This window comes from Sulfuricaulis sp. (genome assembly GCF_024653915.1).
GTDB lineage: Bacteria > Pseudomonadota > Gammaproteobacteria > Acidiferrobacterales > Sulfurifustaceae > Sulfuricaulis.
In genome coordinates, this window is sequence record NZ_JANLGY010000009.1 from 57,672 (window position 1) to 139,622 (window position 81,951).

The following is an 81,951-nucleotide window of genomic DNA, read 5'->3' on the forward strand; positions in this document are numbered from 1 at the left end:
GACAGAAGGCATGAAACGTAGTTGTGCGTAGGACGTGTATCGCGCCCAGATGTTTTTCATAAAGCCCGCGCGCGATGTTGCGGCTTGTCTGATCGGTTCTGGCGCCGATTTCGGTGAGCTGTTTGACGAGCGTTCCCTCGTCGCTCGCGGCAAGGGCGAACAGACGTTCGGTGACGCGTTCATGTATTTCGCCGGCGGCCTTGCGCGTAAAGGTGATGGCCAGGATGGCGCCGGGCTCGCTGCCTTCGAGCAGCAGGCGAATGATGCGGCTGGTCAGCAGCCAGGTCTTGCCGGTGCCGGCGGCGGCATGGACCACGACGTTGTTTTCCGGGGCGGTGGCGAGTGCAGCATCAATCATGGTTGCGGACCCGGATGGGCGGTCGATAACCGGCGTATAACTTCATGTATTTCCATGGAAATATAAAGGTTTGCCGAAGGTCCGATTGGCTTGCAACTTGGGCTCCCCGGCCTATATTTATAAGAGGAAGGGAAGCCAAATAGGGACATATCGTAGCTGACGACATCGGAAGTAAGCAGGGAAGTCTCAAGGGATGCAAGGATGCATTCTGGAAGCAAGTGATCAGTAGAAATACCGGAGGCGGCCATGAACGGCCGCCTCTTTTTTTATCTCGATCACTTACGATGCGGATGATTCTGGTTCGGCCCACATTTCGCGGCGACACAGCCCCTCCATTTCACAAATCCGGCAAGTTTCCATGTCACCCCACGCGGGCAATGGTGTTTCAGCATCAAGGCGGCGTTTGAGCAGCATCAATCGTTCACGCACTGCCGCGCGCAACAGGGCCAGTGACTGGCCATCGAGAGTTGCCTTTTCATTTACGTTCTCGCCGTCCAGCGCAAGAAATGTCGCCTGTGTAACATTTTCCTTTTCCAGCAACAGGGCATAGAACGGAAGCTGGATATTTTCACCTCGGAGCACCTCATCACGTGAGGGCACGGAACCGGTTTTGTAATCGATGATGCCATACCCGTCCTTGCCATGGTCGAGGCGATCAATGCGCCCGGTAAGGGTGATTTGTGTTTCACCTTCGAGAAACTTTTGTTCTCTCTTGATTTCCGATGCCTCAGCCTGCCACTGCGCTGCACGTTTCATTTCCCATTCCACATAGGCCGGAATGCATTTCTCCCAGCGGTAGAGCCAGCCTCGTGCCAAGAAGCGCCGGCGCAGATCCTTGGCGAATACCTGTTGCGAAATCTGGTGCAGCAGGGCCTCCGCGTCGGGTCGGGTGGCGTCATCGAGCTTGGCTCGCCACGGACCGGCAAGACCGGGCATGCCGGTATGGAAGGCTTGCAAGATGCGATGCACATGGATCCCGTAATCCACTTTTTCGATTTCCTCGCGCACTTCGTCTTCCGGCGCCAGACCCAGACCGCGGGCCGCAAAGAACTGGTAGGGGCAATTGACCAAACGCTGGTAGTCCGTGGCAGTAAATGCCGCTGGCAACATGGATGGCGGCAGGCGCGCGGCCGGTGGTGCCACGGGCGTCGGCAGCGGCGCATCGCGCACGACAATGATGGTATCGGGTTGTAGCACGAGCCATTCCAGTTCGGGATCGCGCAGTGAAGTGTTGTAGGATATTTCGTGAAAGGCGCGCAGGCGTTCCACCCAGGGGCTCGGGACCAGGCGTTCGCCTTCGTGTTCACGGCGCAGGCTAACTACTACGCGCGGCGCGGCTTCGAGCAGACGGCGGAAATCCTGAAGCAGCGCGGCGTAGCGCCGTGCCAGCGACGGCAAGCCCAGTTCGGTGCGCGCGCTGTCATTAAAATACGGGGGCGCGCCGATTTGCCCTGGCAGGTGTTCGCGCACCGCCCCGGCGACAATGAGCGCATCGAAGCGGTAGAGCCGCGATTCCGCGAAGCTCATCAGTTCCACGCCGCGCCCTTGCATCGGCGGATGAAAACGGCGCTGTTCCATGCCGCGCCGCAGCCACTGGTGAAAATCGGCCCACGACAGGCGCAGGCTGCTGTGCCGGGCGGCTGAGCGCATTTCATCGAGCACGTTCAACAGTTCACGGCCGGCGTCGTCTTTTTCAAACCCCGCCGACAAACCCAGGTTTTCAAGGCTTTTGAGCAGTGCATCCAGGAATTCCAGCAAGGCTCGCGGCCGTGCCGTTGTCAGGGGAATCAGGGGAGACGCTGCGTCTTCCAGCCGGTCCATCAACTGTGTCAGCGCTGTGCCAGCCGCGGCGTGTTCTTCGCGCCAATCAGTCTTGGCGCGTTCAAGGCCGTGACGGTAATGCTCGACCCCGGAAGTGATGTTGTATGAGCGAATGACGGTTTGCTCGAACAGGGAGACGAGGCGGTCAAATTCCGGTTGCCTGACGCCAAGTTGCAGAAAGGGCGATTTCAGCAAATCAAGCAGAGGGGCGTGGGAGAAATTCTGCTCCATGCATTCGAGCCAGCGCGCCAACGCGGTCGCGGCGCTGGTGGTCGAGAGTGTCCAGCCACCGGCATCTACCAGCCCGATGTGGGCACGTTCCAGTAGCGCGCGCACACGGCGCGCCAACTTGCGGTCGTTGGTGACGATGCCGATATCACGCAGACCCTGTGTGAGCCAGCGTCGTACCTGAAGATCGATGGCGCGTGCCTCGGATTCGGCGTCCGCCGCCTCATGCAGAATCAGACGTGCTTGCGCGGGACTGGTCGGCGAAGCCGCCGCCTGCTGCTGGGCGCGCTGCCGCAAGTTGCCATCCTCTGAGGCAAAAACACGATCGAGAAAATCTGCATACGCGTCGCGTGCGGGGATGGCCTGTAATTTTTCCTGCAATGCGCTCAGAAGATACGTCGTCGGATTTTCCGGATCCTTGTTGCCGGGACCATGAATCAACAATGTCAGGCTCTGACGGGCAAGCAGTGTTTTGATCCAGTTTATTTCCGCGCGCGAGAAATCCACGAAACCGGCCAGATAGACCCGGGTATCACCCGTTAGTTGACCGGCGCTTCGTTCCAGACCGTCCGTGAATTGCAGCGTTTGGTCCTGAAGATCATTTCTCTTGAGACGCTCGCGCCATGCGCCCCACAACACGTGCACCAGCTGTGCCTCGTCGCTGAACGGTGAAACATCGCCCGTCCCGGCATTGTGGCCCGGTGCAATTTGCCGAATCAGATCGGCGGGGTTTTCTGGCAGTTGGCATTCCTGAAGCGCCAGATCGTCGAATAATGCCAACAGGCTGTCAGCCAGCGGCCAGTCGCCGTAGGCCCGGCGCCAATGGGGATAATCGTGCAGCACATCGAGCAGCAGGATTTCACGCGCCGTTGTGCTCAGCCGACGCATGTTGCTGTCGGCAAAGCGTGTTGCCCAGGATGCCAGCGTGCCGGTGAAGGGCGGGAGCAGGGCGGTGAAATTTTTCAGCGCCGCCTGTTCCCGGAGTATCCGGCGAAAACGCGGCACGGCGCTGCTATGGGGGAGCAATACAGCTTGTTGGCTTAAGTCCGGAAGACGGTCTTTATGCCGTTCCAGCAACAGCATGGCGAGATGACATAGCGGATCGTCTCCGTAGGGGACCAGTATGACCGGTGCGTCAGCGCTCAAGGTACTTGAGTTTGTTGGGCTTATCTTCCCACTCGGCCGCGTCCGGCGGTCCGGGTTTTTTCTCGGTCAACACTGGCCATTTTTTAGTCAGTTCGGCGTTGATGGCAGTGAATTGCTTCTGGTCTTCCGGCAAGTCATCTTCCGCAAAAATGGCGTTTACCGGGCATTCGGGTACACACAGGGTGCAATCGATGCATTCTTCGGGGTCAATGACCAGGAAGTTAGGGCCTTCATGGAAACAATCCACGGGGCAGACTTCCACGCAATCCGTGTATTTACAGCGGATGCAGCTTTCCGTGACCACGTACGTCATTGATGCTCTCCAGAAATTTTAAAGCGGGCCGAATAATACACGCGTGCGCCAATGCGTGGAATAACTGAAGACCCTGTTTATATTCGCTATAAATCGGCGATAAACATGGGATTTTTCCATTATGCAGCAAGATGTCCCGGCACTACACGCACGGCATGTGCTATATAATCACTTGATAGTATTCGGAAATACTTTGAGACCACAGACAGGAAGTCACGGTGACCGGACTGGCTCTCACATTACCTACTAAGCGTGTCTCGGCCTGGATGGCGGAGACCGATCCCAAGTACGCGCAAGCGTGGATCGCTTCCTTGCCGCTCGCCGACAGCGCGGAGACAGCACGGGAAGTTTACCAGGCGCTTTATACCCTCAATCGTCAGGATCTGGACGCCGCGCGTCGCTTCGAGCTGATGGAGCTTTACAACGCTCCCGTAGCCACTGTCACCTCCACATTGGAGTCGTATTTTACCCGTGCCGCACTGCCGCTGACGCCGAAGAAACGCCAGCTGGCGGAGTTTATCCGCCAGTTGCACATGGAAATGGCCTACGGCTACAAGGGCTGCCTTCAGGATCTGGAAAAGCAGCGGTTGCGCTGGGGCAAGAAATCCTTGCGTGCGCAGGCGCTGGTGCGCTCCCTGCATTACCTCGGCGAGATGTTGCTGCATTCCTATCAGGTGTACATGCCGTATCCGCCGGAGGTGTGGCGCGAGATACATGCCATCTATCAGTATGCCGCCGAACACGATTTGACGCAGGAGGTGCTCGACTCGCCCGCGCCCACGACTGCCAAGACCACGATCAGCCACGAATACATTCACATCCTGCTCCTGGGTTTGAGCAATCCTTATCAGTTGCCGCAGGGTGAATGCCGGCAGGTGCAACGTTTCCTGCATCAGTGGAGCGCCAAGGCGGAGCTGAGAGACGCTCTCAAGTCCGCACCATCGGCTGGATATTTCCTCATCGATCCCGCGACCGATTCACCGCCGGTACCGTTTCCTCAAGGCGAGGCATTCCAGCCGGGTCAGGGGGTGCGACTGCTGGATGCCGTGGAACTGCTGCGCTCCATTCAGTTTTTCATCCAGCGCCTGCAACAGGGCGACAGCGCCCGCGCGCTGTCGCTGGGTATTGATTGCCTGGATTCCGTCTGCCTCGACATGTTGCAACGCATGATGCGCTCTTGGGGCCAGTTGCCCAAGCGGCAGTTCTCGCGTATTCAGCGCAGTGGCCCGGCCTTCGTGTGTGCCGGTATCCAGGCGCTGCATTTTTTTGCCAGCGGCCAAAAACCATTCGCTCCACCGGTAAGTGTTGCCAAACACGAAGCCACTGACGACCGCGTGATTCTCCCGTCGCATATCGAGGAAGACATCACACGCGAGGTGCGCGCGGACGAGGAGGATTTCATCGCGCTCGACGAACCGGTGGCGGTGGGGCCGATGCCGCAGACGGAACCGCGCGAGAGCACCGTTTCTTCCGGCGAAGGATTTCGTGTCGATCGCTGGCAGATCAAGGATGCCGCGCCCAAGGGGCTGCAATTGGTGCGCTTTGGCAGTTCACACACCTATGTACGTGTCGGCGATGCCGTGGGTATCCAGCAGATGGACGAGATCGGCCGTTGGAGCGCCGGCGTGGTGCGCTGGATGAAAAGCCCCGAGGCCGGCAGCTTGGAAATGGGCATTGAATTGCTGGCCTCCGGCGTCAAGCCGGTGGCGGTCGCCCTGGTGCGCGGCACTGGCACAGGCGATTATCAGCCCGCGCTGCTTCTGCCAGCCATCGAAGCCCTGCGCCGCCCGGCCACGCTGCTGTTGCCGCGCGGTGTTTACGCTCCCGGCAGCAATCTTTTGCTGGCGGAAGAAACGGAAGCAATCCGCACCGTGCGCCTGTTGCAGCGGCTTGAGTATACGAACGTCTTCGAGCTGCTGGTGTTTGCCGACGTTGTCCCCGATCAACGGGGATGAAGCCGCCAAAGCTTGCAGGGTTTGTCGGTTTGGTTATTGACCCATGTAATGATGAAATGTGACCTAAGTAACTGTTGAAAAACCATTTATGACTGACCGGACCGCCAGGTTAGACGTCACGGGGCCAGGTTATACGTCAGAATGTGACGTCTAAATTACGTTAGAACTACTCGCAACATAGGGCTGCGATATGTCAGCAGAAATACAGTTTCACATAGGCGTTGGCATCAAGGCGCCGATCTCCGAGGGGTCGTATGAAGTCGGCCACGCCAGAATCGATGTGCATTACCCGAAGGTGATAAATCTGGGCCTTGGGTCAATGCCGCTACCTCATGGGCTAAGCACCGTCTTTGTTGTTACTTGGTCTGACGCCCATGGCGACGATTCAAAATACTTAAAAGCAAAAACACATCACCGCCATCTCGTCATTCATAAAGCCCTGGACTCCATAAATGAGTTGCTGCAAGCATATAAACTTGTGCGCATGGGGCACATCGATGGCTGCGGCGTAAGAACAATTGGAAAATATGACACATTGTTTTACTTTTCCACAATAGATGGGCAGTCCAGCGGCGACTTGAATGTGGGTTGGAAAGCTGGTCTTGGCAATATCTCACCAGAGTCACCTCACGATCCGTTCGGAACCACGGGCCTGGCGAAGCCCCACATAGGTACATCCACACTTCCAGTGGCTAGGCGTTTTTTACGATGCTATGAGCTTTTAGAGCACGGCTTCTACTCGGAAGCTTTCATCATCGCCTTTTCCGCCATGGATGACTTGATTCAGGAAATGCTACATCAACAATTAGCCTTGCGGGGAATGAGCAAGAAATCAGAGCGAGACTCCTTGCTAAGAGGCATTAAAGAAAGCAGGCTAAAGCTATATCTTGGGCCGGTTCTGAAAATTGCATGCGGCAACTCAATTAAAGAGCTTTGGGAAAGCTCAGAAAAAGCACTTCAGTGGATAAATGGTATTAGAAATGAGATCGCTCATGGAGGGCTCAAAGCCAACCATGATACGGCTGCAGTCGGCATTTATGCCTGCATAAAGATTCTTCAAACCCTGCACGAAGCGAAGTTGATCAACGTTGAATTTCCGGTGGAGTTTTTTAGGCATGCAAAAATCACGGCAAGTTGGACGAGCGACCCGCCAAACTGGGTTCCTCAGGGAGCCGTTGCCGAGAGCATGGACTATGCTCCATAAGTCCCACAGTTCTAACTGGCGGTTCAACGCGGACTGAACCTACCCCGAAAAAATAGACACCTCCCTTAAGGCAGTTACCCGGAGGTGTTGAATGAGAAGGAAAGAGAAGCACACGTTCTACAATTACCAGTTCAAGCACACGGCGGTGAAGATCACCGACCACCCCCATATCCAGTCGATCGATGTCGCCGAGGCGTTGGGGATCCACCCCATCATGCTGTATCGCTGGAGACAGGAGATGCGCGAAGGCAAGATCAAGGATAACGAACAAGAGGCCCGCTCCCGGTCGGAACTGCTGGACGCCAAGGCCAGAATCCGGACGTTAGAGCGTCAGCTCAAGGCGCTTCGCGAGGAGAACGTTATATTGAAGCAAGCCGAGAGGTTCTTTCCCGAAAAAAAGTCTCGGCGTTCCGGTTCATCGCCGAACACGAAGGGCGGTGCCCGGTAGCGGCCCTGTGCCGGAAGCTCGGCGTGTCGCGCAGCGGCTACTACGCCTGGCGGGACCGGGAAGCGAGCCGGCGCCAACTCGATGATCAAAGGCTCCTGCCGGTGATGCAAGCCATCCTCAAGGCGAGCCGCGAGACCTACGGCTATCCCCGTGTGCACGCGGCCTTGAAGGCCCGGAACATCGTCTGCGGGAGAAACCGGGTGGCCCGGCTCATGCGGGAAAATGGCCTGAAAGCGCGGATGGCCCGGCGCTTCAAGTACCACCGCCATCGCGACTGGCTGTTCGCGAAAACCCCGAACCTCCTGCTGGATCGGCCCCACGCCACCGCGCCGAACCAAGTCTGGGTCGGGGATGTGAGCTACATCCGGGTACGTAAGAAATGGTCGTATATCGCGATCGTCATGGATCACTACACCCGCAAAATCCTGGGCTGGAGCTTCTCGCAGAGCCACGATGCCGCGCTGACCCGCGAGGCCTTGCTCATGGCGGCCCAGACGAGCCCGCCCCACCAACACACCATCTTCCACTCGGACCAGGGCTCGGAGTATGCCAGCAAGGAGTACCGCGCCGTCCTGGAATCGACCGGGTTGCGCATCAGCATGAGCCGTAAGGGCCACTGCTGGGACAACGCCCACATGGAATCCTTCTTCGGGACCCTCAAGACCGAGATGGTGTACTTCCAGAAATTCCAGCAGCTGGAGGAAGCCGTGGCCTACATCGCCGAGTACATCCGCTTCTACAATTGCGAACGGCTGCATTCCAGTTTAGGGTATTGCACGCCCAACCAGTGCGAGGCTAATGCAGCATGACGGGTGTCTACGGAATCGGGGTAAGGTCAGACATCAAAAGCTCCGCTTTTGACGCCGGTTAACCTATACGTTAGGGGTTTCACATGAAAGGTTATGCCGCATTATTGAACCCAGAGTCACACCCAGCCATTCTCGAATTGATAGCTGATTATATTCATCATCGCGGTTCTCTTTCTTTTGTTTTTTGCGATTCAGTTGAGCATGTGGGGCCTTATGTTGAACTCGCGCTAGTTCGGAAAGATCACGGGCCGTGGAAAGTTTTGATTCCTTTTTCATCTGTCCTCGCTATCTGTGACGCATCCGAAACACAAGACGGGCTTGGTTTCTTGCGTAATGAAGCATGTTAATAAAAACCACTAACCCGGCGCTCAAGGCGACTCGCCGCTGCGCGGCTCGCGCCTTAGCTCGGCGTTGGGCATCTCATATGAACAGGAACCCACAAATGCATATCAAAATCCTACATATTCTCGTGCCTGCACTTGCTCTGTTGTTTGCTGCCGTGCCTGCCTTCGCACAGCAGTCACTTCAAAACCGCCTGTTTCAACGTGCGATTGAGGCAACAAAGTGTGAAGAAATTCCCAACAATGGGCGCTACTGCACATACAAATTTGGGAAGGTGCTTCAAGTAGGCATTAAGGATGTCGGCGGCTCAGATACGGTAGTCGGCTTTCACAACTCCAATATCAATAACGAGTTGTACGCTGTGCTGTACTTTGGCTGCGTATCTATTGTTCCCGGTCACGCTCACCCAAAAAACTACGACCGAGATTACGGAGTGTTTATTTCCCCTAAAACTGGGACTATTTACCGTACATCTTCTGAGTGCCAGGCTTCGTTGAAGTGATGCCCAACCCATCCATCAACACGGACTGGCTTACAGCGGGCTTCGCCCGCCTCCAGCCAGCCGGTTATGTCACACGTTGGGCTACTTGAGAGAATCACAATGAATCGACTGCGAAGTATCGTAAAATCAGTATTGAAATCAGTCTTGCCTCTTCGAATCCACCGGTTACTGCGCGCCAGGCACCGTGATTTCGTTTTCTGGCGGGCCATGAAGCGTTTCCTGAAACATCCCGAAGCTTGCATACATCCAGGTGGTTCCGTAATCAATGATTTGATATACGGTTGGGGAAACGAGGATTGGAGTGCTCGAGATGAATATCTCGTATGTTGTTTGGAACATGCACTGACTGTAAATGCCCCAATACTGGAATGTGGCTCTGGGTTGTCTACGATCCTGGTTGGGGCTGTCGCGAAAAGGCGTGGCTATAGCCATTGGGCTTTTGAGCACACACCGGAGTGGGCCCACAAGGTGCAACGATGCCTCAATAAATACAAGATCGATTCCGTCGTCCTCCATGCAAAGCCGCTTAAGGATTTTGGTAGTTTTTTCTGGTACGACCCGCCTTTGAAATCGATGCCCGATAGTTTTGCCTTGGTCATTTGCGATGGTCCTCCCGGCAGCACTAAAGGAGGAAGATATGGTCTTGTACCCATCATGAAGGAAAGACTAAAGCAGGGTTGCGTCATTTTGCTCGACGATGCTGGTCGCAAAGAAGAGCAGGAAATCGCAAGGCGTTGGGAGACTGAGCTTGGCAGCCCCTTTGAAGTTCTTGGTCGCGTCAAGCCCTACATCAAAATGACGATGGTTGGTAAGTGATACTAAAACCCAACCTAACTTGGCGCTGCACTGGACAGGGATTCCACTAGCACTCCATCCACGTTTCTAACGCCGCAGCTCTTCCGTTAGATGCGGCTGTATAAGGCGCAGCATTTCAGCGTGGATTTTCGGGTTACCCGCGAGGATGTTGCCGCTTTCCAGATAACCCTGATTACCGGCAAGATCGGTGACCAGTCCGCCAGCTTCCAGAACAATTAAGGCACCGGCGGCCATGTCCCAGGAATTCAGACCAATCTCCCAGAAACCTTCGTAGCGCCCGCAGGCGACATAGGCCAGATCGAGTGCGGCCGAGCCGGGGCGGCGGATGCCGCTGGTGCTCAGCATGAATTCCTTCAGTGTCCCTACCCACGCATCCATATGTTGATGTGAGCGAAAAGGAAAGCCTGCACCTAGCAGGGCGTATTCAAGTTCAGTGACGCGGCTCACGCGTATACGACGGTCGTTCAGTTGGGCACCGTTGCCACGTGAGGCGGTAAAGAGTTCATTGCGCGAGGGATCGAACACTACTGCCTGGTCCAGCCGATCTTTATGTTTGAGCGCGATCGAAACAGCGAAGTGGGGCAGGCCGTGCAGAAAGTTGGTGGTGCCATCGAGCGGATCGATGATCCATACAAAATCATCGCCAGACTGAGCGCCGGTCTCTTCACCGAGAAAACCGTGGTGCGGATAGGCGGCGCGCAGGACCCGGATTATTTCATTTTCCGCCATCCGGTCTACTTCGCTGACGTAATCCTTGAGCCCCTTGGTCTCGACTGTCAGGCGTTCCAGCCGGTCGGCATGGCGCATGATGATATTGCCGGCGTTACGCGCGGCCTTGACCGCCATGTTCAGCATGGGATGCATAAGAATTACCGGATAATGTAAGAGAACGAAGATGCGCTGATGTGGGGCGGCATTGTAATCGGCTAGGCAGGGCGTTGAAAGCAGAAACGCAGCGCCCAAGCCTGTAGAATGCTCGCCGGTCATCCTCACAGGCCGGTTCATGGTCCCAGCGAACATCCGTATCGTGCTCGTGCGCCCCACCCACCCGGGCAATGTGGGCGCGACGGCGCGCGCCATGAAGAACATGGCGTTGCGCAGTTTGTACCTGATTGAGCCTGAAAAATTTCCCAGCCCCGAGGCCACGGATCGCGCCGCTGGCGCCGATGACGTGCTGCAGGGCGCGGTGATCTGCGCCTCGCTCGATGAGGCGCTCAAGGATTGCCACCTCGTTATCGGCACCAGCGCGCGCTCACGTCGTATCGAATGGCCCACTCTTGACCCGGCGGCTGGCGCCAGACGTCTGGTGGAGGGTGCACGGAACGGACCGGTGGCGCTGTTGTTTGGTCAGGAGCGCACCGGCTTGCTTAATTCTGAACTGGACCGGTGCCATTTCGTAGTAACCATCCCCGCCGATGAGGCGTATTCGTCCCTGAATTTGGCCAGCGCGGTGCAGATTCTGGCCTACGAGATATATCGGGAGGCTCTGGCCGGTGCCGCCGTCAGCCCGACTGAGGTGCGCGAGGGCAGGTTGGCGAGCAGTGATGACATGCAGCGCTTTTATCAGCACCTGGAAGAGGTGCTGCAGGAGATTGAATTCCTCAATCCGGATAAACCGCGGTACCTGATGCGCCGCTTGATGCGACTGTTTAACCGCGCCAGTCTGGACGATAACGAGATGAACATATTGCGTGGCATACTTAACGCCATTCAGCAGGGACGCCATAAAAATTGATTAAAATACTCAGGAATACTTATAATATTTAAATCAGGATATTAACTGCCATGTTTAAAAATCTGCGTGAATACCGGAACAGTATTTTCCAGCGTGATCCAGCGGCGCGATCCACGCTGGAAGTGTTGACGGCCTACCCGGGTGTGCATGCCCTCGCGTTCCACCGCATGTCGCATCGACTATGGATCTGGCGTTTGCGCTGGCTGGCACGAATGCTTTCCCAGCTGGGACGCTGGCTGACCGGCATTGAAATCCATCCGGGGGCCAAAATCGGCAAGCGCTTTTTCATCGATCACGGCATGGGCGTGGTCATCGGCGAGACTGCCGAGATTGGCGATGACGTTACCCTGTACCACGGCGTAACCTTGGGCGGGACCACCTGGCGCAAGGAAAAACGCCATCCCACTTTGGGGAATAATGTCGTGGTGGGGGCGGGTGCCAAGATTCTCGGCCCGATTATCGTGGGCGATAACGCCCGTGTGGGGTCCAATTCCGTGGTGGTTAAGGATGTCCCGGCCGGGGCCACCGTCGTGGGCATTCCGGGGCGAGTCATGAGCCCGAGGAAAGACGACTCTAAATCTCAGCTACGGGAAGCGATGGCAAAGAAAATCGGCTTCGATGCCTACGGCCAGAGCCCGGACATGCCGGATCCGGTGGCGCATGCGATCGATCTTATCCTGGATCACATGCATCTCATTGATGGTAAAATGAAAGTTATTTCCAGCGCGCTGGAAAAGTCGGGATTTAAAGTAAATCTCGACATGCCCGAAATTGATGTCAGCAACCTCGAAGATCCACCATCCGCCATATATCCGCAAAGAGATAAGCCCAAAGAGAATAGTTGACTAAATCCATCAAGTAAGTAGAATTACAAGGGTACATAAACCGTGTGGGAATATATCCTATGAAACTGACAACTAAAGGTCGTTATGCCGTGACTGCCATGCTGGATCTGGCGCTGCGTTATGACAAGGGCGCGGTCACTTTGGCAGACATCGCCAAGCGCCAAGGCATCTCGCTGTCATATCTTGAACAGTTGTTTGCCAAACTGCGACGCAGTGGTCTGGTGGATAGCGTCCGTGGCCCGGGTGGAGGTTACAACCTGGCCATGGAACCGAACAAGATCTCGGTGGCCAAGATCATTGTGGCGATCAACGAGAATATTGACGCGACGCGTTGCGGTGGTGAGAGAAATTGCCATGGTGACGAAACCTGTCTGACGCACCAGCTGTGGGAAGACCTGAGCACCCGTATTCATGATTTCTTGAACGGAATCACCTTGGGCGATCTGGTTAACAAGCCGCATGTGCAGGAAGTGGCCTCGCGTCAGGAAGGAAGAATGCAGGCAGCAGCGCATTCCTGATCGTTGCGTAGTTTGATCATGCCGGTTTTTCTGAATGCGGTGAGCGTGATTCACGCACGTCGGCACGACGACGTTGCGGAAGATTTTGATTCGGCCTTACTGTTCTCCGTTCCAAGGCATGAATTGGAGATGATGCAAAGATTATGAAAAAGCCTATTTATCTGGATTACTCCGCGACCACGCCGGTGGACCCGCGCGTGGCGGACAAGATGTGCAAATATCTGACACCGGACGGTGAATTTGGCAACCCGGCCTCGCGTTCGCATCCCTTTGGTTGGCATGCCGAGGAAGCGGTCGAAGAGTCGCGCGCGCATATCGCTGCGCTGATTGGTGCCGATCCCAAGGAGATTGTCTGGACCTCGGGCGCGACTGAATCCGACAACCTCGCTATCAAGGGCGTGGCTAGCTTCTATGGCAAGAAGGGCAAGCATATCGTCACCTGCAAGACCGAGCACAAGGCGGTTCTCGACACCTGTCGCCAGCTCGAGCGCAGTGGCTTCGAGGTCACCTATCTCGATCCAGAACCGAATGGACTGCTTGATCTGGACAAGCTCAAGGCCGCCATGCGCCCGGATACCATCCTGGTTTCAGTCATGCACGTGAACAACGAGATTGGCGTCATTCAGGATCTTGCCGCCATTGGGAAAATCACACGTGAGCGTGGCGTGCTGTTTCACTCGGACGCGGCGCAAAGCACGGGCAAGGTGCCCATTGATGTGAACGCCATGAACATTGATTTATTGTCGATGTCGGCGCACAAGACCTACGGGCCGAAAGGTGTGGGGGCGCTGTATGTCCGGCGCAAACCGCGCGTCCGGCTGGAAGCCCAGATGCATGGCGGTGGACATGAGCGCGGCATGCGTTCTGGAACACTGGCCACGCACCAGTGCGTCGGCATGGGTGAGGCCTACCGTCTCGCGAAACAGGAAATGGCGACGGAGAACGAGCGCATTCGCGGTCTGCGCAACCGGTTGCTTAGCTCACTCAAGGGCATGCCCGAGGTCTATGTCAACGGTGACCTGGAACATCGTGTGGCGCACAATCTCAACATGAGTTTTAATTTTGTCGAAGGCGAATCGCTGATCATGGCGCTCAAGGACATTGCGGTGTCTTCGGGCTCGGCCTGCACCTCGGCGAGTCTGGAACCTTCCTATGTGTTGCGGGCGCTGGGTCGCAATGACGAACTCGCGCACAGTTCGATCCGCTTTACCATTGGGCGTTTCACCACGCAGGAAGAAATCGACTATGCGGCCGGGCTGGTGAAGGAAAAAGTTGCAAAACTGCGCGAGCTGTCACCGTTGTGGGAGATGCACCAGGAAGGCATCGACCTCAGCAAGGTGCAGTGGGCGGCACATTGAGTAGCGAATGATTTTGGCGATATTCAGGAGACACGACCATGGCATACAGTGAAAAGGTGTTGGACCATTATGAAAATCCACGTAACGTCGGGGTGCTGGACAAAGGCGACCCGAAAGTGGGCACCGGCATGGTCGGCGCGCCGGCTTGCGGTGACGTCATGAAATTGCAAATCAAGGTGAACGCACAGGGCATCATCGAGGACGCCAAGTTCAAGACCTACGGTTGCGGCAGCGCCATCGCATCGAGTTCGCTTCTGACCGAGTGGGTCAAGGGCAAGTCGATTGAAGAAGCAGGCAAGATCAAGAATACACAGATTGCCGAAGAACTTGCCTTGCCGCCGGTGAAGATCCACTGTTCGGTGCTGGCAGAAGACGCCATCAAGGCGGCGATTGCGGATTATCAGACGAAATCCGCGACCAGAGATCCGAAGGCCGACGCTGCCTGAGCAAGACCGGACCTGTAAAGGAGTAATGTTGATATGGCAATTACCATGACCCAGGCCGCCGCGGACCGCGTGCGGAATTTTATCGAGAAGCGTGGCAAGGGCGAAGGACTGCGCCTGGGTGTGCGGACGTCCGGTTGTTCGGGGAAGGCCTATGTCGTTGAGTACGCCGACAAGATCGAGCCTGATGACCATGTTTACGAGAGTCACGGCGCGAAGGTAATCGTGGACGCCAAGAGCCTTCTCTTTCTCGATGGCACGGAGCTCGATTACACCCGCGAAGGTTTGAGCGAAGGTTTCAAGTTTAATAACCCCAACGTCAAGGATGCCTGCGGCTGCGGGGAAAGCTTTAATACCTGAGACGGCGAGCGTCACCGGCATGTGCGCCGCACCGGGCAAAAATCACTTCGAACTTTTCGGTCTAGCGGCGGCATTTGATGTCGATGCCGACGACTTGGCGTCGCGCTACCGCGAACTTCAGCGACGTGTTCACCCCGACAAGTTTGCCAACGCATCCGATCAGGAGCGTCGGCTGTCCCTGCAAATGACGGCACTCGTCAACGAGGCTTTCATGACGCTCAAGGATCCTGTGCAACGTGGACGTTATCTCCTGAGCCTGCGTGGCGTTGATGTCGGTGAAGAAACCGACACGGCGATGGAGCCGGCGTTTCTCATGGAGCAGATGGAATGGCGCGAGAATCTTGAGGAAATCCGCCAGGCTGACAATCCGCACAAGCAATTGGCTGAATTGGCAAACCGGATCGAGCAGCGCATGCAGGATAAGATCGGAAACTTCAGAAGCTCTCTTGATAAGGACTCTCCCGAGGAGATCAGGAAAGCACGCAACATCGTGCGCGAGATGCAGTTTCTGGAAAAAATGCAGCAGGAAATTGATAATCTTGAGGAAGAATTGAGCTGACGTCAGGTTTTGTTGTAATCGCCGCGCGTCACCTCAGCTATTAACGATCATGGCACTGTTTCAAATCAGCGAACCGGGACAAGCACCAGCGCCACACGAGAGCCGTCTCGCCGTGGGTATCGACCTCGGCACCACCAATTCGCTGGTCGCCTGTGTACGCAGCGGCGTGGCGGACACATTGCCGGACGAACAGGGCCGCCATTTGTTGCCCTCTGTGGTGCGTTATCTAACGCAGGGCGAGCCGGTCGTGGGCCACGATGCCATGGCCGTGGCGCACGAGGACCCGCTGAACACCATCGCCTCGGTGAAGCGTCTCATGGGGCGCGGTATCGAGGATGTGCGCAAACTCGGCAAATCGTTGCCCTATGAATTTTCTCATGGCGAATCGGCAATGCCGCGCCTGCACACCATTGCCGGTGAGCGCAGCCCGGTGGAAATCTCCGCCGAAATCCTGAAAAAGCTTAAAAAACGTGCCACGGAAACATTGGGCGTGGATATCGCTGACGCGGTCATCACGGTGCCGGCGTATTTTGACGATGCCCAGCGCCAAGCGACCAAAGACGCCGCCCGCTTGGCCGGGCTGAACGTTTTGCGGTTGCTGAATGAACCCACGGCGGCAGCCATCGCCTATGGTCTCGACAGGAATCCGCAGGGTATTTACGCGGTCTACGATCTGGGCGGCGGCACGTTTGATATTTCATTGCTGCGGCTGAATCGTGGGATATTTGAGGTGATGGCGACAGCGGGAGACTCCGCGCTCGGAGGCGATGACATGGATCACGCCATTGCCGAATGGATCATGCGCGAGGCCGGGATTCGGGATGATGCCGATCAGCGGCAGATGCGCCGCCTGTTGCGCGATGCGCGCGTTGCAAAGGAGGCATTAACTCAAGCAGAACGGGTGCCTCTACACATTGATCTTGGCGATGGAAAAAGCTGGCGTGGCGAACTGGGGCGCGATCAACTTAATACTCTGATTGATTCCTTGATTGACCGCACTATTTCCCCCTGCAAACGCGTGTTACGCGATGCCGGAGTTCGTGCCAATGAAGTCGATGGCGTCGTGCTGGTGGGAGGGGCGACGCGCATCCCGCGCGTACGCGAGAAGGTGTCGCAGTTTTTCGGTCGCGAACCGCTCGCGGATATCGACCCGGACAGGGTGGTAGCCCTCGGTGCTGCCTTGCAGGCCGACGTGCTGATCGGTAACAAACGCGATGAAGAGATGCTGTTGCTGGATGTCATCCCCCTGTCGCTGGGGCTGGAGATCATGGGCGGTATGGTGGAAAAGGTTATTCCGCGCAACACCACGATCCCGGTCGCGAAGTCGCAAGACTTCACTACTTACAAGGACGGCCAGACCGCCTTGCTGATTCACGTCTTGCAGGGCGAGCGCGAGCTGGTTTCCGACTGCCGTTCGCTGTCTCGTTTTGAACTGCGTGGTATTCCACCGATGACGGCAGGTGCGGCGCGCATCCGCGTTACATTTCAGATTGACGCTGATGGATTGCTGAGCGTGTCGGCCAGAGAGCAGACGACGGGCGCTGAAAGTAGCGTGGTGGTCAAACCATCTTATGGTTTGACAGATAATGAAATCGAAAGAATGTTGCGTGAGTCTATTACATATGCGCATGAGGATGATGCAGCACGCAAACTCCGTGAACAACAGGTCAATGCCAGCCGCTTGCTGGACACGGTGCGCAGCGCGCTGGACGTAGATGGCGCACTATTGAGCGCGAGTCAACGCAGCGAAATTGAGAACGCCCTGGCGGATCTGCAAGCTGTGCGCGACGGGAATGATTTTGCACACATCAGGCGCACCATCAAGAAGCTTGACACAGCAACCCAGACGTTTGCCCAACTTCGCATGGATGAGAATATTCGCAAGGCTTTGGCGGGACACAGGATTGATGAGTTTGATATGTCTCGGGACAAATCAGCGTCATGACGCGACTGACTTTTCTGCCGCACCCGCAAATCTGTCCGGAAGGCAAAACCATCGATGCCGAACCGGGTATCAGCATCTGTGATGCGGCATTGAATGCCGGCATTTCCATTGAGCATGCCTGCGAAAAGGCGTGTGCCTGCACTACCTGTCACGTGGTGGTGCGTGAGGGTTTCAACAGTCTGGGCACCGCTGAGGAAAAAGAAGAAGATTTGCTCGATAAGGCTTGGGGTCTTGAGCCCGAGTCGCGGCTTAGTTGCCAGGCCAAGGTCGGCAGCCGGGATTTGGTGGTGGAGATCCCCAAATACACGATCAATCTTGTTTCCGAGCAACATTAGAAGGAGCCGACCATGGGGCTGAAATGGACCGATAGTCGCGAGATTGCCATTGAGTTGAGTGAGAAACACCCGGATGTGGACCCGATGTCCGTGCGTTTCACGGACCTTCACAAGTGGGTGATGGGGTTGGAGGATTTTGACGACGCGCCTGAACACTCCGGCGAAAAAATTCTCGAAGCCATTCAGATGGCCTGGATGGATGAACACGGCGCCTAGCCGCCGGATCCCGTGACGCAGCTTTTACGAAGACGGCGGCTGGCTGCGCCCATTGCCGAATGAGCGCTCGTCTCGGTCACTGGGCGCCAGTTTCGACCGGGGGTTTTACCGCCAAAATAGCCTGTATTCGTTGTCTGCCCCGTCATCTGACGCTACACTATATGCTCGGGATGGACGTAAAAATCCCTTTTATTCCAGAACTTGCGATGTAATTTTTGTGAAGCACCGGAGATGTCATGGCTGGGGAGTCCCCCCCGCTGGCATGACCAGACGCCGGTGCGAGTATCCGTTGAGGATCTGCTTTGTCAGCTGCTGAAAAAACCAATTTGTTAAATCTGGATCGCCTGGCGATGCAGGAGTTTTTCGTTGGCGTCGGCGAGAAACCGTTTCGCGCCACCCAGGTCATCCAGTGGATTCACCAGTATGGCGTGGATGATTTTGATGCCATGACCAACCTGGGCAAGGACCTGCGCGCACGCTTGCGGGACATGGCAGAAATTCAAGCGCCGGAAATCATTCAGGACCAGACAGCCGCGGATGGGACACGTAAGTGGTTACTGCGACTCAATGGTGGCAATGCCATCGAGACGGTATTTATCCCTGAAGAGGACCGTGGCACGCTGTGTGTGTCCTCGCAGGTCGGGTGCACGCTCAACTGCTCCTTCTGTTCCACGGGCCAGCAGGGCTTCAACCGCAGTCTGACCGTGGCCGAAATCATTTCCCAGCTGCTGGTCGCCAATCGCGCCCTGGGGCGCGACCCCAAGGGCGATCGCATTATTACCAATGTTGTGCTCATGGGCATGGGCGAGCCGCTGCTTAATTTTGACAATGTCCTGCCCGCCATGCGCCTGATGCTGGACGATTATGCCTATGGCCTTTCGCGCCGTCGCGTGACCTTGTCCACGGCGGGCGTTGTGCCGATGTTGGAACGTCTGCGCGAGGAATGCCCGGTGAGTCTGGCGGTGTCGTTGCATGCGCCAAACGATGCGCTGCGTGATCAGCTGGTTCCGTTGAACAAGAAGTATGCTATTCAAGAGTTGTTGGAAGCTTGCCGACGTTACTGCGCCGATTCGCCACGCAGCCGCGTGACGTTCGAATACGTGATGCTTGACGGCGTTAACGACAGTGTCGAGCACGCGCATGAATTGGTTGATCTGTTGCAGACCGTCCCCTCCAAGGTCAATCTGATTCCTTTCAATACCTTTCCGCAGACGCAATATCGGTGCTCTTCAAAGGCGATTATTGACCGGTTTCGCGAGGTTCTAATCGCGGCAGGACTTACGACTATCACGCGCAAAACCCGTGGCGATGACATTGACGCGGCCTGTGGCCAGCTTGCCGGCCGCGTGCAGGATCGCACACGCCGGCGCGAACGCCTGGTAATCAAGGCAAGTCAGGCATGAACGCACGTATCGTCTTCTCAGCGGCTGTTCTGCTGCTTGCAGGATGCGCCTCTTCCGCGGATCGCGAAGCAGATCAGGACAAGCTGAACAAGCTGGCAGATACTCATGTTCAACTAGGCTCCAGCTATTTTCAGCGGGGTCAGCTTGATGTGGCCAAGCAAGAGCTGGACAAGGCGCTTAAGCTCATGCCGGATCACTCGCAGGCCAACAACATCATGGCGGTGCTGCATTGGCGCTTCAAGGAGCATGACAAAGCGGAACAGCTTTTTCGCAAGGCGCTGGCCAGTGATGAAAAAAATGCTTCAGCGCAGCACAATTATGGCGCCTTCCTCTGCGATCGTGGAAAGATAACTGAAGGCGTGCGGCACTTCGATTCAGCCGCGGCCAACCCACTGTACCCTTACACGGGTGAAGTGAATCTGAATGCCGGCATTTGCTTGATGAAAAAACCGGCGCCGGCGGCGGCCGAGAAATATTTCCGCGAAGCCTTGCTCGTCAACCCAAAATTGCCCGGAGCGCTCTACCAGATGGCTAAAATAAGTCTGGATTCGGGACAGGCCTTGCCGGCACGTGGTTTTATTGAGCGTTATTTCCAGTCCGTAGAGGATACGCCCGAGAGCTTGCTGCTGGCGGTCAAAATCGAGCGCATTCTTCAGAACAAAAACGCCGAAGCCAGTTACGCACTGCGGTTGCGCGGAAAGTTCCCCACGTCGCCTGAGGTCGCGCAATTGCGCGTCCTGCCAGCTCCCCGAAAGAAGTAAGTCATGGATAACACGAAACCGGAATCTGCAGACGTTGTCGCGCCGCGGTCCGGGCCGGGCCGACTGTTGCGTCAGGCGCGGCTGGATCTGCGCCTTGCACCGGAAGACGTGGCGCAGATTCTGCACCTGTCGTCGAAACACATCATCGCCCTGGAAATGGATGATTATCTTTCCCTTCCGGGACCCACCTACGTGCGCGGTTATTTGCGCAGTTATGCGCAGTTGCTGGGGCTGTCGCCGGAAAAGGTGGTTGAGGCCTACAACAACCTCACGATTCCTTCCAAGCCGATATTGCCGCCGCAATCGGCACCGCCTCCACAGATCACCAGCAGTGATCATATGGTCAAAGCCGCCAGCATAGGAGTGGCTGTCGTTGTGTTGGGATTGGTTTTCCTGTGGTGGCAGAGCAACGATCAACTTTTCGAGCAGGCCAGCCAACCGTCCACTGAGACGGGGCAGGCGTCCATGAATGTTGCGCAAACTCAAGAAACATCGAGCGACACATTGCCCTCAGCAGCACCCGCTAACTTGCTGCCCACAAACGGCGGTGAGGCCGTGTTGCCAGGCGCCAATGTAACAACCGCGCAGAGCACGCCCGGATCGACAACGTCACCCAGCGGCCAACTGACGGTATCCGGCATGACGCTCAATGTAGCGCCGGTTGAAACTCCCAAACCGGCAGCGGCGGCTGCGAAGTCTGACGAGCGTGTCTCGCTACGCACACGGAAGGCGGTGGCAATTCCGCCAGGCGTGCCGCGGTCTCGTATAGTGCTGCACGCTCTCCAGGAGTCCTGGGCGGATGTCCGGGATGCGCAGGACAACAGGCTGTTATACGAAAATGTCCCGGCAGGACGACGCATCAGCATCGAGGGGGCGGCGCCGTTCAGCGTCTTCCTCGGCAACGCCGACGGGGTGCGGGTAGAGTTTAACGGGAAGAATTATGATGTCAGCCGGCACAAGCGCGGACAGGTCGCGCGCTTCACGCTCGGCGATGAAGCGGCGGTGAACAACTGATGTTTTGCGAAAATCCGATCAAGCGGCGTCGCAGTCTGCGTATCATGGTTGGTCATGTTGCCGTCGGCGGCGACGCGCCGGTCAGCGTGCAGAGCATGACCAATACCGAGACCACAGACGTCGCCGCGACGGTGGCTCAGATCCAGGCGCTGGAAAATGCCGGCGCCGATATCGTGCGTGTCTCGATCCCGACCCTGGATGCCGCCGAGGCCTTCGGCAAGATCAAACAGCAGGTGTCCGTCCCGCTGGTGACGGACATCCACTTCGACTACAAGATTGCGCTGCGCGTGGCCGAGTTGGGCGCCGATTGCCTGCGCATCAATCCCGGGAACATCGGGCGCGAGGACCGCGTGCGTGCTGTCGTGCAAGCGGCACGCGACTGCGGCATCCCGATCCGCATCGGCGTGAACGCCGGGTCGCTGGAAAAGGATTTGCAAAAAAAATATAGCGAACCCACGCCGGAGGCGCTGGTGGAATCCGCGCTACGCCATATCGACATGTTGAACAAGCTCGACTTTCAGCAATTCAAGGTGAGCGTCAAGGCGTCGGATGTATTCATGGCCGTGTCGGCCTACCGGCAACTGGCCACGCAGATCGAACAACCGCTGCATCTTGGCATCACGGAGGCGGGGGGTTTCCGCTCCGGCGCCGTCAAATCTGCCATCGGCCTTGGCATGTTGCTGGCAGAAGGTATCGGCGACACCATCCGCGTATCGCTCGCGGCCGATCCGGTGGAAGAGGTGCGCGTAGGCTTCGACATCCTGAAGGCTCTGCACATACGCAGCAAGGGCATTAACCTCATTGCCTGCCCCTCCTGCTCGCGCCAGGAATTTGACGTCATTGCCACCGTGAATGCGCTGGAACAGCGGATTGAGGACATTAAGGAACCGCTCGACGTCGCCGTAATCGGTTGTTGCGTGAACGGTCCGGGTGAGGCCAAGGCCGCACACATCGGTCTGGCCGGAGGTAATCCGAATTTGCTCTATATCAATGGTAAACCTGATCACAAGCTCGGCAATGAACAATTGGTTGACGAGATTGAGCGCGTGATTCGCGAGGAGCTGCAACGACGTCGCGAACGGGGCGTGTCAACGCCGGAAAAGAAAGTTTTCCCCATCAAGCAGACTGGTTGAGGGCACTCCATTGAGCAAGGCCATACAGGCCGTACGGGGCATGAATGACCTGCTGCCGGAAGCGGTGGAACGCTGGCAACGGGTCGAAGCCAGCGCGCGTGACGTTATGTGCGCCTATGGTTACCGTGAAATCCGTCTGCCGTTACTGGAAAAATCCGAGCTCTTCGCGTGCTCCATCGGCACTCAAACCGATATTGTCGAGAAGGAGATGTACAGCTTCGAGGATCGCAGCGGTGAAAATCTCACCTTGCGGCCGGAGGGCACGGCTGGCTGTGTCCGCGCTGGCATCGAGAATGGATTTCTGCATAACCAGATCCAGCGTTTGTGGTATGCCGGTCCGATGTTCCGTCACGAACGCCCGCAAAAAGGCCGTTATCGCCAGTTCCACCAGATTGGCGTGGAGGCGTTCGGCATCGAGAGTCCGGATATCGATGCTGAGCTCATATTAATGTGCGCGCGCCTGTGGCAGACGTTGGGGCTGGATGGCCTGTCTCTGGAGCTCAACTCGCTGGGCACTCCGGAATCCCGGACGGCGTACCGGACCGAGCTGATGCGATACCTGTCAGCGCGACGCGACCAGTTGGACGAGGACAGCCTGCGCCGGCTCGAAAAAAACCCGATGCGTATACTCGACAGCAAGAATCCCGCGATGCGCGAAGTTATTGCTGGTGCGCCAAACCTGCACGATCATCTGGATGAAGGTTCGCGCGGCCATTTTGAACGTCTTGGCGAATACCTCCGTGAATCAGGCGTGGTCTTCGCTATCAATCCACGTCTGGTGCGCGGACTCGACTACTACACCCGCACTGTGTTCGAATGGACCACCGACCGGCTTGGCGCGCAGTCGGCTGTCTGCGCCGGTGGTCGCTATGACGGGCTGGTGGAGCATCTGGGCGGAAAGCCGACCCCGGCGGCCGGTTTTGCCATTGGCATGGAGCGGCTGGTTGAACTGTTGGCACTACAGAGCGATTCGCATCCAGCCGTTCGACCGCATGGTTATTTAATCCTGCTGGGTGATGAAGCTGAGAAGCGGGGCCTGAAGCTTGCCGAAAGCCTGCGTAGTGCGGGATTTCGTATCGAACACAACTGTGGCGGTGGCGGACTCAAGGTGCAGTTCAAGCGTGCGGACCGTAGCGGTGCACGCCTGGCGCTGTTGATCGGAGAAGATGAAGTCCGAAACGCTTCGATCACGATAAAAAATTTGCGTGACGGCGCACAACGCTCGGTTGCACAAAGCGAGCTAATCGATTTACTGCTTAAAGACACTCCACGAGGAACAGCACCTTGACTGCTTACGAAGAACAGGAAGATCTGGACAGACTCAAAACCTGGTGGAAGACCTACGGCAATTCAGTGATCTTCGGCATCCTGTTGGGCGTGGCCATTCTTGTCGGCTTCCGTTACTGGACTCAGAACAAGGAACTGAAGTTACATACCGCTGCTGGTCTTTATGAGCGCATGTTTCAGGATGTTTACGCTAAAAAATCCGGTGATGCCCTTAAATCGGGCGAATTACTGATCAACGAATATTCTTCTACGCCTTACGCCGGCATGGCCGGTCTGATGCTGGCGCGCATGGATTTCGAGGCCGGTGATGCAGCCAAGGCGCGGGAACGTTTGCAGTGGGTGATGGAGCACGCCGACGATGCTGCGGTCAAGCATGCCGCGCGCATGCGCTTGGCGCGTATTCATCTGGGCAATGGAGACAAGGAGGCGGCGCTTGTCCTTCTCAATGTCAAGGACCGCGCAGGTTTTGAGACTGAATACGAAGAACTGAAAGGGGATATTCTTGTGGCACAAGGCCAGCGCGATGGCGCTCGCACGGCCTACCGCGAGGCGCTTAAGCACTTGCCCACCAGCTCACCCTACGCGCCGATTCTTAATATGAAGCTCGATGATCTGGGACCGGAGAAGACGCCATGAATAAAACCGCAGTGGCCTTGTGTCTTCTGTTGCTCATGCCAGGCTGTGGCGGCGGTAAAACAGTGCGCGAGGAACCGGCGAAACTTCAGGAATTCACCGCTGAAAAACGCATAGTGGAAATCTGGACAGCAGATAGTGGCGCGAGCGCGGTCAAGAAAGCCGTGGTCTTGTCACCTGCGCTGGATGGCGACGTGATCTTCACTTCTGACCCCAAGGGGCGAGTGCGTGCGTTCGCCGCTGATAGCGGCCGTGAACGGTGGGAGACACGTGTAAGTCAGCTGGTGACGGGAGCGACGGCCGCTGGTGACGGGTTGGTGGTGGTTGCCACGAAGAAAGGTGAAGTAATCGCGCTTAATCGTGTGGATGGCCGACGTCTCTGGACCAGCAACCTGTCGAGCCTGGCGCTGGCGCCAGCGGCAATCAGCGCCGGTGTCGTCGTGGTGCAATCGGTGGATGGCAAGCTCACGGGGCTGTCGGCGGCGGACGGCAAGCGTTTGTGGCGACACGAACGTACTGAGCCGCCACTCAGTCTGTATGGCACTGCCAGGCCCGTGATTGTCGACGATGCAGTATTGACCGGCTTTGCCAGCGGCAAGGTGGTTGCGCTTCAGATCCGCAGCGGCAAACTCCTGTGGGAACTGCCGGTGACTCAACCGCAGGGACGCAACGAAGTGGAGCGTCTGGTGGACGTTGACGTCTCACCGGTGGTGGTGCGCAACGTGCTGTATGCCGCCAACTATCAGGGCAAGATCATAGCTCTGGACGCGCAAACCGGCCGCATCCTGTGGTCGCGCGATGCGTCTACGTTCTCCGGCATGGATTCGGACGCGAACAATATTTATCTTACCGACGATCGCGGCAACGTGCTGGCCTTCGATCAGCGCACGGGAGCCAGCGTCTGGAAGCAGGAACAGTTGCGCGCACGCCAGTTGAATGCCCCGCGTTATGTAGATGGTCTGGTAGTCGTAGGAGACTTTGAAGGCTATGTTCACTGGTTGTCGAGTGACGACGGCCACGTTGTCGCACGTCATCGGATCGGCAGTAGCGCGGTCCGGGCCCAGGTACTGGTGAGTGATGGCAAGCTTTACGTAAGCAATCAATCAGGCAATATTGCCGCGCTGCGCCTTGAAAAGAATTAGCAAAAATATAAACCGCCAAGGCGCCAAGGCGCCAAGAAGTGGAAGTTGCAATATCTAAATTTTGGCGTTCTTGGCGTCTTGGCGGTTAAATCTTTTATATGAAACCCGTTATCGTTCTTATCGGCCGGCCTAACGTCGGCAAGTCCACGCTTTTTAACCGTTTGACGCGCAGTCGCACGGCGTTGGTAGCCGATGCTCCGGGACTGACGCGCGATCGCCAGTATGGCGATGGTCGGGTCGGCGATCGTCCGTATTTTGTCGTTGATACCGGCGGCGTGGTTTCCAGTCTTGTCGCTGCAAAAGATCACGGTGATGTGAAATCCGGTGTTACCGCCCAGGTGCGTACCGCGCTGACAGAAGCCGATGCCATCATTCTTATCATGGATGCGCGCGAAGGCATTCATCCAGCCGATCGAGAACTGGTGGCGGACCTGCGGCGCCAGGGGAAGCCGGTGTGGATCGCGGTGAACAAGGCGGAAGGACGTGACCCCGCCACGGCAGTCGCGGAATTTTATGCCTTGGGGTTTGGGGAGCCGACGGCCATTTCCGCCGCGCACGGGGAGGGCGTGGAAGATTTGATCCAGCGAGTGCTGGAAGAGCTTCCGGTGGCAGATGAAATCGAGCAGGATGAAAATGTTCCGCGCATCGCCGTCATTGGTAAGCCCAATGTCGGCAAATCCACGCTGGTGAACGCGATGTTGGGTGAGCAGCGTGTGGTGGTGTGCGATGAGCCTGGCACCACGCGCGACAGCATCCGAGTGCCACTCGAACGCGATGGACGACGCTATGCACTTATTGATACTGCCGGAGTGCGCCGACGTGCGCGCATCGATGACCCGCTGGAAAAATTCTCGGTGCTCAAGACGCTCCAGGCCATTGACGAAGCGAATGTGGCCATACTGGTGATCGACGCGCATGCCGGTGTGGCCGATCAGGACGCCTCGTTGGCCGGTTATGCGCTGGAGGCCGGGCGCGCACTGGTGGTTGCTGTGAACAAATGGGACATCGTGACGGAGTCCGAGCGGACTTGGGCCAAGCGCGAAATAGAACGCAAGCTGTCGTTTCTCGATTTTGCCCGCGTACATTTCATTTCGGCGCACACCGGGGTGGGTGTGGGCGGCCTGTTTCGCTCGGCGGACGAGGCTTATGCCTCGGCCCACCGGATCATGACCACCCCGAAACTGAACCGTATCTTGCAGGCGGCGGTGACCGCTACACCGCCGCCCCTGGTCCATGGCCGACGCGCCCGCCCTAAATATGCTCACCAAGGTGGCAAGAACCCGCCCCGCGTGGTGATTCATGGCAATCAGGTGGCCTCGCTGTCCAAATCCTACCTCCGCTATCTCGCCAATACCTTTCGCAAGGCATTCCACCTGATTGGTACGCCGGTGCTGATCGAATGCCGCCAGGAAGAGAACCCGTATCAGGGCAAAAAAACCGGTATTAGCAGGGACGGACGCCGGAAAAAGCGCCGCCGCTCGTGAAATTCACGTGATCTATACTGAAAAAGCAGTTTGGAACATATAAACAAAACCTTTTTATGTCATCGCAAAAAATGGGATTTCCGGATCAGGGGCTTAACGGGGCATGACGTGAGTGCATTTCATAAGAGCGCCCTCCAGTCAGGCTACCGGCTGGCGGAATACACAATTGAATCGGTTCTGGGCCATGGTGGTTTCGGAATCACTTACCTTGCACACGATACGGCGCTGGGTGCGCAGGTGGCCATCAAGGAATATCTACCGCACGAGATCGCCAATCGGGAAGACAAGACTCAGGTGCTCCCGAATCCCGAGCGCGATGCCGTACGCGATTTCCAGATCGGTCTGAAGAATTTCGTGAAGGAAGCGCGGGCGCTGGCGCGATTCAAGCACCCCAATATTGTCCGCGTATTGCGTTATCTCGAGGCCAATGGCACGGCTTACATGGTCATGGAGTACGAGGAAGGGCAGAGCCTGGCGGATTACCTCCGGCGCAACGGCCCACGCCTGGATGAGCAGACGCTTCTTCGTGTTTTCATCCCGATCCTTAATGGCCTGACAGCGGTGCACGAGGCTGAAATGTTGCATCTCGACATCAAGCCGGAGAATATTTACCTGCGCAAGGACGGCAGCCCGACATTAATTGACTTCGGATCGGCGCGTCAGGGTTCTGCCCATATACACAAAGTGGCGCTGACTCATGGTTATGCCCCGATGGAACAATATCCGGACAAGGGCACGCCGGATCCGTCGACCGACGTCTATGCGATCGGGGCTTCCATGTACCGTTGTGTCACCGGAAAAAAGCCCGACGATTCGCTGGAGCGCTATGAAGCCGTTTTGAAATATCAGGTGGATCCACTGACCCCGGCAGTGAAGGCCGGCGGAAATTCCTATCAACGCAACATTCTGGAATGTATCGACTGGGCCATACAGGTCTATGCCCGTGATCGGCCGCGATCGGCGCGTGAATTCCAGGATGCCCTCATGGGGAAAGGCAGTCGCGCACGTTCAGGCAACATCAGTCAGCCTGCGACTTTCAAGCCTCGGGCATCGGCGTCTGTTTACCGCCGTCCGCCACCTGCCACGCACAGTACCCGAAACGGTTCCAGTTCAGCCGCGGTGGGTTGGATGGCGGCGGGTCTGATGGTGGCCAGTTTGACTGTGGCAGGATTTTTATACTGGTCTGATATCAAGACGCATCTGAACCTTTTTGAAAGTGAACCAACCAGTCAACCGGCACCCGTTGCCGTGTCTGATAATAAGACCGCTGTTGCATCGGCTGAACCGTTTGTGACAGCACGTCAGGCGGTTTCCCCTGTGGCAACGCCACCCGAGACAGCCGTGACATACGCGGCGACCTTTCCGTCTGTGCTGGCGAAAACAATCACCGACCACCAGGACTGGGTGCAATCCGTGGCTTTTTCTCCAGACGGAAAGTGGTTCGCCTCGGCCGGTCTCGACAAGACTATCCGGCTTTGGGTTGCCGCCTCAGGCACAGCGCTCGGCACCTTGCGCCAGAGTTATGCCGTGAATGCGGTTGCCATTTCTTCCGGCGGGAAATGGCTGGCTTCCGCTGGGGACGATGGCACCGTGAGGTTGTGGGAGGCCAAATCAGGAACACTGCGCGGCGCCTTGAGTGGCCCGGGTTACGCGGTTTATGCCGTGGTGTTTTCTCCAGACGGGAAACTCGTTGCCGCCGCAGGCAAAGACCGTTTGGTGTTTGTGTGGGAGGTGAATGACGCTCGGCGCATGTATGCGCTGGAAGGGCACACGGGAGACATATATTCGCTTGCCTTCTCGCCGGATGGAAAATTCCTGGCCTCCGGCGGCGCAGATAAGACAATACTTGTCTGGAATTTAACCCACGGCCTCGAAGCGATCAGAATGGCCGGCCACAAAGACAAGATATTGTCGTTGGCATGGGCTCCGAATAAAAAGTGGCTGGCCTCTGGCGATTCGGGGCAGACGGTTCGCGTTTGGGACGCGAGCAATGGCACATATATTCGGACGTTGACGTACAATCAGGCTGTCCTGTCGCTGGCTTATTCCCCGGACAGCCGCTGGTTGGCCTCCGGCCTGGCTGACAAGGCGATTCATATGTTCGATGCCAGTGATGGAGCGCTGATGAAGACTCTGGCTGGCCACCAGGATCACGTTCAGTCCTTGGTATTTTCACCCGATGGATCGCAGCTGGTATCGGGCAGTCGCGACAAAACGGTCCGGCTTTGGAAGACCAAAAACCCCTGAAAAAATAATTCACAGGATTAACAGGATTTTTCAAGATTTACAGGATTAAGTTTTTGGAATTTTGAAATCCTGTTAATTCTTGTTGTCCATAGCGTCTTGCGGCAGGAACAGCGCTGGATCGACCCGGCTGTTATTGAGGCTGACAGTCCAGTGCAGATGCGGACCGGTAACCCGTCCGGTCATGCCGATCTCACCAATTTTCTCGCCAGTATTCACATGCGCCCCGCGCCTGACCAGGATGCGGCTCAGGTGGTTGAGCATGCTGATGAGCCCTTGGCCGTGATCGATAAAAACAGTTTTGCCATTAAAATAATATTCACCGGTCTCCACTATGGTGCCCGCCAAGGGCGCTGCCACGGGTGTACCCGTCGGTCCGGCAATATCAATACCGCTGTGCGGCTGACGCGGTTCGTCATTGAAGAACCGTCGCAGGCCGAAGATGCTGCTGATACGACCGCGCGCTGGTTGGGAGAACTGCAGGGAATTCAGTGGGCGGTCTGTCCAGGTGGTAAACAACTGCCGGATGATTTCCTGCTCACGTGTAATGCGCGCCAGGTCCTCTGCTGAAGGCTCAACCATGCGTTTATCCTTGATGGTTAGACGTTGCTCGGCATAGTTTTTTGGCTGCACGGTAAATGAAAATTCATGTTGTTGGCCCTCGCGATCGCTGACCTGAATGGCCTGTAGACCGGGGGCGAGGGACAAGGGCAGGCCGACTACCGCTTGCCACTTGCCGGCGTGTGAAACAACCAGGACCCGTTGGTTGTCGTATTGCACCACGGGTGCTGGCTCGGTATCTGAACCCAGCGGGATAATCACGATACCGCCCGGTACCGGATTTTCGCGCGGCAAGGGCTGCGCCTCAACCGAGGTGCCAAGCAACAGGACCAGCAGAGGCCAGGCCCTAATCCTCATGGGTTTTTTCCACCAGACAATCCAGCTGGCCATGCGCCAGTCGCGCCTGTACGCGATCTCCCGATTTGATTTTGCGGGCATCTGTCACAATGGCATTGTTGTTTGGCCGTTGCACAATGGCGTAGCCACGTTCCAGCGTGGCCAGTGGGCTCAGGGTATGCAGACTTTGCATGAGTTGACGCATCCGCGAATCGGCCAATTCCAAACAACGTTTCATGCCGGTGGTGAGCCGGGCATATAAATGACGATGGTTCAGCGTCAGCGCCTGTAATCGTGGTTGCGGCGATTGATGATGTAAGCGCGCGATAATGGTCTGCATCTCCGACCGTGCCTGACGCAGGATAGTTTTTTCTGCCAGATAAAGCCGCTGGACAAGGGTCTTGAGGTTTTGCTGCAAGAGCGCGATGTAGTTACGCGGGTGTACCAGGCGCGCGCCGAGCCAGTCGAGATGTTGCTGATGGCTTCGCAGCTGTCCTTGTACTCCGGTGAACAGACGCGCTTCGAAGCGCGCAAATTGCGCCAGCCACACCTGCTGGTCCGGGCTCAGCATTTCCGCGGCGGCCGTGGGCGTCGGCGCACGCGCATCGGCCACCATGTCGGCGATGGTGAAATCGGTTTCATGTCCGACACCGCAGACGATTGGAATCGGACAGGCGTAAATGGCTCGTGCCACGATTTCTTCGTTGAAGGCCTGCAGGTCTTCAAGCGAGCCGCCACCGCGCGCCAGAATCAGCGCATCGCAATCTTCGCGCTTGCCCGCGATCCGGATCGCGTCGGCGATTTTTTCTGCCGCGTTCTCGCCTTGCACCGCTACCGGATAAAGCAGCACGGCAATTCCGGGAAAGCGACGACGCAATGTCGTGAGAATATCGTGCAACACCGCGCCCGAAGGCGAGGTGATAATGCCGAGGCGGCGTGGAAGCCCGGGCAAGGGTTTCTTATGCGCGACATCGAACAGACCTTCTTGCAGCAAACGCTGCTTGAGTGCATCGAAGGCGCGCCGCAATGCGCCTTCACCAGCATCTTCCATGTATTCGATGATGATCTGATAATCACCACGTCCCTCGTACAGGCTGACACGGGCACGCGCCAGTATGCGCAGACCATCCTTGAGTATGATACCGAGCAGGCGCTGATGCTGACGGAAGAAGGCGCACCGGACCTGTGCCTGTGCATCCTTGAGCGTGAAGTAGACGTGGCCTGAGGCGGGGCGGGAAAGATTGGAAATCTCGCCTTCAATCCAGATGGGCGGAAAGCTTCCTTCCAGCAGCACCTTGGCTTCGCGGTTCAGGCGCGAGACTGTGTATACGTCGCGTGATGGCGTTGTGGCGGGAGAAATGGGTTCCATTCCTTGAAACATAACTCATTTCATGAAATAAAAAAGCCGGGCAGCGCCCGGCTTTTTGTATCAAGATTCCTGCTGCGTTTACTGGATCTTGGTATTGGGATTAGCGTTGTCCTTTGCCTGCTGTTGCGCCAATTTAGCCTCTGTTAGCGCTTTCTTCGCCAGTTTCATGGCCTTATTGTACTCGCTCTCGCGCGTGACGCTGTCACTGGCCGCGGTGGCGGCATCCATGGCTTCCTTGGATTCCTTCAGGAACTTTTCAGTATTGCTCCACAAGAAGCCGGTCTTGTTGGCCAGCTTGATTTCGTTTTCCGCCTGGGCGGCGAGCTGGTTATATTCCTCTGTGTTGATGGTGCTGGCGCAGCCGACGAATGCCAGGCTTATTGCGCACAAAATAAGCGTATGTTTCATCCTTATTCCTCCTGTGTCTGACCGTGTCCAGTACTGACGTCACCAAGGTAAAATACATTCCCGACAAGGTCAACAAGAACTCTGCCATTATCGTAAGGGCTTTGTGATCTTCGGGAATAGGCGTGCGGCGCCTGCCGTCGCGCCTGTTTACGGGCACGGGGTCGATCATTATAATGCGCCATGCGAATTGTCCAGGAAGCCCTCACATTTGACGATGTCCTGCTGATTCCTGCCCATTCCAGCGTCCTGCCCAGGGACGTGGACCTGAAAACCTCCCTGACGCGTACGATCAGCCTCAATATCCCGCTGATATCCGCGGCCATGGACACCGTAACCGAGGCACGCGCCGCAATCTGCCTGGCTCAGGAAGGGGGGCTTGGCATCATCCACAAGAACCTCACGCCGGCGCGGCAGGCCGAAGAGGTGCGCCGCGTCAAGAAGTTCGAGGCCGGCATTATCAGCAATCCGATCACGGTCACGCCCGACACCACTATCCGCGATGTCCTGGAACTGACGCGCGCGCAGCATATCTCCGGTGTACCGGTGACCCAGGGCAACAAGCTGGTCGGCATCGTGACCAGCCGTGACCTGCGCTTTGAGACGCGCTACGACGAGCCGGTATCGCGCATCATGACACCGCAGGAAAAGCTCGTGACGGTCAAGGAAGGCGCGGGACGCGACGAAATCCTGAAGCTGCTGCACCAGCACCGCATTGAAAAAATCCTCGTGGTGGATAATAAATTCGGTTTGAAAGGCCTCATCACGGTCAAGGACATCCAGAAATCCACCGAATATCCGCGTTCAGCCAAGGACCCCAAGGGCCGCTTGCTTGCCGGCGCCGCCGTCGGCGTCGGTGCCGGCACCGAGGAGCGCATTGAAATGCTGGTGGACGCTGAAGTAGATGTGATCGTGGTGGATACGGCCCACGGTCATTCGCAGGGCGTGCTCGACCGCGTGCGCTGGATCAAGAAAAAATTCCCGGACATGCAGGTGATCGGTGGCAATATCGCCACGGCCGAGGCGGCCAAATCGCTGCGTGAGGCCGGCGTGGACGGTGTCAAGGTCGGCATCGGCCCGGGCTCGATCTGCACCACGCGCATGGTGGCCGGTGTCGGCGTGCCACAATTGACGGCGATCGCCAATGTCGTGGAGGCGCTGAAAGGTACCCAGATCCCGGTGATCGCCGATGGCGGCATCCGCTATTCCGGCGATATCGCCAAGGCGCTGGCGGCTGGTGCGCACACGATCATGGTCGGCAGCTTGCTGGCCGGCACCGATGAATCGCCCGGCCAGGTAGAGATCTATCAGGGACGCTCGTATAAATCCTATCGTGGCATGGGTTCGCTCGGCGCCATGGGCGAGGGTTCGAGTGACCGCTATTTCCAGGAAGGCGCCAAGGGCGACAAGCTGGTGCCGGAAGGCGTCGAGGGTCGCGTGCCCTACAAGGGGCCGATGATCAACATCATTCACCAGCTCATGGGCGGTCTGCGTTCCAGCATGGGCTATACCGGCAGCGTCAACATCGAAGCGATGCGCACCAAGACCCAGTTCGTGCGCATCACCAATGCCGGCATTCGCGAGTCGCACGTGCACGACGTGACGGTGACCAAGGAAGCGCCAAACTACCAGCGTGAATAAGAAAGAGGAACCACGGGGAACACGGGGGAAAGAAGAACGAGAAATTAACACGATGGCGCTCCATTCCTTTCCCCTCTTCCCCGTGGTTTAGCTCCTATGACCGATCCGCATTCGCAAAGAATCCTCATCCTAGATTTCGGCGCGCAATACACCCAGCTGATTGCGCGGCGCGTGCGCGAGGCCGGCGTGTATTGCGAGTTGTTTTCTTATGACGCCCCCGTCGAGGAGATACGCAAATTCGCTCCACGCGGGATCATCCTTTCCGGGGGCCCAGAATCCGTGACGCTCACGGATACCCCGCGCGCCCCCAAAGAAATATTTGATATGAAAATCCCCATTCTCGGGATTTGCTACGGCCAGCAGACCATGGCGGCGCAGCTCGGGGGCAAGGTTGAGCCCGGCGACAAGCGCGAATTCGGTTACGCGCGGGTACGCATGCACGGGCATTCGAAACTTTTCCGTGACCTGCGCGACGAGAAGGAAACATCCGGTGCGGAGTGGTTGCACGTGTGGATGAGCCACGGAGACCGCGTTACCCGGCTGCCCCCGGGTTTCAAGGTCATCGCGGAAACACCCGCCGCGCCATTCGCCGGCATTGCCGACGAGGCGCGCGGGTTCTACGGCATCCAGTTCCATCCCGAGGTGACGCACACCACGCAGGGACGTTCCATACTGCAACGTTTTGTGCACGACATCTGCGGCTGTGGTTCGCTGTGGACGCCGGGCAACATCATCGAGAGCATGGCGCAGTCAGTGCGCGCGCAGGTTGGCAAGGATGAAGTGATACTCGGCCTGTCGGGTGGTGTCGATTCCTCCGTGGTCGCGGCGCTGTTGCACCGTGCCATCGGCAAACAGCTGACCTGCATTTTTGTGGACAACGGCCTGCTGCGCCTGAACGAGGGCGATCAGGTGATGGAAACCTTTGCGCGTCACATGGGCGTAAAGGTACTTCGGATAGACGCGGAAGACCGGTTTCTTTCGGCGCTCAAGGGCGTGGCCGATCCGGAAAAGAAGCGCAAAATCATCGGCGGCGTCTTTATCGGTGTTTTCGAGGAAGAGGCGGCCAAGATCAAGAACGCACACTGGCTGGCGCAGGGAACGATTTACCCGGACGTGATCGAATCGGCAGCGGCCAAGACCCGGAAGGCGCATGTCATCAAGTCGCATCACAACGTCGGTGGACTACCGGAGAAAATGAACATCAAACTGCTCGAGCCGTTGCGCGAGCTGTTCAAGGACGAGGTGCGCCGTATTGGCGAGGAGTTGGGGCTGCCGCACCAGATGGTCTACCGCCATCCTTTCCCCGGGCCGGGCTTGGGCGTGCGTATCCTCGGCGAGGTGAAGAAGGAGTATGCCGAATTGCTGCGCAAGGCGGATGCGATTTACCTGGAAGAACTGTACCGCCATGACCTCTACGACAAGATCAGTCAGGCCTTTGCGGTGTTTCTGCCGGTCAAATCCGTGGCAGTGCTCGGCGACGCGCGCGCCTACGATTACGTTATCGCATTGCGCGCAGTGGAGACGGTGGATTTCATGACGGCCAACTGGGCACCTATCCCCTACGAAATCCTCGGGACTATTTCCAATCGCATCATTAATGAAGTTCGTGGTATCTCGCGCGTGGTCTACGACATCTCCGGCAAGCCGCCGGCCACCATTGAGTGGGAGTGAGAAAAAGTATAACTAACTGTTTAAAAGAAAAAATACACTCTTATCGCTAATACAATAGGAAATTTGCCGGCGACCGTCGTGTAGCAAGCGGCGCGCGGCGAAGAGTCACCACCGCTGCCTGCGGTACCGCACAGACAAGACCGGCGCCCAGCCTCAATCTGCCAGTCAACAGTCCATTCCATTCTGAGGAGTTCCCTATGCCCGTCACTGCGACTGATGCGTTCAAGGTTCTTTTTGCCATCCTCCTGCCGCCGCTCGGCGTATTCCTGGAGGTCGGCTTTAAAGGCCATTTCTGGCTCAACATCCTGTTGACCCTGCTGGGCTTCTTTCCCGGGATCATTCATGCCCTGTACGTCATTATCAAGCACTAGCGCGATTGGCGCGGTCGTCAGGGAAAATCAGGATAGGCTCTGAGCTGCTCGAGCACGAACTCGCCGAGAAGTTCATGCTCACTGGCGGGCCGGGGGGCAGCATGTCAACTGTACAGCCAGCGGCGTGCAACTGCGCTTCATTGTGACTGGGAACACCCTATAAGTGCTTCAGCGCTGTTTGTCCTCCGGCGCGTCTATTGCTGGGGGATTTGAAGGTGAATCGCGAAAATAAAAAGGCAATATCGTTGCCTGTCGATTTGCAGGAGCGACAAGACGGATGTTTAACCATCAGCTCGAGGGAAGGGGGCAGTCGCGTCGGTGCGTTCCGCACTGAGCGCTAAAGCGGAGCTGGACGACTGAGGCAGATCCTGCGCGGGGCGTGCGTTCGTTTCCGCACAGACAACTCTCGCCTAGAGACATGAAAATTGCAAAAGCCGGCGGTTCGAGCGGCATATCGATTGTCCACATTTCCCCTTCTTTGGAGAAAAATAATGGCCACCAACAAAAAATCAACTCGGTCGTCGCGAGCGAAAAGCAAAGGCAAGAAGTCCGCCACGGCAGCGCAGGCCCGGGACGGCGTGCTCAGAACTAACGACGTCGTCGCGGAGCAAGCCAACGCAAGCGACCACTTTGTCGCCGCGATGCCCTATAACCGCAGTAAAGAACTCGAGTACGGTCACGACAACGCCGTGGCGCCAGCGCCCGGAGTGACTGTAGAGCCGGGCGCCAGTACGTTGACCGCGAGCACGACGACTGAGGAAACCGAGACTGCGAAAACCGGCGGCGCCGCGCCGCTCGGAACGAACCCGACCGTCGCTTCGCTCGACCGGGTCAGAGTCGATGCAAGCGATCGACCGTTGACGACCAATCAAGGTGTTCACATTAGCGACAACCAGAACACGTTGAAAGCCGGATTGCGTGGGCCATCGTTACTCGAAGATTTCATTCTGCGGGAAAAAATCACGCATTTCGATCACGAACGCATCCCGGAGCGAATCGTCCATGCACGCGGGTCAGGCGCGCATGGATACTTCGAAGCCTATGATGCGCTCACCAAGTACACTCGCGCGGCGCCGTTCGCCAAGAAAGGCAAAATCACGCCCGTGTTCGTACGCTTTTCCACCGTGGCCGGCGAACGCGGTTCGAAAGACACCGCGCGCGACGCGCGTGGCTTCGCGGTGAAGTTCTATACCGACGAAGGCAACTGGGACCTGGTCGGGAACAACATACCGGTATTCTTCATTCAGGATGCGATGAAGTTTCCCGATCTGGTCCACGCCGTCAAGCCGGAGCCGCATCACGGTATGCCGCAAGCGGCGTCGGCGCATGATACGTTCTGGGATTTCGTCTCCCTGATGCCGGAGTCCACTCATATGCTGATGTGGCTGATGTCGGATCGCGCGATACCGCGCAGTTTTCGGATGATGCAAGGATTTGGCGTACATACGTTTCGCCTGATCAACGCGCAGGGTGAATCGGTATTCTGCAAGTTCCACTGGAAGCCGCTCCAGGGAACACATTCACTCGTCTGGGACGAAGCTGTGAAAATATCGGGCGCGGACCCCGATTTTCATCGGCGTGATTTGTGGGAAGCCATCGAGTCGGGCGAATTCCCGGAATGGGAGCTGGGGCTGCAGATATTCAGTGAGGAACAAGCCGAAGGCTTCAGCTTCGATGTGCTCGACTCGACCAAGCTGGTGCCGGAGGAACTCGTGCCGCTTCTGCCCGTCGGACGCATGGTTCTCAACCGCAACCCTGACAACTTCTTCGCGGAAACCGAGCAGGTCGCGTTCTGCGCGGCGCACATCGTACCGGGCATCGACTTCTCCAATGATCCGTTGCTTGCCGGTCGAATCCATTCCTATGCGGATACGCAGATCACGCGACTCGGCGGCCCTAATTTTCACGAGATCCCGATCAATTCGCCGCTTGCGCCGGTACAGAACAACCAACGCGATGGCATGCACCGTCAGGCGCTGCATCGCGGGCGCGTTGCCTACGAGCCGAATTCATTGGCTGGTGGCTGCCCCTTTCAAGCCGGAACAGCAGGATTCGTGTCCTTTCCCGAGGCCATTGCCGATGACAAAGTCCGCGGAAAACCGGAAAAGTTCGCCGAGCACTATGCGCAGGCCACGTTGTTCTTCGACAGCCAGACAGCTGTCGAGAAAGCTCATATTGCAGCCGCATTCCGCTTCGAGCTGAGCAAGGTTGGAGTTCCCGCCATACGTGAGCGGATGTTGTCCTCGCTGGCGAACGTTTCTCGGGAACTGGCCGCAGAGGTCGCGGCCGGTTTGGGCATGGAGGTGCCCAAAGCAATGCCGAAGGCTATCGCCGATCCGGAGCCGCCGGAGGTGACCGTTTCTCCGGCGTTGTCGCTGACGGCGCTGCCGGGCGAACGCGGTATCCGCACACGTCAGATTGCTGTGTTGGTCGAGGATGGCGTCCACCATGCCTCGCTCGTCAGCCTTTATAGTGCGCTGGCCGACGCGGGTGCAGTTGTTCATTTCGTGGGGCCACGGGTGGGCATGTTCGTCGACGACTCCGGCGAGAAAATAGAAGCAGACAAGTCGATGGAGAATTCTCCGGCAGTCCTGTTCGATGCGCTGGTGGTGCCCGATGGAAGCGGGGCGGTGCAGGCGCTCGCGGGGAACGGACATACGATGGAGTTCGTCAAAGATCAGTTCAGGCACTGCAAATCGATTCTGGCATTGGGCGCCGGACGGGAGCTGCTGGAAATGACAGGCATCGGATCAGCCATGGACGAAGACCCGGGTATCCTGCTGGCGGAGGGCGCCGACGCGTCCAAGATCGCATCGGCATTCATCGATAGTATCGCCGCCCATCGCCATCCATCCCGCGACAGAGACCCACCCTTTATCTGAGATCAAGAGGCGGTCAGTCCCCTGGTCTCCGTTGGCGGGACATTGCCGGTCCAAAGGCCTGATGCAGTGCAAAAGTTGTGCTATCCGCTCGAGAAGCCCCGCCAAAGCGACGGCGCTGAGCGGCTATGTGGAGTATTGCACCGACCCGCAGCGCTTCGCTGCCTACCATTCGAAATCAACGGCCGAGGCTTTCGCCCCTGCCGTCTTCATCCATCGCCAGGAGCAAAGCCATTGGACTTGTTACGCATCATCATCGCGATTCTTCTGCCGCCGCTCGGCGTCTTCCTGCAGGAAGGCTCTCGGCAAGCATTTCTGGATCAACATTCTGCTCACGCTGCTCGGCTACATTCCCGGCATCGTTCACGCCGTGTGGATCATCGTCAAGCGATGAACATGGCGCTGGCGCCAGCGCGCGGCGATGCCGCCGGCTGACGCGCCGCCGCGCCGGCCTGCCGACGTGCGCATGCGCGTGCACCGGCTCGCGCGTCTGATGGACAGTTCGATCCGTCTGCCCGGCGGTTTCCGCATCGGGGTCGACGGGCTCATCGGGCTGGTCCCGGTGGTCGGCGATCTCGCGACGGCCGGGGCGTCGTTCTACATCGTCGCGCAGGCGGCGCGCGCGGGTGTGCCCGCCAGCGCGCTCGCGCGCATGGTGCTGAACGTCGCGCTGGATGCCGTGGCCGGCGCGATCCCGGTGCTCGGGGACGTGTTCGATGTCGCGTTCAAGGCTAATCTGCGCAACGCCAGGCTAATGGATGCGTATCTGGATCGAAGCGCACCGCGCTGATCGCGATCGCCGTCCCGCGCTGCATCTAGCGTCAGAAGTTCACTTCCAACGTGCGCTTTGATTGCGGTGGTGGATCGATGTGTGGATCCTGGACGTGGTTGCGCTTCAGGTTTCTCGCAAACATGCTGCGACTAACCGGTGGAAGCTCGTATCGTCGTCAAATGTTCAGCTGGCATGCCGGAGAAAACACACAACTGCAGTGCTGCAGTCATGTGTTTTCGGATGGACTTGCGCCTACAATCTTTGGCTTATACGGTCTGATTTGTCCGATTTACTGACACCCGTTTCGCCTGTGATTGAAACATCCTCAGCTTCTGCATCTTCCATGATGTCTTTGATGCGCTGGGCCTCATCACTATCGTTTGAATGGGCAGAAATTAGAATATTCCCATTCTTCACTTTGTCTTCATACTGTTTGGCTTCGTACTCAGGCATACCCATGCCCACCAAGGCGCCAGCAACGCCGCCAATTGCTGCACCAACGGCGGCGCCACTCAAGGCCGCCATGATTGGGCCGGCCGCGATAAATGGACCAACGCCTGGAATTGCCAATGCGCCAATTCCCGCGAGTAGACCCAACACGCCGCCAGCTACGCCGCCGGCACTGACACCAATCGTGGTTCCTTCAGGTGCTTTGGTATTGTGCTCATGGGAAAAATCGCGATTTCCGCTAAGGTCGGGTAGCAGGACCGAAATATTGGTGGTCAATATGCCCGAATCTTTCAGGTTAGTGACAATTGTTTCTGCCTGGTCTCTGGTGTTGGCAAGACATATAACGGCTTTTGACATGATGGTCTCCTAAGTAATGTGTGAAATATTCATTTAACTTCAAGTTGGTTGTTCAGAGTTTTAAGTCCCGGTACTGCTTTCGCCAATTCGGCGATCCTCACACTTTCTGCGCTGCTGTCGACTGGCCCTCTTAACGTAACGTCACCGTTCTGAGTGATTATCTTGATATTCTTCGCGTCCCTTGAGAAGTTTTCTCTCATAATGGACTTGCGAATTGACTGGGTAATGTTTATGTCCGCCTCTGAGTTGGATTGGTCAAGAGGCGTTAGTGTCTGCCCATTAACATCACGTTTATTGATGTTAGTGTTATCCGGGGCAGACCGTTCCCTTGCTGTGGATATGTCAGTCGCTGATTGGTCTTCCGCCTGTGCGATGAAGGTGGCAAACATTAAACATACAGCGGCTAAAACAGGTTTATTCATGATGATCCCTCAATGATGGTTATCAAGACAGATTATTAACGTGTCGTGAGAATACCGAAGTAGCAGAGAGGCACACTAATGCTTTACATATCTCTTGTCCGTACGTTACCCAACACAAGAAGTGATTTCAGAAATCCGAATAGGCATCGAGGAAAACAAGAGAGACAAAGAAGAATGGTGCTTGATTTGAATCTGGTCGAATAGCTGGATAACGTCTCGCAAGCCTGCAAAGTGATGGGGCTGTCTCGTCACACGTTTTATCGGTCTAAAACGGCGTTGAAGACGGTGGCGTTGAAGCCCTGTTCGAGAAGATCCGTCGCAAGCCCAATCCAAAAAACCGCTTTGACGAAGTGACGGAAGACGCCGTGCTTCGGCACGCCATTGATTTTCCGGCGCACGGCCAAGTCAGAGCGAGCAATGAGTTGCGCAAGCTCGGTGTGTTTGTCTCCGCGAGCGGTGTGCGCAGTATCTGGCTACGCCATGGTGATGTCGGTACCTGAAAGGCATCGGCCGCGTCTATCAACAGACATTTGTCGATACCTACTCCAAGGTCGCCTTCGCCAAGCTAGATACGACCAAGTCGCCGCAGACATGCTCGACGATCGCGTCCGCAGACCACCCTCAAACTGAAGGTCGAGATCAATACGCGTGAGCATGAAAGCCGGTATGGCACCAAACAATATCCGTTCGAAGTTGACAGCAGTTGGTATCAGGCGAAAACCGATATCTTGTCTTTCGAGCCCGAGGAATTGTTCGGGACCAAGCTGCACGCCTTGATTCAGCGACGCAAGAACCGTAACCTGTTTGACTTACATGGAGGACTCAGGCAACTCTCGTTGGACCCCGGCAAACTCATTGCTTCTTCGAGCATTACCTGGCGCTGGATGGATGACATCGCGCTGCTGTTACCTGGCCGACATCCGGTTCGATGATGACGCCGCCATGGTTGCATTCACTCACGTTTGGCGAGAATTGATTGTGTGGATAAAAGGTGCTCCGTGGAAGCTGTCCGACAGGTGATCAATGAATTGCGCAAGGGCAAGATGCCGAACTTGCTGAGATAGACGGAAGTTTTGCTGCAGAATCACATGTTGGTGCAGGGCGACCCTCTCTTTGAACCTGAGACCTGAAACTTGAAACCTGAAACTCACGACGAAGTGTTCATGGGCCGTGCGCTCGATCTGGCCCGCCATGCCGAACAAGCCGGTGAAGTCCCGGTTGGCGCGCTGGTGGTGTTGAACGATGAAGTGATTGGCGAGGGCTGGAACCAGCCGATTGTTTCGCACGATCCAACCGCACATGCCGAGATCGTGGCCTTGCGTGCTGCCGCGGCTCATATCAAGAATTACCGGCTGGCGGATACCATTCTTTATGTGACCCTCGAGCCCTGCGCCATGTGTGCCGGGGCGATCGTGCAGGCGCGCGTAGCGCGCGTGGTGTACGGTGCGGCGGACCCCAAAGCCGGCGCCGCCGGCAGCGTATTCAATCTGCTGGAGTCAGCCTCACTGAATCATCGCGCACAGGTCACGGGCGGTGTGCTGGCCGAGGATTGCAGACAGGGCCTCAAGGCGTTTTTTCAGGCGCGGCGGTAGGTTCAGATAGCAGGCGCCTTCAGGTCGAAGGCCTTCGGTTTTTTCTTTACTTTTTCTTCCTCATCTATTTTTACCAGGACATCATAATATGTCCGCACACGGTTGACGAAGAGCACGGGCTCCATCCCGCGGGCATAGCCGAATTTAGTCTTGATGTGCCAAGCCTCGTCGGCGAGCCAGGGGAGATAATTCTTCACATCGTTCCACTTGTTCGGGTCCCGCCCCTGTTTTTGCGTGAGAATGCGCGCGTCTTCCAGATGGTTAATGCCGATGTTGTAGGACGCGAGCGCCATCCACAACCGGTCCGGTTCAGTGACCCCGGGCGGCATGCGTTCAATCAGGTTCTTGATATAACGCGCCCCCCCGCCGATGCTCTCGGCGGCGTCCAGACGGTCCTTGATACCCAGATGACTGGCGGTTTCTTCCGTCAGCATCATTATTCCGCGCACACCGGTCGGTGAAGTGGCCTCGGGATCCCAGAAGGATTCCTGATAACCGATGGCGGCGAGCAGACGCCAGTCCAGGCCGTATTGTTTGCCGGCCTTTTCGAAAAAAAGCTGATACCGCGGCAGGATACTGCGTAACCGCACCTTGTAGACGCTGAGGTTGATGAAATTCGATCGGCTGGCCGGGCCGTAATAGCGATCGACCAGTTGCGCCAGCTCGCCCGAAGCACGGCTTTTCGCCAGAAATTTCATGGCCGCGTCATGCAGGCTCTGGTCCGGGCCTTGGGGAAAGGCCCAAGCCAGCGATTCCGGGTTCGAGAAACTGAAGGCTATCTGAAGATCGGGAAAGTACTGTCGGTTGACCGCTACGATGTTCGAGTCCGCGATGGTGATTTCCAGCAATCCTTGCCACACGGTTAGCAGTAACTCCTCGGTTTCCTTGTCTACTTCGGCCCACTTCAACTCCGGGTATTCCTGTTGGAGATGAGTCAGGCGCTCGGCGTAGCTCGTTCCGGATTGCACTTCGATCTGACGCCCGATCAGTTCCTGGACATTAGTGGGGCGCGTGGTCCCCAGCCGGTAGATCACCTGCTGCCGGATTTCCTGGTAGAGCGGACCGAATTGCACCAGCTTGGCGCGCGATTCGGTTACCGTGATGCCGGCGGCCGCCATGTTGGCCTCGCCATTGATAAAGCGGGGAATGATGTCGCTGAATTTCTCGGCCACGATGAAGCGGGGATTCACGCCCAGAGACTCGGCGAAACTCTTCACCAGATCATGCTCGAACCCGGCCGGTCCTTCCGGCGTTTCGAAATAGGTGGTCGGGCTCGCGCGCGTCAGCACCACCAGTTCGCCGGCGGCGATGATCGATTGCAGCTTGTTTTTCTCAAACAGCGAGCAGGACAGAAAACAGGGAATGAGCAAGGCAATCAGCAGGGCAGAGCGGAAGTGATGGGAATTGGTATGCAGCGTTCCGATCCATCGCTCAAGCAGGTTACGATTCATAGGCATAAGCTAGTGCAGCAGGAAGAACTTGTCACGCATGTGTTGGTGTGGCTGAAAAGATGCTTGCTGCTATAATCTGGCCCCTCCGGAGAGATACCGAAGCGGTCACAACGGCGCTGACTCGAAATCAGGTGTGCAAAACGCCAGAGGGTTCGACAAGATCGCTGGGGTGAGGCGCAACGTTTGCGATTCATTGAATCGCGTTTCGCCGAACGGGCTTGCCATGGATGGCAAGCCCTGGAGTTCTTAGCGAGGCAGGGAAAACCGAGCTTAGAACTGCCCCGAACGCCGCGCCAGCGGCGGCCCCGAAGGGGCGAGGCGCAGGGACGCGCCGAGTAATCCCTCCCGCTATTAAATTAAGCTCAAGACACGATTGTTGATATAATTTCTTTTCCCGGAGAGGTACCGAAGCGGTCACAACGGCGCTGACTCGAAATCAGATGGGCGGAAACGCCACGGGGGTTCGAATCCCTCCCTCTCCGCCAATTTAAAACAATAAGGGGGCACATACGTGCCCCCTTATTGTTTTAAAGTTGGCCGATGGAATGGCATTCGAACCCTTTAGGGTTCGGAATCCTGACGTGCATGGATGCACTAATGTCGCGAGAGCACAGGGATGTGCGGAGCGACCTCCCTCTCCGCCAGTCAAACAAAAAGGGGCCTTCTTATGGCCCCTTTTTTATTGACCTGTAAAACATGGATTCGAGCACAAAGAGCGACTTATCGGGGATGTTCTACTATATGGAATGTCCCTTACAAATTTATGGTTGTCGCATGGATAAGAACACCCTCAAAACCCTGATCCCCATCAATTCGCTGACACCTGAAAATTTCAGGGAGCTGGCGGCCGAGGCTGTCATCGAGAATGTGACTGCCGGGAGTCAACTGTTCAAGCAAGGTGACCGCGACAATCAATCTATATTCCTGTTGTCGGGAGAAGTAGCACTTTCTACAACCGATACCACTGACAGCCGTAATGTCGTTGCCGGTACCGACGAGGCGCGTTACGCGCTCGCTCAGCTCAAGCCGCGCCAATACACCGGGACTGCCAAGACCCCCGTTACCGTCGCCTGGGTGGACAGTGCCACGCTGGACCGCTTGCTCACCTGGGATCAGACCACCGGTTATGAAGTTACTGAATTCGATGGCAGCCAGGACCCGGAATGGATGATACGCATGTTGCGCAGCGAAACATTCCAGAAACTGCCGCCTTCCAATATCAACGCCCTGTTTGCCCGCTTTGAGCCAGTCGAGGTCAAGGCCAATCAGGTCATCATCCGGCAGGGCGATGCGGGCGACTTCTACTACATCATTAAAACCGGCAAAGCCAACGTGTCACGCAAGGCAGAGAAAGATGGCAAGGTTTCTGTGGTCGGACAATTGAGCGAAGGTGATGGATTTGGCGAGGAAGCGTTATTGTCGGGTGCGCCGCGCAATGCCACGGTGGTGATGGCCGCGGAGGGTATTCTCATGCGTCTGGCCCGGAAAGATTTCGATGGGCTGATGCGCGAACCGCTGGTGAAATGGGTGACGCTGGATCAGGCCAAGACCTTGGCGCAGCAGGGAGCCGGGCTGCTCGACGTGCGTACCGAAGATGAATTTCGCAACGGCACCGTCAAGGGCAGCATAAATCTGCCACTGACTATGTTGCGGCGCAAGGCAGCGGAGCTTGATTCAAGGCGCCACTATGTCGTCCTTTGTCAGACTGGCAGTCGCAGTTGTGCGGCGGCGTTCCTGCTGAGCCAGCGTGGTTTTGAAGTGTCCGTGTTGCGCGGCGGCCTGAATGGATTGACGCGCAACGTCTGATTTTCATCATAGAGTTAATTCAACAGCATAAATCCTCGGCATTCTTTCCTGCGCCGTGTCAGATCGGGATTGCGGAGAAGTGATGGGTGGTTTACCCTTGCCGTCCCGTTTTGGCACGTGGTGTCAATGATTATCCCGGAGAGGTGTCCGAGCGGTTTAAGGAGCACGCTTGGAAAGTGTGTGTACGCCAAAAACGTACCGAGGGTTCGACGAGGATTGCCGGGAGCAATGCCGAACGCCGCGTCAGCGGCGGCCCCGCAGGGGCGAGGCACAGGGATGTGCCGAGTAATCCCTCCCTCGTGTGTTAGGTTAGGCGGGATTCGATTTTTACAGTTACGGAGAGGTGTCCGAGCGGTTTAAGGAGCACGCCTGGAAAGTGTGTGTACGCCAAAAGCGTACCGAGGGTTCGAATCCCTCCCTCTCCGCCAGTCAAATACAAATGGGGCCTTTGGCCCCATTTGTATTTGAACGTGTGAAAGGTGGATTCGAACCCTCGGTAATCTTCTCCAGTTATCCCTCCAGCTTCACAGCGTGATAAACTCCCCGCTTACTGATTGATTATGGCGGTGAGAGCCGGTCCCCCCTCGGCGACGGAAGCTTGTGAACCCGGTCAGGTCCGGAAGGAAGCAGCCGCAGCAGGTATTTCGGGTACTGGGGTGTGGTTGGCTCGAACCGCCACCCGTTAATTAAGCCTGACTGTAACTGCGGAAAAGAACTCCTGAAAAGCGAACAGTTTGGCTTTAGACAAGCCGCAACGATGTACAAAGATAAAATGCGAAGTTTTCCAGAGTGGGGCCTATGAGTTATCAGGTCTTGGCGCGTAAGTGGCGCCCGCGCAATTTCACAGAACTCGTGGGCCAGGCCCACGTGGTGCAGCCTCTGGTCAATGCGCTGGATCACGGCCGCCTGCATCATGCCTTCCTCTTTACCGGGACCCGTGGTGTCGGCAAAACCACCATCGCCCGCATCCTCGCGAAATCGCTCAACTGTGAAACCGGCGTGACGTCCAAGCCTTGCGGCGAGTGCAGCGCTTGCAAAGAAGTGGACGAAGGCCGTTTCGTTGACCTGATCGAGGTTGATGCGGCCTCGCGTACCAAGGTGGATGACACGCGCGAGCTGCTGGATAACGTGCAGTACGCGCCTTCACGCGGCCGTTACAAGGTCTATCTCATCGACGAAGTTCACATGCTTTCCGGCCATAGTTTCAACGCGCTGCTGAAAACGCTGGAAGAGCCGCCGCCGCATGTTAAATTCCTGCTGGCCACTACCGATCCGCAGAAACTGCCGGTAACGGTGCTGTCGCGTTGCCTGCAATTCAATCTTAAGCGTTTGCCGCTCGATCAAATCGCCGCGCAGATTCAGAAGATTCTGGACGCGGAAGGCATTGCCCATGATGCCCCTTCCATCAAGCTGATGGCGCGTGCTGCTGACGGCAGCATGCGCGATGGCCTGTCGCTGCTCGATCAGGCGATTGCCTATGGCGGTGGCCAGGTCAACGAGGCGGAAGTGCGCGCCATGTTGGGAACGATTGACCAGAATTTCATCGAAAACATTCTGCAGGGACTTGCGGCAGGCAATGTAGGAGATCTGATCAAGGCTGTTTCCGAGGTGACCGAGTTTGGTCTGGATTATGAAGCGGTCTTGAAGGACCTGCTGTTGTCGCTGCACCGGATTGCACTGGCGCAGGTCGATCCGGCGCTGGCGGGAGAGGAGAGCGAAAGTGTACTGGCGCACGCACGCGCGATGTTGCCGCAGGACGTGCAGCTTTACTATCAGATTGGTGTGATGGGGCAACGCGATCTGCCCTATGCCCCGGACCCGCGCAGCGGGCTGGAAATGATCTTGTTACGCATGGTGGCATTCCGCCCGGCGGACGCGAGCGAGGTACGTACATCCGTTCCTGCCACCACGTCTTCGCCCAAGACCGCGACGCAGGCTGCGACGGTGCCTCAAGCTACGGCACCCGTGACAGTGACGGCGAAGCCTGTCGTTGTTGCACCTGCCAAGGTTACGGCGCCACAAGATCCAGGTGCGCCGGGAGCAAAATGGGGAGAAGTGGTGGCCCAGCTTGGTCTTGCGGGCCTGATGCGTGAGCTGGCCAACAACACGACACTGGAGTCATATGTAGATGGCGTAATGATACTGACGCTGGAAGAGTCGCACGCGAAGATTCTCAACAAAGAGCGCGAGGAAGAATTCAGGAAGGCACTGGAAAAATACCACGGCGCGCCGATACGCCTGAAGATGAATCTCGGTCGCCCGAGCGTGGAAACGCCGGCGAGGGAAAAGAGCCGTTTACAGGACGAGCGCCAGCAGGCGGCGGTGCAGGCCATCGTGGAGGACCCCAACGTGCGCGCGTTGCAGGAAAAATTCGGTGCCCGGGTCAACCCAGCTTCGATTCGGTCCAAGGTTTAATTTGAGTAGTTTTCGGGAAGGGGTAAAGCACTTTCCCGGGCATCTTTACTTAACAGAGTAGTTTTCGGGAAAGGGTAAAGCACTTTCCCGAGTATCTTAGCTAGAGGTTTAGATTAGAGTAGTTTTCGGGAAAGGGTAAAGCACTTTCCCGAGTATCTTTCTTAAAGAGGACAATATGAAAGGTGGATTGGGAAACATCATGAAACAGGCGCAGGCGATGCAGGAGAATCTGCGCAAGGCCCAGGAACAGCTGGCGACCATCGAGGTTAGCGGCAGCAGCGGGGGAGGCATGGTCAGCGTAATCATGACTTGCCGGCACGATGTCAAACGCGTGCAGATCGACCCCAGCTTGCTGAAGGATGACAAGGAAGTTTTGGAAGACCTGATTGCCGCCGCCATGAACGATGCCGTGCGCAAAGTCGAGAAGACCACCGAGGAAAAAATGGCGGGACTGACCGCCGGATTGAATATTCCCGGGATGAAGCTGCCGTTCTAGTGAGCATGAACGACATTACTGTCCTGGAAGCGCTCAAGCAGGCCCTGCGCCGCCTGCCTGGCGTGGGGCCGAAAAGCGCCAGCCGCATGGCTTATCATCTCCTCGAACGTGACCGCGAGGGCGCGCGAACCATTGCGCGGGCGCTGACTGATGCCGTTGAGCGTATCGTTCACTGCCAGCGTTGCAACAACTTGAGCGAAGCAGAACTGTGTCCGATTTGTTCTTCCAGCCGGCGTGACAAGTCGCTGTTGTGTGTGGTCGAGTCGCCTTCCGATCTTGTTTCGCTCGATCAGTCCGGCGTATACAACGGCATGTATTTTGTACTCATGGGGCGGTTGTCACCGCTCGATGGTATCGGCCCGGAGGAAATTGGCATCCCCCGGCTCGAGACCCTGCTCGACGAAGGTGGCGTCAAAGAGGTCGTGCTTGCCACTAACCTGACTGTTGAAGGCGAAGCCACTGCGCACTACATCAGCGATCTGGTTCGCGCCCGTCAAATCAAGGCAACGCGCATTGCCTATGGTGTCCCTATCGGCGGCGAGCTGGAATATACCGACCGCAACACACTGGCGCGGGCGCTGGCCGGTCGACGCGAGGCGTAACAGCCAGATGACTTGCGGCCATTTCATTTTCAGTGCATTGCTTTTGATCTCCATTACCGGTGGTGACGACGATGCGGCCGGAAGACACGCCTGAGCTGAGGGCAAGTCCGGCCGACCTGCGCCTGATTCTGTTTACCTGTGATACCTCTCCGATCGTTGCACCATTGGTCATGTCGCGGCATCCCGTGGCGGGTATCATCGAGTTCCGCACGTCCTGTGGCGAGAGGTCTTTGCCGTACCGCCTGATCAGGCGCATCAAGCGCTTTATCCTGCGCCAACCCTATTCGCTCGCGGATTTCTGCGCCCGCAACGAGATTGCGCACCGGGTGACGGACAGCGGCCGTGACCCGGCGCTCGTCGACTGGATGCAGGCACTGTCGCCGGACCTGATGGTGGTTTATTTCAGCCCGCTGATCGACGAAGCGATCTTTTCCATTCCCCGTCATGGCAGCATCAATCTGCATCCCTCGCTGCTTCCGTTGTACCGCGGCAAGCATCCGCTGTTCTGGAGCCATTTGAACATGGATGAGGAAATCGGCGTGACCGTTCACTTCCTGACCCGCGGCGCCGACAATGGCGACATCCTGTTGCAGCGCCGGTTTCCGCTCGTCAAAGGGCGGCGCGAAAAGGAAATTGAATTGCACGCCGTGCGTGACGTGGGTGTCCCCCTGCTTCTCGAGGCGATTGAAATGATCGCGCGCGGCGAGGTTCAGCCCAAACCGCAACCCCGACAAAGCCCGACGCCGCCCGCGCGCCGCATCCAGGGTCATGAACTGCGGGACATGATCGACTGGGAACGCTGGCCGATTGAACGTGTCTGGACCCTGCTGCGGTTCGCCGAGGATTGGCCGGGATTGCTGCCCCGGGCGCCGGGTTGGCGGCGGCGTTTGCCGTGGAGCATCGCCCATTATGTCAAGGGGAAGTCGGAAGGGGTGCCGGGGCAGATCCGGTATGATGAGCAGGGATTCTACCTGCATCATCCCGATGGCAAGATCCGCCTGAGAACCCGCTTCGATGTAAAACAGCTCATCAGCGAGATTTTGCGCTAGCCACGGACAGCCTGTCATGGCCTATGGTGTCCCTATCGGCGGCGAGCTGGAATATACCGACCGCAATACGCTCGCGCGTGCGCTGGCCGGTCGACGCGAGGCGTGATTAACTAAACAGTCTTCTTTACCCCAGCGCACGGCGATGGGGCATTGTCACGCAAGGAAGCCCATGCCCAGCGACTCATTGGTATTTGTTGTATTCCTGATTTTCACCGGTGCCGCCTTCGTCGCCACCCTGGCGCTATACGCGCGTCAGGCGCTGATCGTTTCCTACATTGTGCTCGGCGTGGTGATGGGCCCCTCGCTGCTGGGTTGGGTGACGGACGCTACGTTGATTAAAGGCGTGGCTGATATCGGCATCATATTCCTGCTGTTTCTGCTGGGCTTGAACATGCATCCGCAGAAGCTGTTCCGGCTTCTGGGCTCGGCATCGATTGTCACCGGACTGAGTTCGCTAGTCTTTGGCGTGATCGGCATGGCGGCAGGCCTCCTCCTTGGTTTTACCTGGATTGAATCCCTGGTCGTTGGTGGCGGAATGATGTTTTCCAGCACCATCGTGGGCCTGAAACTGTTGCCCACCACGGTGTTGCATCATCGGCACACCGGCGAGGTCATGATCAGCATCCTGTTGTTGCAGGACATCATCGCCATTGTCCTGTTGTTGATACTGCAGGCCGGCATCGGCGGACAGACCCTGATGGCCGACATCATGGGTCTCACGCTCGCCTTGCTGGGCATTTGTGTGCTGGCCTGGCTGGTGGAGCGTTTCGTGCTCATTCCGCTCATCACGCGTTTTGATGCCATTCAGGAATATATTTTTCTGCTCGCCATCGGCTGGTGCCTCGGGCTGGCAGAGCTTTCGGTGTGGCTTGGGCTGTCACACGAGATCGGCGCGTTCATTGCCGGCGTGGCACTGGCTTCCAGTCGTATCTCCCTTTTCATCGCCGAAAGCCTCAAACCGTTGCGGGATTTTTTCCTGATCATCTTTTTCTTCACGCTCGGTGCCGGACTGGATATCAAGTTGCTGGTGGACGTGCTGCTACCTGCCGCGGTGCTCGCCGGGGTGATATTGCTCGTGAAGCCATTTGTCTTCAACAAGCTTCTGGCACACACCGGGGAATCGCCACCGCGCGCGAGGGAACTGGGCATGCGCCTGGGGCAGGGGAGCGAATTCTCCCTGCTGATCGCCGTGCTGGCGCTGGAAACCGGCGTCTTGCGTAGTCAGGCCGCGCACTTGCTGGAACTTGCCACCATTCTTTCCATGATGGTTTCGATGTATTTGATTGTCTGGCGCTACCCAACTCCCATTGCCATCAGCGACGAACTGCGCCGTAACTGATCTTGAGAGTCTGCTTGGCAAGACTCGACCGGCGTGGTGTTGATTCCGGCGCGTGGACTATGCGCCGGTCAAGATGTTTATTTTGGCGGCGCAGATGAAGTCGTTTTCCGACAGGCCCTTGATACTGTGTGTGCTGAAGCGCATATGGCAGCGGTTGTATCCCACCTCAAGGTCGGGATGATGATCTTCCCGGTGCACGACCCAGGCCTGGGCGTTCACGAAAGCCAATGTTTCATAATAATTCTTGAACTTGAAGGTACGGCTGATTTCGGTAGCGGCCTCATTCAAGGCCCAGCCCGGGGTCTGCTGGATTAAATCGGCGGCACGATCGCGCGCCAGCGGCGGCGTTCCCGGTTCGCAGGACTTGCAGGACTTTTTCGTCAGATCAGTCATGGCGCCACCCGTTATTTGAATTTGTAATACGTTTCATTCAGGTATTTCACCAGGTCGTCGATCTGGGCTTTTCCAAGCGTTGCATCGACCGCGTGACCGCAGTTATTGATTTGCTGCGTCAAACCATCGAAATTCTTGACCGACCTGTCCTTGCGCTTATAAACGCTGTCGTTATGACAAGAGAGGCAGTTGGCTTCGTGCACTTTCTTGCCCTCACTGGCGTTGCCGGGCATTGCCGCAGCGCTGGTGGAGACGACCATAACGATGAGTGCCGTAAAGAATGCCGGTGATTTGAGCATAACTCCTCCTTGTAAATGTCTCAGGATTTGCCCGCCAAATGCGCGATGCGCAGCGCAGCGGGCGGATGCGAGTCGTAAAACGCAGAATGCAGCGGATCGGGTGTGAGCGTGCTGGCATTCTCTTTATACAGCTTCACCAGTGCGTTAACGAGTTCGCGCGCGTTGGTCTGTTCGGCGGCGAAGCTATCGGCCTCGTATTCATAGCGACGCGAACTCCAGGCGAACAGTGGCTGCAGGAAGAACGTAAATACCGGAATGACCAGCATGAAGAGCATCAAGGCGGCGTGGGTCGAGGGCTGTGTCATACCAAGGCTGGCGTAGAACCAGGGCTGGGTGATCAGCCATCCGAGCAATGCCAGACCGAACAGACTCATGCCGAAGGTCAGCATCATGCGCTTGACGACATGCCGGCGTTTGAAGTGCCCCAACTCGTGTGCGAGCACGGCCTCGATTTCCTTTTCTCCCAGATGCTCAAGCAGTGTATCGAAGAAGACAATGCGCTTGGATTTGCCGAAGCCGGTAAAGTAGGCATTGCCATGTGCGCTACGGCGCGATCCATCCATGACGAAAATACCGCGTGACCGGAAGCCAGTGCGTTCCAGCAGCGCCTGAATGCGATCGCGCACGGAATTATTTTTGAGCGGCGTGAATTTATTGAAGATCGGTGCGATCCACGCGGGGTAGGCCCACACCAGAAAAAGCGTGAAGCCGCTCCACAGCAGCCATACATATACCCACCACAGTGCGCCAGTCTCCTGCATCAGCCATAACGCGGCGATGGCCAGTGGTGCTCCGATCACCCCGAGTAGCAGAGTTTTCTTGATGAGATCGGTGAAGAAGAGGCTGGGTGAGGTTTTATTGAATCCAAATCGGTTTTCGATCACGAAGACCTGGTACACGCTGATTGGCAGCTCGATCAAACCCATGATGATGAATGCGCCCAGAATGAACAGGGCGCCGGTAATCAGCTCGCCATGGCCGAAGCTGCGTACCAGCCGATCCAGCCACTCCAGACCTCCACCCACGGTCCAGACCATAAGCAAGGCCGTGCCATAGATATCTTCAATGCGACCGAATCTTGTATGCGCGATGGTGTAATTCGCGGCTTTGCGGTGATCTTCGAGCGAGATCTTGCGGCGAAAGACTTTCGGCACCGCGTTACGGTTGGCGCTGACGTGACGTATGTGTCGGTTGGCGAGCCACAGCTCAACCAACAACGACAGGCCGAGCAGACTTATAAATATGATCGTGAAGGTATTCATGGGGCAAGGATGTTATCATCACCGCTGAAGAGACAGTAGGGAACGCGGAAAATTCCCATCCAGAATCCGGAGACCACGCATGGCGCAATCAACCAACGGGGCGCAAAACAGCAACGCCCTGATCTGGATAGACATGGAAATGTCAGGGTTAAATCCGGAAACCGACCGGATTATCGAAGTGGCCACCATTATCACTGACAGCGATCTGAATATCGTCGCGGAAGGACCGGTATTGGCGGTACACCAGTCCGATGCCGTGCTGGCGTCCATGGACGACTGGAACCAGCGCACTCACGCGGGAACCGGCCTGATCGAGCGCGTAAAGCAGTCGTCCCATACCGAGGCGGATGTAGAACGGATGACGCTCGAATTTCTCCAAAAGCACATCCCGAAGAATAAATCCCCCATGTGCGGCAACAGCATTTGTCAGGACCGGCGTTTCCTCGCGCGCACCATGCCGCAGCTTGAAGCGTGGTTTCATTACCGTAATCTCGATGTGAGCTCCATCAAGGAGCTGGTGAAACGCTGGAAACCGGGTCTCTGCAGTGGCTTGGTAAAAAAGAACACGCACAAGGCGCTTGACGACATTCGCGAGTCCATTGAGGAATTGAAATATTATCGCGAACACTTTTTTGTGAAATAAACGTATAGCACTGACATTAATTAACGGTACGACCAATTGCCCATCTCACGTGCTCCCTCACCAGTTTTGATGAGTGGTCTTGGTGATTCTCGAGTGCCTTCAAGACATCCATGTTCCTTGGTCCGTTCCCCAGTGCCACGGCAATGTTCCTTAGCCAGCATTCGTAGCCAATGCGCCGGATGGCAGTGCCTTCGGTGTATTTCAGAAATTCCTCTTCGGTCCAGGAAAACAGCCTGATCAGTTCCGGCGCATCGAGACCGTGACGCGGGGCAAAGTCGGGCTCTGCGCTGGGTTGTGCGAAGCGGTTCCACGGGCAGACGAGCTGGCAGTCGTCGCAGCCATAGATACGGTTACCGATCAGTGGACGCAGCTCCACGGGAATGGGGCCGCGTAATTCGATGGTGAGATAGGAAATGCAGCGACGCGCATCCAGTTCGTACGGCGCGACGATGGCCTGGGTCGGACAGATATCAAGGCAGGCATGGCAGGTGCCGCAGTGGTTTTCGGCGGGTGCATCTACCGGCAGCGGCAGATCGGTATATAGCTCGCCGAGAAAGAACCACGAGCCGGTCTGCTTGTCGATCAGGTTGGTGTGCTTGCCGATCCATCCGAGCCCGGCCTTTTCGGCCAAGGCCTTCTCCAGCACCGGGGCGCTGTCGGTGAAGGCCCGATACTGGAATGGCCCCACCTGTGACTCAATGCGCTCGGCCAGTTTTTGCAGTCGGGTACGCAGAACCTTGTGGTAGTCTCGCCCAAGCGCATAGCGGGAGATAAAGCCCAGTTGCGGATCACGCATGACGGTTTCGCTGTCGGCAACTTGGCCCGGAAGGTAATCTAGGCGCGCCGAGATCACGCGCAGTGTTCCGGGCTGTAATTCCTGCGGCCGGCTGCGGCGGGTGCCGTGCGATTCCATATAATGCATTTCCCCGTGTCGCCCCAGTTTAAGCCAGCTCAGCAGTCGGGTTTCGGCGTCGCCGAGTTCAATATCTGCGATACCGATTTTTTGGAAGCCAAGCTCCTGTCCCCACCGTTTGATGTCAGAGGCGAGTCGAGCCAGATCAATATTTCTGTTTTGCGCAGTATGCATCAGGGCCTATCATATACTCTTCAAACTCAAGGAAGCATGCATGAATCTCCCCGTAGCCCTTTACACCGCCGCCCAGGTGCGGGAGCTCGACCGGTTGGCCATCGAAGACCGCAAGATTCCCGGCGCGAAGCTGATGCAACGCGCGGGAGAAGCGGTGTTTGATTTGCTGCGCACACGCTGGCCGCGCGCTCGGCGCATCGTGGTCCTATGTGGTTCGGGCAATAATGGCGGCGATGGTTATGTGGTAGCGCGACTGGCGCGCGAGGCCGGCCTGGCGGTTGATGTCCTGAGTCTGGGCGCGGCGGATAAAATGCACGGTGATGCCGGTGCGGCGCGCAAGCAATGCAAATCTGCCGGTGTGTCTATCCAGAATTTCCAGGACAATCTTTTCGCGGGCCATGATGTCATTGTTGATGCTTTGCTCGGGATCGGACTGGAGCGTCCGGTGGAAGGTGAATGGCGCGCTGCCATTGATTCCATAAACAATAGCCGTGTTCCGGTGCTGGCCTTGGATGTGCCCTCCGGTTTACATGCCGACACCGGCCGTGTCATGGGTGTGGCGGTGCGCGCGAACGCCACCATGACCTTCATCGGTCTCAAGGCCGGCATGTTCACTGGTGCAGGACGTGAACATAGTGGCGAGATTTTTTTCAACGACCTCGGAGTTCCGCCGGATATATACGCCAAAGTTTCTGCCTTGATGCGACGTCTGACAGAAGATTCGCTTCATGGTCTTATTCCGAGACGGAGGCGTGACATGCACAAGGGCGATGCTGGCCATGTGCTGGTGATCGGCGGTGATCGCGGTATGCCCGGGGCGGCGCGCCTGGCAGGTGAGGCGGCGTATCGCGCCGGGGCTGGTTTGGTGATGCTGGCCACTCATCCCGAGCATGCCGCGCACATCAGCGCGGCGCGGCCGGAGTTGATTGTTCACGGCGTGGCCACACCGGAAGAATTGCGGCCTCTGCTGGCGCGCGCCGATGTTATTGCCGTGGGGCCGGGACTGGGGCAGGGCGGGTGGGGGGAGGCCCTGTTTGGTGCGGCGCTCGACACCAAGCTGCCCATGGTGGTGGACGCCGATGCGCTGAATATCCTGGCCGCCGACCCATTGATGCACACGGATTGGATACTCACGCCCCATCCCGGCGAGGCGTCACGCATGCTGGGCATGTCGAAAGAGGAGATACAGGCCGACCGTTTCGCCGCCGTGCACGAGCTGGTGGCGAGTTTCGGCGGTGTGTGTGTGCTGAAGGGGGCGGGGACGCTGGTGGCATCATTATATGATGGCGTAGTGTCGGTCTGTGACCGCGGCAACCCGGGCATGGCGACTGGCGGCATGGGGGATGTGCTGACCGGCGTGATCGCCGGCCTGCGGGCGCAAGGGCTGATATCGCCTGTGGCGGCGCGTCTCGGTGTGTGGGCGCATGCATCAGCTGGGGATGACGCCGCCCACTCAGGTGAAATCGGCGTTCTGGCCTCAGACCTGCTGCCCCATATCCGCACTCGCCTCAATCGCCTGGTAAGACATGCCGACCATTGAACGGGAGGCATCATCGGTGGCGGAAATGGAGGCGCTGGGGGCAAAACTCGCCACCGAGGTGGGAAAGGTACACCTCGTTAACATCCACGGCCCATTAGGTGCTGGCAAAACTACGCTGGTGCGTGGGATGTTGCGCGGCCTGGGTCATGCGGGCGCGGTCAAGAGTCCGACATTCACGCTCGTCGAACCTTACGATTTCGGCAATCTCCACTTCTATCATTTCGATCTTTACCGTTTGAACGACCCAGGCGAGCTGGAATTTCTTGGCCTGCGCGACTACCTTGACGGTAAAGGTGTGTGTGTAGTCGAGTGGGCTGAACGCGCGCAGGGCGTTTTGCCATCGCCGGACGTAGATATTATGATTGAACCGACCGAGACAGGACGCATGGTACGGATCACGACCCTGACCCCCCAAGGTGACATTTGGCTGGAGACGCTGGCATGAGGCTGGTATCGCGCCTGCTTTTCTCCATGCTACTGCTGTTGGTACCCCCGTCTGTATTGGCTGAACCTGTTTCCGTGCAACACCTGCGCGTGTGGCGCGCACCGGACCATACCCGCATTGTGTTCGATGTCAGCGCTCCGTTGGAGCACCGTTTTTTTACCTTGCAGGATCCGCCTCGCATCGTTGTAGATATGGATAACGCGCGTCTGCAAGGGCCACTGCCGGAGGTGGAAACAGGCGGCCCGTTGCTTGCCACGGTGCGCAGCGGTGCGCCAGAAGAAGGCCCCTTACGAGTCGTGCTGGATCTCAAGACCGAGGTGCGTGCGCGGAGCTTCATGCTGAAGCCGGCCGGGCCTTACGGGCATCGATTGGTGATCGATCTCTATGACGCGAAGGCGACACAGGAAGATGCGACCGCACCGAAAGACGATTCAAGATCATCTGTTCCAACAGAACGCAGAGTGCTGGTGCCGCCTGCTGCGCGCGACCGCGTGGTGGCGATTGACGCCGGTCATGGCGGCGAAGACCCGGGGGCGCTGGGAAGGCGCTATCGCACCCGTGAAAAAGATGTGACGCTATCCATCGCGCGCGAGCTGGCCAAGCTGGTGGCGCAGACACCGGGAATGCGCCCCGTACTTATCCGCGATGGTGATTATTATGTCGGTTTGCGACAGCGTTATGATAAGGCGCGTCGCGCACGCGCTGACGTGTTTATTTCCATTCACGCGGATGCTGTTCCCAGCCGTCAGGCTTTTGGCTCATCGGTCTATGCGTTGTCGGAGAAGGGCGCGAGCAACGCCATGGCGCGCCAACTCGCCGACAAGGAAAACGCCTCCGACCTGATCGGCGGTGTAAGCCTGAATGACAAGGACGACATGCTGGCACAGGTCCTGCTTGACCTGTCCCATAACAAGACCATGCAGGATAGCCTGAATCTGGGCGATAACATCCTGGCGGAGTTGCGACGCATAGGCCCGGTACATATGCGCAACGTGGCCCAGGCCGGTTTTGCCGTGCTTAAGTCGCCTGACATCCCCTCGGTACTGGTCGAAACCGCGTTTATCTCCAATCCCTCGGAAGAGAAAAAATTGCGTACGCCGTCATTCCAGCAGCAGCTTGCTGAAAGTATTTTCCGCGGTATCAAGCGGCATCTGGCGCGCGTGCCGGTGGCACCATCCGTGTCAATACAGGCAACGAATAACCCGTTGGACCCACCGCGCGAGCATGTTGTGCGCAGAGGCGAAACTCTGGTCTCCATCGCGCGGCAATACAATATCCACGTGGATGCCCTGCGTTTTATCAATGACATGTGGGGCGCGGATCTCCCGGTTGGCCTGAGGCTGCGCATTCCTTCCAGGCAGGGAGACGGCTAGCACCGTTTTACGTATGTCACCCGGGCCGATTGTAAATCATTGGGTCCGGGTTGGGTTTTTGCGTTAAGATTTACGCCACGGCTGTTTCCAAAAAATACCAAGGAGATATTTCATGAATGGATCCCCATTGTCGAAATGGACGCTTTGCCTGGTTGCCGTGGGGTTGAGTCTTGGCGCCTGCGGCAAAAAAGAGGAATCAGCCACCGCGACCATGACGGGTGAATTAACGGTGCGGATCGGGCAGGTTTCGCCGCTCACCGGCCCGCAGGCCCATCTGGGGAAGGACAACGATAATGGCGCGCGTCTTGCCATCGATGAAATCAATGCGTCCGGCGTGACCTTGGGCGGTAAAAAAGTAAAATTTGTCCTCGTCAGCGAGGATGACCAAGCCGATCCCAAGTTCGCGACTATCGTGGCCGATAAGCTGATAGATCAAAAGGTAGCTGGCGTCATCGGCCATTTGAATTCTGGTACCAGTATCCCCGCTTCTAAAAGATATCACGAAGCCGGCATTCCGCAGATTTCGCCTTCCGCTACGGCCATCGCCTACACCGCCCAGGGATTCAAGACCGCTTTCCGGATCATGACCAACGACCGTCAGCAAGGAAAGGTGTTGGGCGAGTATGCCGTGAAGAAGCTTGGCGCGAAACGCATTGCCATCATCGACGACCGCACTGCTTATGGCCAGGGGCTGGCGGATGAGGTGGACAAGGCGGTTAAGGCCTCGGGTGGCGAGGTGATAGCACGTGAGTTCACGACCGATCGTTCCACGGATTTTCTCGCCATCCTCACTTCCATCAAGGCGAAGAAACCCGATCTGGTCTTCTATGGCGGCATGGATGCACAAGGCGCGCCGATGGTGAAGCAATTGCATTCGCTCGGTATCAAGGCGAAGTTCCTGGGTGGTGACGGCGTGCAAACCGCCGAGTTTCTCAAGCTGGCCGCGACCCAGGCCGAGAGCGTGACAGCCTCATCGCCCGGACTGCCGATCGAGAGCATGCCAGGCGGCAAGGAATTCAAACAGAAATTCACCGACCGGTTTGGAGCCATCCAAACCTATGCCCCCTATGCTTACGATGCCGCCATGACCATGGTGGACGCGATGAAAAAAGCGGATTCCGCCGTGCCCGCCAAATACCTGACTGAACTCCCGCGCGTCCAGCGTACCGGCGTCACTGGCAATATAAGCTTTGATGAAAAGGGCGATGTTCGTGGCGGGGCCATCACCCTGTATCAAGTCAAGGCAGGGAAATGGGAGGTTCTGGAAACTGTCATGGGGGATGCTGGCGCGGTACCCGCCGAACCGAAAAAATAAATCTCACCGCAAAGACGCAGAGAACGCAAAGCAAGCCAAGAATAATGAAAATAAGTTTTAACAATTGAAAACTTTTCTTTGCGTCCTTTGCGTCTTTGCGGTGAATTATTTAGTTAAGCCCTGATGGATATTCTCACCCAGCAGCTGATCAACGGCCTGGTACTCGGAAGCATCTATGCCTTGGTGGCGCTGGGTTACACCATGGTGTACGGCATCCTCGAACTCATCAACTTCGCGCATGGCGAGGTAACGATGTTCGGGGCGATGATATGTCTTGCCGTCATCGGCGCGCTGGCGGCTAATGGCGCTGAGACCAATGGACTTCTTATCGTAGCGCTCGGACTGCTGGCCGCCATTGCAGTTTGTATGGCCATAGGATTCCTGATTGAGCGCATCGCTTACCGCCCGCTGCGCCGCGCCCCCCGGCTGGCGGCCCTCATTACCGCCATCGGCATGTCGATCGTGCTGCAAAACGCGGCGATGCTGATCTGGGGCAAACAATACATCAGCTTCCCGCCGTTGCTTCCGCTGACGCGTTACGAAATCGGTGGCGCAGTCATCACCAACCTGCAGATTTTCATCATGATCCTTTCCTGCCTGCTGATGGCGGGTCTGTTGCTGCTCATCAAGCGGACGCGTCTGGGGCGCGCCATGCGTGCCACCGCCCAGGCGCAGGATATCGCCGGGCTCATGGGCATCAACGTCAATACCATCATCTCAGTCACGTTCGTGATCGGCGCGGCACTGGCGGCGGTCGCCGGCGTCATGGTCAGCGCCTATTATGGGCTGGCACATTACTTCATGGGCTTCACGCTCGGTCTCAAGGCCTTTACGGCGGCAGTGCTGGGCGGTATCGGCAATATCGCCGGTGCCATGCTGGGCGGTCTGTTGCTGGGCCTGATTGAAAGTTTTGGTGCGGGGTACATCGGGGCACTGACAGGAGGATTCCTCGGCAGCCATTATCAGGATGTCTTCGCCTTTTTTGTGCTGATTCTGGTGCTGGTCTTCCGTCCTTCCGGTTTGCTGGGTGAGCGTGTTGTGGAACGCGCCTGAATAAAAGAATATGAACCACGGGGGACACGGGGAAAAAGATGAAAGGAAAGATAGGATGCCCCTTTTTTCAGTGTTTTTCTCCCCGTGCTCCCCGTGGTTAAGTTTGTTTTTCGATTATTCATGATCAAACACTGGCAAAAATGGAAACACGACCGCCGAACGGCATGGATTGCCTATATCGCACTCGGCGTGGTGCTGCTGTTGCTGCCTTTCCTTACCGGAGGGACGCTCGGGCGTGGGTGGGTGCGTATCCTGGATTTCACGCTGTTATATATCATGCTCGCGCTGGGCCTCAATATTGTCGTGGGCTATGCCGGTCTGCTCGATCTCGGGTATATCGCGTTTTACGCCGTCGGCGCCTACGTTTACGCGTTGTTGGCCTCGCCTCATTTTGGATTGCATCTTCCCTTTTGGGCACTGTTGCCGATGGGCGCCGGGATAGCCGGCCTATTCGGAATACTGCTGGGAGCGCCGACCCTGCGCCTGCGCGGCGATTACCTGGCCATTGTGACGTTGGGTTTCGGTGAGATCATCCGGATTTTCCTGAACAACCTCAATGCACCCATCAATATCACGAACGGTCCACAAGGCGTCAATCTGATCGATCCGATAGCTTTTGGCGGTTTTTCATTCAGTCAGGCGCATACTTTTTTCGGGGTGAGCTTCCCCGGAATCTATGCTTATTACTACCTGTTTCTTGCGCTCGCACTTTTAATTATTTTTGTATCGCTGCGTCTGCAAAATTCCCGCATCGGCCGTGCCTGGGTGGCGATTCGTGAGGACGAAGTGGCTGCCGAGGCGATGGGCATCAACACGCGCAACATCAAGCTGCTGGCGTTTGCCATGGGCGCCTCATTTGCTGGCGTCAGCGGCGGTCTGTTTGCGGGTTTCCAGGGATTCATCAGTCCGGAAAGCTTCAACCTTTTCGAATCCATTATCGTTCTGTGCATGATCGTTCTGGGCGGCATGGGTAACATCGGTGGCGTCATCCTGGGCGCGGTTCTGCTGACCATATTCCCGGAAGCGCTGCGCTATATTGGGGACCTGCAAGATTACCTCTTCGGCCGTACGCTGGTGGACGCTGCCGACCTGCGCATGCTGATATTCGGCCTCGCGCTGGTTTTGATCATGATATTCCGTCCGGCCGGGCTCCTGCCGTCGGTACGTCGTCGTCAGGAATTTGGTTCCGACACCTCCGTGCTGGCGCAGGAACAGGCTTCGCTTTATGACACGCGGCGCTGAAATAAAACCTGAATTACATTCCGAGGCACTGCTCACGGTCAGTGGCGTCTCCAAGTATTTCGGTGGACTGGCGGCGCTGCTGGAGGTATCGCTGCATATCCGCGCCGGCGAAATTTACGGACTGATCGGACCGAATGGCGCCGGCAAGACAACTTTGTTCAATGTCCTGACCGGCCTGTACAAGGCCGACGCCGGAAGCATCAGTTTGCGTGGCGCCCGGATTTCCGGGCTTAAGCCAAATCAGGTGGTGATGCATGGTCTGGCGCGCACGTTTCAGAACATCCGCCTTTTTGCCAACATGACCGCGATTGAAAATGTGATGGTGGGACGGCATCTCCGTACGCACGCCGGTATTGTCGGTGCCGTCTGGCGGGATCGAACGACGCGCGCGGAGGAATCGGCGATTCTTGGGCGTGCTCGTGAATTGCTGGAATACGTCGGCATTATGAAACAGGCCTATTTACCGGCAAAACATCTTTCTTACGGCGACCAGCGAAGACTCGAAATTGCGCGCTCCCTGGCCACTGACCCGGTATTGCTGGCGCTCGATGAACCGGCTGCCGGCATGAATCCCAATGAAACCGCCAAACTTCAGAATCTTTTGCAGAAAATTCGTGACGATGGTGTGACCCTGCTGCTGATTGAGCATGACGTGAAACTCGTCATGGGCTTGTGCGACCGTATTGCCGTGCTCGATTATGGTAAAAAAATTGCCGAGGGTATTCCAGCCGATGTGAAATCCGACCCGCGCGTCATTGAGGCCTATCTTGGCGCGGGGGCGGTGTGAGCTCCCTTGAGACGCGTGGGCTGGAGGTTTCCTACGGTGGTATCCGGGCCGTCAAAGGTATCGATCTGATGGTGCGCCGCAACGAGCTTGTCTGCCTGATCGGTGCCAACGGCGCGGGCAAGACCACGACACTCAAAGCCTTGTGTGGAATGATTCCTTCCAGCCGTGGTGAAATTCTGTACGAAGATACTCCCATTACCGGCCGGCCTTCGTATGAGTTGGTGCGCCGCGGAATATCCATGGTGCCGGAAGGACGAGGCATATTTGGTCGATTAACGCTGGAGGAGAATCTGAAGATTGGCGCCTACACGCGTGACGATGCCGCTGCCATTCGCGCAGATATGGATCGTCTCTATGAGTTATTTCCTCGCTTGGCCGAGCGACGCACACAGCAGGCCGGGACGCTTTCCGGAGGAGAGCAACAAATGCTGGCCATCGGCCGTGCACTGATGTGTCGGCCAAAGCTGCTGTTACTGGATGAACCCAGCATGGGCTTGGCGCCCATGCTGGTGCAGAAAATATTCGAGACCATTCGACGAATCGCGGAAGAGGGCATGACGTTATTGTTGGTGGAGCAGAACGCCAAACTGGCGCTCGAGGTCAGCCATCGGGGTTATGTCATGGAAAGCGGGAATATCGTACTTTCGGATTCGGCGGAGGCACTGCTCAAGAATTCCAGAATACAGGAATGCTATCTCGGCGGTTGACCGGCCAGAATCAGATCTCCACGGAACGCACCAGAGCTGGAGTTGTCGCGGGCCCCAGACGCCGGACTATTTCATCTTCAAGACACTTCAGCTGCGCCGAGTCGGTAAGCGGCTGCCGCTCGTGACTGTTAATGAAGAAAATATCCTCGGCCCGTTCGCCGTAGGTCGCCACCTTGGCGGCCATCAGGTTCACCCGGCATTGTTTGAGTGCCAGCGCCACCTGATAGAGCAGTCCCTGACGGTCCTGCGCGGTCACTTCCATGATGGTGAGCTGGCCCTTCGGCGAAGGGCTGAACAGGACACGCGTTTCAATCGGAAAGTGCTTCAGTTGGCGTTGCAGGCCCGCTGATTGCATCTCCCGACCCGGTTGCGGATGCAGGAGCTGGTCATGCATTGCCTTTTGCAGTTGCGACAGCGCGCGGGTATCGCTCACCGGTTGTTCATTGTGGTCGAGTACCACAAAGGTATCGAGCGCGAAACCGTTGCGCAGCGTGTGAATACGCGCATCCATGATTGACAGGTTCAGACGGTCAAAGCCGGCTGTGATGACCGCAAACAGGTCGTCGCCATCCGGCGTGTAGATTAAAAACTCGCTGCCGCCGAGATCGGGCGTGTACCGCGTGGCCACAACCGGCAGGTCCCTGGCGGATGATTTGGCGATGATCTGGGCGTGCCAGGCGAGGCTGTCCACGTCGTAAGGAAGAAAATATTCCTCGTCCAGGTCCTGCCAGAAGCGGGTGATGGCGGTTTCCGATATTCCGGCCGGACGCAGTTTCTCCAGCGTGGATTTGCGCAGGTCGGCAATATGTTCTTCGACATCAATCGGCCGGGCGATGCCGCGCAGCAGGAGTCTTGTGGTGGCGCTGTAGAGTTGTGACAGCAGCCGGCCCTTCCAGGCATTCCAGACAGTTGGGCTGGTACCGCGCATGTCGGCGACTGTAAGAAGATACATGTTGTCCAGATGCTCCTGGTCGCCCATCATCTGCGCAAAGCGCATGACCACGTCGGGATCAGAGATGTCCTCGCGCTGAGCCGTGGCTGACATCTGCAGGTGATGTCGAACCAGCCAGCAAACGAAAAGTGTGTCGTAATCGCTCAGATTGTGCAGGCGACAGAAGGCCTCGGCCTCCTTTTCTCCCAGCTGGGAATGATCACCGCCGCGTCCTTTGGCGATGTCATGATACAGGCCGCCCAGATACAAGCGCTCGGGCTTGACCAGTTTCTGAATGAGTTCGCTGGCCAACGGAAATTCTTCGTGAAATTCCGGCAAGTTAAAACGGCGCAGATTGCGTACAACCATGAGCGAGTGTGCATCGACCGTGTATACATGGAAAAGGTCATGCTGCATTTGCCCCACGATACGTCCGAAGGCGGGGAGATAAGCACCCAGCACGCCGTAGGCGTTCATGCGTCGCAGCTCGTGCGTTATGCCTTGCGGCTGGCGCATGATCTCCATGAACAGACTGCGACAGGCGAGGTCCTTGCGGAACTTGTTGTCAATACGGTGGAGGTTCGCGCGCACCATACGGATGGTGTCGGCACGCACGCCCTTAAGTTCGGGGTGTTGCTGCATAAGCAGGAACATCTCGATCAGCGCGAACGGCGCACGTTCGAATACCCGAGGGTGCGTCACTTCCAGAAAGCCGAGATGTGACTGAAAGCGGCGATTAATAGGCCGGATTTTTATGCGCCCACGTGCCAGGATGACTTCCTCGAAGTGTTGCAACAGGATTTCGTTGAGGAGGGTCAATTCCTTGACGGTCCGGTAGTAACGTTTCATGAATTGTTCGACGGCGAGGAAGCCGGGGCGATCGGCGTAACCGAAGTGCTTGGCCAGTTCGCGTTGATGATCGAACAGCAGCCGGTCCTCGCGCCGTCCGGCGAGATAATGCAGGCCGGCACGCACGTGCCACAGGAAATTTCTGCCGCGGATCAGCGTGCGATATTCCTCTTCGTTCAGAAAACCGCGTCCGACCAGATCGTGCAAGGAGGCGGTGTCGAAGTGGCGCTGGGTTACCCACGAGATCATGTGAATGTCTCGTAAACCACCCGGGCTGTCCTTGATGTTCGGCTCCAGGTTGTAGGCGGTATCGTGGAAGTGATGATGCCGGAGTATTTGCTCGTTGTGTTTGGCAGCGAAAAACTTTCGGCTCGGCCATATTTTCGAGGCATGTGTCACGGCACGCATTTTCCGGAACAACTCCTCATCGCCCTCCAGCAAGCGCGCTTCCATGAGATTTGTCGCCACGGTGATGTCATCTTTGGCCTCTCGCACGCAATCCTTCAGCGTGCGTACGCTGTGGCCGACCTCGAGCCCCATGTCCCAGAAGAAACGGATCAGGGCTTCGACGAAGGGCTTGGCCTTGACTGGTTTTTCCTTATCGAGCAGCACCATGAGGTCGATGTCCGAGACAGGATGCAGTTCGCCTCGCCCATAACCGCCTACGGCCACCAGGGCAACGCGAAAACCGGTTGGCAGCAAGGTTAGGTGCTGTTTCCAGGCACGCATGATGAGTTGATCGACGAATTTGGCGTGCGCGGTAACCAGAAGTGTGGCGCCGCTGTTTTCGAAAAAGCGTTTTTTGAGATTCGCGCGCCCGGCTTGCAACGCGGCGCGAAAGAGGGGAAGCGGTTTATCGCTGTCGGCCAGTGACTGGTCGAACTCGCGGCTGTGGAACAGGCTATCCCGTGCGCTGGCCACGAAGGACTCAGTGTCCCGCTGCCGGGCTGGAGACGTTCATAGGCTGTCTCCGGGAACGAGCGTGAGTACTTCGTAGCCTGTGTCCGTGACCAGCACGGTGTGTTCCCATTGTGCGGATAGCGAATGGTCGCGCGTGACCACGGTCCAGTTGTCGGGCAGAAGTTTTACTTCTTTCCTGCCGGCATTGATCATGGGTTCAATGGTAAAGGTCATGCCGGGCTCCAGCGCCATTCCTGTTTCCGGCTGCCCGTAGTGCAACACCTGTGGATCTTCGTGGAATTCGCGCCCGATACCGTGCCCACAATATTCGCGCACGATCGAGAATCCATGCGCTTCAGCGTGCTGCTGAATGGCGTGGCCGATATCACCGAGACGTGTTCCCCGCTGAACCATTTCTATGCCCTTCACCATGCATTCGTGCGTGATCTGCACCAGGCGCCTGGCCTGCACGGAAGGCTCGCCCACAAAAAACATTTTGCTGGTGTCACCGTGATAGCCGTCCTTGATGACGGTAATGTCGATGTTAACAATGTCGCCTTTTTTGAGTATTTTGTCGCCCGGGATGCCATGACATACCTGGTGATTCACCGAGGTACAGATGGAGCGCGGGAAGCCCTTGTAGTTGAGTGGTGCCGGGACCGCATGCTGCACGTTGACGATGTAATCGTGGCAGAGCTGGTCGAGCTCGCCGGTCGTGATTCCCGCCTGAACGTGCGGTCGTATCATGCGCAGCACCTCGGCGGCGAGACGGCCGGCGACGCGCATTTTTTCGATTTCTGCGGGGGTTTTGATGGTGACGGGCATAGGTGCTTTGCAGCCGGCGTATTGTCCGGGAATAACGCTGTTTTAAAAAGCCCTTTTATGGATGGTCTTTCATCCAAACCCATGAAAACATTGTCGTAATAGGCTTGCTGTGGTATAAAGCCGCCCGCAGTACAACCTAAACCCTAAACCCACACGCGGCACCGTCACATGTATCCGGGTGTCTGGACGTTTCCCACGGGATCGGCCGGATTGATACATGGGGTCCGCGGCGGAAAAACCCGAAGGAGATATCATGAGCAATGTCACCATGCGCCAGATGCTGGAGGCCGGCGTGCATTTCGGCCACCAGACACGATTCTGGCACCCCAAGATGCGCCCCTATATTTTCGGCGAGCGCAACCGTATCCACATCATCAACCTGGAAAAGACCCTGCCGCTGTTCAACGAGGCGATGGGGTACCTGACCAAGCTCGCCGGTAACGGTGGCACCATCATGTTTGTCGGCACCAAGCGTCAGGCGACCGACATCATCGGTGAGGAGGCGGCCCGCTGTGGCAGCCCCTATGTGAACCATCGCTGGCTGGGCGGGATGCTGACCAATTACCGCACCGTGAAAAAATCCATCGAGCGTCTGAAAATGCTCGAATCGATACTGGCGGACGACACCAGCCGCCTGAAACTTTCTAAAAAGGAATTACTCGATCTCGATCGCGAGCGCGTCAAGCTTGAAAAGAGTCTGGGCGGTATCAAGGAAATGTCCGGACTGCCTGACGCTGTATTCGTTGTCGATGTGGGTCACGAATACATAGCCGTTTCTGAAGCGAAGAAGCTGAACATTCCCGTTGTGGGAGTGGTCGATTCCAACTGCAAGCCCGATGGCGTGGACTATGTCATCCCCGGAAACGATGACGCCCTTCGCGCCATCCAGCTTTACGCTCGCGCGGCGGCGGACGCCATTCTCGTCGGTCGTGAGCAGCATCAGGTGGCGATTGTGTCGGGTGACGATGAGTTCGTCGAAGTGAAAGAAGAACCGGCCAAGATCAAGATTGTCGCCAAGAAAAAGGTGGCAGCTCCGCAAGAAGTCGCGACGGAAGAGGTGACAACGGTTGAAGCCGTTGAAAAACCGGCGGTCAAACCGAAGCGCGTCGTGCGTGCCAAGCCCAAAAGCGGAGGGCACACGAAAAAAGAGGACCTCCCTGGCAAGCAGGACGAATAATTGACATGACGACTTCAAGGGGGCAATGCCCCCTTGATTTTATGTCGGTGGCGCTGGTCGCCGACAATGCAAGACGAGGATAAGGTATGAGTATTTCAGCACAACAAGTAAAAGAACTTCGTGAGCGTACCGGGTTGGGCATGATGGAATGCAAGGCCGCGCTTTCCGAGTCGAATGGGGACATGGAAGCCGCGGCCGATCTGCTGCGCAAGCGTGCGGGAGCCAAGGTTGAAAAGAAATCCGGGCGCATTGCTGCCGATGGCGCTATCGGTATTCATGTGAGCCCCGATCGCAAGACTGCCGCCATGGTTGAGGTAAATTGTGAAACCGATTTCGTCGCCAAAGGCGAAGAATTCATCTCCTTTGGCGTGGCTGTCGCTGCGCGTGTGGCCTCCAGTCATCCGGCGGATGTGGAGGCGCTTTACAAGCTTCCGCTCCAGGACGGCGCATCGACCGCTATCTCCCAGTCGCGCGAGGGCATGGTGATGAAGCTGGGCGAGAAAATCAATGTTCGGCGCTTTGAGAGGTTAACGACGGACAAGGGCCATATCGGCAGCTATGTCCACGGGCGCAAGATTGGCGTGCTGGTGGTGATGGACGGTGGCGATGATGCGCTTGCCAGGGACATCGCCATGCATGTCGCTGCCAGCCGACCCGAATATGTTTCCAAGGATCAGGTGCCGGCCGCGGCCATCGCCAAGGAAAAGGAGATATTCACCGAGCAGGCCAGCAGCAGCGGCAAGCCGGCGGACATCGTTGAAAAAATGGTCTTGGGACGGATCAACAAGTATTTCAATGAAATCACCCTGCTGGGACAACCCTTCGTGAAGGATCCGGACACCACGGTCGATAAACTGCTCAAGTCCAAAGGGGCGATCGTGAAGAGTTTCATGCGCTATGAAGTCGGCGAAGGCCTGGAGAAACGGTCGGACAATTTCGCCGCCGAAGTGATGGCGACAGTCAAAGGAGCATAGGCTTTGACGAGCGCATCCGGGGTCCCCGCCTACCGCCGCGTGCTCCTCAAGCTCTCCGGCGAGGCGCTGATGGGTTCCGATGCCTACGGGATCAATCGCGAAGTGCTGGCGCGCGTCGCCTCCGAAATCAAAGCGGTTGTCGCCACCGGTATTCAGCTCGCCATCGTAATTGGTGGTGGTAATATTTTTCGGGGTATTGCTCCCTCGGCTCAAGGCATGGACCGGGCCTCAGCCGATTACATGGGCATGCTCGCCACCGTGATCAATTCACTGGCTATGCAGGACGCGCTGGATAAGGCGGAAGTTCCCGTGCGCGTACAGTCGGCCCTGCGGGTCGACCAGGTGGTGGAACCCTACGTGCGCCGCCGTGCGATACGGCATCTCGAGCAGGGGCGCGTGGTGATCTTCGCGGCCGGTACCGGCAATCCTTTCTTCACCACCGACACCGCGGCAACGCTGCGCGGCATGGAAATTGGCGCGGATATCGTGCTCAAGGCTACCAAGGTGGACGGCGTGTACGATCGCGATCCGGTAAAGCACGCCGACGCCAGACGTTTCGAAACCATCAGCTATGACGAGGTTTTGGACCAGCGGCTGGGCGTGATGGACGCCGCCTCGATTGCCTTGTGTCGCGAGCAGAATTTGCAAGTACGGGTGTTCAGCATTCATAAGGCCGGCAATCTGATGCGGGTTTGCCGGGGAGAAAATATCGGCACACTGGTAAAAGGAGCTTAGCCATGACGCAATCGGTGGATAGCATTAAAAAGGACGCGGAGACGCGTATGGCGAAGTCGGTGGAGACGCTGAAGAACGATTTGGGAAAGATCCGTACCGGCCGGGCCCATCCTGGACTGCTCGAGAACGTGCGCGTGGATTACTACGGCAACAAGGCGCCCCTGAACCAGGTGGCCAACGTCTCAGCCGCGGATGCCCGCACCCTGACGGTGACGCCTTACGACAAGGGCCAGGCCGCGGCGATCGAAAAGGCCATCCGCGAATCCGATCTGGGCCTGAACCCCATGTCGACGGGCGGCGTTATCCGCGTGCCTCTGCCGGCGTTGACCGAGGAACGGCGCAAGGAACTCTCCAAGCACGCGCGTGCCGAAGGCGAGAACACCAAGGTAGCCATTCGCAATGTCCGTCGCGATTCCAACCAGCATCTTAAGGACGCCCTGAAGAAAAAGCTTATCACCGAGGACGATGACAAGCGCGCGGAAGAGGCGGTGCAGAAGTTCACGGACCGTTTTATCGGCGAGGTGGACAAGCTGGTGACGGACAAGGAAAAGGACATCATGCAGGTGTAAATGATTATCTCACCGCAAAGGCGCAAAGAGCGCAAAGATTTTCCTTAATTATGCTTTTCTTCGCGTTCTTTGCGCCTTTGCGGTGAAAAAAAGTATTTTAGAAAACGACTCTACGAATGGATAAGACCGGCAATAACGACACGGCGGCGAAGCTGGCGGCGCAATCCGATACCCCGCGTCACGTGGCGGTCATCATGGACGGCAACGGTCGCTGGGCCAAGAGTCGTGGATTACCGCGCATTGCCGGCCACCGCAAGGGCGTCGAGCGCGTGCGCGACATGGTGTCGGACTGTGTAGAAAAAGGAATCAAGCACCTCACGCTTTTTGCTTTTAGCAGTGAGAATTGGCGCCGCCCGCCGCAGGAAGTCCAGCTGCTCATGGATCTGTTCCTGAATGCGCTGGAGAACGAGATCAAGAAGCTGCACAAAAATAATGTCCGTTTCCGTGTCATCGGCGATAGCGCGCGTTTTGGCGAGAAAATCACCTCGCGCATCCAACAGTCGGAAATTCTGACGCGGGACAATCAGGCGCTGGTGCTTACGATTGCCGCCAATTACGGTGGGCGCTGGGACATCGCCCAAGCGTGCGCGCAACTGGCAAGCCGCGCCGTACGCGGTGAGATCGATCCCGCCACTATCACAGAAGCGAGCATCGAACCCTTCCTCAGTTTGGCCGGAGTTCCGGAGCCAGATCTTTTTATTCGCACCGGAGGCGAGCAGCGCATCAGCAATTTTCTATTGTGGCAGCTTGCCTACTCCGAGATGTATTTCACACCGGTCCTGTGGCCGGATTTCGATCGCGCACAATTCGAGCAGGCGCTAGCCTCGTATGCCGGGCGCCAGCGTCGTTTCGGTCTGACCGGTGATCAGATCGAAGCTGCGCGTCATGCTTAAGCAGCGCATACTGACAGCCATTATTCTCGTCCCGCTGCTGGTGGCGGCGCTGTTCACTCTCTCCATTTCGTGGATTACCCTGATATTCGCTGTCTTCGTGGCGGCTGCAGCGTGGGAGTGGGCCGGATTATCCGGCCTGAGGCGCTTCTCTGCCAAGATCGCGTATGTGACCTGCCTTTTGCTGTTTGGTGCGTTGGGGATGAATGTCATACAGCTCCAGGATGAACTGATCGTTTCACTCCTGGCTGCGGCGGTGTTGTGGTGGCTGTGGGCGTCAATTGAACTCATTAGCCGACCGAATGCTGCCAAAGGAATGTTCGAGACGCTGGCCGGCCGGCTTGTTGGTGGCTTTCTGGTTCTTGTCCCCTTGTGGATTGCATCGATTCATCTGCTGGCGACAGATGTGGATAAACCGCGGATGCTGTTGTTTCTGTTTGTGCTCGTGTGGGTGGCGGATACCGCCGCCTATTTCGCCGGTTCGCTTATGGGCAGAACCAAACTTGCCCCGCATATCAGCCCCGGCAAGACGGTGGAAGGTGTGGCGGGAGGCGTGCTGGGTGTCGTGTTGCTGGCCTGGCTTTGTGGGACAATGCTATGGCAATTCGAGGGAGCGTTGCTGGCAATGTGGACGGGATTGGCGGCCTTGACGGCGTTATTTTCGGTGGTCGGTGACCTGACGGAAAGCAAGCTCAAGCGTATTGCTGGCGTCAAGGACAGCGGCAAGCTGCTCCCGGGTCATGGCGGTGTGCTGGACCGTATAGATGCCCTGACTGCCGCGGCGCCGGTCTTCGCGCTCGGCGCGATTCTTCTGTTGAAGTAATGATACATGACCATCACGGATAAAAATTCCTCCATGGAAAGGCATGAACATAATATCCGCGGTGTAACCATTCTGGGATCCACCGGCTCCATAGGGATCAATACGCTTGATGTGCTCGCGCGTCATTCCGCAAAATATCGCATTGTCGCGCTGACCGCCAACACTCAAGTCGACCGTCTTTTCGAACAGTGCCGGCGTATCCTCCCGCGCATAGCGGTCATGCTTGATCCTCGTGCCGCTGCCCAGTTGAAGGGGAAAATTAAGCAGGCAGGACTCGATATCGATGTGCTATCCGGCGTGGACGGTCTGAACGCGGTGGCGACACATACCGAGGTGCACATTGTTGTCGCGGCCATTGTAGGCGCCGCTGGTTTGCTGCCCACACTGACTGCCGTACGGGCAGGGAAGCGTGTGCTTCTGGCAAACAAGGAACCGCTGGTGATGTCAGGCCATGTCTTTATCGAGGAAGCGCAACGCTACGGTGCCGAACTGTTGCCGGTAGACAGCGAACACAACGCGATTTTCCAGTGCATGCCGGGCGGTTTCCGCGCCGGCGTCCCGGCAGCCTCTGTGCGGCGCATTTTCCTGACCTGCTCGGGCGGGCCTTTCCGCTCCACGCCGCCCGAAGCGCTCGCCACGGTGACGCCAGAACAGGCCTGCGCCCACCCCAATTGGGTCATGGGACGCAAGATTTCCGTGGATTCCGCGACCTTGATGAACAAGGGCCTTGAGCTGATCGAGGCCTGTTGGCTGTTCGGCGTGACACCCGATCAAGTGGAGATAGTCATACACCCCCAGAGCGTGATTCATTCGTTGGTCGAGTATGTCGATGGTTCGGTGCTGGCGCAGTTGGGAAATCCGGATATGCGCACCCCGATCGCACATGCCTTGGCCTGGCCGGAGCGTATTGAATCCGGCGTGAAAAGCCTAAACCTGCTTGAAGTGGCGCATCTGGATTTCAGCGCCCCGGATCTGGAACATTTTCCGTGCCTGCGGCTGGCGTATGAAGCGGCGCGCGGTGGCGGCACCATGCCGGCGATTTTGAATGCGGCCAATGAAGTGGCGGTACAAGCCTTCCTGGACCGGCGCATCGGATTTACCGAGATCCCCCGCGTGATCGCGCATACACTATCGAACCTGCCGGCCAGCCATGAAACTCATCTCGATGCCGTGTTGTCTCATGACAAGTCAGCACGCGAGATGGCAGGCAGTTTCATCCTGGCGCGAGAACCTCGCGTAGGGCAGGGAGTTTTATGATGGATTTACTTTATTATGCCGCCGCTTTTGTGGTGGCGCTTGGCATCCTGATCACGGTGCACGAATTTGGCCATTTCTGGGTCGCGCGTCGTCTGGGGGTCAAGGTGCTGCGTTTTTCCGTCGGCTTTGGAAAGCCATTGTGGTCGCGCCACGTGGGGAAAGACAACATGGAGCTGGCCATCGGGGCATTTCCGTTGGGTGGTTATGTGAAGATGCTGGATGAGGCCGAAGGGGAAGTGCCGGCTTCGGAGATGCATCGGGCTTTCAACCGACAGCACGTCTGGAAGCGCATGGCCATCGTGACGGCGGGCCCCTTGTTCAATTTTCTATTTGCCATCCTGGCCTACTGGGCGGTCTATATGGTTGGTGTGGATGGTATCCAGCCGGTGGTCGGTAAGGTTGTCGAAGGCTCTATCGCGCAGCAGGCCGGGTTTCAGGCCGGAGACACGATTGTCAGCATTGACGGGAAAGAGGTGCAGAGCTGGGACCATCGTCGCCTGTATGTGTTTCAGCGGGCACTGGATCGCGCACGGATGATGTTTGAAGTTCGCGACACTCGAGGAGAAATAAAACGCCTTGAGCTGGATCTCTCGAACTTTCCCGTCCAGCAAGTGAATTCCTCGCTGTTCGAGCGGGGCATCGGTCTGATCGGATATTTTCCGGAGGCCCAGCCGGTTATAGGTGCGATTGAACCGGGGCCCGCCATGCGCGCAGGAATGGAAATCGGTGATCGTCTGGTGGAAGTCAGCTCCCAGCCCGTGCGCACCTGGGAGGAATTGGTTGCTCTGGTCAGCCGTAACCCCGGCAATTCCATTCACGTTGTTGTAGAACGCGATGGAAAGCGACTTGATTTTGACGTCATACCCCATGCTGTCGAGCAAGGGAGCGAAACGATTGGGCGTATTGGCATCCGCCCCAGATTCAGCGAGATACCCGATGATATGCGGGTCAAGGTGCGTTTTGACCCCATGCCGGCATTGGCAGAAGGAATTGGCAATACCTGGAGGATGTCGGTGCTCACGCTTGAGATGCTCTACCGCATGCTCAAACTCGAGGTGTCCGCGCGCAACATCAGCGGACCGATCACCATCGCGCAGTATGCCGGTTATTCCGCCAAGGTTGGTATCGAGCAGTTTGTGCTGTTCCTGGCGGTCATCAGCATCAGTCTGGGGGTGTTAAATCTGTTGCCCATTCCGGTGCTCGATGGCGGACACTTAATGTATTACATTATCGAAGCGGTGAAAGGCAGCCCGCTTCCCGAAAGCGTCATGGTCTGGGGACAGCAGATAGGGGTGGCTTTGCTCGTCGGCCTGATGGTGCTGGCCTTTTATAATGATTTGACCCGGATTTTCCTCTAAACGATTGCCGCTTGCCAGAATCCAGAATATTTCATTACGAATGAAAAGATTTTTTGCGGCATTTCTCCTTGGTCTTGTTTGTGTGTCCGTCAGCCAGGCGATGGAGTCCTTTGTCATCAAGGACATTCGCGTGGAAGGATTGCAGCGTATTTCGGCGGGTACCGTATTCAATTATCTTCCGGTCAAGATCGGCGACTCGTTAACCGAGAAGAAATCCCAGGATGCCGTGCGTGCTTTGTTCAAGACAGGTTTTTTCCGGGACGTGCATCTGGAACGTGATCGTGATGTTCTGATCGTGAACGTGGTAGAGCGCCCCTCGATCGCCGGCATCAAAATTGCCGGTACCAAGGAAATGTCGGAAGAAGACCTGAAAAAGGGCTTGAAGGAAGTGGGCTTGGCTGAAGGCCGCGTGTTCAACAAGTCGCTGCTGGATCGGGTGGAACAGGAGCTGCGACAGCAGTATTTCAGCCGCGGGTACTACGCGGTCAGCATTTTGCCGACGGTAACGCCGCTTGAACGCAACCGCGTGGATATCAATATCGAGGTGGCGGAAGGCAAGGTGGCGCGCATCCGTGAGATCAACCTTGTGGGTAGCCAGCTCTTTCCCGACAAGAAACTGCTGAAGCTTTTCACTCTCGGCCCCAAGCCCTGGTATGCCTTTTTTTCCAGCCGTGACAAATACTCGAAACAGAAACTGGCTGGCGATCTGGAGCGGTTGCGCAATTTCTATCAGGACCAGGGATTTCTTGAGTTCAATATCGATTCCACCCAGGTGGCCATTACGCAGGACAAGGAAGAGATTTATATCACGGTCAACCTCACGGAGGGCAAGAAATATACCGTGACCGGTTACAAGCTGGCCGGAACTTTCGTGATTCCTGAGAGTGAGCTGAATAGCCTGATTGCCATCAAGCCGGGCAGCGTTTTCTCTCGCAAGGAAGTCACGGAAACTACCAAGAAAATGTCCGATCGGCTGGCCAACGACGGTTATGCCTTTGCCAACGTGAATGCCATACCTGACGTGGACAAAGACAAGTCGGAAGTATCTTTTACTTTTTTTGTCGATCCAGGGCGGCGTATTTACGTGCGGCGTGTCAATTTTTCCGGCAATGTCGCATCTCGCGACGATGTGTTGCGTCGCGAGATGCGACAGCACGAGGGTGGGTGGTACAACGCCGAGAAAATCCAGCGTTCGCGTGTGCGCCTTCAGCGCCTCGGTTTCTTCGATGATGTGAACGTGGAAACGCCGACAGTGGCCGGGGTGGCAGATCAGGTAGACGTCAATGTCAATGTCAAGGAGCGCCCCACCGGCAATCTTCTGCTGGGCGTCGGTTATTCGGACAGCGACGGTCTGCTGTTGAATGCCAGCATTACCCAGAGCAACCTGTTCGGTACCGGCAAGGAGCTCGGTGTCAGTTTCGACAACTCAGCCTCTACGACCAATTTCAATATTCGTTATACCAATCCCTATTACACCAAGGACGGCGTTAGTCGCGGTTTCAATATTTTTTCCAGCACAATCGACGCTGCCGTTGCCGATACGGCAGCCTATTCTGCCGACAGCCAAGGAGTGGGCATATTCTTCGGTATTCCTTTGAGCGAGGACAACAATATCAATGTTGGCGCTGACGTTGAACGGATTGATCTCCATACCAACACCAGCAGTGCCCAGATAGCGCAGGATTTTGTAGCCAAATACGGTTCCTCCAACACAGTTCTGAAGACAACGGTGGGCTGGTCGCATGACACTCTGGACAGCCTGCTGCTGCCTACTTCCGGCAGTTTGCAAAAACTAAGCGCCGAAATCGCCGTGCCGGGCACCGACATCGAGTACTACAAGCTGACCTATCTTGCCGGTCGATACTGGTCGATCAGTGACAGTTTTACGTTCAAAATGAAGGGTGAGCTTGGGTACGGCAACAGCTACGGTAGTACCGATGCGTTACCTTTTTACAAGAATTTCTATGCGGGCGGCAGCAGTACCGTACGCGGCTTCAAATCGCGTTCACTGGGTCCTAGAGACAGCTTGCCGCCGAATGACCCCATCGGCGGCAACCGGCGGGTGCTGGTGAACGCGGAATTGCTGTTCCCGTTGCCTGGCACATCCAGCGATAATAAGTCCATGCGGCTCAGCCTTTTCACCGACGGGGGCATGGTTTACGGCCCGGGCGAGAAGGTTGAGCTCGGCCAGTTGCGCTATTCGGCCGGTTTGGCGTTTAATTGGTTCTCGCCTGTCGGGCCGCTCAGCTTCAGCTATGCGATTCCCCTGAACGATAAGCCGGGCGATCGGACGGAATCGTTCCAGTTCACGTTGGGCGTGCCGCTGCGATAATTATCAGGAGGTTGTTTTGCACATCAGAAACATTGTATTCAGGACAGTTGCATATGTGCTTGGCGCATGCATCATGCCGGTTTCAGCTCTGTCGGCTGATCTCAAGATCGGATATGTCAACGCCGTCAAGGTTATCGAGGAGGCTCCGCAGGGAGAAGCTGCGCTCAAGAAACTCGAGGCTGAATTTGCGCCGCGCGACAAGCAGATAGTGGAGACGCAGAACAAACTCAAGCAATTGGAGCAGGAGCTGGAAAAGAACGCACTGGTGCTGAAGGATACCGAACACCGCTCCAAGGAATTCGAGATCGTTTCACTAAAACGCGATCTGCGTCGCACCACACAGGAATTCCGCGAGGATTACAATCTGAGACGCAACGAGGAACTGGCCGCACTTCAGAAAATCGTGCAAAAGACGATTGCGGAAATCGCCAAATTGGAAAATTACGATCTCATTCTGGAAAGTGCTGTTTACGCCGGCCCCAAGGCGGACATTACCGACAAGATCCTCAAAAAGCTCGGGAAGAAATAATTCGAAGAAGTAATGATTTAATATGATCATCTACCGCAGAGAGCGCAGAGCACGCAGAGAAAGAACGTGAAAATGAACTGTAAATTCTCTGCGATCTCTGCGTCCTCTGCGGTGAAAACTCATATTTCAGAGATACCCTGAAATGGCCGTCACTCTCGCAGAGCTGGCACGGCGCTTCCAGGGCAGAGTGCGGGGAAATCCTGAACTCGTTATCGAGCGCGTGGCGCCGCTGGAGAGCGCCGGCCCACAAGACATTGCCTACCTCAGCGACAAGAAATATTTTCCGGTGCTTGCGAATACGGCGGCCGGTGTGGTGATATTGAGCGAATCTGATGCTTCAGAATATGGCGGGTGCGCGCTGATCGTCACTGACCCGCATTTGTGTTTCGCGCGCATAGCGCAATGGCTGCATCCATATCCGGTATTCACGCCGGGAACGCACCCGACGGCAGTTATCAATTCTGATTCGCGTATCGCCAAAACGGCATGGGTTGGACCGCATTCCGTGGTTGAGGACGGTGTTGAGATTGGTGATGATGTGTACGTCGGGCCGGGATGTTTCATCGGAAATCACGTGACCATTGGCGCACGTAGCCGGCTTGTCGGCCATGTGTCCATCGGCGACCGATGTTCGATCGGCGAAGATTGCCTGCTTCACCCTGGGGCGGTGATTGGTAGCGACGGTTTTGGTTACGCCAGAAATGGTGAACAGTGGCAGAAGGTGCCGCAACTCGGTCGCGTGATCATCGGGAGCAACGTGGAGATTGGCGCCAATACCACCATCGATCGGGGTGCCTTGAATGATACGGTCATCGGCAACGGCGTGAAGCTGGATAACCAGATTCAGATTGCCCACAATGTGCACATCGGTGATAACACCGCCATCGCCGCGTGCGTAGGCATCGCGGGCAGTACCAGGATCGGCAAGCGTTGCACGCTCGGCGGACAGGCGGGTATTACCGGGCATCTGGATATCGCAGATGACGTGCACATTACGGCGGGGTCCCTGGTGACCAGCTCGATAAAACAGGCAGGCGCCTATTCATCCAGCCTCAAGGCCGAGCCGGCGGAAAAATGGCGCCGGAATGCAGCCCGGTTGCACCATCTTGACGAGATGGCGCGAAGACTGACCAAGCTGGAAGAAAAATTGCAACAGCAATCCGAGGAGCATGAAAATTGAACTCAATGGATATCCATGAAGTACTTAAATACCTTCCTCATCGTTATCCGTTTCTGCTCATCGATCGCGTGCTGTCATATACGAAGGATGAATCAATCACCGCGATTAAAAACGTGACCATCAACGAACCCTTCTTTCAGGGCCACTTTCCCAACCGTCCCGTGATGCCGGGCGTATTGATCGTCGAGGCCATGGCCCAGTCATGTGCCATACTTTCATTCAAGAGCATGGACGCCCTGCCCAAGGAGAATTCCATCTTTTATTTTGTCGGCATCGACAATGCGCGCTTCAAGCGTCCGGTGGAGCCGGGGGACCAGCTTCGGTTCACGTCAAAAATAAAGCGGAAAGTAAAGGGAATCTGGATGTTCGAGAGCAGCGCCCACGTGGGCGACGATTTATGTTGCAGTGCTGATTTGATGTGTACCTACAAGGAAGCCTAATTGATCCATCCCCTGGCCAATGTTGATCCGGGCGCCAAGATAGGAAAAGACGTTCAGATCGGCGCATTCAGCATCATTGGCGCTGGTGTGGAGATTGGCAACGCGACCTGGATTGGCCCCCATGTCGTGATTAACGGACCGACACGCATTGGCGAAAATAACCGGATCTACCAGTTTTCATCACTGGGGGAGGCCCCACAGCATCAGGGTTACCACGGAGAACCCACGTGGCTTGAGATCGGCGATCGCAATATTATCCGGGAATACTGCACGTTAAATCGCGGGACAGTGGGTGGCGGCGGGGTTACCCGGCTGGGACATGACAATTTTATTATGGCGTATTGTCACGTGGCACATGATTGCCAGGTTGGGAACCTTACGATTTTTGCCAATGGCACCAGTCTTGCCGGTCATGTCAGGGTGGAAGATCAGGTAATTTTCGGCGGGTTCACGATGGTCCACCAATTCTGCCGTGTTGGTGCGCATGTCATGACGGGCATCAGTACGGTGACCTTCAAGGACATCCCGCCATATCTTCTGGTGGCGGGCAATACCGCCGTTCCTCACGGACTCAACGTGCGCGGACTGAAGCGACGGAATTTTTCCGAACAGTCTATTGAATCCCTTCGCCAGGCCTATAAGCTGGTCTACAAAACCGGGTTGCGGCTCAATGAGGCAACCGAAAAGTTGGCACAGATGGCCGGCATGAGCGCCGAAGTCAGATACTTTCTCGATTTCATCAAGAAGTCAGAACGCGGTATTGTTCGCTAAGTCGTGGCATCAAGGTCCGCGATTAGAATCGGAATTGTCGCCGGGGAGGCTTCTGGCGATATATTGGGGGCCGGACTGATACGCGAAATCAAGAAACGGCTTCCGGCAGCCTCCTTCGAAGGTATTGGCGGACCGCAAATGCAGGCGATGGGTTGCCGCAGTCTTTTCCCCATGGACCGGCTTTCCATCATCGGATTCGAGGGTCTGGACAAATATCCTGAAATTCTCGGTATACGAAACAAGCTTGCCGATCATTTTCTATCGCGTCCGCCGGATCTGTTTATTGGCATTGATGTCCCTGATTTTAATCTGGGCCTGGAGGAGAGGCTAAAGTCCGCCGGTATTCCGACGGTGCACTATGTCAGCCCCACCGTGTGGGCCTGGCGCGGTTACCGCATCAGGAAAATTCGGCGCGCTGTCGACCATATGCTGGCCTTGTTTCCGTTCGAGGCCAGTTATTATCGCAAGCATCACGTTCCGGTGACTTATGTGGGCCATCCTCTGGCAGATGAGATTGGAGAAAAATCCAATGCGGCTGCCATGCGCCGTGCGCTTCATCTGCCTGTCAAAGGTGTCGTGATTGCCTTATTGCCCGGGAGCCGCGACAGTGAGCTTAAGCGACATGCCGACCTGTTTGTAAAAACAGCATTATGGCTTCATAAGCGCCATTCAAATATTCATTTTGTTGCACCGTTTGTGAGCCCCGCAACGAGAGCCATTTTTGAAGAAGCGTTGTACCGGCAGGGCGCATGGTTTCTCCCTGTGACCATCGTGGCCAATCAGTCACGCGATGCCATGGCGGCCGCGGACATTGTGTTGCTGGCCTCCGGTACGGCTACCCTCGAAGCCGCATTGCTTAAAAAACCGATGGTGGTCACCTATAAAATGTCCTGGTTGTCTTATCTCCTGGTGCAGCCGTTTCTGCATGTGAAATTGTATGCCTTGCCCAATATTCTGGCGGGCCGCAAAATCGTGCCTGAACTGATGCAACGTGAGGCGACCCCGGAAAAACTAGGAGATGCCGTAGAGGACTTTCTGATACACCGAGACAAGACTCGGGCATTGCGTGCAGCGCTATCCGGTATTCATCGCTCCTTGCGCCGACATGCTGACGCACGTGCGGCGGAGGCAGTGATCCGGTTGCTGAAATCTCGGAAAGATCAGGCCAAATAAGCTTCTTTCATGGCGAAATGCTGACATGTCGTCCAGTTCCAGCTCACTAAAGTTTGTAGCGGGTGTGGATGAGGTGGGGCGCGGACCCCTTGCCGGGCCGGTCGTCGCGGCGGCTGTGATTCTCGATATAGCCAGGCCCATTGACGGCTTGGCCGACTCCAAGACATTGAGTGCTCGCCGCCGCGAGGAGCTTTCAGCCCTGATCAAGACGCATTCGCTTTGCTGGGCATTGGGCAGGGCGGAGGTAGAGGAGATCGACCGGCTGAATATTTTGCAGGCCAGCCTCTTGGCCATGCAGCGGGCCGTTATGGCGCTTGCGATACAGCCGGAGCTGGTATTGGTGGACGGCAACCAGGCGCCCAAACTGGTTTATCCCGTGACGACTATTATTCGGGGAGACGCTACTGAACCATCCATTTCTGCTGCTTCAATTTTGGCCAAGGTCGTGCGTGATGCGGAGATGTGTGATTTGGACGAGCTTTATCCTGGGTATGGTTTTTCATTACACAAGGGTTACCCCACCCGGGCTCATATTGATGCACTTCAGAAGCAGGGTGTCAGCCCTGTCCACCGGCGCAGTTTTGGGCCGGTCAGACAGGTATTGGCCGCATCCCTGGCGGCGAGCTCCTGATTCAACGCGACTGGCTAGGTGGATGTAACTCCATGTAAACAAGAGGAAATGATGTGCTGTAATAGAGCCTGTCTCAAAATTAAACTCCCTTCCCCTTGATGGGGGGGGGGGGGGGGGGGG

At 56.8% G+C, this 81,951-nt stretch carries 80 protein-coding genes, 2 tRNA genes, 1 other RNA gene and 2 pseudogenes (1 of these 85 cut by a window edge); 69 read left to right on the forward strand and 16 right to left on the reverse strand.

What is annotated here, in order from left to right:
- From NUV55_RS04990 to fdxA, 3 genes are all read right to left on the reverse strand, one after another.
- A protein-coding gene (locus NUV55_RS04990; RefSeq protein WP_296670920.1) for an exodeoxyribonuclease V subunit beta crosses the window boundary here: on the reverse strand, positions 1 to 358 show its beginning. The gene continues 3,116 nt to the left of window position 1, outside the view; 358 of the gene's 3,474 nt are visible here — the first part of the coding sequence; it begins with the start codon at positions 356 to 358; the stop codon falls past the left edge of the window.
- 279 nt (positions 359 to 637) lie between these two features.
- Positions 638 to 3,553 (reverse strand): PD-(D/E)XK nuclease family protein, encoded by a 2,916-nt coding sequence (locus NUV55_RS04995; protein WP_296670921.1) that lies wholly within the window; start codon positions 3,551 to 3,553, stop codon positions 638 to 640.
- Positions 3,543 to 3,866: a ferredoxin FdxA gene (gene fdxA / locus NUV55_RS05000; protein WP_296670923.1), complete on the reverse strand. Its 324-nt coding sequence runs from the start codon at positions 3,864 to 3,866 to the stop codon at positions 3,543 to 3,545. Before fdxA ends, NUV55_RS04995 begins: the two co-directional genes overlap by 11 nt.
- A gap of 218 nt (positions 3,867 to 4,084) precedes the next feature.
- On the opposite strand from fdxA, the gene NUV55_RS05005 reads away from it, so the two are divergent.
- The 7 genes from NUV55_RS05005 to NUV55_RS05035 all read left to right on the forward strand — a co-directional run bounded on the left by NUV55_RS05005 (position 4,085) and on the right by NUV55_RS05035 (position 9,942).
- Positions 4,085 to 5,821, forward strand: a complete 1,737-nt coding sequence (locus tag NUV55_RS05005) for a hypothetical protein (RefSeq protein ID WP_296670924.1) — start codon at positions 4,085 to 4,087, stop codon at positions 5,819 to 5,821.
- 190 nt (positions 5,822 to 6,011) lie between these two features.
- Complete coding sequence (locus NUV55_RS05010) at positions 6,012 to 7,025, forward strand: hypothetical protein (protein WP_296670926.1); 1,014 nt, start codon at positions 6,012 to 6,014, stop codon at positions 7,023 to 7,025.
- A gap of 91 nt (positions 7,026 to 7,116) precedes the next feature.
- Positions 7,117 to 7,473, forward strand: coding sequence for a transposase (locus NUV55_RS05015; protein WP_296670927.1), 357 nt, complete (start codon positions 7,117 to 7,119; stop codon positions 7,471 to 7,473).
- Positions 7,443 to 8,282, forward strand: coding sequence for an IS3 family transposase (locus tag NUV55_RS05020; protein ID WP_296671042.1), 840 nt, complete (start codon positions 7,443 to 7,445; stop codon positions 8,280 to 8,282). The genes NUV55_RS05015 and NUV55_RS05020 overlap by 31 nt, the downstream gene beginning before the upstream one ends.
- A gap of 83 nt (positions 8,283 to 8,365) precedes the next feature.
- On the forward strand, positions 8,366 to 8,629 hold the full coding sequence (locus tag NUV55_RS05025; protein ID WP_296670929.1) for a hypothetical protein: 264 nt from the start codon (positions 8,366 to 8,368) through the stop codon (positions 8,627 to 8,629).
- 95 nt (positions 8,630 to 8,724) lie between these two features.
- Positions 8,725 to 9,126 (forward strand): hypothetical protein, encoded by a 402-nt coding sequence (locus NUV55_RS05030; RefSeq protein ID WP_296670930.1) that lies wholly within the window; start codon positions 8,725 to 8,727, stop codon positions 9,124 to 9,126.
- 99 nt (positions 9,127 to 9,225) lie between these two features.
- Positions 9,226 to 9,942, forward strand: a complete 717-nt coding sequence (locus NUV55_RS05035) for a class I SAM-dependent methyltransferase (RefSeq protein ID WP_296670932.1) — start codon at positions 9,226 to 9,228, stop codon at positions 9,940 to 9,942.
- A 66-nt stretch (positions 9,943 to 10,008) separates the two neighbouring features.
- Here NUV55_RS05035 and NUV55_RS05040 read toward each other — a convergent pair whose 3' ends face one another.
- A complete protein-coding gene (locus NUV55_RS05040; protein WP_296670933.1) occupies positions 10,009 to 10,806 on the reverse strand; it encodes an inositol monophosphatase family protein in 798 nt (265 codons plus the stop codon).
- Positions 10,807 to 10,945: 139 nt separating this feature from the next.
- Here NUV55_RS05040 and NUV55_RS05045 point away from each other — a divergent pair, with 139 nt between their 5' ends.
- The 19 genes from NUV55_RS05045 to NUV55_RS05135 all read left to right on the forward strand — a co-directional run bounded on the left by NUV55_RS05045 (position 10,946) and on the right by NUV55_RS05135 (position 29,360).
- Complete coding sequence (locus NUV55_RS05045) at positions 10,946 to 11,677, forward strand: RNA methyltransferase (RefSeq protein ID WP_296670935.1); 732 nt, start codon at positions 10,946 to 10,948, stop codon at positions 11,675 to 11,677.
- Between the two features lie 50 nt (positions 11,678 to 11,727).
- Complete coding sequence (gene cysE, locus NUV55_RS05050; protein ID WP_296670936.1) at positions 11,728 to 12,522, forward strand: serine O-acetyltransferase; 795 nt, start codon at positions 11,728 to 11,730, stop codon at positions 12,520 to 12,522.
- A gap of 59 nt (positions 12,523 to 12,581) precedes the next feature.
- A complete protein-coding gene (gene iscR / locus NUV55_RS05055) occupies positions 12,582 to 13,040 on the forward strand; it encodes a Fe-S cluster assembly transcriptional regulator IscR (RefSeq protein WP_296670937.1) in 459 nt (152 codons plus the stop codon).
- 143 nt (positions 13,041 to 13,183) lie between these two features.
- Positions 13,184 to 14,398: an IscS subfamily cysteine desulfurase gene (locus tag NUV55_RS05060; protein WP_296670939.1), complete on the forward strand. Its 1,215-nt coding sequence runs from the start codon at positions 13,184 to 13,186 to the stop codon at positions 14,396 to 14,398.
- A gap of 38 nt (positions 14,399 to 14,436) precedes the next feature.
- Entirely contained in the window at positions 14,437 to 14,844 is a 408-nt protein-coding gene (gene iscU, locus NUV55_RS05065) for a Fe-S cluster assembly scaffold IscU (RefSeq protein ID WP_296670941.1), read from the forward strand.
- Between the two features lie 33 nt (positions 14,845 to 14,877).
- Positions 14,878 to 15,201, forward strand: a complete 324-nt coding sequence (iscA, locus tag NUV55_RS05070; protein ID WP_296670942.1) for an iron-sulfur cluster assembly protein IscA — start codon at positions 14,878 to 14,880, stop codon at positions 15,199 to 15,201.
- Between the two features lie 19 nt (positions 15,202 to 15,220).
- Positions 15,221 to 15,760: a co-chaperone HscB gene (hscB, locus tag NUV55_RS05075; RefSeq protein WP_296670944.1), complete on the forward strand. Its 540-nt coding sequence runs from the start codon at positions 15,221 to 15,223 to the stop codon at positions 15,758 to 15,760.
- 49 nt (positions 15,761 to 15,809) lie between these two features.
- A complete protein-coding gene (hscA, locus tag NUV55_RS05080; RefSeq protein ID WP_296670946.1) occupies positions 15,810 to 17,705 on the forward strand; it encodes a Fe-S protein assembly chaperone HscA in 1,896 nt (631 codons plus the stop codon).
- Positions 17,702 to 18,040 (forward strand): ISC system 2Fe-2S type ferredoxin, encoded by a 339-nt coding sequence (fdx, locus tag NUV55_RS05085; RefSeq protein WP_296670947.1) that lies wholly within the window; start codon positions 17,702 to 17,704, stop codon positions 18,038 to 18,040. The genes hscA and fdx overlap by 4 nt, the downstream gene beginning before the upstream one ends.
- An 18-nt stretch (positions 18,041 to 18,058) precedes the next feature.
- Positions 18,059 to 18,256 carry a Fe-S cluster assembly protein IscX gene (gene iscX / locus NUV55_RS05090; protein WP_367280356.1) on the forward strand — a complete coding sequence of 66 codons (198 nt, stop codon included), beginning with the start codon at positions 18,059 to 18,061 and terminating at the stop codon, positions 18,254 to 18,256.
- A 302-nt stretch (positions 18,257 to 18,558) separates the two neighbouring features.
- On the forward strand, positions 18,559 to 19,659 hold the full coding sequence (rlmN, locus tag NUV55_RS05095) for a 23S rRNA (adenine(2503)-C(2))-methyltransferase RlmN (RefSeq protein WP_296670951.1): 1,101 nt from the start codon (positions 18,559 to 18,561) through the stop codon (positions 19,657 to 19,659).
- Complete coding sequence (gene pilW / locus NUV55_RS05100; RefSeq protein WP_296670952.1) at positions 19,656 to 20,420, forward strand: type IV pilus biogenesis/stability protein PilW; 765 nt, start codon at positions 19,656 to 19,658, stop codon at positions 20,418 to 20,420. The genes rlmN and pilW overlap by 4 nt, the downstream gene beginning before the upstream one ends.
- Before the next feature lie 3 nt (positions 20,421 to 20,423).
- Positions 20,424 to 21,434, forward strand: coding sequence for a helix-turn-helix domain-containing protein (locus NUV55_RS05105; protein ID WP_296670954.1), 1,011 nt, complete (start codon positions 20,424 to 20,426; stop codon positions 21,432 to 21,434).
- A complete protein-coding gene (gene ispG / locus NUV55_RS05110; protein WP_296670955.1) occupies positions 21,434 to 22,567 on the forward strand; it encodes a flavodoxin-dependent (E)-4-hydroxy-3-methylbut-2-enyl-diphosphate synthase in 1,134 nt (377 codons plus the stop codon). The genes NUV55_RS05105 and ispG overlap by 1 nt, the downstream gene beginning before the upstream one ends.
- 10 nt (positions 22,568 to 22,577) lie before the next feature.
- The gene (gene hisS / locus NUV55_RS05115) at positions 22,578 to 23,855 is read left to right on the forward strand and encodes a histidine--tRNA ligase (protein ID WP_296670957.1); all 1,278 of its coding nucleotides are present in this window, start codon (positions 22,578 to 22,580) and stop codon (positions 23,853 to 23,855) included.
- Positions 23,852 to 24,490 (forward strand): tetratricopeptide repeat protein, encoded by a 639-nt coding sequence (locus NUV55_RS05120; protein ID WP_296670958.1) that lies wholly within the window; start codon positions 23,852 to 23,854, stop codon positions 24,488 to 24,490. Before hisS ends, NUV55_RS05120 begins: the two co-directional genes overlap by 4 nt.
- A complete protein-coding gene (gene bamB, locus NUV55_RS05125; protein ID WP_296670960.1) occupies positions 24,487 to 25,629 on the forward strand; it encodes an outer membrane protein assembly factor BamB in 1,143 nt (380 codons plus the stop codon). The genes NUV55_RS05120 and bamB overlap by 4 nt, the downstream gene beginning before the upstream one ends.
- A gap of 98 nt (positions 25,630 to 25,727) precedes the next feature.
- Positions 25,728 to 27,113 carry a ribosome biogenesis GTPase Der gene (gene der, locus NUV55_RS05130; protein WP_296670961.1) on the forward strand — a complete coding sequence of 462 codons (1,386 nt, stop codon included), beginning with the start codon at positions 25,728 to 25,730 and terminating at the stop codon, positions 27,111 to 27,113.
- A 108-nt stretch (positions 27,114 to 27,221) separates the two neighbouring features.
- Positions 27,222 to 29,360: a serine/threonine-protein kinase gene (locus NUV55_RS05135; protein ID WP_296670963.1), complete on the forward strand. Its 2,139-nt coding sequence runs from the start codon at positions 27,222 to 27,224 to the stop codon at positions 29,358 to 29,360.
- A 72-nt stretch (positions 29,361 to 29,432) separates the two neighbouring features.
- Here NUV55_RS05135 and NUV55_RS05140 read toward each other — a convergent pair whose 3' ends face one another.
- The 3 genes from NUV55_RS05140 to NUV55_RS05150 form a co-directional block, all read right to left on the reverse strand.
- Positions 29,433 to 30,275, reverse strand: a complete 843-nt coding sequence (locus NUV55_RS05140) for a peptidoglycan DD-metalloendopeptidase family protein (protein ID WP_296670964.1) — start codon at positions 30,273 to 30,275, stop codon at positions 29,433 to 29,435.
- Complete coding sequence (gene xseA / locus NUV55_RS05145) at positions 30,265 to 31,635, reverse strand: exodeoxyribonuclease VII large subunit (RefSeq protein WP_296670966.1); 1,371 nt, start codon at positions 31,633 to 31,635, stop codon at positions 30,265 to 30,267. The genes NUV55_RS05140 and xseA overlap by 11 nt, the downstream gene beginning before the upstream one ends.
- A gap of 66 nt (positions 31,636 to 31,701) precedes the next feature.
- A complete protein-coding gene (locus NUV55_RS05150) occupies positions 31,702 to 32,031 on the reverse strand; it encodes a hypothetical protein (protein WP_296670968.1) in 330 nt (109 codons plus the stop codon).
- Positions 32,032 to 32,211: 180 nt separating this feature from the next.
- On the opposite strand from NUV55_RS05150, the gene guaB reads away from it, so the two are divergent.
- The 6 genes and pseudogenes from guaB (at position 32,212) to NUV55_RS05180 (ending at position 39,380) form a co-directional block, all read left to right on the forward strand.
- Positions 32,212 to 33,669, forward strand: a complete 1,458-nt coding sequence (gene guaB / locus NUV55_RS05155) for an IMP dehydrogenase (RefSeq protein WP_296670970.1) — start codon at positions 32,212 to 32,214, stop codon at positions 33,667 to 33,669.
- Positions 33,670 to 33,765: 96 nt separating this feature from the next.
- Entirely contained in the window at positions 33,766 to 35,340 is a 1,575-nt protein-coding gene (gene guaA, locus NUV55_RS05160; protein WP_296670971.1) for a glutamine-hydrolyzing GMP synthase, read from the forward strand.
- A 197-nt stretch (positions 35,341 to 35,537) separates the two neighbouring features.
- Positions 35,538 to 35,711, forward strand: a complete 174-nt coding sequence (locus tag NUV55_RS05165) for a YqaE/Pmp3 family membrane protein (protein WP_296670973.1) — start codon at positions 35,538 to 35,540, stop codon at positions 35,709 to 35,711.
- Between the two features lie 491 nt (positions 35,712 to 36,202).
- Positions 36,203 to 38,593 (forward strand): catalase, encoded by a 2,391-nt coding sequence (locus tag NUV55_RS05170; protein WP_296670975.1) that lies wholly within the window; start codon positions 36,203 to 36,205, stop codon positions 38,591 to 38,593.
- 231 nt (positions 38,594 to 38,824) lie between these two features.
- A pseudogene (locus NUV55_RS05175) lies at positions 38,825 to 38,984 on the forward strand (YqaE/Pmp3 family membrane protein).
- Between the two features lie 27 nt (positions 38,985 to 39,011).
- Positions 39,012 to 39,380, forward strand: a complete 369-nt coding sequence (locus tag NUV55_RS05180) for a DUF4112 domain-containing protein (protein WP_296670976.1) — start codon at positions 39,012 to 39,014, stop codon at positions 39,378 to 39,380.
- A gap of 234 nt (positions 39,381 to 39,614) precedes the next feature.
- Here NUV55_RS05180 and NUV55_RS05185 read toward each other — a convergent pair whose 3' ends face one another.
- Together NUV55_RS05185 and NUV55_RS05190 are read right to left on the reverse strand one after the other, a co-directional pair.
- A complete protein-coding gene (locus NUV55_RS05185; protein ID WP_296670978.1) occupies positions 39,615 to 40,169 on the reverse strand; it encodes a hypothetical protein in 555 nt (184 codons plus the stop codon).
- A 29-nt stretch (positions 40,170 to 40,198) separates the two neighbouring features.
- Complete coding sequence (locus NUV55_RS05190; protein WP_296670979.1) at positions 40,199 to 40,591, reverse strand: BON domain-containing protein; 393 nt, start codon at positions 40,589 to 40,591, stop codon at positions 40,199 to 40,201.
- Between the two features lie 204 nt (positions 40,592 to 40,795).
- Here NUV55_RS05190 and NUV55_RS05195 point away from each other — a divergent pair.
- From NUV55_RS05195 to tadA, 3 genes and pseudogenes are all read left to right on the forward strand, one after another.
- Positions 40,796 to 41,177: pseudogene (locus tag NUV55_RS05195) on the forward strand (helix-turn-helix domain-containing protein); the annotation flags it as partial.
- A gap of 52 nt (positions 41,178 to 41,229) precedes the next feature.
- The gene (locus NUV55_RS13785; RefSeq protein WP_367280357.1) at positions 41,230 to 41,523 is read left to right on the forward strand and encodes a nucleotidyl transferase AbiEii/AbiGii toxin family protein; all 294 of its coding nucleotides are present in this window, start codon (positions 41,230 to 41,232) and stop codon (positions 41,521 to 41,523) included.
- A gap of 201 nt (positions 41,524 to 41,724) precedes the next feature.
- Positions 41,725 to 42,183 carry a tRNA adenosine(34) deaminase TadA gene (gene tadA, locus NUV55_RS05200; protein ID WP_296670981.1) on the forward strand — a complete coding sequence of 153 codons (459 nt, stop codon included), beginning with the start codon at positions 41,725 to 41,727 and terminating at the stop codon, positions 42,181 to 42,183.
- Between the two features lie 2 nt (positions 42,184 to 42,185).
- Here tadA and mltF read toward each other — a convergent pair whose 3' ends face one another.
- A complete protein-coding gene (gene mltF / locus NUV55_RS05205) occupies positions 42,186 to 43,634 on the reverse strand; it encodes a membrane-bound lytic murein transglycosylase MltF (protein WP_296670983.1) in 1,449 nt (482 codons plus the stop codon).
- 396 nt (positions 43,635 to 44,030) lie between these two features.
- Between mltF and NUV55_RS05210 the strand changes: the two genes are divergently transcribed.
- The 10 genes from NUV55_RS05210 to NUV55_RS05250 all read left to right on the forward strand — a co-directional run bounded on the left by NUV55_RS05210 (position 44,031) and on the right by NUV55_RS05250 (position 51,341).
- Positions 44,031 to 44,119: transfer RNA gene (locus NUV55_RS05210), tRNA-Ser, on the forward strand.
- Between the two features lie 289 nt (positions 44,120 to 44,408).
- The gene (locus NUV55_RS05215; RefSeq protein WP_296670985.1) at positions 44,409 to 45,440 is read left to right on the forward strand and encodes a cyclic nucleotide-binding domain-containing protein; all 1,032 of its coding nucleotides are present in this window, start codon (positions 44,409 to 44,411) and stop codon (positions 45,438 to 45,440) included.
- Between the two features lie 337 nt (positions 45,441 to 45,777).
- Positions 45,778 to 45,868: transfer RNA gene (locus NUV55_RS05220), tRNA-Ser, on the forward strand.
- 143 nt (positions 45,869 to 46,011) lie between these two features.
- Positions 46,012 to 46,111, forward strand: an RNA gene (gene ffs / locus NUV55_RS05225) — signal recognition particle sRNA small type.
- Between the two features lie 127 nt (positions 46,112 to 46,238).
- The gene (dnaX, locus tag NUV55_RS05230) at positions 46,239 to 47,855 is read left to right on the forward strand and encodes a DNA polymerase III subunit gamma/tau (RefSeq protein WP_296670986.1); all 1,617 of its coding nucleotides are present in this window, start codon (positions 46,239 to 46,241) and stop codon (positions 47,853 to 47,855) included.
- A 175-nt stretch (positions 47,856 to 48,030) separates the two neighbouring features.
- Positions 48,031 to 48,351, forward strand: a complete 321-nt coding sequence (locus tag NUV55_RS05235) for a YbaB/EbfC family nucleoid-associated protein (RefSeq protein ID WP_296670988.1) — start codon at positions 48,031 to 48,033, stop codon at positions 48,349 to 48,351.
- 5 nt (positions 48,352 to 48,356) lie between these two features.
- Complete coding sequence (gene recR, locus NUV55_RS05240) at positions 48,357 to 48,953, forward strand: recombination mediator RecR (RefSeq protein ID WP_296670989.1); 597 nt, start codon at positions 48,357 to 48,359, stop codon at positions 48,951 to 48,953.
- Between the two features lie 71 nt (positions 48,954 to 49,024).
- The gene (locus tag NUV55_RS05245; protein WP_296670991.1) at positions 49,025 to 50,002 is read left to right on the forward strand and encodes a formyltransferase family protein; all 978 of its coding nucleotides are present in this window, start codon (positions 49,025 to 49,027) and stop codon (positions 50,000 to 50,002) included.
- A 16-nt stretch (positions 50,003 to 50,018) separates the two neighbouring features.
- Entirely contained in the window at positions 50,019 to 50,108 is a 90-nt protein-coding gene (locus NUV55_RS13790) for a hypothetical protein (RefSeq protein WP_367280353.1), read from the forward strand.
- A gap of 63 nt (positions 50,109 to 50,171) precedes the next feature.
- Positions 50,172 to 51,341 (forward strand): cation:proton antiporter, encoded by a 1,170-nt coding sequence (locus NUV55_RS05250; protein WP_296670992.1) that lies wholly within the window; start codon positions 50,172 to 50,174, stop codon positions 51,339 to 51,341.
- Between the two features lie 57 nt (positions 51,342 to 51,398).
- On the opposite strand, the gene NUV55_RS05255 is transcribed toward NUV55_RS05250, so the two are convergent.
- From NUV55_RS05255 to NUV55_RS05265, 3 genes are read right to left on the reverse strand one after another with little or no spacing between them, the layout of a single operon-like run.
- Positions 51,399 to 51,734, reverse strand: coding sequence for a 4a-hydroxytetrahydrobiopterin dehydratase (locus NUV55_RS05255; RefSeq protein WP_296670994.1), 336 nt, complete (start codon positions 51,732 to 51,734; stop codon positions 51,399 to 51,401).
- Between the two features lie 11 nt (positions 51,735 to 51,745).
- Complete coding sequence (locus NUV55_RS05260) at positions 51,746 to 52,033, reverse strand: cytochrome c (RefSeq protein WP_296670995.1); 288 nt, start codon at positions 52,031 to 52,033, stop codon at positions 51,746 to 51,748.
- Between the two features lie 20 nt (positions 52,034 to 52,053).
- Positions 52,054 to 53,295, reverse strand: coding sequence for a M48 family metallopeptidase (locus NUV55_RS05265; RefSeq protein ID WP_296670997.1), 1,242 nt, complete (start codon positions 53,293 to 53,295; stop codon positions 52,054 to 52,056).
- 79 nt (positions 53,296 to 53,374) lie between these two features.
- Here NUV55_RS05265 and orn point away from each other — a divergent pair, with 79 nt between their 5' ends.
- Positions 53,375 to 53,938 carry an oligoribonuclease gene (orn, locus tag NUV55_RS05270; protein ID WP_296670999.1) on the forward strand — a complete coding sequence of 188 codons (564 nt, stop codon included), beginning with the start codon at positions 53,375 to 53,377 and terminating at the stop codon, positions 53,936 to 53,938.
- Between the two features lie 16 nt (positions 53,939 to 53,954).
- On the opposite strand, the gene queG is transcribed toward orn, so the two are convergent.
- Positions 53,955 to 55,025 carry a tRNA epoxyqueuosine(34) reductase QueG gene (gene queG, locus NUV55_RS05275; protein ID WP_296671000.1) on the reverse strand — a complete coding sequence of 357 codons (1,071 nt, stop codon included), beginning with the start codon at positions 55,023 to 55,025 and terminating at the stop codon, positions 53,955 to 53,957.
- Positions 55,026 to 55,065: 40 nt separating this feature from the next.
- On the opposite strand from queG, the gene NUV55_RS05280 reads away from it, so the two are divergent.
- The 8 genes from NUV55_RS05280 to NUV55_RS05315 all read left to right on the forward strand — a co-directional run bounded on the left by NUV55_RS05280 (position 55,066) and on the right by NUV55_RS05315 (position 63,487).
- Positions 55,066 to 56,565, forward strand: coding sequence for an NAD(P)H-hydrate dehydratase (locus NUV55_RS05280; RefSeq protein WP_296671002.1), 1,500 nt, complete (start codon positions 55,066 to 55,068; stop codon positions 56,563 to 56,565).
- A complete protein-coding gene (tsaE, locus tag NUV55_RS05285; protein ID WP_296671004.1) occupies positions 56,552 to 57,010 on the forward strand; it encodes a tRNA (adenosine(37)-N6)-threonylcarbamoyltransferase complex ATPase subunit type 1 TsaE in 459 nt (152 codons plus the stop codon). Before NUV55_RS05280 ends, tsaE begins: the two co-directional genes overlap by 14 nt.
- Positions 57,007 to 58,383: an N-acetylmuramoyl-L-alanine amidase gene (locus NUV55_RS05290; RefSeq protein WP_296671006.1), complete on the forward strand. Its 1,377-nt coding sequence runs from the start codon at positions 57,007 to 57,009 to the stop codon at positions 58,381 to 58,383. The genes tsaE and NUV55_RS05290 overlap by 4 nt, the downstream gene beginning before the upstream one ends.
- A gap of 112 nt (positions 58,384 to 58,495) precedes the next feature.
- Positions 58,496 to 59,698, forward strand: coding sequence for a branched-chain amino acid ABC transporter substrate-binding protein (locus NUV55_RS05295; protein WP_296671008.1), 1,203 nt, complete (start codon positions 58,496 to 58,498; stop codon positions 59,696 to 59,698).
- Between the two features lie 123 nt (positions 59,699 to 59,821).
- On the forward strand, positions 59,822 to 60,751 hold the full coding sequence (locus tag NUV55_RS05300) for a branched-chain amino acid ABC transporter permease (protein ID WP_296671009.1): 930 nt from the start codon (positions 59,822 to 59,824) through the stop codon (positions 60,749 to 60,751).
- A 120-nt stretch (positions 60,752 to 60,871) separates the two neighbouring features.
- Positions 60,872 to 61,993, forward strand: coding sequence for a high-affinity branched-chain amino acid ABC transporter permease LivM (locus NUV55_RS05305; protein ID WP_296671011.1), 1,122 nt, complete (start codon positions 60,872 to 60,874; stop codon positions 61,991 to 61,993).
- The gene (locus NUV55_RS05310; RefSeq protein WP_296671012.1) at positions 61,977 to 62,780 is read left to right on the forward strand and encodes an ABC transporter ATP-binding protein; all 804 of its coding nucleotides are present in this window, start codon (positions 61,977 to 61,979) and stop codon (positions 62,778 to 62,780) included. The genes NUV55_RS05305 and NUV55_RS05310 overlap by 17 nt, the downstream gene beginning before the upstream one ends.
- The gene (locus tag NUV55_RS05315; protein WP_296671014.1) at positions 62,777 to 63,487 is read left to right on the forward strand and encodes an ABC transporter ATP-binding protein; all 711 of its coding nucleotides are present in this window, start codon (positions 62,777 to 62,779) and stop codon (positions 63,485 to 63,487) included. Before NUV55_RS05310 ends, NUV55_RS05315 begins: the two co-directional genes overlap by 4 nt.
- 10 nt (positions 63,488 to 63,497) lie before the next feature.
- On the opposite strand, the gene NUV55_RS05320 is transcribed toward NUV55_RS05315, so the two are convergent.
- A complete protein-coding gene (locus tag NUV55_RS05320; RefSeq protein WP_296671015.1) occupies positions 63,498 to 66,188 on the reverse strand; it encodes a [protein-PII] uridylyltransferase in 2,691 nt (896 codons plus the stop codon).
- Positions 66,189 to 66,224: 36 nt separating this feature from the next.
- Complete coding sequence (gene map / locus NUV55_RS05325; protein WP_296671017.1) at positions 66,225 to 66,992, reverse strand: type I methionyl aminopeptidase; 768 nt, start codon at positions 66,990 to 66,992, stop codon at positions 66,225 to 66,227.
- 253 nt (positions 66,993 to 67,245) lie between these two features.
- Between map and rpsB the strand changes: the two genes are divergently transcribed.
- The 15 genes from rpsB to rnhB all read left to right on the forward strand — a co-directional run bounded on the left by rpsB (position 67,246) and on the right by rnhB (position 81,831).
- Positions 67,246 to 68,169, forward strand: coding sequence for a 30S ribosomal protein S2 (gene rpsB / locus NUV55_RS05330; RefSeq protein WP_367280354.1), 924 nt, complete (start codon positions 67,246 to 67,248; stop codon positions 68,167 to 68,169).
- Positions 68,170 to 68,255: 86 nt separating this feature from the next.
- Positions 68,256 to 69,143, forward strand: coding sequence for a translation elongation factor Ts (tsf, locus tag NUV55_RS05335; RefSeq protein ID WP_296671018.1), 888 nt, complete (start codon positions 68,256 to 68,258; stop codon positions 69,141 to 69,143).
- Between the two features lie 3 nt (positions 69,144 to 69,146).
- The gene (pyrH, locus tag NUV55_RS05340) at positions 69,147 to 69,878 is read left to right on the forward strand and encodes a UMP kinase (protein WP_296671020.1); all 732 of its coding nucleotides are present in this window, start codon (positions 69,147 to 69,149) and stop codon (positions 69,876 to 69,878) included.
- A gap of 2 nt (positions 69,879 to 69,880) precedes the next feature.
- Positions 69,881 to 70,447, forward strand: coding sequence for a ribosome recycling factor (frr, locus tag NUV55_RS05345; protein ID WP_296671022.1), 567 nt, complete (start codon positions 69,881 to 69,883; stop codon positions 70,445 to 70,447).
- A 116-nt stretch (positions 70,448 to 70,563) separates the two neighbouring features.
- Positions 70,564 to 71,340, forward strand: a complete 777-nt coding sequence (gene uppS / locus NUV55_RS05350; RefSeq protein ID WP_296671024.1) for a polyprenyl diphosphate synthase — start codon at positions 70,564 to 70,566, stop codon at positions 71,338 to 71,340.
- Positions 71,309 to 72,160: a phosphatidate cytidylyltransferase gene (locus NUV55_RS05355; RefSeq protein WP_296671025.1), complete on the forward strand. Its 852-nt coding sequence runs from the start codon at positions 71,309 to 71,311 to the stop codon at positions 72,158 to 72,160. Before uppS ends, NUV55_RS05355 begins: the two co-directional genes overlap by 32 nt.
- Positions 72,161 to 72,166: 6 nt before the next feature.
- On the forward strand, positions 72,167 to 73,417 hold the full coding sequence (gene ispC / locus NUV55_RS05360) for a 1-deoxy-D-xylulose-5-phosphate reductoisomerase (protein WP_296671027.1): 1,251 nt from the start codon (positions 72,167 to 72,169) through the stop codon (positions 73,415 to 73,417).
- Entirely contained in the window at positions 73,414 to 74,775 is a 1,362-nt protein-coding gene (rseP, locus tag NUV55_RS05365) for an RIP metalloprotease RseP (RefSeq protein ID WP_296671029.1), read from the forward strand. Before ispC ends, rseP begins: the two co-directional genes overlap by 4 nt.
- Positions 74,776 to 74,815: 40 nt before the next feature.
- A complete protein-coding gene (gene bamA / locus NUV55_RS05370) occupies positions 74,816 to 77,107 on the forward strand; it encodes an outer membrane protein assembly factor BamA (protein WP_296671031.1) in 2,292 nt (763 codons plus the stop codon).
- A 73-nt stretch (positions 77,108 to 77,180) separates the two neighbouring features.
- Positions 77,181 to 77,636 carry an OmpH family outer membrane protein gene (locus NUV55_RS05375; protein WP_296671033.1) on the forward strand — a complete coding sequence of 152 codons (456 nt, stop codon included), beginning with the start codon at positions 77,181 to 77,183 and terminating at the stop codon, positions 77,634 to 77,636.
- Between the two features lie 142 nt (positions 77,637 to 77,778).
- Positions 77,779 to 78,816, forward strand: a complete 1,038-nt coding sequence (gene lpxD, locus NUV55_RS05380; RefSeq protein WP_296671035.1) for a UDP-3-O-(3-hydroxymyristoyl)glucosamine N-acyltransferase — start codon at positions 77,779 to 77,781, stop codon at positions 78,814 to 78,816.
- A gap of 5 nt (positions 78,817 to 78,821) precedes the next feature.
- Positions 78,822 to 79,256, forward strand: a complete 435-nt coding sequence (gene fabZ / locus NUV55_RS05385; RefSeq protein ID WP_296671043.1) for a 3-hydroxyacyl-ACP dehydratase FabZ — start codon at positions 78,822 to 78,824, stop codon at positions 79,254 to 79,256.
- Positions 79,257 to 80,027, forward strand: a complete 771-nt coding sequence (lpxA, locus tag NUV55_RS05390; RefSeq protein ID WP_296671037.1) for an acyl-ACP--UDP-N-acetylglucosamine O-acyltransferase — start codon at positions 79,257 to 79,259, stop codon at positions 80,025 to 80,027.
- A gap of 3 nt (positions 80,028 to 80,030) precedes the next feature.
- The gene (gene lpxB, locus NUV55_RS05395) at positions 80,031 to 81,200 is read left to right on the forward strand and encodes a lipid-A-disaccharide synthase (protein ID WP_296671039.1); all 1,170 of its coding nucleotides are present in this window, start codon (positions 80,031 to 80,033) and stop codon (positions 81,198 to 81,200) included.
- Positions 81,201 to 81,225: 25 nt separating this feature from the next.
- Positions 81,226 to 81,831: a ribonuclease HII gene (rnhB, locus tag NUV55_RS05400; RefSeq protein ID WP_296671040.1), complete on the forward strand. Its 606-nt coding sequence runs from the start codon at positions 81,226 to 81,228 to the stop codon at positions 81,829 to 81,831.
- Positions 81,832 to 81,951: the final 120 nt, after the last annotated feature.

Excerpts from the sequence above, each read along its gene's own strand:
- rnhB (WP_296671040.1), top strand. The coding sequence starts at position 81,226 with ATGTCGTCCAGTTCCAGCTCACTAAAGTTTGTAGCGGGTGTGGATGAG.
- pilW (WP_296670952.1), top strand. The coding sequence starts at position 19,656 with ATGAACGCACGTATCGTCTTCTCAGCGGCTGTTCTGCTGCTTGCAGGA.
- guaB (WP_296670970.1), top strand. The coding sequence starts at position 32,212 with ATGCGAATTGTCCAGGAAGCCCTCACATTTGACGATGTCCTGCTGATT.
- recR (WP_296670989.1), top strand. The coding sequence starts at position 48,357 with ATGAACGACATTACTGTCCTGGAAGCGCTCAAGCAGGCCCTGCGCCGC.
- NUV55_RS05025 (WP_296670929.1), top strand. The coding sequence starts at position 8,366 with ATGAAAGGTTATGCCGCATTATTGAACCCAGAGTCACACCCAGCCATT.
- NUV55_RS05105 (WP_296670954.1), top strand. The coding sequence starts at position 20,424 with ATGGATAACACGAAACCGGAATCTGCAGACGTTGTCGCGCCGCGGTCC.
- mltF (WP_296670983.1), bottom strand. The coding sequence starts at position 43,634 with ATGAATCGTAACCTGCTTGAGCGATGGATCGGAACGCTGCATACCAAT.
- rpsB (WP_367280354.1), top strand. The coding sequence starts at position 67,246 with ATGAGCAATGTCACCATGCGCCAGATGCTGGAGGCCGGCGTGCATTTC.
- NUV55_RS13790 (WP_367280353.1), top strand. The coding sequence starts at position 50,019 with ATGGCCTATGGTGTCCCTATCGGCGGCGAGCTGGAATATACCGACCGC.
- NUV55_RS05140 (WP_296670964.1), bottom strand. The coding sequence starts at position 30,275 with ATGAGGATTAGGGCCTGGCCTCTGCTGGTCCTGTTGCTTGGCACCTCG.
- NUV55_RS05310 (WP_296671012.1), top strand. The coding sequence starts at position 61,977 with ATGACACGCGGCGCTGAAATAAAACCTGAATTACATTCCGAGGCACTG.
- NUV55_RS05165 (WP_296670973.1), top strand. The coding sequence starts at position 35,538 with ATGCCCGTCACTGCGACTGATGCGTTCAAGGTTCTTTTTGCCATCCTC.
- fabZ (WP_296671043.1), top strand. The coding sequence starts at position 78,822 with ATGGATATCCATGAAGTACTTAAATACCTTCCTCATCGTTATCCGTTT.
- NUV55_RS05185 (WP_296670978.1), bottom strand. The coding sequence starts at position 40,169 with ATGTCAAAAGCCGTTATATGTCTTGCCAACACCAGAGACCAGGCAGAA.
- NUV55_RS05305 (WP_296671011.1), top strand. The coding sequence starts at position 60,872 with ATGATCAAACACTGGCAAAAATGGAAACACGACCGCCGAACGGCATGG.
- NUV55_RS05045 (WP_296670935.1), top strand. The coding sequence starts at position 10,946 with ATGGTCCCAGCGAACATCCGTATCGTGCTCGTGCGCCCCACCCACCCG.
- ispC (WP_296671027.1), top strand. The coding sequence starts at position 72,167 with ATGACCATCACGGATAAAAATTCCTCCATGGAAAGGCATGAACATAAT.
- NUV55_RS05255 (WP_296670994.1), bottom strand. The coding sequence starts at position 51,734 with ATGACTGATCTGACGAAAAAGTCCTGCAAGTCCTGCGAACCGGGAACG.
- NUV55_RS05190 (WP_296670979.1), bottom strand. The coding sequence starts at position 40,591 with ATGAATAAACCTGTTTTAGCCGCTGTATGTTTAATGTTTGCCACCTTC.
- tsaE (WP_296671004.1), top strand. The coding sequence starts at position 56,552 with ATGCCGACCATTGAACGGGAGGCATCATCGGTGGCGGAAATGGAGGCG.
- NUV55_RS05180 (WP_296670976.1), top strand. The coding sequence starts at position 39,012 with ATGCCGCCGGCTGACGCGCCGCCGCGCCGGCCTGCCGACGTGCGCATG.
- hscB (WP_296670944.1), top strand. The coding sequence starts at position 15,221 with ATGTGCGCCGCACCGGGCAAAAATCACTTCGAACTTTTCGGTCTAGCG.
- NUV55_RS05280 (WP_296671002.1), top strand. The coding sequence starts at position 55,066 with ATGAATCTCCCCGTAGCCCTTTACACCGCCGCCCAGGTGCGGGAGCTC.
- uppS (WP_296671024.1), top strand. The coding sequence starts at position 70,564 with ATGGATAAGACCGGCAATAACGACACGGCGGCGAAGCTGGCGGCGCAA.
- iscU (WP_296670941.1), top strand. The coding sequence starts at position 14,437 with ATGGCATACAGTGAAAAGGTGTTGGACCATTATGAAAATCCACGTAAC.
- cysE (WP_296670936.1), top strand. The coding sequence starts at position 11,728 with ATGTTTAAAAATCTGCGTGAATACCGGAACAGTATTTTCCAGCGTGAT.
- ispG (WP_296670955.1), top strand. The coding sequence starts at position 21,434 with ATGTTTTGCGAAAATCCGATCAAGCGGCGTCGCAGTCTGCGTATCATG.
- NUV55_RS05375 (WP_296671033.1), top strand. The coding sequence starts at position 77,181 with ATGCCGGTTTCAGCTCTGTCGGCTGATCTCAAGATCGGATATGTCAAC.
- frr (WP_296671022.1), top strand. The coding sequence starts at position 69,881 with ATGACGCAATCGGTGGATAGCATTAAAAAGGACGCGGAGACGCGTATG.
- hscA (WP_296670946.1), top strand. The coding sequence starts at position 15,810 with ATGGCACTGTTTCAAATCAGCGAACCGGGACAAGCACCAGCGCCACAC.
- NUV55_RS05260 (WP_296670995.1), bottom strand. The coding sequence starts at position 52,033 with ATGCTCAAATCACCGGCATTCTTTACGGCACTCATCGTTATGGTCGTC.
- NUV55_RS05010 (WP_296670926.1), top strand. The coding sequence starts at position 6,012 with ATGTCAGCAGAAATACAGTTTCACATAGGCGTTGGCATCAAGGCGCCG.
- NUV55_RS05300 (WP_296671009.1), top strand. The coding sequence starts at position 59,822 with ATGGATATTCTCACCCAGCAGCTGATCAACGGCCTGGTACTCGGAAGC.
- NUV55_RS05035 (WP_296670932.1), top strand. The coding sequence starts at position 9,226 with ATGAATCGACTGCGAAGTATCGTAAAATCAGTATTGAAATCAGTCTTG.
- NUV55_RS05265 (WP_296670997.1), bottom strand. The coding sequence starts at position 53,295 with ATGAATACCTTCACGATCATATTTATAAGTCTGCTCGGCCTGTCGTTG.
- bamB (WP_296670960.1), top strand. The coding sequence starts at position 24,487 with ATGAATAAAACCGCAGTGGCCTTGTGTCTTCTGTTGCTCATGCCAGGC.
- NUV55_RS05235 (WP_296670988.1), top strand. The coding sequence starts at position 48,031 with ATGAAAGGTGGATTGGGAAACATCATGAAACAGGCGCAGGCGATGCAG.
- NUV55_RS05245 (WP_296670991.1), top strand. The coding sequence starts at position 49,025 with ATGCGGCCGGAAGACACGCCTGAGCTGAGGGCAAGTCCGGCCGACCTG.
- xseA (WP_296670966.1), bottom strand. The coding sequence starts at position 31,635 with ATGTTTCAAGGAATGGAACCCATTTCTCCCGCCACAACGCCATCACGC.
- NUV55_RS05015 (WP_296670927.1), top strand. The coding sequence starts at position 7,117 with ATGAGAAGGAAAGAGAAGCACACGTTCTACAATTACCAGTTCAAGCAC.
- NUV55_RS05295 (WP_296671008.1), top strand. The coding sequence starts at position 58,496 with ATGAATGGATCCCCATTGTCGAAATGGACGCTTTGCCTGGTTGCCGTG.
- dnaX (WP_296670986.1), top strand. The coding sequence starts at position 46,239 with ATGAGTTATCAGGTCTTGGCGCGTAAGTGGCGCCCGCGCAATTTCACA.
- iscR (WP_296670937.1), top strand. The coding sequence starts at position 12,582 with ATGAAACTGACAACTAAAGGTCGTTATGCCGTGACTGCCATGCTGGAT.
- lpxD (WP_296671035.1), top strand. The coding sequence starts at position 77,779 with ATGGCCGTCACTCTCGCAGAGCTGGCACGGCGCTTCCAGGGCAGAGTG.
- NUV55_RS05290 (WP_296671006.1), top strand. The coding sequence starts at position 57,007 with ATGAGGCTGGTATCGCGCCTGCTTTTCTCCATGCTACTGCTGTTGGTA.
- fdxA (WP_296670923.1), bottom strand. The coding sequence starts at position 3,866 with ATGACGTACGTGGTCACGGAAAGCTGCATCCGCTGTAAATACACGGAT.
- NUV55_RS05150 (WP_296670968.1), bottom strand. The coding sequence starts at position 32,031 with ATGAAACATACGCTTATTTTGTGCGCAATAAGCCTGGCATTCGTCGGC.
- NUV55_RS05215 (WP_296670985.1), top strand. The coding sequence starts at position 44,409 with ATGGATAAGAACACCCTCAAAACCCTGATCCCCATCAATTCGCTGACA.
- tsf (WP_296671018.1), top strand. The coding sequence starts at position 68,256 with ATGAGTATTTCAGCACAACAAGTAAAAGAACTTCGTGAGCGTACCGGG.
- bamA (WP_296671031.1), top strand. The coding sequence starts at position 74,816 with ATGAAAAGATTTTTTGCGGCATTTCTCCTTGGTCTTGTTTGTGTGTCC.
- NUV55_RS05030 (WP_296670930.1), top strand. The coding sequence starts at position 8,725 with ATGCATATCAAAATCCTACATATTCTCGTGCCTGCACTTGCTCTGTTG.
- NUV55_RS05060 (WP_296670939.1), top strand. The coding sequence starts at position 13,184 with ATGAAAAAGCCTATTTATCTGGATTACTCCGCGACCACGCCGGTGGAC.
- iscA (WP_296670942.1), top strand. The coding sequence starts at position 14,878 with ATGGCAATTACCATGACCCAGGCCGCCGCGGACCGCGTGCGGAATTTT.
- guaA (WP_296670971.1), top strand. The coding sequence starts at position 33,766 with ATGACCGATCCGCATTCGCAAAGAATCCTCATCCTAGATTTCGGCGCG.
- queG (WP_296671000.1), bottom strand. The coding sequence starts at position 55,025 with ATGCATACTGCGCAAAACAGAAATATTGATCTGGCTCGACTCGCCTCT.
- orn (WP_296670999.1), top strand. The coding sequence starts at position 53,375 with ATGGCGCAATCAACCAACGGGGCGCAAAACAGCAACGCCCTGATCTGG.
- NUV55_RS05250 (WP_296670992.1), top strand. The coding sequence starts at position 50,172 with ATGCCCAGCGACTCATTGGTATTTGTTGTATTCCTGATTTTCACCGGT.
- map (WP_296671017.1), bottom strand. The coding sequence starts at position 66,992 with ATGCCCGTCACCATCAAAACCCCCGCAGAAATCGAAAAAATGCGCGTC.
- rseP (WP_296671029.1), top strand. The coding sequence starts at position 73,414 with ATGATGGATTTACTTTATTATGCCGCCGCTTTTGTGGTGGCGCTTGGC.
- fdx (WP_296670947.1), top strand. The coding sequence starts at position 17,702 with ATGACGCGACTGACTTTTCTGCCGCACCCGCAAATCTGTCCGGAAGGC.
- NUV55_RS05040 (WP_296670933.1), bottom strand. The coding sequence starts at position 10,806 with ATGCATCCCATGCTGAACATGGCGGTCAAGGCCGCGCGTAACGCCGGC.
- NUV55_RS05170 (WP_296670975.1), top strand. The coding sequence starts at position 36,203 with ATGGCCACCAACAAAAAATCAACTCGGTCGTCGCGAGCGAAAAGCAAA.
- der (WP_296670961.1), top strand. The coding sequence starts at position 25,728 with ATGAAACCCGTTATCGTTCTTATCGGCCGGCCTAACGTCGGCAAGTCC.